This window comes from Enterobacter sp. DC1, from assembly GCF_000568075.1.
In the GTDB taxonomy this organism is placed as follows: Bacteria; Pseudomonadota; Gammaproteobacteria; order Enterobacterales; family Enterobacteriaceae; genus Enterobacter; species Enterobacter asburiae.
The window spans coordinates 1-105,900 of record NZ_AZUA01000011.1; the positions used below are offsets into that span (position 1 = coordinate 1).

Consider the following 105,900-nt stretch of genomic DNA (forward strand, 5'->3'; position numbering starts at 1 on the left):
GAAACATCTTCGGGTTGTGAGGTTAAGCGACTAAGCGTACACGGTGGATGCCCTGGCAGTCAGAGGCGATGAAGGACGTGCTAATCTGCGAAAAGCGCCGGCGAGGTGATATGAACCTTTGACCCGGCGATGTCCGAATGGGGAAACCCAGTGCAATTCGTTGCACTATCGTTAACTGAATACATAGGTTAACGAGGCGAACCGGGGGAACTGAAACATCTAAGTACCCCGAGGAAAAGAAATCAACCGAGATTCCCCCAGTAGCGGCGAGCGAACGGGGAGCAGCCCAGAGTCTGAATCAGCTTGTGTGTTAGTGGAAGCGTCTGGAAAGTCGCACGGTACAGGGTGACAGTCCCGTACACGAAAGCACACAGGTTGTGAACTCGAAGAGTAGGGCGGGACACGTGGTATCCTGTCTGAATATGGGGGGACCATCCTCCAAGGCTAAATACTCCTGACTGACCGATAGTGAACCAGTACCGTGAGGGAAAGGCGAAAAGAACCCCGGCGAGGGGAGTGAAATAGAACCTGAAACCGTGTACGTACAAGCAGTGGGAGCACCTTCGTGGTGTGACTGCGTACCTTTTGTATAATGGGTCAGCGACTTATATTCTGTAGCAAGGTTAACCGTATAGGGGAGCCGAAGGGAAACCGAGTCTTAACTGGGCGTTAAGTTGCAGGGTATAGACCCGAAACCCGGTGATCTAGCCATGGGCAGGTTGAAGGTTGGGTAACACTAACTGGAGGACCGAACCGACTAATGTTGAAAAATTAGCGGATGACTTGTGGCTGGGGGTGAAAGGCCAATCAAACCGGGAGATAGCTGGTTCTCCCCGAAAGCTATTTAGGTAGCGCCTCGTGAACTCATCTTCGGGGGTAGAGCACTGTTTCGGCTAGGGGGCCATCCCGGCTTACCAACCCGATGCAAACTACGAATACCGAAGAATGTTATCACGGGAGACACACGGCGGGTGCTAACGTCCGTCGTGAAGAGGGAAACAACCCAGACCGCCAGCTAAGGTCCCAAAGTCATGGTTAAGTGGGAAACGATGTGGGAAGGCACAGACAGCCAGGATGTTGGCTTAGAAGCAGCCATCATTTAAAGAAAGCGTAATAGCTCACTGGTCGAGTCGGCCTGCGCGGAAGATGTAACGGGGCTAAACCATGCACCGAAGCTGCGGCAGCGACACTCAGGTGTTGTTGGGTAGGGGAGCGTTCTGTAAGCCGTTGAAGGTGTGCTGTGAGGCATGCTGGAGGTATCAGAAGTGCGAATGCTGACATAAGTAACGATAAAGCGGGTGAAAAGCCCGCTCGCCGGAAGACCAAGGGTTCCTGTCCAACGTTAATCGGGGCAGGGTGAGTCGACCCCTAAGGCGAGGCCGAAAGGCGTAGTCGATGGGAAACAGGTTAATATTCCTGTACTTGGTGTTACTGCGAAGGGGGGACGGAGAAGGCTATGTTAGCCGGGCGACGGTTGTCCCGGTTTAAGCATGTAGGCGGAGGTTCCAGGTAAATCCGGTACCTTATTAACGCTGAGGTGTGATGACGAGGCACTACGGTGCTGAAGTAACAAATGCCCTGCTTCCAGGAAAAGCCTCTAAGCATCAGGTAACATCAAATCGTACCCCAAACCGACACAGGTGGTCAGGTAGAGAATACCAAGGCGCTTGAGAGAACTCGGGTGAAGGAACTAGGCAAAATGGTGCCGTAACTTCGGGAGAAGGCACGCTGATATGTAGGTGAAGCCCCTGCGGGTGGAGCTGAAATCAGTCGAAGATACCAGCTGGCTGCAACTGTTTATTAAAAACACAGCACTGTGCAAACACGAAAGTGGACGTATACGGTGTGACGCCTGCCCGGTGCCGGAAGGTTAATTGATGGGGTTAGCGGCAACGCGAAGCTCTTGATCGAAGCCCCGGTAAACGGCGGCCGTAACTATAACGGTCCTAAGGTAGCGAAATTCCTTGTCGGGTAAGTTCCGACCTGCACGAATGGCGTAATGATGGCCAGGCTGTCTCCACCCGAGACTCAGTGAAATTGAACTCGCTGTGAAGATGCAGTGTACCCGCGGCAAGACGGAAAGACCCCGTGAACCTTTACTATAGCTTGACACTGAACACTGGTCCTTGATGTGTAGGATAGGTGGGAGGCTTTGAAGCGTGGACGCCAGTCTGCGTGGAGCCGACCTTGAAATACCACCCTTTAATGGCTGGTGTTCTAACGTAGACCCGTGATCCGGGTTGCGGACAGTGTCTGGTGGGTAGTTTGACTGGGGCGGTCTCCTCCCAAAGAGTAACGGAGGAGCACGAAGGTTAGCTAATCCTGGTCGGACATCAGGAGGTTAGTGCAATGGCATAAGCTAGCTTGACTGCGAGAGTGACGGCTCGAGCAGGTGCGAAAGCAGGTCATAGTGATCCGGTGGTTCTGAATGGAAGGGCCATCGCTCAACGGATAAAAGGTACTCCGGGGATAACAGGCTGATACCGCCCAAGAGTTCATATCGACGGCGGTGTTTGGCACCTCGATGTCGGCTCATCACATCCTGGGGCTGAAGTAGGTCCCAAGGGTATGGCTGTTCGCCATTTAAAGTGGTACGCGAGCTGGGTTTAGAACGTCGTGAGACAGTTCGGTCCCTATCTGCCGTGGGCGCTGGAGAATTGAGGGGGGCTGCTCCTAGTACGAGAGGACCGGAGTGGACGCATCACTGGTGTTCGGGTTGTCATGCCAATGGCACTGCCCGGTAGCTAAATGCGGAAAAGATAAGTGCTGAAAGCATCTAAGCACGAAACTTGCCCCGAGATGAGTTCTCCCTGAGTGGACGCATCACTGGTGTTCGGGTTGTCATGCCAATGGCACTGCCCGGTAGCTAAATGCGGAAAAGATAAGTGCTGAAAGCATCTAAGCACGAAACTTGCCCCGAGATGAGTTCTCCCTGACTCCTTGAGAGTCCTGAAGGAACGTTGAAGACTACGACGTTGATAGGTCGGGTGTGTAAGCGCAGCGATGCGTTGAGCTAACCGATACTAATGAACCGTGAGGCTTAACCTTACAACGCCGAAGCTGTTTCGGCGAAGAGACAGACAATCAAATTTCAGCCTGATACAGATTAACAGAATTTGCCTGGCGGCTTTAGCGCGGTGGTCCCACCTGACCCCATGCCGAACTCAGAAGTGAAACGCCGTAGCGCCGATGGTAGTGTGGGGTCTCCCCATGTGAGAGTAGGGAACTGCCAGGCATCAAATAAGTGAAGAGGCCATCCGAAAGGATGGCCTTTTTGCGTTTAAGCATCCAGAAATTTGTAGGCCGGATAAGGCAAAGCTGCCACCCGACAAGTCAAACTGCACTCCACGCCACAATAAACTCCGCAATCCCATCCACATCATTTAAGTCCAGCACCGGAACCTCAAGCGGCAATACAACATCACTGGCCACCGCAATCACATGCTCATCCAGCGTTAACTCGCTGAAATCATGCCCGGCATCGCTTCTGAACAGCAGGATCTTAGGCACGGCCTCATGCTTAAATCCCTCAACCAGCACCAGATCGAGCTTGGAATGATCCATCCGGCTGACCAGATAAGCGAGATCCAGCGGCGCCTCATCCGGCGTTTCTGTCATCAACGCCCAGCGTTGAGTACTTGCCACCATCGTTTGCGCCGCCCCCGCTTTACGCAACGCATAGCTATCTTTGCCCGGTTTATCGACATCCATATTATGGTGGGTATGCTTAATTAATCCTGGACGGATACCTCTTGCACAAAGCGCAGGAATGAGCTTTTTCAGCAGCGTGGTTTTCCCGGTCCCACTCCAGGCGGAAATGGCGACAACAGGTATCATCTTTTCTCCTGTATCATCTGTAAATCTTCAGGCGTATTCACATTCACAAATGCTGATTTTAAATCGCTAAAATCAACGGGATGACCACCAGACTCGCGCATAAAAGCCATCACCCTGCGCTCTCCCGCAGTCAGATAGGCCTGCAGAGCTGGCGCTAGCGATCGGTGCAGCAATGCGATAGCAGGATGGTCACGCTCGCCGTCATGTACCCAAACCACAGGAGCCGTACCCCGAAGCAGCAACAAACGTTCGACAAGACAGGACGGAATAAACGGGGTATCGCAGGGACAGAAGATGAACCACTCTCCGCGAGACTGTTGCATGACCGAAAGCATACCGGCCAGCGGTCCCGGGTAATCCTCAAGGATATCCTGGTAAACGGCGTACCCGCTGAGCTGGTAAGTATCGATATGCCGGTTAGCACTGATGACCATTGTCGACACCTGGCCTGCGAGCGTATCAGCGACACACTGCCATAAGGGTTTGCCATTCAGGCGTTGAAGCCCCTTATCTTTTCCCCCCATACGCGTTGCTCTGCCACCTGCCAGAACGACCCCAATGATTTCCTGGCTAAGATTCACGAATATCGCCTCTTTTATTGTGGGATTGACCCTGCTAACGTGTCACTCTAAATGAAAGGAGCACCACCATGAAATGTAAACGTCTGAATGAAGTTATTGAACTCCTCCAGCCCGCCTGGCAAAAAGAGCCAGAGCTAAATCTGATGCAATTTTTACAGAAACTGGCGAAAGAGTCAGGTTTTGACGGCGAACTGGCAGACCTTTCTGACGACATCCTGATCTATCACCTTAAAATGCGTGACTCTGCCAAAGATGCTGTTATTCCTGGTATTCAGAAGGATTATGAGGAAGATTTTAAGACCGCATTACTGCGCGCCCGAGGCGTAATTAAAGAGTAAAAGCTTGTAAGCGGCGGCACCGAAATCGCCACAAGATGATATCCTGAATCATTCGTATAATTTCCGGATGATCGGATGAACGACCAGGCTTTTACTTTCCAGACATTACACCCGGACACCATTATGGATGCCCTGTTTGAACAGGGTATTCGGGTGGATTCCGGGCTAACACCGTTAAACAGCTACGAAAACCGCGTCTATCAATTTCAGGACGAGGATCGTCAGCGCTTCGTCGTAAAGTTCTATCGTCCTGAACGTTGGTCCGCAGAACAAATTCAGGAAGAGCATCAGTTTGCTCACGATCTGCTGGATGACGATGTTCCCGTTGCCGCGCCGCTAAAATTCAATAATCAAACGCTCCTCACGCACGAAGGGTTTTACTACGCTGTATTCCCGAGCCTGGGTGGCCGCCAGTTTGAAGCGGATAATATCGATCAGATGGAGTGGGTTGCCCGCTATCTTGGGCGCATACACCAGACGGGACGCAAAAAAGCCTTTATTGCCCGCCCGACTATCGGGATGCAGGAATACCTTCTTGAGCCACGCGAAATATTCGAAACGTCTGCCATGATCCCCACTGCGTTAAAGGATGATTTCCTCAACGCCACCGATAAGCTCATTGCTGCAGTTAAAACCTGCTGGCGCGACGATATTTCCGTCCTGCGTCTGCATGGCGATTGTCATGCCGGAAATATCCTCTGGCGTGATGGCCCGCTGTTTGTCGATCTCGATGATGCTCGTATGGGGCCAGCGGTTCAGGACCTGTGGATGCTGCTCAATGGCGACAAAGCCGAGCAACGCATGCAGCTTGAAACCATTATTGAAGCCTATGAAGAATTTAGCCCGTTTAATTCAGACGAAATTGCCCTGATTGAGCCTTTACGTGCGATGCGTTTTGTTTATTATCTCGCATGGTTAATCAGGCGTTGGGACGATCCCGCATTTCCCCGGAATTTCCCGTGGCTTACCGGAGAGGATTACTGGCGTAGCCAGATATCTACATTTACTGAGCAGGTCAAGGTTCTTCAGGAACCCCCTCTGCAATTAACGCCGATGTATTAATTGGACACACCCAGGAGAGAGTTAATCATGAAAAAAATTTGGCTGGCGCTGGCAGGTATGATTCTGGCATTTAGCGCTTCTGCTGCGCAGTTTACCGACGGCAAACAGTACACCACGCTGGACAAACCGGTCGCTGGCGAGCCACAGGTTCTGGAGTTTTTCTCGTTCTACTGCCCACACTGCTATCAGTTCGAGCAGGTGCTGCATGTTTCGGATAGCGTGAAGAAAAAGCTGCCAGAAGGCACCAAAATGACCAAGTACCACGTCGAGTTCCTGGGCCCATTGGGTAAAGACCTGACCCAGGCGTGGGCGGTTGCGATGGCACTGGGCGTGGAAGATAAGATCACTGCGCCAATGTTTGAAGCTGTACAGAAAACCCAGACCGTTCAGACCACTGCGGATATTCGTAAAGTGTTCGTTGATGCCGGCGTGAAAGGTGAAGAGTATGACGCTGCATGGAACAGCTTTGTGGTGAAATCCCTGGTGGCTCAGCAGGAAAAAGCGGCTGCTGACCTCCAGCTTCAGGGCGTTCCGGCAATGTTTGTTAACGGCAAATACCAGCTGAACATGCAGGGCATGGACACCAGCAGCATGGATATCTTCGTACAGCAGTATGCTGATACCGTGAAATACCTGGTTGAGAAGAAGTAATTTCGCTGATGTAAAAACGCCGGTCACTGACCGGCGTTTTTGTATGAAGATTTAATATTGTCTATCTGTTCGTCTTTTTCTTTCCAGAGCGTATTGAGCCACTGCTGGAAACGACGCTTGAAATTCTTATCGTTAACGTAATCACCGTGCAGCCCGGCATCTATCGGGACCAGATCGACACGCACAACAATGCGCGTCAGTTTGCCGCTGAGCATATCGAAGAACGGCGTCTTATCGTTTTCCGGATAGCAGAGCGTGACGTTCAGGAGTTTATCGAACTGTGTTCCCAGCACGTTAAGCGCCATCGCAATACCCGCAGCCTTTGGCGGCAGCAGGTGCCGGTAAGGAGAGCGAGTTTGTTGATGCTTCTCCTGCGTAAATCGGGAGCCTTCAACAAAGTTCACGATGGTCGTAGGATGCGCGCGAAACTTTTCGCAGGAACGGCGTGTGGTCTCCACATCTTTGCCGCGACGCTCGGGATGACGAATCAAATAGCTGCGCGAATAGCGTTTCATAAACGGCATATCTAGCGCCCAGCAGGCCAGCCCGATAAAAGGTACCCAGGCGAGCTGCTGTTTCAGAAAGTATTTGTTCATCGGGATGTGTTTGCGAAAAAGCACGCATAACACCACGATGTCCGCCCAGCTGTGGTGATTGCAGATCAGCAGGTACCAGTTCTTCTTGTTAAGGCTCTCCAGCCCTTTGATATCCCACTTCAGATGCGGGTTAAGGCACAGCAGGATCGCCAGTCCTTCGCACCAGCAGTACATCATGAAGTTACAAAATGCGGACACGGCTCGCCACACCGCGGGGACAGGCAGCAGCAGTTTAACGATCCCGGCGAGAATGATCGGCACAGAGCAGGCGACAGTCACCAGGATAGTTAAAATGATGCTTAACAGTAATGTTATTGCAGCGAGCAATCTCGACATGATGAGCTTTTTCAAATGGTTAGCTGTAAGTGAGCGGTCGGCTATGCAACGCCGGGCGCTGATTTTACCAGAAAACAGACAAATTAATGGCGCTTTGACGTGATGATTTGATCGCTTTTACCCTGTCGCAGAAGATTTCTCTGTGATTCCGCGCTTAATAACGCTTATATCCACATAGACTAAATTGCCATCAGGTGACCATATAGATAAGATCTAATGCGATAACAGCATGATAATTAAGATCTAAAAATTAACTCATATGTATTTTTTACGTCTGTTATTCATATGAAGTGAAAGTATGCACAAACTTATCCACAGTTTGAATTTTGCGAGCGATCCTCACGATCGCAAAATCTTTTCCTGTATCTGGCGCTAATACCTGATGTTTTCATCCTTCTGTGGCATCCTTTACCCATAAATTGATTAAAGGCACGGACATTATGGTTCAGATCCCAGAAAACCCTCTTATTCTCGTCGATGGCTCTTCTTACCTGTATCGGGCATATCATGCGTTTCCTCCTCTGACCAATAGCGCAGGGGAACCTACCGGCGCAATGTACGGCGTGCTGAACATGCTGCGCAGCCTGATCCTTCAGTATCAGCCCACCCATGCGGCTGTAGTCTTTGATGCGAAAGGTAAAACTTTCCGCGATGAGCTGTTTGAGCATTACAAATCTCACCGTCCGCCAATGCCTGACGATCTGCGCGCGCAGATTGAGCCGCTGCACACTATGGTAAAAGCGATGGGGCTGCCGCTGCTGGCCGTCTCCGGCGTTGAAGCCGATGACGTCATCGGTACGCTGGCGCGTGAAGCAGAAAAGATGGGGCGTCCTGTACTGATCAGCACCGGTGATAAAGATATGGCGCAGCTGGTGACGCCAGGCATCACTCTGATCAACACCATGACCAACACCATTCTGGGGCCAGAAGAAGTGGTCACAAAGTACGGCGTGCCGCCTGAGCTGATTATCGACTTCCTCGCGTTGATGGGCGACTCCTCCGATAATATCCCGGGTGTCCCTGGCGTCGGTGAAAAAACCGCGCAGGCGCTGCTTCAGGGGCTGGGCGGTCTGGACACGCTGTACGCGGAATCAGATAAAATCGCCGGGCTCTCCTTCCGTGGTGCAAAAACCATGGCCGGAAAGCTGGAAGAGAACAAAGAGGTGGCTTATCTCTCCTATAAGCTGGCGACAATCAAAACCGATGTCGAACTGGAGCTGGGCTGTGAGCAGCTTGAAGTGCAACAGCCTTCCGCTGACGATCTGCTGAGCCTGTTTAAGAAATACGAATTCAAGCGCTGGATCACTGACGTGGAAGCCGGTAAATGGCTACAGGCAAAAGGGGCTAAACCTGCTGCAAAGCCGAAGGAGACGATCGTCGTTGACGCAGAAGAGCAGGCGGAAGAAGAAGCCGTGGCGCTTTCCTTCGACAACTACGAAACCATTCTTGAAGAGTCGCAGCTGATCGCCTGGATCGAGAAACTCAAAAAGGCACCCGTCTTTGCTTTTGATACCGAAACAGACAGCCTCGATAACATCTCTGCCAATATGGTTGGCCTGTCATTTGCGACAGAGCCGGGTATTGCCGCCTACGTTCCCGTGGCGCACGATTACCTGGATGCGCCGGAGCAAATTTCCCGTGAACGCGTGCTTGAGCTGCTGAAGCCGATTCTGGAAGACGAAAAGGCGCTCAAGGTTGGGCAAAACCTCAAGTACGACCGCGGCATTCTGCAAAACTACGGCATTGAACTGCGCGGGATTGCCTTCGACACCATGCTTGAATCCTACATTCTGGACAGCGTCGCGGGTCGTCATGATATGGATTCCTTATCTGACCGCTGGCTCAAGCACAAAACCATCACCTTTGAAGAGATTGCCGGTAAAGGGAAAAATCAGCTCACCTTTAACCAGATTGCTCTGGAAGAAGCGGGGCGCTACGCGGCGGAAGACGCAGATGTCACGCTGCAGCTGCACCTGAAGATGTGGCCAAAACTGCAGAAGCATGAAGGTCCGCTGAACGTGTTCCAGCATATCGAGATGCCGCTTGTGCCCGTGCTGTCCCGCATTGAACGCAACGGCGTGAAAATCGACCCAACGGTGCTGCATAACCACTCCGGGGAGCTGGCGCAGCGTCTGACCGAGCTCGAGCAAAAAGCGCATGAGCTTGCAGGCGAGCCGTTTAACCTCTCTTCACCGAAGCAGCTGCAAACCATTCTGTTTGAAAAGCAGGGCATCAAGCCGCTGAAGAAGACCCCTGGCGGCGCGCCGTCAACCTCTGAAGAGGTGCTGGAAGAGCTGGCGCTGGATTACCCGCTGCCAAAAGTGATTCTGCAGTACCGTGGCCTCGCGAAGCTGAAGTCTACCTACACCGACAAGCTCCCGCTGATGATTAACCCGAAAACGGGTCGTGTGCACACGTCGTACCATCAGGCTGTCGCGGCGACCGGTCGTCTCTCATCAACCGATCCCAACCTGCAGAACATACCGGTACGTAACGAAGAAGGCCGCCGTATTCGCCAGGCTTTCATCGCACCAGAGGATTACCTGATTGTCTCTGCTGACTACTCGCAAATTGAGCTGCGCATTATGGCGCATCTGTCCCGCGACAAAGGCCTGCTGACCGCGTTTGCCGAAGGGAAGGATATCCACCGGGCAACCGCGGCGGAAGTCTTCGGCTTGCCGCTGGACAGCGTGACCAACGAGCAACGCCGCAGCGCAAAGGCGATCAACTTCGGTCTGATTTACGGCATGAGCGCATTTGGTCTTTCGCGCCAGCTCAACATTCCGCGCAAAGAGTCGCAGAAGTATATGGATCTCTATTTCGAGCGTTATCCGGGCGTGCTGGAATATATGGAACGCACCCGCGCGCAGGCAAAGGAAAAAGGTTACGTCGAAACCCTGGATGGCCGCCGTCTCTACTTACCGGACATCAAATCCAGCAACGCGGCGCGTCGTGCTGGCGCAGAGCGTGCGGCGATCAACGCCCCGATGCAGGGTACCGCGGCGGACATTATTAAGCGTGCAATGATTGCCGTTGATGCCTGGCTGGAAAAAGAGAAGCCTCGCGTGAAAATGATCATGCAGGTACACGATGAACTGGTATTTGAAGTGCACAAAGACGACCTCGATGCCGTGTCGAAGAAGATCCACGAACTGATGGAAAGCAGCATGACGCTTGACGTGCCGTTGCTGGTGGAAGTGGGAAGTGGCGAAAACTGGGATCAGGCTCACTAACGGTTCTTCGCATAACGCGCTTTTTATGTAAGTTTGCAACATAACAACGCGCGTTTTGTGACAATCATTAGAATTCCCTATGTAAAGAATGAAAAAAAACTACAAAAAGTGCTTTTTCTGCAGCACAAAAAGGGGTAGAGTTGTCGGCGTAGGGTACAGAGGTAAGATGTTCTATCTTTCAGACCTTTTACTTCACGTAATCGGATTTGGCTGAATATTTTAGCCGCCCCAGTCAGTAATGACTGGGGCGTTTTTTATTGCGTCAAAGAAAAGTTCAGGCAAAAAAAACGCGGCTATCGCCGCGCTCGGTATTACTCTTCTTCCGCTTCCGTCGCGGGTTCCAGCTCGCTAAACCAGTTATCGAGCTTCTGACGCAGCTTGTCCACGCCCAGCTTTTTCAGCGAGGAGAACGGCTCAACCTGCACATCACCGTTGAACGCCAGCACCGCTTCGCGAACCATATTCACCTGCGCTTTACGCGCGCCGCTCGCCAGCTTATCGGCTTTCGTCAGCAGCACCAGCACGGCGATATCGCTTGCTACAGCCCAGTCGATCATCTGCTGATCCAAATCTTTCAGGGGATGGCGAATATCCATCAGCACCACCAGACCTTTCAGGCACAGGCGTTTTTCCAGGTATTCACCCAGCGCACGCTGCCACTTGATTTTCATCTCTTCCGGTACCTGCGCGTAACCGTAGCCCGGTAAGTCGACCAGGCGTTTGCCCTCAGCGACTTCAAACAGGTTGATCAGCTGGGTACGGCCAGGTGTTTTTGAGGTGCGCGCCAGGCTCTTCTGATTGGTCAGCGTATTCAGGGCGCTGGATTTCCCCGCATTGGAGCGGCCAGCAAAAGCCACTTCAATACCGGTATCAGAAGGAAGGTGGCGAATATCGGGCGCACTGGTGACAAAATGCGTCTGTTGGTAGTTCCAGGTAGTCACGTGGTCGTCTCCAAAATCGTAATCTGAAGGGGATTATACCCGAATGCAGGCAAAAGGCTTTTCTGATTGCTATGAGCTGTAGGCGAATGCCACAACCGGTGTGAGAGATCGGCCAGTGATGCTATGGGAGATTTCAGAGAATTCGCAGGCGTCAAAAAAGGCAAACTGTTTTAAATCATAAGTTTATTTCCAGGTAATTATCTGAAAAACCCTTTTTGTACCGTTTCGTTGCTTGTTAGTTTAACGGAACAAGGTAAAGTGTGCGTCAGGGCGAGGAAGCCAACAGGAAATCGACTTAAGGATTAGGGTCAGGAGCGCCAGGAGGCGAAGACGCAGGATTGTCAGGATGACCAGCGCCAGGAGGCGTTTTAAAAGGAAATGGAACCGTATCACGGACGGTATTAGCCAAGGGATAAACAGGGTTTGTTGTTGGCAAACACGGAAAGTCTGACCCGCTAAGGGTTGTGAGTCAGGAAAAAAGGCGACAGATTGCTCTGTCGCCTTTTTTCTTTGCTTGCTTTCTGCTAGATTTCGCCGCAATTCTATACTGAAGAAAACGACTTAAAGATAAAACATCATGAAAAAACCAACCTCCGCTGCGGGCGCGAAACGCCCTGCAAAAGCACGCCGCAAAACGCGCGAAGAACTGAACCAGGAAGCGCGCGATCGCAAACGCGACAAAAAACATCGCGGTCATGCTGCGGGTAGCCGTGCCAACGGTGGTGGTGCAGCGGGTGCTTCTGCAAAAGGCAAACAGCAGAAAGACCCTCGTATCGGCAGTAAAACTCCCATTCCACTGGGCGTGACAGACACCCCGGTCACTAAGCAGCACAAACCAAAGAGCGAGAAACCTATGCTTTCACCGCAGGCTGAGCTGGATTTGCTGGAGAACGATGAGCGCCTGGACGCGCTGCTGGAACGTCTTGAAGAGGGTGAAACCCTGACCGCTGAAGAGCAGTCATGGGTGGATGCCAAACTGGATCGTATCGATGAACTGATGCAGAAGCTGGGCCTGTCATACGACGATGACGAAGATGAAGAAGAAGACGAGAAGCAGGAAGATATGATGCGTCTTCTGAAGGGTGGAAACTAACATTTGCACCCGGCAGGCACGATAGTCCTGCTTATAACCCTTCCGGTTATATGTTATCTGGTGTGGTTATTCGTTAAACTACGGCGGTTGTCGCGGCGACAGAAGTGGCTGCGCACCCGAATGATGGCCCGCGATGGGGCCAGAACGGGCCGCCGTATACGAACGCGACACCAACGGAAGGAGTGAGCATGTCAGCACCAACTATCGACTGGGATTTGGCCCTAATCCAGAAATATAACTATTCCGGGCCGCGTTATACGTCATACCCCACCGCGCTGGAGTTCTCCGATGCCTTCGGCGAGGCTGATTTCCAGCAGGCTGTCGCGCGCTATCCTGAGCGTCCGCTGTCGCTCTACGTCCATATTCCGTTCTGCCACAAGCTCTGCTACTTCTGCGGCTGCAATAAAATCGTTACCCGTCAGCAGCACAAAGCCGACCAGTATCTTGACGCGCTCGAACAAGAAATTGTGCATCGCGCGCCGCTGTTTGCCGGTCGTCACGTCAGCCAGCTGCACTGGGGCGGCGGGACGCCAACCTATCTGAATAAAGCGCAAATAAGCCGCCTGATGACCCTGCTGCGCGGCAATTTCAGTTTTAACGTCGACGCTGAAATCTCGATCGAAGTCGATCCGCGTGAAATTGAGCTGGATGTACTGGATCACTTACGCTCCGAAGGCTTCAATCGTCTGAGCATGGGCGTGCAGGATTTCAATAAAGAGGTTCAGCGTCTGGTGAACCGCGAGCAGGACGAAGAATTTATCTTTGCCTTACTCAATCACGCGCGTGAGATTGGTTTCACCTCGACCAATATCGACCTGATTTACGGCCTGCCAAAGCAGACGCCGGAAAGCTTCGCCTTCACCCTGAAGCGCGTGGCCGAACTCAACCCCGACCGCCTGAGCGTCTTTAACTATGCGCACCTGCCGACCCTCTTTGCCGCCCAGCGCAAAATCAAAGATGCCGATCTTCCTTCTGCCCAGCAGAAGCTGGATATCCTGCAGGAAACCATCACCTCGCTGACCGAAACCGGCTATCAGTTTATCGGGATGGATCACTTTGCTCGTCCGGATGACGAGCTGGCGATTGCGCAGCGTGAAGGCGTTCTGCACCGCAACTTCCAGGGCTACACAACCCAGGGCGATACCGATTTGCTGGGGATGGGCGTCTCCGCTATCAGCATGATTGGCGACTGTTACGCGCAGAATCAGAAAGAGCTGAAGCTTTACTACCAGCAGGTTGATGAAACGGGCAACGCGCTGTGGCGCGGTATTGCGTTAACGCGCGACGACTGCATCCGGCGCGATGTGATTAAGGCGCTGATCTGCAACTTCCGTCTCGATTTCAGCGACGTTGAGTCGCAGTGGGATCTGCACTTCAGCGATTATTTTGCGGAAGACCTGAAGCTGATTGCACCGCTGGCGAAAGACGGGCTGGTGGATGTGTCGGAGAGCGCGATTGAGGTCACGCCGAAAGGGCGTCTGTTGATCCGTAATATCTGCATGTGCTTTGACGCGTATCTGCGTCAGAAAGCGCGACTGCAGCAGTTCTCGCGGGTAATTTAAACTGCAATGCCGGGTGGCGGCTTCGCCTTACCCGGCCTACAAAAGTGCGAAATGTAGGCCGGGTAAGCGAAGCGCACCCGGCTTTTCATCGCCAACTCGCTAGCTAAACAGCCCCACCAGCGCCGCACACAACATAGCCGCAACGGCTGTTTGTGGCGTGTGGCTTTCAGCGGCTCCGCTAGAGAGCATATTCACGATTGTTTCCAGCATGATGTTCACCCCCAATTTCCGGGCACGATCATACAAAACTCATCGGAACAGTAAAGCGCAAAATAACGGCAATTTGCGCTCAATTAATAACCTTTACACAGCGGCGTGCGATCACTCCATTCCCAGCTCTTTAAGCTTGCGCGTCAGGGTATTACGTCCCCATCCCAGCAGGCGAGCGGCTTCCTGCTTATGACCCTGCGTATGACGAAGCGCGGTGGTTAACAGAGTACGCTCCATCTCTGGCTGAGCTTCAGACAGCAGGTTTTGATGACCGGAACGCAGCGCGCGGTCGGCCCACTGCGCCAGCAGCGTCGCCCAGCTGTCCGGCAGCGCGTGCGCGGTACTGCTTTCAGGCGCGGTCGCTTCAAACAGCTCGGCCGGTAAATCCTGAATCAGCACTTCCTGCCCGGCGGCCATCACTGTTAACCAGCGACAGGTGTTTTCCAGCTGACGCACGTTGCCCGGCCACGCCAGACGCGTCAGAGCGGCATCGGTTTCCGGGTGAAGCTGCTTGGCTTCCACACCCAGCTCGCGGGCGGCCACCTGCAGGAAATGACGTGCCAGGCGGGGAATATCTTCCCGACGCTCACGCAGCGGCGGCAGATGAACGCGGATGACGTTAAGACGGTGGAATAAATCCTCACGGAATTTTCCTTCCTGAACGCGTTGCTCCAGGTTCTGGTGGGTCGCGGCGATAATGCGCACGTCCACCTTTACCGGCGCATAGCCGCCCACGCGATAAAACTGCCCGTCGGCCAGCACGCGCAGCAGGCGTGTCTGGACATCCAGCGGCATATCGCCGATCTCATCCAGGAACAGCGTACCGCCGTCAGCCTGTTCAAACCGCCCCTGGCGAATGGTATTGGCGCCGGTAAATGCCCCTTTTTCATGGCCGAACAGTTCGGACTCAATCAAATCCTTCGGGATCGCCGCCATATTCAGGGCGATGAACGGCGCTTTTGCCCGCGGGCTGTGGCGGTGCAATGCATGCGCCACAAGCTCTTTACCGGTTCCCGACTCACCGTTAATCAATACGCTGATGGACGAGCGGGATAAACGACCAATAATGCGAAACACGTCCTGCATCGCCGGCGCTTCACCGATGATATCTGTGGTTGGCCCAAAATCGGGCGCGTGGCGCGGCTGTTGCTGCTCCTGATAATGACTAATCGCGCGCTCAACCAGCGCCACCGCTTCGTCGATATCAAACGGTTTGGGCAGGTAATCGAACGCCCCTTGCTGATAGGCGCTCACTGCGGCATCCAGATCGGAGTGCGCGGTCATTATGATGACCGGAAGCATAGGGTGGCGTTGTTTGATCTGCTTTAACAGCGCCAGCCCGTCCATGCCCGGCATACGAATATCCGAAAGCAGAACATCTGGCGTTTTGGTGGTGAGTGCGTCGAGCACTTCGCTGCCGCTCTCAAACGTCGTGCAGCTTAATCCTGCCCCTGTGAGCGCGCGTTCAAGCACCCAACGGATGGAGCTATCGTCATCGACTACCCAGACTATCCCTCGTTGCATAAACGTCACCTTTATTTTTTAATCGGCAGGAAAACCGAAAACTCGGTATGTCCCGGCCAACTGGTAAATTCAATTTTCCCGGAGTGTTGATCGATCAAACTGCGGGCAATGGATAAGCCCAGGCCGGTTCCGCCTTCGCGACCGCTTACCATCGGGTAGAACAGGGTATCCTGCAGATGCGATGGAATGCCGGGCCCGTTATCCTCAACGTCGATTCGGGCCGCCAGCCGGTAGCGCACGCCGTGTAACGTGAGCTGGAAGGCGGTGCGGGTGCGTAAAATAATCTCACCGCCTTCAGGCCCCAGCGCCTGCAGGGCATTACGCACAATATTCAACAGGACCTGCTCAATCTGGTCCGGGTCATGGGCCAGTTCCGGCAGGCTTGGGTCGTAATCACGTACCAGCGTGACGTTCTCCGGCAGCTCCATTGAGACGAGCTTCACCACCCGCTCAGCCACTTTATGGATGCTTTCTGTGACGTGCATTCCCGGCTGCTGCGGACCGAGAAGACGGTCTACCAGATTCCGCAGACGGTCCGCCTGCTCAATGATGACGTTGGTATATTCCGCCAGCGCGGGATCGGGCAGCGCCTTGGTCAGAAGCTGCGCCGCGCCGCGTAATCCACCCAGCGGGTTTTTGATTTCATGCGCCAGACCGCGCACCAGGTCACGGGCGGCAATCTGCTGCGCATGCTGAAGCTGCTCCTGGCTCAGTCGACGCTGATTATCCATCGGCGCCATTTCCAGCAGGATCAGACCTTCGGGAAGACGTTGCGCGGTTAGCGACAGAATGTGCGAGCGCCCGTCGATCACTAGCGTGACTTCGTTATCGGTAAACCCCTGGCCAGCCTGCAAACTTTCCTGCATCAGGCCAATATTCAGTGAAAAATAGCTCAGGAGTTCAGGAAGCGGGGTGCCGAACAGTTTACGTGCGCTTTGGGCGAGCAGCTGCTGTGCGGCCGGGTTGGCGTAATGAACGGCCAGCTCGTCATCGACCAGCAATATGCTGTTAATCAAAGAATTGAGGATCTGCCCAGCATCGGGCAGCGTGCCAGTTGCCATTCAGCAGTCTCCTGGAGTCGTTTGCACTAATTTAGTGCAGTATAGCGTTTTCGGCGTAAAAAGCGCGTGAGATCAGGTTGTTGGTGGAGAAAAAAGCCCATCCGGAGATGGGCTAAAAGTTTCCACGGCAACTACCCCCGGCGCTTATCACGCCGGGTAAAACAACTTTAATTAAACGCTGTAGTACAGCTCGAACTCAACCGGGTGTGGCGTCATACGCACGCGGTCGTTCTCTTCCATACGCAGGGCGATGTAAGCATCGATAGCGTCGTCAGTGAATACGCCACCTGCAGTCAGGAACTCGCGGTCTGCGTCCAGCGCCTGCAGGGCTTCTTCCAGAGAGCCAGCCACCTGTGGGATCTCTTTCGCTTCTTCTGGCGGCAGGTCGTACAGGTTTTTGTCCATCGCTTCGCCCGGGTGGATCTTGTTCTTGATACCGTCCAGACCGGCCATCAGCAGTGCAGCGAAGCACAGGTATGGGTTAGCCGCTGGGTCCGGGAAGCGAACTTCGATACGACGCGCTTTAGGAGAAGCCACCACCGGGATACGGATAGAAGCAGAACGGTTACGTGCAGAGTAGGCCAGCATCACTGGCGCTTCGTAGCCCGGGACCAGACGCTTGTAGGAGTTCGTGGTTGGGTTCGCCAGGGCGTTGATCGCTTTAGCGTGTTTGATAACACCACCGATGTAATACAGCGCCTGCTCGGACAGACCGGCATATTTGTCGCCAGAGAACAGGTTGGTACCGTTCTTGGACAGAGACATGTGGCAGTGCATACCGGAACCGTTATCGCCAAACATTGGTTTTGGCATGAAGGTCGCGGTTTTACCGAAACGGTGCGCAACGTTGTGCACAACGTATTTGTAGATCTGAATTTCGTCCGCTTTTTTGGTCATGGTGTTGAAGCGGGTTGCCACTTCGTTCTGACCAGCAGTCGCCACTTCGTGGTGGTGAGCTTCAACAACCAGGCCCATCTCTTCCATCACCAGACACATGGTGGAACGAATGTCCTGTGCAGAGTCGACCGGAGGAACCGGGAAGTAACCGCCTTTCACGCCAGGACGGTGACCTTTGTTACCACCTTCGTATTTGGTGGAAGAGTTCCATGCGCCTTCGATGTCGTCGATAGCCACGTGGGAGCCAGAAATAGAGGCACCGAAGCGGATGTCATCGAACAGGAAGAATTCTGGCTCTGGCCCGAACAGAACGGTGTCTGCGATGCCGGTAGAACGCAGGTACTCTTCAGCACGTTTCGCGATAGAACGTGGGTCGCGGTCGTAGCCCTGCAGCGTGCCTGGCTCGAGGATGTCGCAACGGATGATCAGGGTTGGTTCTTCGAAGAACGGATCAATGACCGCAGTGGTCGCATCTGGCATCAGAACCATGTCGGATTCGTTAATGCCTTTCCAGCCACCAATGGAGGAGCCGTCAAACATTTTGCCTTCTTCAAAGAATTCGGCGTTCACCTGATGAGCAGGGATTGTGACGTGCTGTTCTTTACCTTTGGTATCGGTGAAGCGCAGATCAACAAACTTCACTTCATGTTCGTTCAGCATCGTCAAAACGTGTTCAGCGGACATACTTAACTCTCCAGATTGGTCATTGTCGTCGTGGTAACGAGGTCTTCAATTTCTGTTTGTACTGGCTGGTGCCATGTATTTTTTATAAAGCGAAATCTGTGCCAACTTTTAAATCACCCCAAAAAGGCGTTATCATGCGCACCATAGTGCAAAAGGGCTGCACCACAATGGATTTGTTGCACCAGTATAGTGCTTCAATGTGAACATTGAGCACCATATTGGTGCAATTTACGTTAAAGTGCCCTTTTACCGCTCCGTGAAAGCGATCACAAAGCATCTCTGCAATACTTGTTTGCGGGGGATGTTTGTGATCCTGTTTTGTAGTGCGATTAATCCGTGTACAATAACGCGCTATTTCTAAATGCCTGAGGCAAAGTTGTGATCGAAAATTTGCGTAACATCGCCATCATCGCGCACGTAGACCATGGTAAAACTACCCTGGTTGACAAGCTGCTGCAGCAATCCGGTACGTTTGATGCGCGTGCCGAAACCCAAGAACGCGTGATGGACTCCAACGATTTGGAGAAAGAGCGTGGGATTACCATCCTCGCGAAAAACACCGCGATTAAATGGAATGACTACCGTATCAACATCGTTGATACCCCAGGGCACGCCGACTTCGGTGGTGAAGTTGAACGTGTAATGTCCATGGTAGACTCCGTTCTGCTGGTCGTTGACGCAATGGATGGCCCAATGCCACAGACGCGCTTCGTGACCAAAAAAGCTTTTGCCCATGGTCTGAAGCCAATCGTTGTTATCAACAAAGTTGACCGCCCTGGCGCGCGTCCTGACTGGGTTGTTGACCAGGTCTTCGACCTGTTCGTTAACCTCGATGCGACCGACGAGCAGCTGGACTTCCCTATCGTTTACGCCTCTGCGCTGAACGGTATCGCAGGTCTGGACCACGAAGACATGGCTGAAGACATGACCCCGCTGTATCAGGCGATTGTTGACCGTGTTCCTGCGCCAAACGTCGATCTCGACGGCACCCTGCAGATGCAGATCTCTCAGCTCGACTACAACAACTACGTTGGCGTAATCGGCATTGGTCGTATCAAGCGCGGTAAAGTGAAGCCTAACCAGCAGGTTACTATCATCGATAGCGAAGGCAAAACCCGTAACGGTAAAGTCGGTAAAGTACTGACTCACCTGGGTCTTGAGCGTATCGAGAGTGACGTTGCGGAAGCGGGCGACATCATCGCTATCACCGGTCTGGGTGAACTGAACATCTCCGACACCATCTGCGATCCGCAGAACGTCGAAGCGCTGCCAGCTCTGTCCGTTGATGAACCAACCGTATCCATGTTCTTCAACGTCAACACCTCTCCGTTCTGTGGTAAAGAAGGTAAATTCGTTACCTCTCGTCAGATCCTTGACCGCCTGAACAAAGAGCTGGTGCACAACGTTGCGCTGCGCGTTGAAGAAACCCAGGATGCCGATGCATTCCGCGTTTCTGGTCGTGGTGAGCTGCACCTGTCTGTTCTGATCGAAAACATGCGTCGTGAAGGTTTCGAAATGGCGGTTTCCCGTCCGAAAGTAATCTTCCGCGAAATCGACGGCCGTAAACAAGAGCCGTTCGAAAACGTAACGCTGGACGTTGAAGAGCAGCATCAGGGTTCTGTGATGCAGGCTCTGGGTGAGCGTAAAGGCGACCTGAAAAACATGAATCCAGATGGCAAAGGCCGCGTACGTCTCGACTACGTGATCCCAAGCCGTGGTCTGATCGGCTTCCGTTCAGAGTTCATGACTATGACCTCCGGTACCGGTCTGCTGTACTCCACCTTCAGCCACTACGACGACGTTCGTCCGGGCGAAGTGGGCCAGCGTAACAACGGCGTGCTGATCTCTAACGGTCAGGGTAAAGCGGTTGCGTTTGCGCTGTTCGGTCTGCAGGATCGCGGTAAGCTGTTCCTGGGTCACGGTGCTGAAGTTTATGAAGGCCAGATCATCGGTATTCACAGTCGTTCTAACGACCTGACCGTAAACTGCCTGACCGGTAAGAAACTGACCAACATGCGTGCGTCCGGTACTGACGAAGCAACGGTTCTGGTTCCACCGATCAAGATGACTCTGGAGCAGGCTCTGGAATTCATTGATGATGACGAACTGGTAGAAGTGACTCCACAGTCAATTCGTATCCGTAAACGTCACCTGACCGAGAACGATCGTAAACGTGCTATGCGCGGTGCGAAAGAAGAGTAATACGGTCAATCTATAGGCCGGGTAAGCGCATGTGCCACCCGGCAGGTAAAAAGCCGCTGATCCCTCAGCGGCTTTTTTATTCGATGATCGCCAGAATTCTTCATTTCCTGGGGCGTTATGTCCCGAAGCTATCTCTTTCCTGCGAAATTGACCGATTAGGGTAACTCTGCTCCATTTATCACGAACACCCGATCTGCCGATGAAATCGTGGTTTCGCGGTGCGCGATAATAATCCTGGTGATGTTCATCGCCTGTATAGACTGATTGACCTGACTTTCACTGGTTTTATCAAGGTGGCTGGTCGCCTCGTCCATGAATAAAATACCCGGTTTGCGGTATAAAGCCCGGGCAATATAAATCCGCTGTTTTTGACCCCCGGACAACCCTTCCCCAAGTTCACCAATCAGTGTCTCGTAACCCATTGGTAGCTTTAAAATGTCATTATGAATATGGCTTGCGATGGCGCATTGCACCATCCATTGCTCGTCAATGTCAGGCCGAAAACCGGCGATATTCTCTTTGATAGAGCCTGAAAACAACTTATCTTCTTGCATGATACAGGCAATGCGTTCAGCATAATGCTCAAAACCAAGTTGCCTAATATCAATGCCATTAATTCGGACGCAGCCGTTCGACGGTTCGAATAAACCGCACAACACTTTCATCAAGGTGCTTTTACCTGCACCCGATACGCCCGTGATAGCAATACTCTCCCCGGCATGAACGGTCAGATTCAGTTTGCTGAATATAGGGTCCGCATGGTTATCATATCGGTAGGTCAGATCCTGAGTTTCGAGCGTTAAGGCTCCGTGTGGTAAACGCAGCGGACTAGTGGCCGTTGAAGAAGATGCTTCCTGCAGCGCAATATCGGCAACGCGTTCATTATGTAAGTTGATGAGCTTCAGCTGAATGATAAAGTTGATCAGGGCATTTATTCGGTCATAGAACTGACTCCTAAAGGTATTAAACGCGATAAACATACCGATGGTTAAATGACTATCCATCATCAGTCTGCCGCTAACCCACAGGATAACAATTTGGTCGCAGGCGGCGATAAAAGAGACGACACCACCAAAGAAGAGATCCATTCGCGTCAAACGAATGCCGGTATTGACCTTATCTGAAAAAAGATTAAACCAGTTATTGATTCTCAGGTCAGTCATCCCCTGAATCTTAATCGTCGCGATACCGTACAGGGTTTCCATAAAATAAGAATTAAGACGTGCTTCCTTGATTAACTCTTCTTCGGATAACTGGCGATAGTATCGATAGGTAGCAAATCGAATGAAGGTGTATATTGCGGTAAAAGATACCACTATCATGCTGAGCTGCAGGTTGTATAAAAACATCATTACCAGCAAACCCATGAGCATTAGCGTATCAATAATGCTACCAGTTAAACCTGTGGTAAAAGTGGCCCGTATAACATCAAGCGAGTGGAAACGAGACTGAATGTCCCCCAGTTTGCGTCTTTCAAAATAGGTGGTCGGTAGCTTAATAAGGTGAGAAAAGAGGCTAAAACTCCACTGGACGTCGATGAGTGTTCCCAGTATCAGCGTGGTCCAGGAGCGAATGATACTGACCGTCAAACGTAACAGAATCAGAATAAACAGCCCAAGACAGATGATATTAAGTAAACCGTAATCTCCGGATGCAATGACATTATCCGTGACTAATTGTGTTCCCACAGGCAACAGCAGGCTGATCAACTCAATCACCAGCGATAAGAAAAATATCTTCGCCAGTGATGTCATCAGTCCATTGATATTCTTTAATAACGTGGTGGCTTTTAACCTGTTTTGCTTCTTTTGAACTGAGAAAGTGGTTCCCGGCCATACCTCAAGCACAACACCAGTAAAATGTTGGGACAATTCAGGCATGCTAATCACCCGTCGTCCAAACGCAGGGTCGTGGATCACCGCGCTGTTCTTATCGACCTTAATCAGTACGACAAAATGGTTAAAATCCCAATGCAATATGCAGGGCTTACGCACGGCATGTAATTCCTGAAGGTCCACGGACAATGCGCGTGACGACATCTCCAGTTCACTGGCAATTGCTTTTATCGCATGGAGGTTGACCCCACGTGATGACAAATTGAATTGTTGCCGGAGTTGCAGTAGATCGACCTGCTTGCCATAAAAACTGCATATCATTGAAAGACAGGCCAGGCCACATTCGGACGCTTCAGTTTGAAAGACAACTGGGATGCGTTTAAATATTCTCAGATCCAACTTGCGCAGCAGCGTCTCAAGTGTATAAAGTTTATTCATTACCCGCGTCCGTTACGCTCATTTTCATTTCGTAAAAGGGCGATAATAACCACTCATAGATATGTCTCTTTTCAAGGAAAAGAGAAATCTGCGCTTTAGCTCCCTGGCTCAGTGAGAGTTGTTTTCCATGAACTTGCACAGACTGTAGGTCAGGTTTGATCATGATTTTGTACCAGGACTTTTTATCGTCATAGAATTCGTGTGCGATGGTCTGTTTTGACAGAAGTTCTGGCTTCGATGCCGGAAGCCTGGATATTGCTGATATTGATGCCCTGAACTGACCAAATTTTTCATAAGGAAAGGCGTCGTAACTGACATTAACGCGCTGGCCAATCGCCAGATAAGGAAGAACTTCATCCGGAACCCAGGTTTCGAGATAGCATGGTGAATGGATATTCTGCTGAACTCGCGCTAGTACATCGCCTGCGCCGATCATCTTACCTTGCGCCGTATTGATGGAGTCGATTAAGCCATCGGCTGTTGCCTCGATGACATAATTACCTTCCGCTTCTGTATTTAACTTTTCTTTTTCCAGCTCGTATTTTTGTTGCTCAAGCTGGTAAATCTGATGGTCATAATCAGCGCCCTGGGACTGGATTTGCTGATTGAGCGTATCGACCTGAACCTGGTCTTGTGATTTTCTGGCGACCAGGTCAGAAACATTGCTCTGCTGTTGATAGAGTAGTGCGTTTTGACTGCTCATCTGGTCTTTGGTGACTAGACCTTTTTCCTGATAACTACGGTAATCGTTAACGTTCTTCTCAATCTGATGCAGTTCCCGCTCAGCCTGCACGAGTAATCCTGATGAGGTATTAAAACTGGACTGATAATGATCTTTTTGAGTCATCAGCGCGTTGAGCGTACGTTTTTTCGAAGAGTTCAAATTTGCCATCATTACGCTGATACTGTTTATCTGTAGCGCGATCTCCTTTTTTTTATTCTCATCAACCAGGCCTGATTGCGTCGATACACCCGAATGAATGAGAAAGAGAGCGTCACCTTTTTTTACGCGATCGCCTTCATTAACAAAACTCTTCACGACTGTACCCTGCATTGATGCAGAGATATTCACTGAGCCAGGGAAAGTGGTTACTTCACCGTGAACGATGACGCGACGGGTATAGGAACCTTTGGTAATAAAAATAGAAATGGAAGCAATAAACACAATGCTGAGCAATATGATAAAAGCAAAAGGGATGCCCGGCAGAAGAACGGCTTTCCCTTCCCACCGGGTACTCTGATATTCAATAGCTTCCTTGCGAAACATATCTGGCCTCTTGCAGGGTGGAAATAGCCGCTAAATATCAGCGGCTATGAGTTATAATGATTCAGGAATTAATGTCTACCGTGATCATTACCCTGGCGGCCACCACCACTTTTCGAACCACCATTACCTTTTGATGAACCACCGCTTTTACCACCAACGTTAACCGAGCAACCACCGCTAAAGGATGTGCTTTCAGAGTGAGAACCATCTTTATTAGTGGTGCTGGTGTGAGAATAGCTGCCATTACAACCAGCACTACCACCACCGAACATCCCACCAATCGCACTACCGATAGAACCCCACATTCCTGCACCGCTGACGCTACTTAATTCACTTTCATTGAGTTCACGCATTATTAATGTTCCTTGCAATAGTGAGCAAAAGGTATACCCATAATATCCATAGACTTTTTCCATACCATTTCACCATCCGTGAATGAAATGTTTTTTACGCCAAAACGCGTAAAATCCTTTTCGCTGTACGTCGACAGACCTGTGTCTGGATCACCTATATTTTCTTTTTGCCCGCAAAGTGGCATCATCCATGACACATTTATATCTTTGTAGAATGCTTTATCCGTTTTTCTTATTTCTGAGAAAATGCGATCTGTTATCGTTGTGTCTGTATTGATTTCTCCGTTAACTGTAGTTGTTAACTTATTGTCATCAGAATTAGGTGACCCATGGAAACCAATAATAGAACCATAGTTGATGATTTTGTTTTTTGCCGCTGGGAAAAGATAGTTAGCACAGGAAGAAAGGCATAATCGCCTGACCTCAATGTTAATTTCTTTATCACGAATAATTCGTGCTATTTTGATTGCAGTTTCGACATCGCCGCCACCACTGTTTATCGATATTGTTCTGACAGGGATAAAGTTTTTTTGGATAAGTCCCACAATGATTTTGTCATCATCTTTGGATATGTTTCCGTCGATATATAACGTATCAAAAACGAGGTGGGTTGAAGATTTTGGTTCAAGCCCTTGCTTCACAATTAATTGGCTAGAGAGTTGATATAAAATATCTCTGCTGGCTTTTTTAAATTGGTAGGCATTGTATGAATAAATAGCGAAAGCGCAGAGTATTGCTATTAAAACGGCACTGAGGACGTATCCCTTTTTAATCTTCACGAAAGTGCAGCTCCATGTGTAAAGTAATGTAAACTTAGCATTATAAAAAAGAAGATAAATAGAGTATTTGTATCTAAATGTAAATTTAAGTAAAGTAAACTTGTTGCGATTTCTCGCAAAGCCGCGAGAAATGGGATTGCCATGGCAAAAACTGGGGAATATGGTGATGAGAAAAAATTTTATGGAAGCGCTTTTCTATAATTTTTGCAAAATGATCTAAAACATATATCTTCGCAAAAACGCACTTAAATAAAACCCATCCCTCCTATCGCCCGGAAGCCAATATCATCTTCCAGGGCTAAATTTTTGTTCTTCATACTGCTCCCTCTCAGCTGAATCTCGTGCATAGCCAAACTTTATCTTTCCCGCTACAGTTATCTCTCCACGGCGAGCAGGAGATAACCATGCTTTATATCTTTGATTTAGGAAACGTAATCGTCGATATCGATTTTAATCGCGTGCTGGGTGCATGGAGCGACTTTAGCCGCGTTCCGCTGGCGACACTGAAGCAAAATTTCGCGATGGGCGAGACCTTCCATCAGCATGAACGCGGCGAGATCGACGATGAAGAATTCGCTGAACGTTTCTGTCAGGAGATGGATCTACCGTTGAGCTACGAACAGTTTTCACACGGCTGGCAGGCAGTATTTGTCGCCATCCGGCCAGAAGCGATCGACATCATGCATAAGCTTCGCGAGCAGGGCCATCGGGTCGTTGTGTTGTCAAATACCAACCGTCTGCACACCACGTTCTGGCCTGAGGAATACCCTGAAGTTAAGGCGGCGGCCGACAAGATCTATCTTTCGCAAGAGATGGGGATGCGTAAGCCTGAAGCGCGAATTTATCAGGCTGTTCTGCAGTCAGAGGGATTCACCGCGGCCGATGCGGTCTTTTTCGACGACAACGCCGATAATATAGAGGGAGCTAACCAGTTAGGTATAACGTCAATTCTGGTGACCGGAAAAGAGACGATACCAAACTACTTTGCGAAGCAGCTATGCTAAAAACCGTTCATCAAAAAGCCACGCATCATACTCGCCCGCTGAGGGCCTGGCTGAAACTGCTCTGGCACCGTATTGATGAGGACAACATGACCACGCTGGCGGGTAACCTCGCCTACGTGTCGTTGCTCTCATTAGTGCCGCTGGTAGCGGTCATCTTTGCCCTGTTTTCCGCCTTTCCGATGTTTGCGGACGTCAGCCTGCAGCTTCGTCATTTTGTCTTCGCGAATTTCATTCCTGCAACCGGGGATGTCATCCAGAACTACATCGAGCAGTTTGTTGCTAATTCCAGCAAGATGACGGCAGTAGGGGCGTGCGGTCTTATCGTCACGGCGCTGCTGCTGATGTACGCCATTGATAACGCGCTGAACACGATCTGGCGGAGTAAAAAAGCACGACCAAAGGTGTATTCATTTGCCGTGTACTGGATGATTCTCACGCTGGGGCCGCTGCTGGCCGGGGCGAGCCTGGCGATCAGTTCGTATCTCCTTTCCTTGCGCTGGGCGAGTGATCTAAACGGCGCTATTGATAATGCGCTTCGCATCTTCCCGCTGATCCTGTCGTGGCTCTCGTTCTGGCTGCTCTATAGCGTCGTGCCGACCACGCGCGTGCCTAACCGCGATGCGGTTGTGGGGGCGCTGGTGGCGGCGCTGCTTTTTGAGCTCGGTAAAAAAGGGTTTGCGCTCTACATCACCATGTTCCCGTCTTATCAGCTGATTTACGGCGTGCTGGCGGTGATCCCCATTTTGTTTGTCTGGGTCTACTGGACCTGGTGTATCGTCTTGCTTGGTGCCGAAATAACTGTCACTCTCGGTGTGTACCGCGAACTTAAAAAAGCAGCAGAAGCTGAAAAACAATTAGAAGCAGACCAACCATGATTGCATTGATACAGCGCGTAACCCGTGCCAGCGTCACCGTGGAGGGAGAGGTGACGGGTGAAATTGGCCCAGGACTTTTGGTGTTGTTAGGTGTCGAAAAGGATGACGACGAACAAAAAGCCAACCGCTTGTGTGAGCGCGTGCTGGGCTACCGTATTTTCAGCGATGCGGAAGGCAAGATGAACCTGAACGTCCAGCAGGCGGGCGGCAGCGTGCTGGTGGTTTCCCAGTTTACGCTGGCAGCGGATACCGAACGCGGCATGCGCCCGAGCTTCTCTAAAGGCGCCGCGCCGGATCGTGCAGAAGCACTATACGAGTACTTTGTTGAGCGTTGTCGCCAGCAGGAAATGAATACGCAAACCGGACGATTCGCTGCAGATATGCAGGTTTCGCTGGTGAACGATGGCCCCGTCACATTCTGGCTCCAGGTATGAGCCAACTGGCGGCGTGGCCGCGGGTAACAAGAGAGAGTACAGCTATGTATCACCTTCGAGTACCGCAAACGGAAGAAGAGTTAGACGCTTATTACCAGTTCCGCTGGGAAATGCTGCGCAAGCCACTGCATCAGCCAAAAGGATCTGAACGCGACGCCTGGGATGCGATGGCCCACCATCAGATGGTGATGGACGAAGAGGGTAACCTCGTCGCCGTCGGGCGCTTGTATATCAACGCCGATAACGAAGCGTCGATTCGCTTTATGGCGGTTCATCCCTCCGTTCAGGACAAAGGTCTGGGAACGCTAATGGCGATGACCCTTGAGTCCGTCGCCCGTCAGGAAGGCGTTAAGCGCGTGACCTGTAGCGCCCGCGAAGATGCCGTAGAATTTTTTGCCAAGCTCGGTTTTGTGAATCAGGGGGAAATCACAACCCCGCAAACCACGCCGATCCGTCATTTTTTGATGATCAAACCCATCGCCACGCTGGATGATATTCTTCATCGCGCCGACTGGTGTGGACAGCTGCAGCAGGCCTGGTATCAGCACATTCCGCTCAGCGAAAAAATGGGCGTCCGCATTCAGCAGTACACCGGACAAAAATTTATTACCACCATGCCGGAAACCGGCAATCAGAACCCGCACCACACCCTGTTTGCCGGAAGTCTGTTTTCCCTCGCGACGCTCACCGGGTGGGGTCTCATCTGGCTGATGCTTCGCGAGCGTCATCTGGGCGGAACCATCATTCTCGCCGATGCCCACATTCGCTATAGCGCACCGATAAGCGGCAAGCCGAGCGCCGTGGCCGATCTGGGATCACTGGGTGGCGATCTCGACCGCCTGGCACGCGGCCGCAAAGCCCGCGTACAAATGCAGGTTGAACTGTTTGGCGATAAAACACCGGGTGCGGTGTTTGAAGGGACCTACATTGTTCTTCCGGCGAAGCCCTTCGGCGCGTATGAAGAGGGTGGGAACGAGGAGGAGTAATCTTCTGTTCACTCTCCTCGGGCGTGCTTAATCCGCCCGGCGATATCCCGCATAACGTCTCGCGCTGACTGGCTGACGCCGCCAAGCTGAAAGAAGCCATGGATGACGCCCAGCCAGCGCTGAGCAGTACATTTCACACCCTGCTCAGTCAGATGCTGATACAACATTTCTCCCTCATCGCACAGCGGATCGTACTCTGCGGTAATGATGTGCACTGGCGGAAGCCCGTAAAAATCATCGCGCCATAGCGGGCTGGCTTCCGGATGCTGGCGGTCAGTCTCTGCGAGATACATTTCATACCCGCTGAGCAGGGTATCGCGCGTGATAATATAATCCGTGCCATTAAGGGCATAACTTTCAAAGCTGGCCGTGGCGTCGAGCATAGGATAGATAAGAATAAGCTGCACAGGTTGCCACAGCTTTTTAACCTTAAGCCTCAGCGCCGTTACCAGCGCCAGATGCCCTCCTGCACTGTCTCCACAGAGGGTGAGCCTGTTCTTATCCACGCCTAATTTGTCCGCATACTGCCAGACCAGATCTGCACTTCTTTCAGCATCGTCATGTGCGGCGGGGAAGGTATGCTCTGGTGCCAACCTGTACTGAACCGCAACGATCCGGCAGTTTCCTTTAAACGCCAACTGGCGAAGCTGATTATCATGGGTATCAAAACCACCGCTAACAAAACAGCCGCCGTGATAGTAGATGGCAGCAGGTAGTGTTTCTGGTGCATTGAGGGGCGAAAATACCCGAAAGGTCATACCTTCAAGAACATGCGTTTCAACCTGGACGCGCGTTTCTGTCTTCCCGGCCAGTTCTGTGCTGGCGACATACCCGGCCCTCCGGTCATCAATATCTTGCTTTCGCGAGGAAGGTCTTCCTGCAGCAATAAAATCTTGAACAAGCTTATCAATACCCTTTTCAAGAGCCATGGCGGCGTCCTTTTGCTGTATGCATACACAGTCTTATAACCTGGTTTAATGCAGAAGAAAACATCAGATTGTGTGAAACCAGTGATCTGGAAAACGGCTCGCAGAAACCAACATCACTTGATGAAACAGATGGATAAGTAACCAAAATCGCAATAACGTAACTTATATTAGGGGTACGTCATTGACGTACATTGGATGTTTGCTACTATAAGCCAATGGCGTATAACTTATGCTATTCATTGAAACGGATATTTTCACAGAAGACGTCAAAACGTTACTGGATGACGACGAATATCATAGGTTCCAGGTATTCCTGGCTACGCAACCGGAGTTCGGCGATCTTATCCAGAATACGGGAGGCCTGCGAAAGATTCGCTGGCTTGCTGGCGGTAAGGGGAAGCGTGGTGGAGTCAGAGTCATCTATTTTCATCGTACGCGTGAGTATGAAATTAGACTGCTGCTCATCTATCGCAAAGGAATCAAAGATGACCTTTCTGCAAGTGAGAAAGCCATTCTGAAAAAGGTGATTGAGAGGTGGTAAATGGATAAGGCGCTGTTTGAGCGATTAACCCAAAGCATGGCGCAAATGAACGAAATCGCCGAGGGCAAACGTGAGCCATCGCGAACCTTTCAAATCGATGCGATAAAAATTAAAGAAATTCGTCAGGCGTCCGGGCTATCGCAGAGTAAATTCGCGAATTTAATTTCTGTTAGTGTCGATACACTGCGTAACTGGGAACAAGGCAGGCGTTCACCTACAGGCCCGGCTAAAGCGCTGCTGCGGGCTATTGCCAACGATCCGCAACATGTTATCCCTGCACTTTCGCAGTAATTAGCCCAGCAGCAAAGAGCTGACCGGGCTAAATGGAAATTACTCCCCTTCACCTGGGAACAGGAACGGGTTGATCGAGCTGCGGGCAAAGCCCTCCTGCTCCATCTTCGCGTCCAGAATCAGCGAGGCGAGATCGTCGGCCACCGCTTCGACTTTCGGGTCTTTTTCCTGATACAGAATCTTCAGGTAGGTCCCGCAGTCGCCGCAGCTTTCCGCTTTCACCGCGGCTTCTTCATTTTCCAGCGACCAGTAGTTGAGATCGCGGGTCTGCTCGCAGTTGCTGCACTTGATGCGCACCACGTGCCACTCGGTTTCACACAGGTTGCAGTGCAGATAGCGCAGCCCCTGAGTGGTGCCGATTTGCACCATGCTCGATACCGGCATGGAGCCGCAGACCGGGCAAAACTGGCGCGCCTCGCCGTATTCGGCGCGGGCTTTGCCCGGGATCAGGCTGGCCATTTGCGCCCAGTAGAGCGACAGCGCAGCCCAGATGAACGGTGCTTTATCGCTGCTGACCAGAGAGAAGTCGGAGGCAAACAGCGCGCTCGCCATCTCTTCCAGCTCCAGGTCAGAGGCTTTTTCCAGATTCTCAATGACCGCCAGCGCGGTGCCGCTCATCTCCGGCTTCAGCTCGGCAATCAGCGAATGCAGCAGCTTTTGCCAGTGCTTGTCGCGCGGCAGGACGTGAATGTCCAGCGGCGGCTTGCCCTGCGCGTTGGCTTCTTTGATGCGCGCGGTCAGATCCATTTGCAGCGGGTGGTCGTACAGCACCACTTCCTGCGCGTGGGCAACCAGCGCGGCAAAGCGCAGAAAATCGCCCAGCGGGTTGTTCTCTGCCAGCTCGCGCAGACGCTCTGCGCGGCGGTTGTAGAGGTTCTTGAGTCTGGGGAATAACAACGGCGGAATATAATCCGCCGTGCGTTTCTCGCTCGACCCCAGCTCATCTTGCGGGATTATGCGAATACTCATTCAGATGACTTTTCCTGTTTCTGGCGGACCTCACGGTACCAGCGCGGGTGATGTTTCTTCGCCCACGTACTGGTTACCCATCCTTCCACCATCGCGGTAATGGTGCCTTTCACCCAGAGGGCGGCGTAGATATGCACCATGATAACCACAATTAACGCCACTGCGGCAAATGAATGCAGCATCAGCGCGAATCGGATCACCGGGATTGAGAAAGCAGGCGCAAAGTACGGACGCCAGATGATCACGCCGCTCACCAGCAACAGGACCAGGAAGATAATCGCCGCCCAGAATACGCATTTCTGGCCGAAGTTATAACGCCCGGTATCACCCACTTCTTCGTTGACGACGATCTTACGAATATTCTTCGCCCAAAAGATATCATCCCGATTGATTAGGTTATGGTGCCAGTAGCGGAAAAACATGATGATAAACGACGCGAACATGATGACGCCCACAAACGGGTGCAGAATACGCGCCAGCTGTGGTGTCCCCATGATCTGCATCAGCCAGTTGAAGGATGGGAAGAAGAACCCCAGCCCGCTTATCGCCGCCAGCATGAAGCAGAAGGCGGTGACCCAGTGGTTGATGCGTTCCGGCGCGGTGTAGCGCACGATGGTGTCACGTTTTCTCATTTGCGCACCTCGTCTTTCTCTTCATGCAGGTTGTCGTCTTCCTCTTCCGCGCGGTTCGGACCAACGCCGACGTAGTGGAAGATGCTCGCTGCGAAGGTGGCAGCAAAACCGACCGCTGCCAGCGGTTTCCAGATGCCTTTCCAGAACTTCACGGTGGCGCTGATTTCCGGATTCTCCGGCAGGCCGTGATACAGGTTCGGCTTGTCGGCGTGGTGCAGCACGTACATGACGTGCGTACCGCCAACCCCGGCCGGATCGTACAGGCCCGCGTTGTCGTAACCACGGGTTTTCAGCTCGCCCACGCGCTCTGCCGCCAGCGTTTTCATATCCTCTTTGGAGCCAAAGTGGATAGCGCCGGTTGGGCAGGTCTTCACGCACGCTGGCTCCTGGCCGACGGTGACGCGGTCAACGCACAGCGTGCATTTGTAGACGCGGTTGTCTTCCGGGTTCAGGCGCGGAACGTCGAACGGGCAGCCCGCGATGCAGTAGCCGCAGCCGATGCACTGTTCGGACTGGAAGTCGACGATGCCGTTAGCATACTGAATGATAGCCCCTTCTGACGGGCATGCCTTCAGGCAGCCCGGATCCGCACAGTGCATACAGCCGTCTTTGCGAATAAGCCATTCCAGTTTGTCGTTCTGCTCCACTTCCGAGAAACGCATCACCGTCCAGGACTTGGCGGTCAGGTCCGCCGGGTTGTCATACACCCCGACGTTGTGACCCACTTCGTCACGCAGGTCGTTCCACTCTGAACACGCCACCTGACAGGCTTTACAGCCGATACAGGTGGTCACGTCGATAAGCTTCGCCACTTCCTGCTGGTGGTCTCGCGCCTGAGGCGCGGGCGTGAAACTGTTAGTCGCGGAACGACGGATAATGTCTTGAGATTGATAAGCCATAAGTCGTCTCCGTTACACCTTTTCCACGTTCACGAGGAAGGCCTTAAACTCCGGCGTCTGCGTGTTCGCATCGCCAACGAACGGCGTCAGGGTGTTTGCAATGAACCCCTTCTTCGCCACGCCCTCATAGCCCCAGTGGATCGGAATACCGATGGTATCAACCTGCTGACCGTGAACGTTCAGCGTGCGGATACGCTTGGTCACCACCGCCTTGGCTTTAATATAGCCGCGGTTAGAGGAGACCTTCACGGTATCGCCATGGGCGATGCCGAGCTTGCCCGCCAGCTTCTCGCCGATCTCCACAAACTGTTCCGGCTGCGCGATGGCGTTAAGCAGCGCGTGCTTGGTCCAGTAGTGGAAGTGCTCGGTCAGACGGTAGGTGGTGCCCACGTACGGGAACTTGTCCTTTTTACCCAGCGCTTCGAAATCGCCCTTAAAGATACGGGCTGCCGGGTTAGAGACCACGTTCGGGTGCAGCGGGTTGGTGCCCAGCGGCGTCTCAAACGGCTCGTAGTGTTCCGGGAACGGACCTTCCGCCATCTTATCGATAGCAAACAGGCGTCCCATCCCTTCAGGCTGCATGATAAACGGCCCAACGTCGCTGCCCGGTGCGGCAGTGCTGTAGTCCGGAATATCCACGCCGCCCCATTTCGCGCCGTCCCACTTCAGAAGCTGACGCTTCGGATCCCACGGGTTGCCCTGCGGGTCAGCGGATGCGCGGTTATAGAGGATGCGGCGGTTGAGCGGCCATGCCCATGCCCAGCCCAGCGTATTGCCGAGGCCCGACGGGTCGGCGTTATCGCGGTTGGCCATCTGGTTGCCCTTCGGCGTCCAGCTACCGGCAAAGATCCAGCAGCCGCTGGAGGTCGTGCCGTCATCGCGCAGGTGCGCGAAGGTGCTGAGCTGATCGCCTTTCTTCGCCAGCACGGTACCGGTGGCCGGGTCGATAACGTCCGCCAGCGCCTTACCGTTGCTCTCCATCGCCACTTCTTCCGGCGCTGGGTTTTCCGGCGTCGAGTAGTTCCAGGTCATGTTCAGCACCGGTTCCGGGTTCGCGCCGCCTTCTGCCGCATACATCTTACGCAGGCGTAAGAAGATGCCGGCCAGGATCTCGCCGTCATTCATGGCGATGCCCGGGGCGTCCGCGCCTTTCCAGTGCCATTGCAGCCAGCGTCCGGAGTTGACGATAGAACCGTTCTCTTCCGCGAAGCAGGTAGACGGCAGACGGAACACTTCGGTCTGAATCTTCGATGGATCGACGTCGTTCGATTCACCGTGGTTCTGCCAGAAGGTTGAGGTTTCGGTATTGAGCGGGTCAATCGTCACCAGGAACTTCAGCTTCGACAGAGACTCAACAACCTTGTTCTTGTTCGGGAACGAGGCAACCGGGTTAAAGCCCTGGCACAGATAGCCGTTCACTTTGCCCTGGTGCATCATCTCGAAATACTGCAGAACGTCGTAGCCTTTGTCCCACTTCGGCAGCCAGTCAAAGCCCCAGCTGTTTTCCGCCGTCGCTTTGTCGCCGAAGAAGGCTTTCATCATTGAGACGAAGAACTTCGGATAGTTGCCCCAGTAGTTCACCTGGCCTTCGAGCAGCGGTTTAGGCGTGCTGGCCGTCAGGTAGGTTTGCAGATCGGTCTGTTTCTCGCTTGGCAGGTTCATGTAACCCGGCAGGCTTTGAGACAGCAGGCCGAGGTCGGTCAGACCCTGAATGTTGGAGTGACCGCGCAGGGCGTTCACGCCGCCGCCTGCCATCCCCATGTTGCCGAGCAGGAGCTGAACCATCGCCATGGTACGGATGTTCTGCGCACCGATGGAGTGCTGCGTCCAGCCGAGGGCGTACAGGAACGACGCGGTTTTGTCCTTCGCGCTGGTTTCGGCGATCAGCTCGCACACCTTCAGGAAGTCTGCCTTCGGCGTCCCGCAGATGTTTTCGACAACCTCCGGCGTGTAGCGGGATACGTGCTCTTTCAGCAGGTTCCACACGCAGCGCGGGTGTTGCAGGGTGGTATCGCGCTTCGCAAAGCCTTTTTCATCCAGCTCGTAGTTCCAGCTGGTTTTGTCGTATTTGCGTTTTTCGGCGTCGTAACCGCTGAACAGGCCATCTTCGAAGTGGTAATCCTCACGCACGATCAGGCTGGCGTTGGTATAGGCTTCGGTGTATTCGCGGTTATATTTTTCGTTGGTCATCAGGTACAGCAATACGCCTGACAGGAAAGTGATGTCAGTACCTGAACGAATAGGGGTGTAGAAATCCGCCACTGACGCAGTACGCGTAAAGCGGGGATCGATCACAATCAGTTTCGCACCGTTGTGGATTTTGGCTTCCATCGCCCAGCGGAACCCGACAGGGTGCGCTTCAGCGGCGTTACCGCCCATCACCACAATGAGGTTGGCGTTCTTGATGTCGACCCAGTGGTTGGTCATCGCACCGCGACCAAATGTTGGAGCAAGACTTGCTACCGTTGGTCCGTGTCAGACACGCGCCTGGTTGTCGACCGCGAGCATACCGAGTGCGCGCGTAAATTTCTGGGTTAAATAACCGGTTTCGTTGCTGGAAGCAGAGGCACACAGCATCCCGGTGGAGAGCCAGCGGTTGACCGTAACGCCGTCGGCGTTCTTCTCAACAAAGTTGGCATCGCGGTCTTCTTTAATGTGTTTTGCGATGCGGTCGAACGCCTCTTCCCAGCTGATTTGCTGCCATTTGTCGGAGCCAGGCGCGCGATATTCCGGGAATTTGAGGCGGCTTTCGGAGTGGATAAAGTCCACCAGACCGGCCCCTTTCGGGCACAATGCGCCGCGGTTGACCGGATGATCCGGGTCGCCTTCGATATGGAAAATAGACGCTTTGGCGTTTTTAGCACCGTCGCCGAGGCTATACATCAACAGCCCGCAACCGACAGAGCAGTACGTACAGGTATTACGGGTTTCACGGGTGCGCAGCAGTTTATACTGCCGCGTTTCCGCTAGCGCTACGCCGGGCGCAAAGCCCAGTGCCGCTGCCGTGGTGCCTGCCATACCGCCAGCGCAGATCTTAAAGAACTGCCTTCTGCTGACCTGCATGGGTCACTCCTTGTTTCGACATTGCTTACATATGTAGTTTTGACTTCGCGGCTGAAGAATGACCGCAAAGGAAAAAAATTTGCGTTAATCCCTCAATTCCACGAGGGATATCATCAGAATACCACAATGTCGGTACAGCTGTTCTAATGGCGTTAATACAAAGTGAACGTATTATCACCATGTTGATTATAAAGTGTGATATCGATCACATTAACAGCTCCGCTTGTTAAAGGGGTGTAGCGGGTGTCGGGTTGCACCCCTTCTAAATGAGTAGGAGAATGATTGTTGAAAAGTTGATCCATACTATGCGTAACGCCTGTGGATTATGCTGCAATAGCAGGCTCACCTCCGTGGTTGTTCAGGAATACCGCTGTGTCTAAACAAAACCGTGCTCCCCACTCGTCACCACTGCCTGCGGGCATTGTGGAACTGTCGGTACACAGACCGCCCCACATCACCCATGCCACGCCGGATTTTCTGGCGGAAGAGGTGCCCGTTGCGCTCGTTTACAACGGTATCTCCCACGTGGTGATGATGGCTTCGCCGAAGGATCTTGAGCTGTTCGCCATCGGTTTTTCCCTCTCGGAAGGCATCATCGACCATCCGCAGGAGATCTACGGCATGGACGTGGTGCAGGCGTGCAACGGCCTTGAAGTGCAAATCGAACTCTCCAGCCGCCGCTTCATGGGGCTGAAAGAGCGCCGCCGCGCGCTGGCCGGGCGCACCGGCTGCGGCGTCTGTGGCGTTGAGCAGCTCAATGATATTGGCAAACCCGTTGCGCCACTGCCGTTTACTCAGACCTTTGATCTGGCTCACCTCGACCATGCGCTCGAGCACCTGAACGATGTACAGCCCGTCGGCCAGCTGAGCGGCTGCACGCACGCGGCGGCGTGGGTGTTGCCGTCGGGCGATATTGCCGGCGGACATGAGGACGTTGGCCGCCACGTTGCGCTGGATAAGCTGCTCGGTCGCCGGGCGCGTGAAAGTGACGTCTGGAAGCAGGGGGCGGCGCTCGTTTCCAGCCGCGCCAGCTATGAGATGGTGCAAAAATCCGCGATGTGCGGTGTGGAAATCCTGTTTGCGGTCTCAGCCGCAACGACGCTGGCGGTGGAGGTGGCGGAGCGCTGCAACCTGACGCTGGTGGGCTTCTGCAAGCCGGGAAGGGCGACCGTTTATACCCATCCACAGCGGTTAATGGTTAATCAATAATTTTGAATGATAATAGCAAATCCTTCCGCTTTTAGTTGTTCAGGATGAGGGCTAGTATTTATCTCATCAAGGCACGGTGCCTTACCTAAACAACTTAATGAAAGGGTTTATATTATGAAAAGCATCAAAACTTTTGTCGCTGTAATCGCTCTGGCTACTTCTTTCGGTTCTTTCGCTGCACAGACCGTGACCGCAACCGCGTCAACCATTGATGGCGCAGAAGCGAAAATCGCGGCTCAGGCTCAGGAAGCCGGCGCGTCATCTTACAAAATTACCCAGGCGTTCTCAGGTAACCGCGTACACATGACTGCTGAACTGACTAAATAAGCCGTCACACCGTCGAAAGAGCGCCCCCGGGGCGCTTTTTTAGCTTATGCCCGCCACGCGCAGCAGCGCGGTTACCACTGCCGCCGCTACGATCACCACAATTAACGGCATCTTCCGCCAGGCCAGAAACACCGCAAACGCCACGCCCAGCACGCGCGCCATACCGGCAAAGTGGTCACCTTCATAAAACGTGGTCGCCAGCGCCACGGAAAACAGCAATACCGTTGCCGCATCTGACAGCAGCGCCTGTGAACGCTCTGACAATGCCAGCCTGCTGCCCAGTTTCGCCCCACCAAGACGCATCAGATACGTGCCCGCAGACAAAATGGCGATGCCGAGAATAAAAAACGTCATATTTCCCATTATTTTTTCCTCGCAGCGAGACCCAGTAAAGAGAGCAGCACCGGTAATCCCACCGGGGCAAACGGCACGGCGGCCAGCGACACAACGGCACCGCTGCAGGCGCGGATGAGCGTGGTACGGTTTTTAAACGCGGGAACCACCAGCGCCAGCAATATGGCCGGGAATACCGCGTCCAGGCCAATGGTTTCCGGGTCCGGCAGCAGTTTGCCGACCATGGCGCCCAGCAGGGCCCCCAGCGGCCAGACAATCGCCACGCCTAAACCACATAACCAGTACGCCGCTTTGCGCTGTTCGGCCGTTTTTTGCGACAGGCCAAAGACCACGCTTTCGTCGTTCATGATGTGGCAGCCTAAAAGGCTCAGGCCACGCTTGCCCACCAGTTCACGCACCGTCACGCCAAACGGCACGTGCCGCGCGTTGACCAGCAACCCCGCGGCCGCAGCCGCCAGCGGGTTACCGCCGCTTGCCACAATGCCGATAAACATAAACTCTGACGCGCCCGCGAGTACGGTGATGGAGAGTACAAACGGTACCCAGACCGGGAAACCGTAGGCCATCGCCAGGGAGCCGTATGACATCCCGACCACGCCAACCGCGAGGCAGACCAGGATGATTGCTTTTATGGTGTCGCCTTTCAGGCAAGAGAGATGATGCTTCATACATTTTTAGCCATATCGAACGTGTATCCATTATAATGAACGCAACAGAAGTGTTTTTCAAGATGAACGATTCGTTCGATTTATAGAACAAAAGGGCCGTTTTATGACGCAGCCAATCAGCGTAATCGCCAAAAGCCTGGTGCGAGAACGTCTGCGAACCGGGCTTTCACTGGCGGAAATTGCCCGCCGCGCCGGGATCGCCAAATCCACGCTTTCTCAGCTTGAGTCCGGCAACGGTAACCCGAGCCTGGAAACGCTGTGGTCGCTTTGCGTGGCGCTGGATATCCCCTTCGCTCGCCTGCTCGAACCACAGCAGCCTACCACTCAGGTGATCCGTCGTGGTGAAGGGACGAAGGTCGTTGCCGGACAGGCCAACTACGAGGCGATACTGCTGGCGGCATGTCCACCGGGCGCGCGACGCGACGTATATCTCCTGCTTACCCAGCCGGGCGCAGACCGCATTTCCCAGCCGCATCCGCCGGGGTCCGTTGAACATATTATTGTGACGCAGGGGCGGGCGCTGGTCGGCCTGCTTGACGCGCCGGAAGAGCTCGGCGCAGGGGATTACATCTGCTACCCCGCCGACCAGCCGCATATCTTTAAGGCGCTGGAGCCGGATACGCACGCGCTGCTGGTGGCGGAACAAAACTAACCCGACAATGCTGCCATCATTGCGGCAGCATCTTCCGTTAACCTCCTGAGTGAATTACCCATTTTGGCTTTTGTCAGAATGCGAATAACCTTATAAAAACTACGGCATTGATAATCATTTTCAATATCATTTAATTAACTATAATGAACCAACTGCTTACGCGGCATTAACAGCTGTGCCGCCCGACAATAATGGAGAGGATTATGAGTTATACACTGCCATCCCTGCCGTATGCCTACGACGCACTGGAACCGCATTTCGACAAGCAGACGATGGAAATCCATCACACTAAACACCACCAGACCTATGTGAACAACGCGAACGCCGCGCTGGAAAGCCTGCCAGAGTTCGCTAACCTGTCTGCTGAAGAGCTGATCACCAAGCTGGACCAGCTGCCAGCGGACAAGAAAACCGTTCTGCGTAACAACGCTGGCGGCCACGCTAACCACAGCCTGTTCTGGAAAGGCCTGAAGACCGGTACCACCCTGCAGGGCGACCTGAAAGCGGCTATCGAACGCGACTTCGGCTCCGTTGACAACTTCAAAGCGGAATTCGAAAAAGCCGCTGCAACCCGTTTCGGCTCTGGCTGGGCGTGGCTGGTTCTGAAAGGCGACAAGCTGGCGGTGGTTTCTACTGCTAACCAGGACTCCCCGCTGATGGGTGAAGCGATTTCTGGCGCATCCGGCTTCCCAATCCTGGGCCTGGACGTGTGGGAACACGCTTACTACCTGAAATTCCAGAACCGTCGTCCGGACTACATCAAAGCCTTCTGGGACGTGGTGAACTGGGACGAAGCAGCAGCGCGTTTCGCCGCTAAAAAATAAGGTTGCATTGACGCCTGTGAGAAGCGAGTCTTATGACTCGCTTTTTTTGTATCTGTATACCCGTCATACTTCAAGTTGCAGGTGCGTTGGCTGCGTTCGCTCACCCCAGTCACTTACTTGAGTAAGCTCCTGGGAATTCACTCTCTTGCCGCCTTCCTGCAACTCGAATCATTTAGGGCATAAAAGGAGCAGCAATGCATTACCCGGTGAACGTGTTTACAGGCAAGGTAAGGGAGTACGACGGCAGCCGCCCGAGTGCCATCGCCAAAATTCAGGTCGACGGTGAGCTGACGCTAACCGACCTCGGGCTTGCGGGTGACGAGCAGGCCGAAAAGAAAATCCACGGCGGGCCCGATCGCGCGCTGTGCCACTACCCGCGCGAACACTATCAGCACTGGAAAACCGAATTCCCCGAGCAGGCGGACCTCTTCGTCGCCCCCGCGTTTGGCGAGAATCTCTCCACCGAAGGGCTCACCGAAAAGAACGTGTTTATCGGTGATATCTACCGCTGGGGCGATGCCCTGATTCAGGTGACGCAGCCACGCTCGCCGTGCTTCAAGCTCAACTACCACTTCGGTATTCAGGATATGTCGGCCCAGCTGCAAAAAGCGGGTAAAACCGGCTGGCTGTATCGCGTGGTGCAGGCGGGGCAGGTTTCAGCGGACGCGCCGCTTGAGCTGGCGTCGCGCCTGAGCGATGTGTCTGTTTATGACGCCTGCGCCATTGCCTGGCATATGCCGTTTGACGACGAACAGTATCACCGTCTGCTTTCGGCGGCGGGGCTATCGATCAGCTGGACAAGAACGATGCAGAAGCGGCGTTTAAGCAGCAAGATCGAAGATAATTCGCGGAGATTGTGGGGGAAATAGTCTTCCGAGGAAAGTAGGCCGGGTAAGGCGAAGCCGCCACCCGGCACTAACAGCTACGAACGCTTATACAACGGTAGCCACAGCGTTAGCCGTAGTCCACCCAGCGGGCTATCGTCGGCTTTCACCCAGCCGCGGTGCTGCTGCATGGCGGTTTCAACAATCGCCAGACCCAGTCCCGTGCCGCCCGATTCCCGGTCACGCGCCTCATCGGTACGATAGAACGGACGGAAAATCTGCTCGCGGTCTTCCGGGCTCACGCCAGGGCCGTCGTCATCGACAATGACGGTGATCCCGTCTTTATCCACCGAGAACGCCACCTCAATTTTCGTATGCGAATAGCGCAGGGCGTTACGCACGATGTTCTCCAGCGCGCTTTCCAGCGTGTTGGGGTTACCGTACAGCGGCCACGGGCCCGGCGGGAAGTTGACGGTGAAGGATTTACCCATCTGTTCCGCTTCGAACGCCGCGTTGTCCAGCACCTCGTGCCAGAGGTGATTCGCTTTCACCGTTTCACTGACCAGCGCGTTTTTCTGCTGATTGCGCGACATGACCAGCAGGTCGTTGATCATGCTGTCCAGACGGTGCGCTTCCGTTTCAATACGCTCCAGCTCTTTGCTCTCACCGCTGCGGCGGCGCAGGAGCGCGGTGCCAAGCTGCAAGCGCGTAAGCGGGGTACGCAGCTCGTGCGAGATATCCGACAGCAGACGTTGCTGTGCAGTCATCATGCGGTCGAGCGCGCTCACCATCTGGTTAAAACTGGTTCCGGCGGCAAGGAACTCCTGCGGTCCGGCTTCCAGTTCAGGGTGCTGTCTCAGGTTACCCTGCGCCACTTCATCGGCGGCATTCTTCAGCTTGCGTGCCGGTTTTGCCAGGCTCCACGCCAGCCATAACAGCAGCGGCGAGCTGACCAGCATGGTGACAATCAGCAGCAGGAGAGGGCGGTCAAACAGCAGGTTGATAAAATCAGACTGGGAGTTGCTCGCCGGACGGATCAGGTAGAGCTGATAATTATCCTCTCCGTCCCTGACGGAGAAAGGCCCCACCATCTCTACGCGGCCATATTTCTTCTTCTGGGGATGATCGGCGTTATCCGCCTGGCCAATGAAGTTGCGGATAATCTGCATTTCATTGCGATCGGCCCCAATCACGCGGCCTTCGCTGGTCACCAGCAGCAGCCGTTGTCCGGGCGGCGCCCACTTGTCGATAGCGCGAAACAGCCTGCGCCACCACATTAAATCGTTCGGCGGATCGTTTGCCAGCTCGGCTTCCACGTGCTGCTCGATCATCACGCCCTGACGTTGCTCGCTGTCGAGAAGCTCCGTCATCTGGCGTGAGTCGAGTTTTGGCAACATCAGTACGAGCATTAAAACCAGTGCCAGCGTCAGCCAGAAGATGGCGAAGATGCGGGCGGTTAAGCTTCCTATCATGAAGCAGAAACCATCAGATAACCGCGACCACGCAGAGTTTTAAACCATGGGTGACCGTCTTTACGCTCCGGCAGCTTACGGCGCAGGTTAGAGATGTGCATGTCGATGGCGCGGTCAAACGGGGTGAGGCGTTTGCCCAGCACTTCCTGGCTTAGATGTTCACGCGAAACCACCTGGCCGAGGTGCTGCGCCAGCAGATACAGCAGGGTGAACTCCGTGCCGGTCAGTTCCAGCGTCTGGCCATCAAAGCTTGCTTCCTGACGGCCCGGGTTCAGGCTCAGGGAGTCGACTTCAAGGGTGGGTGAGCTGTTGTCGGTATTTTGCTGCTGCTCGCTCCAGTGGGAACGACGCAGGATAGCGCGAATACGGGCAACCAGTTCACGGTCATTAAACGGCTTCGGTAAATAGTCATCGGCGCCCAGCTCAAGGCCGAGTACGCGGTCAAGTTCGCTGCCGCGCGCGGTCAGCATGATTACGGGAGTCTGGTGTGTCTGGCGTAGCTCTTTCAACGTATCAATACCGTTTTTCTTCGGCATCATCACGTCGAGCAAAAGTAAATCGATGCTGTCGTCAAGGAGACTCAGCGCCTGCTCGCCATCATGGGCAACCAGGACGTTGAAACCTTCCATGTCGAGCAACTCCTTTAAAAGGGATGTGAGCTCTCGGTCATCATCAACTAACAGGATTTTATTCATTGTTTAAATACCTCCGAGGCAGAAATTACGACATCAAGGCTGTCTAATCCATGACTTTACGTTGTTTTACACCCCCTGACGCATGTTTGCAGCCTGAATCGTAGACTGTCTCTCGTTGAATCGCGACACGAAAGATTTTGGGAGCAAGTGATGCGCAAAGTTACCGCTGCCGTCATGGCCTCAACGCTGGCGTTCAGTGCGTTTAGCCAGGCTGCTGAAGCTATCATCAGCGATAACAGTCCCTTACAAGAGGGCGCAACGCAGAACAGCAGCCAAAGCCATATGTTTGACGGCATAAGTTTAACCGAACATCAGCGTCAACAGATGCGAGATCTGATGCAGAGGGCACGACACGACCAGCCCCCTGTTAATGTTAGCGAAATGGAGACAATGCATCGCCTTGTCACCGCAGAAAATTTTGACGAAAGCGCTGTTCGCGCTCAGGCCGAAAAAATGGCACAGGAACAGGTTGCCCGCCAGGTAGAGATGGCGAAGGTCCGCAACCAGATGTTCCACCTGCTAACGCCCGAGCAGCAAGCGGTTTTGAATGCCAGACATCAGCAGCGAATGGACCAGCTGCGTGAGGTTGCACGGATGCAGCGAAGCTCAGAAACGACGTTTTTCAGTAGCAATAGCAGTACCCGTAGTAACCAGTAAACCCTGTTTTCCTTGCCATAGACACCATCCCTGTCTTCCCCCACATGATGTGGGGGTTTTTTTTGCCCCGCATCCGCCCTGTTAACCGTTTATTCATCCTTAGACTCCCCATGCTTCCGTTATACTAGCGGCATGACATGACAGGAGCGTTTATGAATCAATCCTATGGAAGACTGGTAAGCCGGGCCGCCATTGCGGCGACCGTCATGGCCTCCAGCCTGTTGCTGATTAAAATCTTTGCCTGGTGGTACACCGGCTCGGTCAGTATTCTGGCGGCGCTGGTGGACTCGCTGATGGACATTGCCGCCTCGTTGACCAACCTGCTGGTGGTGCGTTACTCGCTGCAGCCAGCGGATGAAGAGCACACATTTGGGCACGGCAAAGCGGAGTCGCTGGCCGCGCTGGCACAAAGCATGTTCATTTCCGGCTCTGCGCTGTTCCTGTTTTTAACCGGCATCCAGCATCTCGTTTCGCCGACACCGATGAACGATCCCGGCGTGGGCGTAGTTGTGACGATCGTTGCGCTTATATGCACACTTGTTCTGGTAACGTTCCAGCGCTGGGTTGTTCGCAAAACGCAAAGTCAGGCTGTACGGGCGGATATGCTTCATTATCAATCTGATGTTATGATGAATGGGGCTATTCTTATTGCGCTCGGTCTGGCCTGGTATGGCTGGCATCGCGCCGATGCGTTATTTGCGTTAGGGATTGGTATCTATATTTTATATAGCGCCCTGCGGATGGGGTATGAAGCGGTGCAATCACTGCTTGACCGCGCCCTCCCGGACTCAGAACGTAATGAAATTTTTGCCATCGTGACCTCCTGGCCCGGCGTCAGCGGTGCACACGATCTTCGAACGCGGCAGTCAGGGCCGACCCGCTTTATTCAGATTCATATTGAAATGGAAGACAACCTGCCACTGGTTCAGGCTCACGTTATTGCTGAGCAGGTCGAGCAGGCGATTTTGCAGCGTTTTCCTGGTTCAGACGTCATCATTCACCAGGATCCCTGCTCGGTTGTACCCGGTCATGTTGGGCTTTCGTAATTCGTTGTAAAAAAGTGAGCCAGGCCAGCATTTTGTGTATAAATTACCGCCGTTTGGTCTGACCTGAATCAATTCAGCTGGAAGGGATTGATATACTATTTGCAGTATTCGTTGGTCGATAAGTTTCTTCCGGCAACAGATTTCAATTTTGCATTCCTAAGTTCAGAGGTAGTCATGATTAAGAAAATCGGTGTGTTGACAAGCGGCGGTGATGCGCCGGGCATGAACGCGGCAATTCGTGGTGTTGTCCGTGCAGCGCTGACGGAAGGCCTGGAAGTTTTTGGCGTTTATGACGGTTATCTGGGCCTGTATGAAGATCGTATGGTTCAGCTCGACCGTTACAGCGTGTCTGACATGATCAACCGTGGCGGTACTTTCCTCGGTTCCGCGCGCTTCCCGGAATTCCGTGATGAACACGTTCGCGAAGTGGCTATCGAAAACATGAAGAAACGCGGCCTGGACGCCCTGGTGGTTATCGGCGGTGACGGCTCCTACATGGGTGCAAAACGTCTGACCGAAATGGGCTTCCCTTGCATCGGTCTGCCGGGCACCATCGACAACGACATCAAAGGTACTGACTACACTATCGGCTTCTTTACTGCACTGGGTACCGTTGTTGAAGCGATTGACCGTCTGCGTGACACCTCTTCTTCTCACCAGCGCATTTCTATCGTTGAAGTGATGGGTCGTTACTGCGGCGACCTGACGCTGGCGGCAGCCATTGCGGGCGGTTGTGAATTTATCGTCGTGCCAGAAGTCGAATTTAGCCGTGAAGATCTGGTGGCTGAAATCAAAGCGGGCATCGCGAAGGGTAAAAAACACGCGATCGTGGCTATCACCGAGCACATCTGTGACGTTGACGAGCTGGCGAAGTACATCGAAGCCGAAACCAAACGCGAAACCCGCGCGACCGTACTGGGTCACATCCAGCGCGGCGGTTCTCCAGGCCCTTACGACCGTATTCTGGCGTCCCGTATGGGCGCGTACGCTATCGATCTGCTGCTGCAGGGCCACGGCGGCCGCTGCGTCGGTATTCAGAACGAAAAACTGGTTCACCATGACATCATCGACGCGATTGAAAACATGAAGCGTCCGTTCAAAGGTGACTGGCTGGACTGCGCGAAAAAACTGTACTGATCGGCTCTGTTGCCCGGTGGCGCTGCGCTTACCGGGCCTACAAAAGCACGACTCGTAGGCCGGGTAAGGCGTAGCCGCCACCCGGCTTTTTTATGCGCGCACGCTTTTTTATTCCACTACGTTATAGCCAATCTTTTTTTATTCTTTAATCCTCGATTCGCTTTCTGGCACGCTGCATTTATCAAAACACTACACAAGAGAGCTGGGCGATGAATAAATGGGGCGTGGGTTTAACATTATTGCTGGCATCGACCAGCGTTCTGGCTAAGGATATCCAGTTACTGAACGTGTCATACGACCCGACGCGTGAACTGTACGAGCAATACAACAAAGCGTTCGCGGCACACTGGAAGCAGGAAACCGGCGACAACGTGGTGGTTCGCCAGTCGCATGGCGGCTCCGGCAAGCAGGCGACGTCCGTGATAAACGGTATTGAAGCCGACGTGGTAACCCTGGCGCTGGCCTACGATGTTGATGCGATCGCCGAGCGTGGCCGCATCGACAAAAACTGGATCAAACGCCTGCCGGATAACTCCGCACCCTACACCTCTACCATCGTCTTCCTGGTGCGTAAAGGAAACCCGAAACAAATTAAAGACTGGAACGACCTGATCAAACCAGGCGTTTCTGTGATTACCCCGAACCCGAAAAGCTCCGGCGGCGCTCGCTGGAACTACCTCGGCGCGTGGGGTTATGCACTGCATCACAACAATGGCGACCAGGCCAAAGCGCAGGAATTCGTGAAGGCGCTGTATAAAAACGTTGAGGTGCTGGACTCCGGCGCGCGTGGCGCCACCAACACCTTCGTCGAGCGCGGGATTGGCGACGTGCTGATCGCATGGGAAAACGAAGCCCTGCTGGCCACCCACGAGCTGGGTAAAGACAAATTCGAGATCGTGACCCCAAGCGAATCGATTCTGGCTGAGCCGACCGTTTCCGTGGTCGACAAAGTGGTTGAGAAAAAAGATACCAAAGCGGTGGCGGAAGCCTATCTGAAGTATCTCTACTCGCCAGAAGGCCAGGAAATTGCGGCGAAAAACTTCTATCGTCCACGCGATCCGGCCGTTGCGAAGAAATACGACAGCGTATTCCCTAAACTGAAACTCTTCACAATTGATGACGAGTTCGGCGGCTGGACCAAAGCGCAGAAAGAGCACTTCTCTAACGGCGGCACTTTCGACCAAATCAGCCAGCGCTAACCATTAGCTAATGACACGGTAACCCGGCGTGAGAAATCCGCCGGGTTTTTTATTTGGTCATCATTTTGCGTTACTCTTTTGCCTCTATTGAAAACAGGGAACGCGTTGTGAAAAAAATTATCTTATTGATCCTCATTGTCATCGCCCTTGCCGCTGGCGGCGTGTACTGGATGAAGGCGGGTAATCCGAATGCGTTGCGCCATATCGTTCTCGACCAGTGTGTGCCGAATCAGATCCAGAACCGTAACCCGGCACCCTGTGCGCAGGTGAAAACGGATGCAGGCTATGTGGTATTTAAAGATCGCAACGGGCCGCTGCAGTACCTGCTGATGCCGACATATCGCATCAACGGCACCGAGAGCCCGCTATTGACCGAAGCTCATACGCCGAACTTTTTCTGGCTGGCGTGGCAGTCGCGCAGCTTTATGACCCTGAAGCGTGGAGCCGAGGTGCCTGACAGCGCCATTTCGCTGACGATTAACTCGGCGACAGGGCGCACGCAGAACCATTTCCATATTCATATCTCCTGCCTGCGTCCGGACGTGCGCGAGAGGCTCAACGCTGCACAGGGAGAAATCAGCACCCAGTGGCTGCCTCTTCCCGGGGGGCTGGAAGGACATGAGTATCTTGCTCGCCGGGTAACGGAGAATGAACTGGTCCAGCGCAGCCCGTTTATGATGCTGGCAGAAGAGCTGCCGGAAGCGCGCGACCATATGGGGCGTTTCGCGCTGGCAATGGCGCAGCAGTCGGACGGCTCTTTTGTTTTGCTGGCGACCGAGCGTAACCTGCTCACGCTTAACCGCGCGTCTGCGGAGGAACTGCAGGATCATCAATGCGCTATCCTGCAGTAACCCCACCATAAATCGCGTTTACTCGGGCTGCCTGTCACCGTAGACTTGCTGAAAAATTCTACAGGAGACAGGTATGTCGCTCTGGTTAACGTATCCTCTGCTGCTGCCCTCACTGATTGTTGGCGTCACCATCGTGCTGTGGGCGACGTCGCTATTGCCGGAATTTATCACCGCGCTGCTGTTCTTCACGGCGGCGATGGCCGCCAGAATCGCCCCACCGGAGGTCATCTTTGGCGGTTTTGCCTCGTCTGCTTTCTGGCTGGTATTCAGCGGCTTTGTGCTTGGCGTGGCGATCCGTAAAACCGGACTGGCGGACAGGGCCGCCCGGGCGCTGTCATCAAAGCTCACCGACTCCTGGGTGTTGATGGTGGCGAGCGTGGTGCTGCTGAGCTATGCGCTGGCATTTGTGATGCCGTCGAACATGGGACGTATTGCGCTGCTGATGCCGATTGTCGCGGCGATGGCACAACGCGCCGGTATCGCCGACGGCTCCCGCGCCTGGTTCGGACTGGCGCTGGCGGTGGGGTTCGGGACTTTCCAGCTTTCGGCGACGATCCTGCCTGCTAACGTCCCTAATCTGGTAATGAGCGGTGCGGCTGAAGGCTCGTACGGCATCCATCTGAACTATGTCCCGTATCTGCTGCTGCATACGCCGGTGCTGGGCATTCTCAAAGGCCTGATCCTGATCGGCCTGATCTGCTGGCTATTTCCCGGTAGCCCGAAACCGCCGAAGGAACAGGCGCCGTCTGAGCCGATGGGGCGGGACGAAAAGCGTCTTGCCTGGCTCCTGGCGGTGGTGCTGGGGATGTGGATCACGGAGAGCTGGCACGGCGTGGGGCCCGCGTGGACGGGGCTGGCGGCGTCGATCGTCGTCATGCTGCCGCGCGTTGGTTTCATTACCGGGGAAGAGTTTTCAGCGGGCGTGAACATGCGTACCTGCATTTACGTCGCAGGTATTCTCGGTCTGGCAATCGTGGTGACGCAAACCGGTATCGGAACGGCCGTGGGCGAGGCGTTGCTTCGCATTATGCCGCTGGATGCCGACAGACCGTTCACCAGTTTCCTGGCGCTGACCGGTATTACCACCGCACTCAACTTCATTATGACCGCCAACGGCGTGCCGGCGCTGTACACCACGCTGGCGCAGAGTTTTTCGGATGCGACCGGTTTCCCGCTGCTGTCGGTGATCATGATTCAGGTGCTGGGCTATTCCACGCCGCTGCTGCCGTATCAGGCGTCGCCGATTGTGGTGGCCATGGGGCTCGGGAAGGTGCCTGCAAGGGCGGGGATGGTGCTTTGTCTGGCGCTGGCTATTGCAACGTATCTGGTGCTGCTGCCGCTGGATTATCTGTGGTTTAGTTTGCTGGGGAAAGTGTAGTTCGGTGCGAGCGGTTTCCCCTCACCCCAACCCTCTCCCAAAGGGAGAGGGAGGAGAAGAGCGGCGGGGAAGCGCAAGCGCCCCCCCCCGCAAAGGCAATTACGCCTGTTTAGCCGCTTCTGCCGCTTTAACGATCACCGCGAAAGCGTCAGCTTTCAGGGATGCACCGCCAACCAGCGCGCCATCGATGTCTGGCTGGGTGAACAGCTCAGCAGCGTTGGAAGCGTTTACGGAACCGCCGTACTGGATAATCACTTGCTCAGCGACTTTCGCGTCGGCTTTAGCAATGTGGTCACGAATGAATTTATGAACCGCCTGAGCCTGCGCAGGGGTTGCAGATTTGCCGGTACCGATCGCCCAGACTGGCTCGTATGCGATTACCGCGCCTTCGAACGCTGCCGCGCCCTGGGTTTTCAGCACTGCGTCGATCTGACGTGCACATACTTCTTCGGTTTTGCCCGCTTCGTTTTCCGCTTCGGTTTCACCGATGCACAGAACCGGGATCAGACCCTGCTCTTTCAGCACGGCGAATTTCTTCGCGATGAACTCGTCGGATTCTTTGTGATAGGTGCGACGCTCGGAGTGGCCGATGATGATGTATTTCGCGCCGATATCTTTCAGCATTTCAGCGGAGGTTTCACCGGTGAACGCGCCAGACAGGTTAACGTCAACGTTCTGCGCGCCCAGAATGATGTGGCTGCCGTCAGCGGCGTGTTTAGCCAGATCCAGGTACATATCCGGCGGAGCGATAGCAACCGCGCAGCCCGTCACGCCAGCCAGCTCTTTACGCAGGTTCGCAACCAGCTCGTTTACCATGTGGCGGCTGCCGTTCAGTTTCCAGTTACCCATCACTAAAGGATGTCGCATTTCAATTCTCCACGCTAAATAAGCGAATTAAGGAATATGGCCACCCTGTCGGGCAGCATGGTCTGTGAATCAGTATAGAGATTTTCCCTCGAAAGGCTTTGCTTTTTGTCATTAATTCGCCCCGCCGAGGGTGTCAGATAGTGCCAGCTTAATCGGTTCAACAGCGAAGGTCAGTCCTTTTTCGCCGTTGTCCGCCACAACATAGCGGATCGCGCCTTCGGTATCAGCGTAGTAACGCTTGTTTTTCCCGGCGGTAAGGAGTTTTTGCAGCTTTTGCTGACTTTGCTTTTTCGTCAGCGCAGGGGTAAAGGCCTGCAGTACCGCGCTCATGTACTCCAGCGCTTTCGCCTTAGCGGCTTTCTGCTCTGGCCCCTGTATCGGCAGCCAGGTGATTTGCATGCTTTTGATTTTTAACGTACCGCGCTCCAGCGCCGTGGAAGCATACAAATTCTCATTAATCTTGCTTGCCGCACGGGTCAGTGTGGGGGTATCGCGTGAACCATCGATGGCGCGAAACTCATCCAGCGGCAGCGTGGGGTTGGTCTGATTGAAGGTTTCACGAAACTGGCTGATGGACTGATCGAACGACGGCGCGCCCGCCAGCAGATACGGTGCTGTGGTCGGGGCTGTGGTTTCGGCGGCGTGCAGGGGATAACCCGCGCTGAGCAGCGCTAAACACAGGAAAAGAGAACGTGCCGAACTTTTCATCAACATTGCCCCTGGCCGTAAGTGCTCATGATTAAAACGATATCTGCTCGGCTTGTCAAAAGGTCACAACTCCAGGGTAAAATGCGCGCTATACGATAATAAGGAACCTTACATGACCATACAGCAGTGGCTGTTTTCATTCAAAGGGCGTATTGGACGCCGTGATTTCTGGATCTGGATGGTGACGTGGGTTGTCGCCATGCTGCTTCTGTTTTTCGTTGCTTACAACGCCTGGCTGAGTACGCAAACGGCGGCCTTCGCGCTGGTCTGTTTGCTATGGCCAACGGCGGCGGTTGTCGTAAAACGTCTGCACGATCGCGGACGTTCCGGCGCGTGGGCATTTCTGATTATTCTGGCGTGGATGCTGGTGGCGGGAAACTGGGCGATGCTTCCGTCCATCCTGCCGTGGGTCGTGGGCAGGCTGCTGCCGTCGGCCATCTTCGTGATGATGATTGTCGATCTGGGCGCGTTTATTGGCACCCAGAGCGAAAACAAATACGGTAAAGACACCCTTGAGGTGAAATACCGCTGATCACCAGTAGTGTTCGGCGGTCATATGGCCCGGTCGGCGGCGAAGATGTTTCGTCATCTGCCGGGTATCCTTCAGAAGCTGCTGCGTGTCACGCACCATCTGCGGGTTGCCGCACAGCATGACGTGGCTGGTTTCAGCGTTCAGCGGCAAACCCACCGCGTCTTCTAGGGCTCCACTCTCAATTAACGCCGGCACGCGGCCGGTAAGCGCTCCTGCTACGGTTTCGCGGCTGACCACCGTCTGAATCTTTAACTTCCCGCCGTACTGCTGTTCAAGCGCCTGCATCTGCGGCAAATAGCTCAGGTCTGCGGCGTAGCGCGCAGCGTGAACCAGCACGATGTTTTTAAAGCGCTCCAGATCTTTGCCGTACTGCAAAATAGAGAGATAAGGGCCGATGGCCGTACCGGTTGCCAGCATCCAGAGCGTGTCACAGTCAGGGATCTCTTCGAGCACAAAGAAGCCTGCCGCTTCACTCACAATTTGCACCTCGTCGCCGGGCTTGAGGGCGGCAAGGCGCGGGCTGAGCTTACCGTCAGGAACGGTGACCAGATAGAACTCGAGGTCCGGGTTATCAGGTGCGTTGACGTAAGAGTAGGCGCGCTGCACGCGCTCGCCGTCGACATCCAGCCCCAGCTTCGCAAATTGCCCGGCTTTAAACGGGTGAACGGGAGCATGTACGGTGAGACTAAATAGCGCATCGGTCCAGAACTGTACCTTTGTGACTTTACCTGTTACCCAGTCCGCCATGATCTTCTCCTGTGCTGTTTCTCTGTTCTATCTTCCGTTCTTGTGATGACAATTTCCAGCCCGTCAGGGCCGGAAAGCTCTATCGATCAAACGGTTTTACAGAATGTGCGTCTGCACGTCCGGGTCTTTGCGGTCGAGATAGTGGATAGACTGGATGCGGCGAATGGTGCGTGATTTACCGCGAATCAGCAGCGTTTCAGTGGTGGCCATATTACCCTTGCGGGTGATGCCGTCCAGCAGATCGCCTTTGGTGATGCCGGTCGCCGAGAAGACAACGTTATCGCTACGCGCCATTTCGTCCAGAGCCAGCACTTTATTGGCCTCGATGCCCATCGCTTCGCAGCGCGCCAGCTCGTTTTCCCCGATGCGGCGGTTCTCTTCGCTGTCGCCTTTTACCTCATGGCGGGGCAGCAGACGGGCCTGCATATCGCCATCCAGCGCGCGGATCACTGCCGCGGAGACCACACCTTCCGGCGCGCCGCCGATGCCGTACAGCACGTCGACTTCGCTATCCGGCATGCAGGTCAGGATCGAGGCGGCAACGTCACCGTCAGGGATAGCAAACACGCGCACGCCGAGCTTTTGCATCTGCGCGATGGTGGCGTCGTGGCGCGGTTTCGCCAGAATCGTCACGGTAAGTTCGCTAAGGGGTTTGCCCAGGGCTTTGGCGATGTTGTGCAGGTTCTCTTCCAGCGGCAGGCTAAGGTCGATTGCGCCTTTTGCGCCCGGACCGACAATCAGCTTTTCCATGTACATGTCCGGCGCGTTGAGGAAGCAGCCTTTATCGCCCACGGCCAGCACCGCTAACGCATTGGCCTGACCCATTGCCGTCATGCGGGTGCCTTCGATCGGGTCGACCGCGATATCTACGGCATCGCCTTTGCCGGTACCGACTTTTTCACCGATATAGAGCATCGGCGCTTCGTCGATCTCGCCTTCGCCGATCACGATGGTGCCGTCGATGTTGACCTGGTTAAGCACAATGCGCATGGCATGGACGGCTGCGCCGTCTGCGGTATTTTTGTCGCCACGACCCAGCCATTTATAGCCTGCAAGGGCGGCCGCTTCGGTGACGCGGGAAAACTCGATGGCAAGTTCACGTTTCATGAGGTACTCGTGCAATCAAAAGGAATTGCACGAAGTTTATCACAGAGTGGAGAGGGGGGTTTTAAGTCCCCTCTCCCCTTTGGGGAGAGGGTTAGGGTGAGAGGGCTTACTCGTCGTGCTCTTCCCACGCCAGGGCGCGTTTCACCGCTTTTTTCCAGCCGCTGTAGCGGAAGTTACGCTCGGTGGTTTCGATGCCAGGACGGAATTCGCGTTCGATAACCGCTTTTTCCTGCAGCTCGTCCAGGTTCTGCCAGAAGCCTACCGCCAGACCGGCAAGGTACGCCGCGCCCAGCGCCGTGACTTCACGCACTTCAGGGCGCTCGACGCGGGTGCCCAGGATGTCGGACTGGAACTGCATCAGGAAGTTATTCGCTACCGCACCGCCGTCCACGCGCAGGGCGTGCAGACGAATACCGGAGTCAGCCTGCATCGCTTCCAGCACGTCGCGCGTCTGGTAGGCGATGGATTCGAGAGTAGCGCGAATAATGTGGTTAGAGTTCACGCCGCGCGTCAGGCCGAAAATCGCCCCGCGTGCATACGGATCCCAGTACGGTGCGCCCAGACCGGTGAACGCAGGCACCACGTACACGCCGTTGGTGTCTTTCACTTTGGTCGCGAAGTACTCGGAGTCGAACGCATCGCTGATCAGCTTCATCTCGTCGCGCAGCCACTGAATGGATGCACCCGCCATGAACACCGCACCTTCCAGCGCATAGTTCACTTCGCCGCGCGGGCCGCAGGCGATGGTGGTCAACAGGCCGTTTTCTGATTTCACCGCTTTCTCGCCGGTGTTCATCAGCATAAAGCAGCCGGTGCCGTAGGTGTTCTTCGCCATCCCTTCCTTGACGCACAGCTGGCCGAACAGCGCCGCCTGCTGGTCACCGGCAATACCGGCGATAGGAATACGGGTGCCGCCTTTACCGCCGATGTTGGTCTGACCGTACACTTCTGAAGACTTACGCACTTCAGGCAGCATCGCGCGCGGAATGTCCAGCGCGTCCAGCATCTTGTCATCCCACTCCAGGGTGTTGATATTGAACAGCATGGTACGCGAGGCGTTGGTGTAGTCGGTGACGTGAACGCGTCCCTGGGTCATCTTCCAGATAAGCCAGGTATCGACGGTACCGAACAGCAGCTCGCCGCGTTTAGCACGCTCGCGTGAACCTTCCACGTGGTCGAGGATCCATTTCACTTTGGTTCCGGAGAAATACGGGTCAACCACCAGACCGGTGGCGCTGCGCACGTACTCTTCCATACCGTCGCGCTTCAGCTGTTCGCAGATCTCGGATGTACGGCGGCACTGCCAGACGATAGCGTTGTAAATGGGCTTACCGGTTTCGCGTTCCCAGACAATCGTAGTTTCACGCTGGTTGGTGATACCAATCGCGGCAATCTCGTCGGAACTGATATCGGCTTTCGCCAGCACTTCGACCAGCGTGGAGCTTTGTGATGCCCAAATCTCCATCGGGTCGTGTTCTACCCAGCCTGGACGAGGATAAATTTGCTCAAATTCGCGCTGTGACACGCTGACGATGTTCGCGTCATGATCCATTACGACAGCGCGGGAGCTGGTAGTGCCCTGGTCGAGCGCAACGATATATTTTTTTTCGGTCATGGTATGTGTCCCGTAGTCAGATTACAGCGAAGCTTTTTGTTGTGCGGTAGAAGTCGTTTCCTTCTCCTCTTCCACACAGGTGTCGCACGGTAAGTGGCGACCAATTAATTTGCGGTAGCTAAACGCACCCAGCGCAGCCCCGACAACCGGCGCAAACAGCGGTACCAGGAAGTAAGGAATGTCTTTACCGCCGGTGAAGGCCACGTCGCCCCAGCCTGCGATAAAGGCGAACGCTTTTGGTCCGATATCACGTGCCGGGTTCATCGCGAAGCCGGTCAGCGGGCCCATGGATGCGCCAATCACCGCAATCAGCAAACCAATCAGCAGGGGTGCCAGCGGGCCGCGCGGAATGCCGTTTCCGTCGTCGGTCAGCGCCAGGATAACGCCCATCAGAATAGCGGTAATCACCATTTCAACTGCGAACGCCTGCACAAAATTGATATGCGGGTTAGGGTAGGTTGAGAAGATGCCTGCCAGATCCAGACTTTCGACGCTGCCGCGTACCATATGATGCGTCTGTTCGAAGTCGATGAAAAGATTGTAATAAAGCCCGTAAACTAACGCCGCTGCGCAAAACGCGCCGGCAAACTGAGAAAGAATGAAAGGAACAACTTTGCGTCCGTCGAAGCACGCGAACAGCCAAAGTGCGATTGTCACCGCCGGGTTAAGATGTGCACCAGAAACCCCTGCGGTCAGGTAGATGGCCATCGCCACGCCCAGACCCCAGATGATACTGATTTCCCACTGACCAAAACTGGCACCCGCCACTTTCAGTGCAGCGACACAGCCCACTCCGAAGAATATCAACAACCCGGTACCAAGGAACTCGGCAATGCACTGGCCTTTTAAGGTTGATGTCTGACTCATAATCGGAATCCTGAAGAAATTGATGTTTATTGTTAGCATGGCCGCCCGTGACAGCCACGATGCCCTGTAGACATAGTGTTAATTTATCGTTAACGAGCAAAAACGAGAAATATCGAAATCAAAATGTGTGGTCTGCGTCAATAAAATGAGCGTTTTCGCGCCATAAAGCACATTTTTGCAGCAGTACAGGATCAGTGCAGGAATGTGAGCTGAATCATTTCATTAACGAATCAGTTAACAATTTAGGGGTATATGACGCGAACACACCAGGACCAGACCTAAAAGTGTTGCAAACCGCGATCTGCGCGGTGTGTCGCTGGACACAGAGCGCCGCGCTCCATACAATCGACGGTATATGTCGTGCGCGTTTATGTTAAAGCGTCGCCTTGCAATTCAGGAGAGGTAGCATCATGTCTTTAGAAGTGTTTGAGAAACTGGAATCGAAAGTACAGCAGGCGATTGACACCATCACCCTGCTGCAGATGGAAATTGAAGAGCTGAAAGAGAAGAACAACAGCCTGGCGCAGGAAGTTCAGAACGCTCAGCACGGCCGCGAAGAACTGGAGCGCGAAAACAACCAGCTGCGCGAACAGCAGAACGGCTGGCAGGATCGCCTGCAGGCGCTGCTGGGACGTATGGAAGAAGTTTGATTTCTCTCGGGAAATACAGATGAAGTAAGCCGGGTAAGGCGTCGCCGCCACCCGGCTTTTTTTACTCGATATCCAGCGCATCTTCCGACAGGATAATGCCGGTATTATGAGCATAAAGATGGTCGCGGAAGAAGAAGGTGACGCCGCCCGAAATTCACGCGTACGTCGCTTTCGCCAGTATTCGGTTCATGACCGATAAGCCCCTCAGTCCACATGATTCTGCCCGCCATATTTGGCTTTCAGCCGGGCAACAACCCGGTCCATTGCTCCGCGCTCTTTTGCAAACGTGCGGGTATAACGCTCCTTGCCCTGCAAGCCCAGCATTGGTCGCCAGACCTGCGGTGGGTTATGCTCAGCGCCTTTGTTGACAGGGTCATTCTCAGCCGGCTGACAGGTCGCGACCACTTCCGCAGGCCATTCCGGAATTTTGCAGGTCAGCATAACCAGCCAGCGCGGAAAGCTGATGACGAAAAAGAAGGGAAGCTGCAGCGCATTCACCAGCAGGCCGAGCCGCCCGAACCACTGCTTGCTAAGGTAGAGCAGTCCGAACAGCCAGCCCTCTTTCTGCTTTTCAACCGGCGGGCACCAGGCAATGGAGTCCGCGAGGTCCGGGAGATACTCATCTCCCTCTTCCATATAGCAGCGGATAAATTCCCAGTACATGGTCAGGACATCGGGGTCACTCTCCAGATTGATCGGGAGAGGGATAGCCTCCGCTACCGTGTCTCCATCATCTTCCGTAGTACACCCCACAATTGTCCATTCTTTTGCCAGCCGTCCCTTCGTTGAACGCAGAACAAATCTGAGATCCTGCCACGGCACGGAGAGGATTTTTCCGCCGGACTGGTACACATACACCATCCCGTTTTTACGGTTAAAGCGGATCGGATAGTAGGTACTGAAAAATACCTCGGAGGTCATTATCCGGTATAACCCCAAACAGAGCGGCAACGTAATCCCCCAGATAATGATGTCAACAATCCAGAGAGCTGCACTATGAAAACCATCTTGCAAAAACGTGATTAATGGCTGTAAAAACACATAAAAAGACAGACAAAAAAAGAAAACTCCGGCCAGCGTCCATGTTCCGCGCCAGTTGTAAAAACGGTCAACCAGCTCCAGATAGGTCGAGTTCAGGCGCACCACGCTGTCAAACCCAGAGACCCCTGGAACATCCGGATTGCCTGTTTTCTGCGAGTAAATTTTAAAAACACGTTCATCACTGAGGCGGAGAAAACCCTTATAGAAGCGTTTGGATGGGTCTGCCGGAAACCGTTTAAAGGGATTAAACATGCGTCCCTCCCTTTGCGCTCAGGGCCATATAGCCGTCCTTTTCCATTTGTGCATCCGGCCAGATAGCCGGGACATCGCTCTCACCCGGCGGCACCCGCCGCCACTGCGTACTGAGCAGCCAGGTCTGTATGTCGTTACGGGCATGGCTTAACAGCCAGGCCCCGGCCCCCAGAACCAGTATCATCCCGATAAATATCCCCGCCAGACCGATAAGCCCCTCAGTCCGCATGATTCTGCCCGCCATATTTGGCTTTCAGCCGGGCAACAACCCGGTCCATTGCTCCGCGCTCTTTTGCAAACGTGCGGGCGTAACGCTCCTTACCCTGCAAGCCCAGCATCGGTCGCCAGACCTGCGGTGGGTTATGCTCAGCGCCTTTGTTGACAGGGTCATTCTCAGCCGGCTGACAGGCCGCGACCACTTCCGCAGGCCATTCCGGGATTTTGCAGGTCAGCATAACCAGCCAGCGCGGAAAACTGAGAACGAAAAAGAGAGGCAACTGCAGCGCATTCACCAGCAGGCCGAGCCGCCCGAACCACTGCTTGCTGAGGTAGAGCAGTCCGAACAGCCAGCCTTCTTTCTGTTTTTCAACCGGCGGGCACCAGGCAATGGAGTCCGCGAGGTCCGGGAGATACTCATCCCCCTCTTCCATATAGCAGCGGATAAATTCCCAGTACATGGTCAGGTCTCCGGGGTCCCAGGCCAGATTAATAGGAAGGGGGAAAGTTCGCGTGATCGTGTCCCCGTCATCTCCCATAACACACCCTATAATGGCCCATTCTGTAATGGTGAAATTCTTTCCATTGGTCAGAACAAAGCGAAAATCCTGCCACGGTATCGACAAAACATCTCCACCGGACTGGTAGACATACACCATCCCATTTTTACGGTTAAAGCGGATCGGGTAATAGGTTCTGAAAAAAACTTCAGAGACCATTATCCGGCTTGCCCCCCAAGATAGCAGTAACATAACGATCCAGAGAATGATGGCAACAATCCATATGCCAATGCTATGAAAGCCAGTTTGTAACAGTGTAATTAGTGGCTGAAAAAACAAACCCAGGAACAGACAAAAAAAGAAAGCTCCCGCAAATGTCCAACCTCCACGCCATCTGTAATTCCGATCAACCAGCTCCAGGTACGTTGAGTTCAGCCGCACCACGCTGTCAAATCCGTAAATCCCTTTCACATCCGGGTCGCCCGTTTTCTGCGAATAAACCCGGGAGACGCCTTTATCACTGAGGCGGAGAAACATTTTATCGAACTGTTTGGACGGGTCGGCAGGGAATCGTTTTAAGGGATTAAACATGCGCGCCTCCTTGAGCCGTCAAAGCCATATAGCCCTCCTTTTCTATTTGTGCATCCGGGTAGATAGCCGGGATGTCACTCTCGCCCGGCGGCACCCGACGCCACTGTGTGCTGAGCAGCTAGGTCTGTATGTCGTTACGGGTATGGCTTAACAGCCAGGCTCCCGCCCCCAGAACCAGCAGCATCCCGACAAATATTCCCGTCAGACCGATAAGCCCCTCAGTCCACATGATTCTGCCCGCCATATTTGGCTTTCAGTCGGGCAACGACCCGGTCCATTGCTCCGCGCTCTTTTGCAAACGTGCGGGCGTAACGCTCCTTACCCTGCAAGCCCAGCATCGGTCGCCAGACCTGCAGTGGGTTATGCTCAGCGCCTTTGTTGACAGGGTCATTCTCAGCCGGCTGACAGGCCGCGACCACTTCCGCAGGCCATTCCGGGATTTTGCAGGTCAGCATGACCAGCCAGCGCGGAAAGCTGATGACGAAAAAGAAGGGAAGCTGCAGCGCATTCACCAGCAGGCCGAGACGTCCGAACCACTGCTTGCTGAGGTAGAGCAGTCCGAACAGCCAGCCTTCTTTCTGTTTTTCAACCGGCGGGCACCAGGCAATGGAGTCCGCCAGGTCCGGGAGATACTCATCTCCTTCTTCCATATAGCAGCGGATAAATTCCCAGTACATGGTCAGGTCTTCCGGGTCCCAGTTCACATTAATCGGGAGAGGAATCGCCCCCGTGACAGTATCTCCGTCATCACCCGTAAGACATCCCACAATGGTCCACTGCGTTGAGAATCGCATCTTTGCTGAAGTCAGGACAAAACTAAGCTCCTGCCACGGAACGGACAACACCGTTCCGCCGGACTGGTAGACATAAACCATCCTGTTTTTACGGTTAAAGCGGATCGGATAGTAGGTACTGAAAAATACCTCAGAGGTCATGAGGCGGTATGCAGCCCAGGAAATGGGAATCACAATTAAACACCAAAGAATAATCGTAAGGCCCCAGGTCTCTAACGGGGGGGCCTCTCCAAGTAAAATGGCCGAAACCAACAGCCAGAGAAAGCCGCGGATAAACATAATACAGAATATTATTCCGGCCCCCAGAGTTATGGTACCTCTCCAGTTATAAAACCGGTCAACTAGCTCAAGGTAGGTCGAGTTCAGCCGCACCACGCTGTCGAATCCGGAGACACCTTGAACGTCTGCATCGCCAGCTTTCTGCGAGTAAATCTTAAAAACACTTTTATCACTAAGGCGGAGAAATCCTTTATAGAATCGTTTAGACGGGTCCGCTGGTAATCGCTTAAAGGGATTAAACATGTGTCCCTCCCTGTGCTGTCAGAGCCATGTAGCCGCCCTTTTCCATTTGTGCATTAGGCCAGATAGCCGGGATATCGCTTTCACCCGGCGGAATTTGCCGCCATTGCGTGCTGAGCAGCCAGGTCTGTATATCGTTCCGGCTATGGCTTAACAGCCAGGCTCCAGCACCCAGAACCAGCAGCATCCCGACAAATATTCCCGCCGGGCCGAGGAGGAATGCAGCCAGTTCCGAACCATTGAGAATGGTTTGCGATAACCCCAAACGGACCAGGAGTGCAATCGAAATACTACTTCCGCCTCCCACCGTCATCATCCCAATACCGAGGGCATTTATCATATGTGCAATTCCAACGCCTTTATTTCCTTGCCAGTAAAAATCGTAACCGTTCCAGCCTTCAATCACTGTATAAACTACCCCCCCACCGAATCCTAACAATCCCCAAATCTCCGCCCCGACAACCTTCATCATTACGTTTCTTATCATCGACACAGTCGATGGCAGCTCCAGCCTCATCAGCGGCGTCATCGCCAGCTTCAGCGCTTCCGCCGTTGAGGCTACCGCCATGCTGGCATTCGCCCCGAACACCGTCGCAGCTTTACCTTCGGACGGCAGGCCGCTCTCTTTCACACCGTACCCCAGCACCATCCACTGGAAGTACGCCGAGAACACCGTCCCGCCAAATGTCATGCCTTTCGCCGCCATCTCCGTCGCCAGCGTGCCGGGTTTCATCCCGCTCAGTTGCGCCACCGAGGAGCCCGGCGATTTCGGGAACAGCATTCGCGCCAGCTCGTCCTCCGTGAGCATTGCCGTACTGAGCTTCGCCAGCCGCTCTTTAACCGGCAGGGCGGCCAGTACCTTCGCCTCCTGCACGTCAATAATCCGCGGCAGAGATATTTTCTCCAGCGAGCGCTCCGGTAGCTCCTTCACCAGTCGGTCGGTCAGCTTTTGCATCGCGGTATATAATTGCCCGCCGCTGCGTCCACTCATTTCCAGCATCCCGGCCATCCCCCGGGTCATCGCCCCGACAAAGTTTTTCGTCCCCGGCACCACGCTGACGGCAGAGAACGCCTTACCCTGCATCGCCAGTATCCCGATAGCAAAGCGCACCGGCGTTCCTTTCACCATCAGATCCACCGATTTCATCATCGCCTCAGACCAGAGCATGCTGAGCTTTTCCAGCCCCGTCAGGATCGCGCTGGCGTAGCTGCCGCTGTACTCCTTCGCGCCGTCCGCCAGACGGTCCCAGCTTATGCCCAGCCACCAGTCTGGTCCGCTGCTTTTCAGCTGTGCATTCACCTCGGCAATCCAGCCGTCATGATTAAAGAAGGCCGCCCGCTGAAGAAAGTTTTCCGGCGTCAGCGGGGCCTGATTCAGCTGCTGATCGATGTGGGTAATCACTCCGCCTTTGTCGTTCATTCCTGCCAGTACTTTCGCTACTGTCTGGATATAGCGTCCGCCACTGTGCGCGCAGGTCGGGTCAAAGTGCTGCACAAAGTAATTCGCCATCACCGGCCCCTGCAGCCAGGCCAGATACATCCGGGTGACGGGAATGACTGAGCTGTTGTTATACTCTGTCAGCCAGGCTTTCAGCCTCTCACTGAACGCCTTTTCCTGCGCCCGGTCGATGTATTTTTCGTAGCCGGTCTGCCATGCCTCGTCCACCCGGTCCTTCCGGCTGGCCTCATTCAGGACATGCATCCGGTCGGCCATGTCCGGAGCCGGAAATCTCGGTCCTGCCGGCGTGTCCCTGCCGTCGCGCATCTGGCGCTCATAGCTTTCATCCCCGGCTTCTGCCCGCAGGTAAAAATAATTACGCATTGCCAGTTCGACGCTGCCGAGCATGGTCAGCAATGCAGTGCCACGGCTCAACTCCGGATCCGTGGCGATAGCCTGCTGCATCCGGTAGCGTGCCAGGGCTGAAATCTCCGTCGCCACCCCAACCGGGTCAGACAACATCAGAATCGCACCGTTGCCCGCGTTCAGATTATCTGCTGCCTGTTGTAAAGCGGCCGCAGAATGACTACTGACCGCTTTGAGGGGGGAGGGAGTCCAGGCTTTAAGGGTGCTGTTGCGCAGTCCTGGACTGTATTCAGCCACGCAGCTGGCGAGTTGACGGAAGGGCAGGGCCTGCTGGCCGCTGTGGCTGGCAAGCCACGCATCCATATCAAATTTCTGCATATACTGGCGCCGCCAGGCGGCATCTTCATGCTGTTTGCGTACCACCGGTGTCCACGACTCTTCAGACCACGCAAACCAGTACACCCCGTTAAGGATTCCAGCGGGCTTTACCGGCAGTGTCACCAGGGAAGCGGTTGCCAGTTCATCTGGCCGGGTAATACAGGGGGTAATGTCCCCGCTTTCCACGCGCGGCGGCACGATGCCGTCCTCTGGAAGAGGATAAAAATAGCCGTCGCCGGTAGCATAATAGTTAATCCAGCGTTGTGAACGTTCCGCCCAGATGTATAAAAAGCCCTCCCTCAGCAGACGGGCGGTATAGTCTGCACCTCCTTCGGCCGTTACCGGTACGGTGATACTGCCGGATAATGCCGGTAACGCGTCACCTTTTTCCATGATTGCCGGACGAACGGGCAGGACGGGTAAACCGTAGCGCTGGCAGAACTTACATCCCTTTTCATTGCTCATGTTGAATCCATTCTTCTTCTGTCAGGTAAGCCCGTCCGGCAAGCAGGAAAGGTAACCCTGAAGTTGTGGCGGTTATTTACTCATAATACACCGTAAAGACGTTAACCTAAGCTAAATTTTCTTTATGTCGTAAGCAGTTAGTGCGCATTTGCTGTGCAGGGAAAGTACGACGTGATATGCAAAATATGTGGCAAACGACGGCGATTGAATGAACGGTTATTCTGGAGCGCCGAGACCGTCAGGAGACGCTCCGGGGGAGTGTTATTGCATTATAAAAAGTGGAGATATCTAAACCTGTGTTAGCTTCACGGTTTGGGTGACGATAAAAACAAAGGCCATCCGATAAAAGATGGCCTGTTAAATTACTCGATATCCAGCGCGTCTTCCGACAGGATAATGCCGGTATTATCGGCGTAGAGATGGTCCCCGGAGAAGAAGGTCACGCCGCCGAAATTGACGCGCACGTCGCTTTCGCCGATGCCGTCACCCGCCGCCCCTACCGGTATGGCCGCGATGGCCTGAATCCCGATATCCAGGTCTTCCAGATCGTCCACCTGACGTACGGAACCGTACACCACAAGGCCTTCCCACTCATTCTGAACGGCAATGCCGGCCAGTTCAGCATCAATTAATGCACGGCGCACGGAACCGCCGCCGTCGACCACAAGAACGCGGCCGCGGCCATTCTGTTCGAGCAGATCGTACAGCAACCCGTTGTCCTCGAAACATTTCACCGTGACGATTTGACCGCCAAACGACGACCTCCCACCAAAGTTGGAGAACAGCGGTTCAACGACGTTGACATCTTCCTGGTAGATGTCACAAAGCTCGGAGGTATCGTATTTCATAGGTTTAACGCTCAGTTGCTGCGAATGTGTTCAGTATATCGTGCGAAATGCGTTGTTGGCAAAATCATCAATTGTTAATTGATATTTGTCAGCTAACGCAGCGTCTGGCTTAACACAATCCCGATGACGAACAACAGGTTAGTCAGCAACGCGCCTTTTACCGTGCGTTCCAGCATTGGCGGCATGGCGGACGGGCTGAGTTCACGCATCACAAAGCGGGCCTGCTTAATCAGCAGCGGCGCGGCAAGCACAAACAGCCAGCCCCACAGGCTCTGCAAGGAAATCAGGTTAAACAGTGCCAGGCAAACCAGCGCGCCAATGAGCAGGCAGGCGTGATAGCGGCGCGCATTGACCGGCCCCAGACGAACCGCCAGGGTATTTTTGCCGTTCTCGCGATCGCTGTCGATGTCGCGCAGGTTGTTGATGTTGAGCACCGCCGTCGCCAGCAGACCACAGGCGGTCGCGGGCAGGAACAGGGCAGGAATCACCGTATGCGCCTGCAGGTACCAGCTTCCCATCACGCTCAGCCAGCCGAAGAACACCAGTACGGAGATATCCCCGAGCCCAATATAACCGTAAGGACGCGTGCCGACGGTGTAGGTGATGGCCGCGATAATGGCCAGTAAGCCCAGCACCAGGAAGCCAATGAAATCGCTGGTGGTCTTAGACGCCACCGTCACCAGCGCCAGGCCGGATACGCAGATCAGCGCTACGGTGATAATCAGCGCGCGTTTCATCTGCGCCTGGGTAATCACCCCTTTCTGCATTCCGCGCAGTGGCCCTATGCGATCCGGCTTGTCACTGCCTTTCACCGCATCGCCATAGTCGTTGGCAAGATTAGAGAGAATTTGCAGCAGGCCGGCGGTAATCAATGCCAGCGCGGCGACCAGCGGATCAAAATAACCCTGCCACCAGGCAAGGGCGGTGCCGACGATAATTGCGGCAAAGGCCAGAGGAAGCGTTTTAGGGCGCAGACTTTCGAGCCACGCCTGAGTACGGCTGATGTCAGTCATAAGTATTTAGCCAATAAAAATGGGGGCATTAGCCCCCATTAAACGTGATGAGAATCCAGTAACCGCGATTATAGGATAAAACGGCTCAGATCTTCATCTGCCACTAACGCATCCAGATGTTTACTCACATATTCTGCGTCAATGGTAACGGTTTGACCGTTAAGGTCGCTCGCGTCGTAAGAGATATCTTCAACCAGGCGTTCCAGCACGGTATGCAGGCGACGCGCACCGATGTTCTCGGTGGTTTCGTTGACCTGCCATGCGGCCTGGGCAATACGCTTGATACCGTCTTCGGTGAACTCGAGGTTCACGCCTTCGGTCGCCATCAGCGCTTTGTACTGTACGGTAGCAGAGGCGTTCGGCTCGGTCAGGATACGTTCGAAATCTTCGGTGGTCAGCGCCTGCAGCTCAACGCGAATTGGCAGACGCCCCTGCAGTTCGGGGATCAGATCCGACGGGCTGGCAACCTGGAACGCACCGGAAGCGATAAACAGGATGTGGTCCGTTTTCACCATGCCGTGCTTGGTGGAGACGGTGCAGCCTTCAACCAGCGGCAGCAGGTCGCGCTGAACGCCTTCACGGGACACGTCCGGGCCGGAGCTGTTGCCGCCGCGCTTACAAATTTTGTCGATTTCGTCGATAAACACGATACCGTGCTGCTCAACCGCGTCGATAGCGTCCTGCTTCAGCTCTTCCGGGTTCACCAGCTTCGCCGCTTCTTCTTCAATCAGCAGCTTCATCGCGTCTTTAATTTTCAGCTTACGCGCTTTCTGCTTCTGGCCGCCCAGGTTCTGGAACATGGACTGCAGCTGGCTGGTCATCTCTTCCATGCCCGGAGGCGCCATGATTTCCACACCCATTGGTGCGGCAGCGAGATCGATCTCAATCTCTTTGTCGTCCAGCTGGCCTTCACGCAGCTTCTTGCGGAATGCCTGGCGTGCAGCGGACGGTTCAGCCTGCTGCTCTGCCTGGCCCCAGTTGTTTTTTGCCGGAGGGATCAGCACGTCGAGAATGCGCTCTTCGGCCATCTCTTCCGCGCGATAGCGGTTTTTCTCGATCGCCTGGACGCGCACCATCTTGATCGCCGAGTCGGTCAGATCGCGGATGATGGAGTCCACTTCTTTACCCACATAGCCCACTTCGGTGAACTTGGTGGCTTCAACTTTGATGAACGGCGCGTTAGCCAGCTTCGCCAGACGACGGGCAATTTCGGTTTTACCGACGCCGGTCGGGCCGATCATCAGAATGTTTTTTGGCGTCACTTCGTGGCGCAGCTCTTCGTCAAGCTGCATACGACGCCAGCGGTTACGCAGGGCAATAGCCACGGAACGCTTGGCGTTATCCTGGCCGATAATGTGTTTGTTCAGTTCGCTGACAATTTCGCGTGGGGTCATTTCAGACATGGGAGATCCTTACGCTTTGGAGGTCAATTCTTCGATGGTGTGGTTGTGGTTGGTATAAATGCAGATATCGCCTGCAATATCCAACGCCTTCACCGCGATATCACGCGCGTTCATGTCGGTATTTTCCAACAGCGCGCGGGCTGCAGCCTGGGCATAAGGGCCGCCAGAGCCGATGGCAATCAGATCATTTTCCGGCTGAATGACGTCACCGTTACCGGTGATGATCAGCGAGGCGGTTTCATCGGCCACGGCCAGCAGCGCTTCGAGCTTGCGCAGCATGCGGTCGGTACGCCAGTCTTTCGCCAGCTCAACGGCAGCTTTCACCAGATGACCCTGGTGCATTTCCAGTTTGCGTTCAAACAGTTCAAACAGCGTGAAGGCGTCCGCCGTGCCGCCTGCAAAACCGGCGATCACCTTGTCATTGTAGAGACGGCGCACTTTCTTCACGTTGCCTTTCATGACGGTATTACCCAGCGTGGCCTGGCCATCACCGGCGATTACCACATGGCCGTTACGGCGTACACTTACTATTGTTGTCACGAGCAGACCCCCTGGTTACAGAATCGGGAAACAGAAGCCCTGAGCCTGTGCTCAGGGCTGAATTAAATGATAGATGGGGGGGATTTTGGGGGTTTCAACCCCCGGAAGCGAGTCGAATGCAGTTTGTGTGGCCGGCGATTTTCAACCGCGAAATGGTGCCATCGGCATTTTCTTTGCCTTTGACCGGACCAATCACCACGCGATTCCAGCCGTTATTGGTGGTAATACGCGAATCAAACCCTTCAAAGGCCAGCTGAGCACGTACTGTTTCCGCCTGCTCTGCGCCTTTGAACGAACCGCACTGCACCATCCAGCGGCGCTCGTCTTTTTTCTCAGCCGTCTGCTTCGGCGCTTCGGTCTCTTTGGTCACCGGCGCGGCCTGCTGCGTTTTCGGCTGCTGCGCGGCGGTATGCGCTGGCGTCTGGAGCAGATCCTGATACGGCTGAGCCGCCTGTTTCTGCGGCTGCGTTTTCGGCTGCTGCTGAACAGGCTGAGACTGCACCGTACGCGTCTGCTGTTGATATGGCTGTTCCGTTACCCGCGGCTGTGCTTTCGGCTGCTGCACCGGCTGGGTTTGCGCCCACTGCTGCTGCTGTTGTTGCTGTTGCTGGATCTGCTGTTGCGCCTGACGCCGCTGCAGCGTTTGCTGGCGCTGTGCCGGCGTCTGCTCATTCCACGGTACTTCGTTCAGCTGCGTAGGCTGCTGGCGCATATCGGCCTGCATTTGGGCCAGCAGCTGACGCTGTTCATCCGTCAGCTGATTCGCATTCTGCACTTCACCACCCGCAGAAGGTTCGGTCGGCGCACGCACCCCAGGCTGACGGCTTTCCAGCTCTTTGATATAGCGCCAGCGCTCTTCAGGCTTCGGAGGAAGGCCATTTCCGGCAACTTTACTGGCCTGAAGCGCCTCAGACTCTTCTTTTTTATGGTGCGTGATGAAGTACAGGCCACCAATAAAGGCGACGACTACAGCCGCAGCAATAGCGACCATTGCTGGCGATACAGCAGGCAGGTTACGTTGCTTTTTCCTTGAGCTACTCTTTTTGCGTCGCGAAGGTGCCGGCTGGCCGCGACGTACATAATCTCGTTGTGCCACTATCGTTTCGCTGTATTTATTCGTTCGTCAGTCCGCCATGTTACTTAAGCGGCGGGGCTTTGACCAGATAAGGGTATCCGAAAGACGTTTACTTTAAGTCAATGCCTGGGTAGTGCCGCGGACAATCAGTTCACAGTCCAGCAACCGCGAGCCGCTGCTAACTGTTTGACCGTGAAGCTGATCCAGCAGAAGAAGCATCGCTTCGCGGCCGATTTGGTAGCGCGGCTGAGCGACCGTTGAGAGCGGCGGATCGCAAAATTCTGAAAGCGAAATATTGTCGAATCCGATGATCGATAAATCTTTCGGTATCCGCAGGCCGCGGCGTTTAGCGTACGATAATGCGCCCAGCGCCATCACGTCGCTGTGACAAAATACGGCGGTTGGCGGTTCAGGCAGGTCCAGAAGTTTCTCCAGCGCTTGTCCACCCGCGGCGAAGGTAAAATCACCGCGCGCAATGTAGTGCGGATCGACGGTGACGCCGGTACGGCGCAGCGCCTGAACGTAGCCCTGTAAGCGATAGTGACACAGCGGCATCTCTTCCGGCCCGGCAATACAGCCAATGCGCTTATGCCCCAGCTCCTGAAGATAGTTTACGGCGTTGAACGCGGCGGTGAGGTTATCAATGTGGACCGTCGGCAGCTCCAGCTCCGGCGCAAACTCGTTGGCCATCACCATCGGCGGTAAATTACGCTGTTCTTCAATGCTGGCATCAAACGGCAGGCGAGAGCCAAGCAGCAGCATGCCGTCGATCTGCTTGGTGATAATGAGATCGATGAAGGTTTTTTCCTGCTGGTTCTGATGAGCGCAGTCGCCAATCAGCACCAGGTAACCCTGTTCCGCTGCGGTGACTTCAATACCGCGGATAATCTCGCTGAAGAAGGGGTCACAGATGTCCGGCACAATCACCAGAATGGTGCGCGACTCATTGCGTTTGACGTTACGCCCCATTGCCTGTGGGAAATAGCCCACTTCAAGCGCAGCCTGCTCCACCCGGTTACGGGTCGCCTGGGAGACTTTATCCGGGTTCATTAATGCGCGGGATACCGTTGCCGTAGAGACTTGTGCTTTCTGGGCAACGTCTTTCATGGTCGCCGGTGCAACCTCTTTCCTGGACTTCAACGTCTTCTCCTCGCCTGAACACCGAACTTCTGACATCACCATTTTTACAGATAGTTAATGGAATCGGTTACAGAATTTTCATAAAAAGTGTGAGGAGCGTTAAATTTTTCGATCCGTCTTCAGCCTTCGATGGGATCGACGTCCAGTACCCACTTCACTTTTCGCGCTTCCGGCAGCGTGTTGATGAGCGCCAGCGTGCCGCTGACGATATGCTGAAGACGAACGCGCGAGGGGTGCTGGAGCAAAATTTGCCAGCGGAAACGTCCGCCGCGCTTTGGTGCGAGTGCCGGCACCGGGCCCAAAATCCACAGCTGATTATCCACCAGCGGGCTGGCCTGCAGGAGGTTTCTCAGCTGCTGCAGGAAAAGCGGCGCCTGCTGGTTGTTATGGTCTTCCGCGCGGATGATGACGTGGCTGGTCCACGGCGGCAGCTGCATGGTCTGGCGTTCGGCCAGCGCCTGCTCGGCAAAGGCGTCATAGCCTTTATGCAGCAGGGTTTGCAGCAGCGGGTGCTCAGGATGGTGCGTTTGCAGCACCACTTCGCCCTGTTTACCGGCGCGACCGGCACGCCCTGCCACCTGGGTATAAAGCTGGGCGAAGCGCTCGGCTGAGCGGAAATCTGCCGAGAACAGCGCGCCGTCTACGTCCAGCAGGGCGACCAGCGTCACGTCCGGGAAGTGGTGGCCTTTGGCCAGCATCTGCGTACCAATCAGGATGCGCGCGCCGCCGCGATGCACCTCGGCCAGCTGCTGTTCCAGCGCGCCCTTGCGGCTGGTGGTGTCCCGGTCGATACGAGAGATAGGCACGTCCGGGAAGAAGGGGCCAAGCGCCTGTTCCAGCTGTTCCGTCCCCAAACCGACCGGCACGATATGCGTGGAACCGCATGACGGGCACTGGCGCGGCACCGGGCGCTGGCTGTCGCAGTGGTGGCAGCGCAAATGCCGCTGGGCCTGGTGGAAGGTATAGTAGTGGTCGCAGCGCGGGCACTCGGCAATCCAGCCACAGTCGTGGCACAGCAGGGCGGGCGCGAAACCGCGTCGGTTAAGGAACAGGATCACCTGGTTGCCCGCCTGCAGATGCTGGCGCATTCGGGTAATTAAGGCTGGCGCAAGCCCGGCCTGGACCTGCTGACCTTTCAGATCCAGCACGTGCTGAATGGCCGGACGGGCATTCCCCGCCCGACGCGTCAGGCGCAGCATGTGGTATTTGCGCTGGCGCACGTTGTGCAGCGTTTCGAGCGCCGGCGTGGCGGAGCCGAGAATAATGGGAATTTGCTCGCTGTGCGCGCGATAAACCGCCAGATCGCGGGCGTGATAGCGCCAGCCTTCCTGCTGTTTATAGGAGCTGTCGTGTTCTTCGTCGATCACGATAACGCCTAGATTTTTAAACGGCGTAAACAGCGACGAGCGGGTGCCGATCACAATCGCCGCTTCGCCGTTTTTCGCTTTCAGCCAAGCGCTGAGGCGTTCGCTGTCGTTCAGGCCGGAGTGCAGCACCTCAACCGGCGCGTTAAAGCGTTCGCGGAATCGGGCGATGGTTTGCGGCGTCAGGCCAATTTCCGGCACCATCACCAGCGCCTGTTTGCCCTGAGCGAGCACGTTTTCCAGCACGCTCAGGTAGACCTCCGTTTTACCGGAACCCGTTACCCCTGCCAGTAGCCAGGCAGAGAAATGATCGGAGGCGCTATGAATCGCGCCCACGGCGGTGGCCTGCTCGGTATTCAGACGCAGGCGATCCCCTGAAACGGAGAAACTCTCCCGCCAGTCGTAAAGGGCAGGTGCTTCGCTTGCCAGTTCGCTCAGCCCTTTCTTTCTTAATGCCTGTAGCGCCGTTTCGCTGACCTCAAGCTCGTCGACCTGATGCCGCCAGATTTTCCCCTGACGCAGCGCCGCCAGCGCCTGCTGCTGTTTCTGCGAACGCTTCAGGCTGTTGATGTCCACCGCCTGGCCCTGCTCGGTGGCAAACCAGTACCACATCGGCGCATGGCTGGCACTTTTGCCCTGGCGCAGCATGATGGGCAGAGCGTGGAACAGGACGTCACCAATCGGGTGATGATAATAATCCGCCGCCCACAGCAGCAGTCGCCAGGTGCTGGTAGAGTAAACGGGCTCGCTGTCCAGCACCTCAACGATCGACTTCAGTTCATTGAGCGGCAGTTCGCTTTGATCGCTGATGGAGACGACGATCCCCACGCGCTGCTGTTTGCCAAACGGCACGGTCACGCGGCAGCCCGCTTTGGCGCTCATGCTGTCGGGCAGCAGGTAGTCAAAGGTGCGGGGAAGCGGAACGGGCAGGGCAACGTGAGCGACGGGCATCGAATCTTCCTGACTTGAAAAGTGGCGCGTTAGTATACACATTAGTAAAAGCGGCGTGCGGATCAGTTTGCATACGTTGGTCAAATTCTGTATGATTCGCCGCCTTTGGTGTACTTTACGCCAAAGAACTTACAATCAACATCGCGTGGTGTCTGGCGTTAGGGCTGGAAGAGCGACGCGGCCTTAACTGAGGTTCTCCCATGAAAAAAGATATTCACCCGAAATACGAAATGATTACTGCAAACTGTTCTTGCGGTAACTCTATCCAGATCCGCTCTACCGTGGGTCACGATCTGAACCTGGACGTGTGCGGCAAATGCCACCCGTTCTACACTGGTAAGCAGCGTGACGTTGCAACCGGTGGCCGTGTTGACCGCTTCAACAAGCGTTTCAGCATCCCGGGCGCTAAATAAGTTTCCCGAAAAAAAGGCACCGCAAGGTGCCTTTTTTGTATCCGCTTCTCAGTATTCCCACGTATCCGGGTCAATACCCAGTTCACGCATGATCACCTTCGCCTCTTCCGGGATTTCATCACTACGCTCTTTGCGCAGATCTTCATCGTTCGGCAACGGTTGACCGGTAAACGCATGCAGAAACGCTTCGCACAGCAGTTCGCTGTTGGTCGCGTGGCGCAGGTTGTTCACCTGACGACGCGTACGTTCATCGGTGAGGATCTTCAACACCTTCAGAGGAATGGAAACCGTAATTTTCTTTACTTGCTCACTCTTCTTACCGTGCTCAGCGTATGGGCTGATATATTCGCCGCTCCATTCAGCCATGAGATACCTTTAATCCTCTCAGTCATTTATTTAAAGGTGCAAAACCTGTAACCACCCGTTTTGAACCGCAATCTTGTCTAGTTTACCGTAGAGACGATACCGTGGCACGGATATTGCCGCTGCAGCGTGCACTAAAGCATATAATTTTAACGGCTATTTGCGCATTGCTCAATCTATACGCAAAGAAGTTTAGATGTCCAGATGTATTGACGTCCATACTTTCAATGTTTACTCTGGTGCCTGACTTTTCACCTCATTCGCCAGGAAGCCCTCACCATGACGCGTAAACAGGCCACTATTGCAGTGCGTAGCGGATTAAATGATGACGAGCAGTACGGCTGCGTTGTCCCGCCGATTCATCTTTCCAGTACCTATAATTTCACCGGATTTAATGAACCCCGCGCGCATGATTATTCGCGTCGTGGCAACCCTACGCGTGACGTGACCCAGCGCGCGCTGGCCGAACTGGAAGGTGGCGCAGGTGCAGTATTAACCAATACGGGGATGTCTGCCATTCACCTGGTGACCACGGTATTCCTGAAACCGGGTGACCTGCTGGTTGCGCCGCACGATTGCTACGGCGGCAGCTATCGCCTGTTTGATAGCCTGGCGAAACGCGGCTGCTATCGCGTGCTGTTTGTCGATCAAAACGACGAACGGGCGCTGAAACAGGCGCTGGCAGAGCAGCCGAAGCTGGTTCTGGTGGAAAGTCCAAGCAATCCATTGTTGCGCGTTGTCGATATTGCGAAAATTTGTCAGCTCGCAAGGGATGCGGGAGCGATAAGTGTAGTGGATAATACGTTCCTCAGTCCGGCCCTTCAGAACCCACTCGCACTGGGTGCCGATCTGGTATTGCATTCATGCACTAAATATCTGAACGGCCATTCTGATGTGGTGGCGGGCGTGGTGATTGCCAAAGATCCCGACGTTGTCACCGAACTGGCATGGTGGGCGAATAACATTGGCGTCACCGCGGGGGCCTTCGACAGCTATCTGCTGTTGCGCGGCATCCGCACGCTGTCGCCGCGCATGGACGTGGCGCAGCGCAATGCTCAGGCGATTGTCGATTTCCTGAAAACCCAGCCGCTGGTGAAAAAGCTTTATCACCCGTCGCTGCCGGAAAATCAGGGGCACGAGATTGCCGCGCGTCAGCAGAAAGGGTTTGGCGCGATGTTAAGTTTTGAACTGGACGGTGACGAGCAAACGCTGCGTCGCTTCCTGAGCGGGCTGTCATTGTTTACGCTGGCGGAATCCTTAGGTGGGGTTGAAAGCTTGATCTCCCACGCCGCAACCATGACGCACGCAGGTATGGCACCGGAAGCTCGTGCCGCCGCCGGAATTTCTGAGACGCTGCTGCGTATCTCAACCGGCATTGAAGATTCTGAAGATTTAATTGCCGATCTGGAAAATGCCTTCCGGATCGCAGCCAAGGGGTAATCATGAGTGTGATAGCGCAGGCAGGGGCGAAGGGTCGTCAACTGCACAAGTTTGGTGGTAGTAGTCTTGCTGATGTGAAATGTTACCTGCGCGTTGCAGGCATCATGACGGAATATTCACAGCCGGGTGACATGATGGTTGTCTCGGCGGCGGGCAGCACCACCAACCAGTTGATTAGCTGGCTGAAACTGAGCCAGACCGATCGCCTTTCTGCGCATCAGGTGCAACAGTCCTTACGCCGCTACCAGAGCGAGCTGATTGCCGGCCTGCTGCCTGCGGACGTGGCGGACGGGCTGATCAGCGCCTTCACGCATGACCTTGAGCGTCTGGCTGCCCTGCTGGACAGCGGGATTACCGACGCGGTGTATGCCGAAGTGGTGGGCCACGGTGAAGTGTGGTCCGCGCGCCTGATGGCCGCCGTGCTGCAACACCTGGGCGTGGAAGCGGCCTGGCTCGACGCGCGTGATTTCCTGCGCGCCGAACGCGCCGCGCAGCCGCAGGTGGATGAAGGGTTGTCCTACCCGCTGCTGCAACAGCTGCTGGTGCAGCACCCGGGCAAACGTATTGTCGTCACCGGCTTTATCAGCCGCAGCAACGCGGGCGAAACCGTGCTGCTGGGCCGTAACGGCTCCGACTACTCGGCAACGCAGATTGGTGCCCTGGCGGGCGTGTCCCGCGTCACCATCTGGAGCGACGTGGCCGGTGTGTACAGCGCGGATCCGCGTAAAGTGAAAGACGCCTGCCTGCTGCCGCTGCTGCGTCTCGACGAAGCCAGCGAGCTGGCGCGTCTGGCCGCGCCGGTACTGCACGCACGCACGCTGCAGCCGGTTTCCGGCAGCGATATCGACCTCCAGCTGCGCTGCAGCTATACCCCGGATCAAGGCTCCACGCGCATTGAACGCGTACTGGCCTCCGGTACGGGCGCGCGTATTGTCACCAGCCACGACGACATCTGCCTGATTGAGTTCCAGGTGCCTGCGGGCCAGGACTTCAAGCTGGCGCATAAAGATATCGACACGATCCTGAAACGCGCCCAGGTGCGTCCGCTGGCCGTTGGCGTGCATAACGATCGTCAGCTGCTGCAGTTCTGCTATACCGCTGAAGTGGCGGACAGCGCGCTGAAAATTCTGGATGAAGCGGGCCTGCCGGGCGAGCTTCGCCTGCGTCAGGGGCTGGCGCTGGTGGCGATGGTGGGCGCGGGCGTCACCCGTAACCCGCTGCACTGCCACCGCTTCTGGCAGCAGCTGAAAGGCCAGCCGGTGGAATTCACCTGGCAGTCGGAAGAGGGCATCAGCCTGGTCGCCGTCCTGCGCAAAGGCCCAACCGAGAGCCTGATTCAGGGCCTGCACACCTCCCTGTTCCGCGCGGAAAAGCGCATCGGTCTGGTGCTGTTTGGTAAAGGCAACATTGGTTCCCGCTGGCTGGAGCTGTTCGCCCGCGAACAGGTCACGCTCTCGGCGCGTACCGGATTTGAATTCATTCTCGCGGGCGTGGTGGACAGCCGCCGTAGCCTGTTGAATTACGAAGGGCTGGACGCCAGCCGCGCGCTTGCCTTCTTTAATGATGAAGCCGTAGAGCAGGATGAAGAGTCGCTGTTCCTGTGGATGCGCGCGCACCCGTATGACGATCTGGTGGTGCTGGACGTTACCGCCAGCGAACAGCTTGCGGATCAGTATCTGGATTTCGCCAGCCACGGTTTCCACGTTATCAGTGCGAACAAGCTGGCGGGGGCGAGCAGCACCGATAAATACCGCCAGATCCACGACGCGTTTGAAAAAACGGGGCGACACTGGCTCTACAACGCCACCGTTGGCGCGGGCCTGCCGGTTAACCACACCGTGCGTGACCTGATTGAAAGCGGCGACAGCATTCTGGCGCTGAGCGGTATCTTCTCCGGCACGCTCTCCTGGCTGTTCCTGCAGTTCGACGGCACAGTACCCTTCACCGACCTGGTGGATCAGGCGTGGCAGCAGGGCTTAACCGAGCCCGATCCGCGCGTTGACCTTTCCGGCAAAGACGTGATGCGTAAGCTGGTGATCCTGGCGCGTGAAGCCGGTTACGACATCGAACCGGATGCCGTACGCGTCGAATCGCTGGTGCCTGCCGGCTGTGAAGAAGGTTCTGTGGATCATTTCTTTGAAAATGGTGAAGAGCTTAACGAGCAGATGGTACAGCGTCTGGAAGCGGCGAACGAGATGGGGCTGGTGCTGCGCTACGTGGCGCGTTTCGAGGCCAACGGAAAAGCGCGAGTCGGCGTCGAGGCGGTGCGTCCTGAACATCCGCTGGCGGCGCTGCTGCCGTGCGATAACGTCTTCGCCATCGAAAGCCGCTGGTACCGCGATAACCCGCTGGTGATCCGCGGCCCTGGGGCGGGGCGCGATGTCACCGCCGGGGCGATCCAGTCCGACATCAACCGTCTGGCTAAGCTGCTGTAAAGCCTGAATTTCCCTCTCCATGTGGGAGAGGGTTAGGGTGAGGGCATCAGACCGCACTCACCCTCATCCTGAATTTCCCTCATATTCCCTGAGCAAACCTCACCGTTATTGTTGATTATTTATGTTGACGTCCCTCCGCTTTTCCGTCATTTTTACATCTGGACGTCTAAACGTATAGAAGTTCACAACACAACAGACAACGACATGCGATTGATAGAGGTAAGGTATGAGCTTTTTTCACGCCAACCAGCGGGAAGCACTGAATCAGAGCCTGGCCGAAGTAAACGGCCAGATTAACGTCTCTTTTGAATTTTTCCCGCCGCGCACCAGTGAAATGGAGCAAACCCTGTGGAGCTCTATCGATCGTCTTAGCAGCCTGAAGCCGAAGTTCGTCTCCGTGACTTACGGCGCTAACTCCGGCGAGCGTGACCGTACGCACAGCATCATTAAAGGCATCAAAGATCGTACCGGTCTGGAAGCGGCGCCGCATCTCACCTGCATCGACGCCACCCGCGACGAGCTGCGGGCTATCGCCCAGGATTACTGGAATAACGGCATTCGTCATATTGTCGCACTGCGCGGTGACCTGCCGCCGGGCAGCGGTAAGCCGGACATGTATGCCGCCGATCTGGTCGCACTGCTGAAAGACGTGGCTGATTTTGATATCTCCGTTGCCGCTTATCCTGAAGTGCATCCGGAAGCGAAAAGTGCCCAGGCCGATCTGCTGAACCTCAAGCGTAAAGTGGACGCCGGCGCGAACCGCGCCATTACCCAGTTCTTCTTTGATGTGGAAAGCTACCTGCGTTTCCGTGACCGCTGCGTCTCCGCGGGCATCGACGTTGAAATTATTCCTGGCATTCTGCCGGTCTCAAACTTCAAACAGGCGAAGAAGTTCGCTGATATGACCAATGTCCGCATTCCGCTGTGGATGTCCAAAATGTACGAAGGGCTGGACGATGACCCGGAAACCCGCAAGCTGGTGGGGGCCAATATCGCGATGGACATGGTGAAAATTTTAAGCCGTGAAGGGGTGAAAGATTTCCACTTCTATACGCTGAACCGCGCGGAGATGAGCTACGCCATTTGCCATACGCTGGGTGTTCGTCCGGCGTAATAAGCACAAAGCCCTCATATTACGAGGGCTTTTTTTGGCACGCGAATAGTTAAAAGGTATTAGCTATCGAATCTGTGGATTAATTCAACTATAACTTATTGCTAGTGGTGTATATCGTAACGGTAACACTGTAAAAGGGAGCATAGCGATGAGCACGTCAGACGAGACCAATAAAGCGGCATCGGTCGGCAAATGCCCGTTCCACCAGGGCGGCGTCGATCACAGCGCGGGGGCAGGTACAGGCAGCCGCGACTGGTGGCCAAAACAACTCCGCATCGATCTTCTTAACCAACATTCCAATCGTTCGAACCCGCTGGGTGAAGACTTCGACTACCGCAAAGAATTCAGCAAACTTGATTACTCCGCCCTTAAAGGCGACCTCAAAGCCCTTTTAACCGACTCTCAACCGTGGTGGCCTGCCGACTGGGGCAGCTATGCGGGCCTGTTTATCCGTATGGCCTGGCACGGCGCGGGTACCTATCGCTCCGTTGACGGACGCGGTGGCGCTGGTCGTGGTCAACAGCGCTTTGCGCCACTGAACTCCTGGCCGGATAACGTGAGCCTGGATAAGGCGCGCCGTCTGCTGTGGCCAATCAAGCAAAAATATGGACAAAATATTTCCTGGGCCGACCTGTTTATCCTCGCGGGTAACGTGGCGCTGGAGAACTCCGGCTTCCGTACGTTTGGTTTTGGTGCCGGGCGTGAAGACGTCTGGGAACCAGACCTGGACGTGAACTGGGGCGATGAAAAAGCCTGGCTGACCCACCGTGACCCGGAAGCGCTGGCGAAGCGTCCTCTGGCCGCCACCGAAATGGGTCTGATCTACGTTAACCCGGAAGGGCCAAACGCCAGCGGTGAACCTCTGTCTGCTGCGGCGGCCATTCGCGCGACCTTCGGCAACATGGGGATGAACGACGAAGAGACCGTTGCGCTGATCGCGGGCGGCCACACTCTCGGCAAAACCCACGGCGCGGGTGAAGCCACGCACGTCGGCACCGACCCGGAAGCCTCGCCGATTGAAGCGCAGGGCCTGGGCTGGGCCAGCACCCACGGCACGGGAATTGGCGCAGATGCCATTACCTCCGGTCTGGAAGTCATCTGGTCACAAACCCCGACCCAGTGGAGCAACTACTTCTTCGAGAACCTGTTCAAATACGAATGGGTGCAGACCCGCAGCCCGGCGGGAGCCATTCAGTTTGAAGCCGTGGATGCGCCGGAAATCATGCCCGATCCGTTTGACCCGTCGAAAAAACGCAAACCTACTATGCTGGTCACCGACCTGACGCTGCGTTTTGACCCGGAATTCGAGAAAATTTCCCGCCGCTTCCTGAACGATCCGCAGGCCTTCAACGAAGCCTTCGCGCGCGCGTGGTACAAGCTGACGCACCGCGATATGGGGCCAAAATCGCGTTACCTTGGCCCGGAAGTGCCGAAAGAAGATCTGATCTGGCAGGACCCGCTGCCGCAGGCGGTGTTCAATCCGTCGAAAGAAGACATTGAAAGCCTGAAGGCGGAAATCGCTGCATCTGGCCTCTCCGTGAGCGAACTGGTTTCGGTTGCCTGGGCGTCAGCGTCGACCTTCCGCGGCGGCGACAAGCGCGGCGGCGCCAACGGCGCGCGTCTGGCGCTGGCCCCTCAGCGCGACTGGGATGTTAACGCCGCGGCGATTCGCGCGTTGCCGGCTCTGGAAGCTATCCAGCGCACCACTAATAAAGCCTCTCTGGCGGATATCATCGTGCTGGCGGGCGTCGTGGGCGTTGAGCAGGCGGCGAAAGCGGCAGGCGTTTACGTCAACGTTCCGTTCACGCCGGGGCGCGTGGATGCGCGTCAGGATCAGACGGATATCGAGATGTTTAACCTGCTCGAACCGATTGCCGACGGCTTCCGCAACTATCGTGCGCAGGTGGATGTGTCCACCACTGAGTCACTGCTGATCGACAAAGCCCAGCAGCTGACGCTGACCGCGCCTGAGCTGACGGTGCTGATCGGTGGCCTGCGCGTGCTGGGTGCCAACTTTGATGGCAGCAAGAATGGCGTGTTTACCGACCGCGAGGGCGTGCTGAGCAACGATTTCTTCGTGAACCTGCTGGACATGAACACCCAGTGGAAGGCGACCGACGAATCTAACGAACTGTTCGCCGGAAGCGACCGCGCCAGCGGTGAAGTGAAATATACCGCCACCCGCGCCGATCTGGTCTTCGGTTCTAACGCCGTCCTGCGCGCGCTGGCAGAAGTTTATGCCAGTGATGACGCGCATGAGAAGTTTGTCCGTGACTTCGTTGCCGCCTGGGCGAAGGTGATGGATCTGGACCGGTTTGACCTGCAGTAACCCTTGTGCCGGGTGGCGCTAACGCTTACCCTGCCTACGGGCAAAAAAATCCCCGCTGATGCGGGGATTTTTATTCACGCTATTTACTCCCACTCCTGCAGGAACCGCTGCCCATACTGGTCAGCCACCAGCAGCGCCGCATACACCTGATCCGGCGTTACGCCGCCGGGCATGTTGTGAATAGTTTCCCCTTCGGCACACGAGGCTTCCGCGATCAAACGCATTTTGGCCGGAATATCCTCTTTGATGTTCAGCTGCGCCAGCGTAATCGGCAACCCAACGCTGTGACAAAGCGCCGCGACGGTCTCTATTTCTTCTACCGGCGCGTTTTCCAGCACCAGCTGCGTCAGCGTGCCAAACGCTACTTTTTCACCGTGATAGAAGTGGTGCGCGTCCGGTACCGCCGTCATTCCGTTATGAATAGCGTGTGCCGCCGCCAGCCCGCCGCTTTCAAAGCCTACGCCGCTGAGATAGGTATTGGCTTCGATAATACGTTCCAAGGCCGGTGTAACCACATGCTGTTCTGCCGCCAGCATCGCTTTTTCACCCTCTTCAACCAGCGTGTTGTAGCACAGCTCGGCCAGCGCGAGTGCTGCCTGCGTACATTTGCCGCCCGCCATGGTGGTCGCGCCGCTGCGCGAGCAGGCGCGTGCTTCAAACCAGGTTGCCAGCGCATCGCCAATCCCGGCGGCCAGCAGGCGTGCCGGCGCGCCCGCTACCACTTTGGTATCGACGATAACCATGTTCGGGTTGTGCGGCAGCATCAGGTAGCGATCGAACTCACCGCTGTCGGTGTAAATGACGGAAAGGGCGCTGCACGGCGCATCGGTGGAGGCGATGGTTGGCGCAATAACGACCGGCACATCCATAAAATGGGCCAGCGCTTTGGCGGTATCCAGCGTTTTACCGCCGCCAATGCCCAGCACCGCCATACAGTCGGCGCTGTCGGCCAGCTTTTTCAGTCTGTCGATTTCATTTTGTGAACATTCGCCACCAAACGGCGCGATTTCGGCATGCAGTTCGGCTTTTTTAAAACTCTGACGCAGGGTCTCTTCGGCAAAACCCAGCACAAATTTATCGCCAACAACCAGCCAACGATTGGCCAGAGGCTTCAGATAGTCGCCGAGACGGGTAAGCACATCAGCGCCCTGGATATATTTCCCCGGCGATTGAATGATACGGTCCATAACAGTTCTCCCTTAGAGGTTGAGGTTACCAAACGCGTTTTTCCAGTCCTGCTCGAACTTCTCTATGGCTGACTCTACCGCTGGCGTGCCGAGCATTTGTTGCGCTACGTCTAAGGGAAGCGTGATTGCTTCACATCCGGCGAGCAGGCAGTCCAGCGCCTGACGCGGCGTTTTGAAACTGGCGGCCAGCATTTTGCTTTCCGGCGCGTGCAGTTCCAGCAGGGATTGCAGCTCCTGGACCGTGCGAATGCCATCACCGCCCTGAGCGTCAACGCGGTTCACATACGGCGCGACATATTTCGCGCCTGCCAGCGCGGCAAGCAAACCCTGTGCCGCGCTGTAAACGGCGGTCCCCAGCGTGGTTATCCCCTCTTTTTTCAATGCTTTAATCGCGATGAGCCCCTGAGCCGTCACCGGGATTTTCACCACGATGCCGGGGACGGCGTTACTCAGACGTTTTGCCTCCGCCACCATGCCTTCTGCGTCGCGGCTCATGGTTTGAGCAAACAGCGTGCCTTCCGGTCCAATGGCTTTTTGCAGGCGCGGGAGCACGTCCCAGATGGATTCGCGGCTGGCGGCAATGATGCTCGGGTTGGTGGTGACACCCGCAATAGGGAAGATGCGGGCCAGACGTTCAACTTCCGCCACGTTGGCGGTATCCAGATACAGTTCCATTACTCTTCCTCGTTTCAGAGTTCTAATTCGTGTTGCAGCAGGGAGGCGATGGCCTCTTCTGAGCTGGCGTTGACCAGCGCGCTGCGGAAATCGTCATGCATGATGCGGCGGGCCAGGCGGGAGAAAATACGCATATGCTGATCGCCCGCGGCGTGTTTGTTCAGCGTCAGCATGATGATGAATTGTGCTTCTTCATCTCCCCACATGACGGAGGATTTCAGGCGCGCAACGCTGATGGTGGATTGCTCAATATGCTCAGACTTGCTGTGCGGAATGGCGAAGCTGAAGCCAAGACCGGTAGAGAATACGGCTTCTCGCGCCCACAGGTCGGCCTCCAGCTTGCGGGGGTAGCGGCAACGTCCGGCGAGCAGCAGGTTATCGGTCATCCCTTTCATGACCTCTTCTTTACTGTTCCAGTCGTTATCCAGCGAAATACAGCGTGGCGTCACCAGCGGTGTGTCCTGCTGGTTCATGCGGAACTGCGCCAGCAGGTGTTCCACTTCAAGCGAAGTGCGACACGCCATGGCCTGGTTCAGCAGCTGGCGGCAGGCGCGGCTATCAAGCTGTGCCAGGCGCGCTTTGGTTGCCGGAATAGCGGGCGACCCCATGCTCAGCTCGTCCAGGCCCAAACCCACCAGCAACGGCAGCACTGAACCTTTTGCGCCCAGCTCTCCGCACAGGCCAATCCATTTCCCCTGGCGATGGACGGCCAGTACCGCATAATCCAGCGCCCTCAGGAAGGCCGGGTTCAGGCTGTTGTAGTGGCGTGTGACTTTGGCGTTGTCGCGGTCGACGGCAAGCAGATACTGCGTCAGGTCATTGCTGCCGATGCTAAAGAAATCAATCTCTTCACAGCACTGATCGATGATGAACATCACCGAAGGCACTTCCAGCATGATGCCGAGCGGGATTTTTTCATCGAACGGAATATGTTCAGCGCGAAGCTGCTGTTTCGCTTCGGCGAGCTTCTCTTTCACCCACAGGATCTCTTCCATAGAAGAGATCATCGGGATCATGATCTTCAGGCTGCCGTGAGCAGAGGCGCGCAGGATCGCCCGAAGCTGGGTGGTGAAAAGGGCTGCATACTCTTCGTAAATACGTACGGCGCGGTAGCCGAGGAACGGGTTATTTTCCGCCGGGATATTCAGGTATTCCACCGGCTTATCGCCGCCAATATCCATGGTGCGCACGATAATGCTGCGCCCGTTTGCACTTTCCAGCGCCTGACAGAAAATGTTGTACAGCTCGTTTTCACCGGGCGCGCTGGTACGGTCCATATACAGCATTTCGGTGCGAAACAGGCCAACGCCCTCGGCACCGTTCCCGAATGCTGCCTGCGCTTCCACCGCGTGGGCGATGTTTGCGGCAATCTCAATGCGCAGGTCATCGGCGGTTCTGGCTTCCCGATCGAGCCAGATGCGCTGCTGCTCGCGTAGTGCCTGTTGTACTCGTGCTTCCTGGCGGTAGTAGCGCGCCACCGCATCGCTGGCGTTGACCACGACCGCTCCGGCATTGCCATCAATAAATACGGGTTTATTACGCCACTGCAGCAGGCTTTCACTGTCGACGCCCACCAGCGTCGGAATATTAAAGGAACGTGCAAGAATGACGGTGTGCGAGGTTGTTCCGCCGCTTTTTAACAGCAGCCCCTTAAGCAAGGTTTTATCGAGTTCCAGGAACTGGCCGGGCGTAAGATCATCTGCAAGACAAACGGTCGGCTGCGTCAGCTGGCCCGGCGCGGGGAAGCGCTGTTCACCGTAGATTTGCTGCAGCAGCTGATAGCAAACATCGCGCACATCCAGCACGCGTTCCTGCAGATAGCTGCTGCTGGAACGAGAGAACGTATCGCAGAAATGGTTGGCTGTGGCGATTGTCGCCTGCGCGCAGCTTAGCCCCTGGCTCACGCCCGCAAGCAGATGCTGGCGCAAAGAGGTATCCGTCGCCAGCGATCGATGTGCCTCAAGAATGGCGCTGGCGGTGCTGTCGCTGTCCAGCGCGCGCAGCTCAATGTTTTTCACCAGCAGGGTGAGGCCGCTGTCCAGCGCGGACTGTTCCTCTTCTGGGCTTTTTGCATCGGGCAAATCCGTCAGTGCATTGAGATCCAGCGAGGTCAGCAAGGTTAACACGCCCCGGGCGCTACCGCTGCAAACGGGCAGGGCGCGGAAGAGCGTTGGGTTAAGGCGCGCGAGGGATTCTGGCAGCGGATCAAGCTCGGTATTGGGGGCTTCCGCAAGCGGCGCGTCGCAGTGGGGAAACTCTTCCCGGAGCCATTGTTCCAGCTGTTGATATGCGCTTTGCTCATCTTCACCGTGGATCACCAGACGACAGGCGTCGCCTGCCAGCGTGTCGGTGCCAATAAGTGCCAATGCGCTCTTGGCATTCCCTTTGCGGCCTGTGCGCAAGTTATGCCACTCGATTTGCGAGATAAACGTATTGCACAGCGTCTCCACATGACTTGCCGGACGCGCGTGAACCCCGTTGGGCAATTCACAGGTAAATTCCACTACCAGAGCCATACACACTCCTGAAACCAATCATCATTCATTGGGGAACAGCATACGAGCGTGTTGATGGCGCGCGCCATGTGACAATTCTGCCAAAAGCTGGACAAATGTAATATCACGCGAAAAGTGAGATTTGACTCACAGGTTGTGGTGGTTTGTCTTATGTGTACCGTCTATCCGAAATGTCGAGGCGGATCGCATTTTTATTTCGACATTACAAAAATCCAGTAAATGGCCTTTTTGTCTCCTGTCCGCCGTCTTCCTGATTGCCTATTGTTTGCCACAACATCTTTATGGTTTTAGGCCAGGAGCGACATATGAAAGAGTTGGTGCATATTCTCAAGAACACGCGGCAGCATCTGATGACCGGGGTGTCGCACATGATCCCGTTCGTGGTCGCGGGCGGTATTTTGCTGGCGGTTTCGGTCATGCTGTACGGCAAGGGCGCGGTACCGGATGCCGCAACCGATCCCAACCTCAAAAAGCTATTCGATATCGGTGTGGCGGGGTTAACGCTGATGGTGCCTTTCCTGGCCGCCTATATTGGCTACTCCATTGCCGAACGTGCAGCGCTTGCTCCCTGCGCTATTGCCGCGTGGGTCGGTAACAGCTTCGGTGCGGGGTTCTTCGGCGCCATTATTGCCGGGATCCTCGGCGGGATTGTGGTCTGGTATCTGAAAAAACTGCCGGTCCCGAAAGTCCTGCGCTCCGTCATGCCTATCTTCATCATCCCTATCATCGGCACCTTTGTTACCGCGGGCATCATGATGTGGGGTCTGGGCGAACCTGTTGGTGCGTTGACGACGGGCTTAACCCAGTGGCTGCAAGGGATGCAGCAGGGCAGCATCGTCGTGTTGGCCGTCATCATGGGGTTGATGCTGGCCTTCGACATGGGCGGCCCGATTAATAAAGTCGCCTATGCCTTCATGCTGATCTGCGTTGCTCAGGGCGTCTACACCGTGGTGGCGATTGCGGCGGTTGGCATCTGCGTTCCACCGCTGGGACTAGGCCTGGCGACGCTGATTAATCGCAAGAATTTTACCGGTGAAGAGCGTGAAGCGGGTAAGGCTGCATTAGTGATGGGCTGCGTAGGGGTCACCGAAGGAGCCATTCCGTTCGCCGCTGCCGACCCTCTGCGCGTCATTCCCTCCATCATGCTGGGCTCGGCGTGTGGCGCAGTAACGGCTGCCGTGATGGGTGCGCAATGTTATGCCGGATGGGGCGGGCTTATCGTTCTCCCTGTGGTGGAAGGCAAACTGGGCTACATCGCGGCGGTCGCCGTAGGGGCTGTGGTGACGGCCATTAGCGTCAACGTGCTGAAGAGTATTGCCCGTAAGAATGCAAAACAGGTCGAGGAAAAAGAGGACGACCTGGATCTGGATTTCGAAATTAACTGAGTGAGGAAGAGAGCATGGCCCGAATTATCGCAGTAACAGCATGCCCGTCAGGCGTTGCCCATACCTACATGGCGGCCGAAGCGCTGGAAAGCGCCGCTAAAGCCAAAGGCTGGGAAGTGAAGGTTGAAACGCAGGGGTCGATTGGTCTTGAGAACGAGCTGAATGCTGAGGATATCGCCGCAGCGGATATGGTGATCCTGACCAAAGATATCGGCATCAAGTTTGAAGAACGTTTTACCGGGAAAACCATCGTGCGCGTCAACATCAGCGACGCGGTAAAACGCGCCGACGCCATCATGAACAAAATTGATGCCCACCTGGCGCAAACCGCCTGACGCTCTCCCGCCCTTCGGGGCGGGCTCGTTTTCCGTTACAGGAGTTCCCTCATGACGAACCGTACCCAGCGTTTGAAAGACGCACTTTTTGCCAGCCCACGTGAAATCTCGCTTGAGCGTGCTTTGCTCTATACCGCCAGCCATCAGCAGACGGAAGGCGAGCCGGTAATTCTCAGGCGTGCAAAAGCCACGGCGTACATTCTTGACCATGTGAACATCGCGATTCGTGATGAGGAACTGATTGCCGGAAACCGGACCGTTAAACCGCGTGCAGGCATCATGTCTCCTGAGATGGATCCGTACTGGCTGCTTAAGGAGCTGGACCAGTTTGCTACGCGTCCGCAGGACCGCTTTGAAATCAGCGATGAGGATAAGCAGATCTACCGTGACGTGCTGTATCCCTACTGGGAAAAACGGTCGATGAAGGATTTCATCAACAGCCAGATGACGGATGAGGTGAAAGCCGCTGTGGGGACGCAAATTTTCAGCGTCAACCAGACGGACAAAGGGCAGGGGCATATTATTATTGATTATCCGCGCCTGCTCAATAACGGCCTGGGTGCGCTGGTGGAGGAATTGCGCGAACACTGCGCCCGCGATGCGCAGAACACGTTCTATGCCGCCGCGCTGATTCTGCTGGAAGCCTCCCAGCGCCATATACTGCGCTATACATCACTGGCTGAAGAGTTGGCTGAAAGCAGTGACGCAGCGCGGCGTGAAGAATTACGGAAGATTGCAGAAATCTCGCGCCATAACGCGCAGCATAAGCCACAAACGTTCTGGCAGGCGTGTCAGCTCTTCTGGTACATGAACGTCATTTTGCAGTATGAATCCAACGCCAGCTCGCTCTCCATCGGGCGCTTTGACCAGTACATGCTGCCCTTTTATCAGGCCTCGCTCTCGCAGGGCGAAGCGCCCGCTTTCCTGAAAGAGATTCTGGAATCACTGTGGGTGAAGTGCAATGACGTGGTGCTTTTACGCTCGACCAGCAGCGCCCGCTATTTTGCCGGATTCCCGACCGGGTATACCGCACTATTGGGCGGCCTGACGGAGAGCGGGCGTAGCGCGGTGAACGTGCTTTCCTTCCTGTGTCTGGATGCTTACCAGAGCGTTCAGCTTCCTCAACCGAATCTCGGCGTGCGGGTTAACGAACTTATCGACCGGCCTTTCCTGCTGAAAACGGCGGAGACGATTCGCCTGGGCACCGGTATCCCGCAGATTTTCAATGATGAAGTGGTGGTGCCTGCCTTCCTCAATCGGGGTGTGTCGCTGGAAGATGCGCGCGACTACGCGGTGGTTGGCTGTGTAGAACTGTCGATTCCGGGTAAAACCTACGGTCTGCACGATATCGCGATGTTTAACCTATTGAAGGTGATGGAAATCGCGATGCAGGAGAATGAAGGCAACGCAGGGCTGAGTTATGAAGGCTTGCTGGAGCATATTCGCGCCAAAATTAATCACTACATTGCGCTGATGGTCGAGGGGAGCAATATCTGCGATATCGGCCATCGTGACTGGGCTCCGGTGCCGTTGCTCTCTTCTTTTATCAGCGATTGTCTGGATGCGGGAAAAGACATTACCGACGGTGGCGCACGCTATAACTTTTCCGGCGTGCAGGGGATCGGGATAGCGAATTTGAGCGACTCGCTTCATGCCCTGAAAGGGCTGGTGTTTGAACAGCAGCGCTTAAGTTTTGACGAGCTGTTAGCCGTGTTAAACGCTAACTTTGCCACGCCTGAGGGCAAAAAAATCCGCGCCCGGTTGATCAATCGCTTCGAAAAATACGGCAATGATATCGATGATGTCGACAACATCAGCGCTGAACTGCTGCGCCACTACTGTAAAGAGGTCGAAAAATACCGGAACCCGCGCGGCGGGCAGTTCACGCCCGGTTCTTATACCGTATCGGCACACGTACCGCTGGGGGCGGTGGTGGGGGCAACGCCCGATGGGCGCTTTGCGGGTGAGCAACTGGCAGACGGTGGGCTCTCCCCGATGCTGGGGCAAGATATGCAGGGTCCGACGGCGGTACTGAAATCGGTGAGCAAGCTGGATAACTATCTGTTATCTAACGGCACGCTGCTAAACGTTAAATTCACCCCTGCGACGCTGGAAGGCGATGCCGGGCTGCAAAAGCTGGCGGATTTCCTTCGTGCCTTCACGCAGCTTAAATTACAGCATATTCAGTTCAACGTGGTGAATGCGGACACGTTACGTGAAGCGCAACAGCGTCCGCAGGATTTTGCCGGGCTGGTGGTACGCGTTGCCGGGTACAGCGCCTTCTTTGTTGAGTTATCGAAGGAGATCCAGGATGACATTATCCGCCGCACAGCGCATCAGCTGTGACGTGGTTGAAACGCGCGTCGACGTGGCGCGTATTTTCAACATCCAGCGCTACTCATTAAATGACGGACGCGGCATCCGCACGGTAGTTTTTTTTAAAGGCTGCCCTCACCGCTGTCCGTGGTGCGCGAATCCGGAGTCGATTTCGCCGAAAATCGAGACGGTGCGTCGGGAGAGTAAATGTCTGCACTGTGCTCCCTGCCTGCGGGACGCTGAGGAGTGTCCCTCCGGCGCGTTCGAGCACATCGGGCGCGATGTGACCCTGGATGAGCTGGAAAACGAGGTAATGAAAGACGATGTCTTCTTTCGGTCCTCGGGAGGCGGGGTGACGCTTTCTGGCGGGGAAGTGTTGCTGCAGGCGCCTTTTGCGACACAGCTTCTACAGAGGCTGCGTCGTTTCGGCGTGCATACGGCCATCGAAACGGCAGGCGATGCGCCGTTGTCCCGATTAATGCCGCTGGCCCGCCAGTGTGATGAAGTGCTGTTTGATTTGAAGATCATGGACACGGCGCTGGCCCAATCAATTGTGGCAATGAATCTTCCCAGAGTGCTGGATAATTTCCGTCAGCTGGTGGCTGACGGGATAGACGTGATTCCCCGCGTCCCGCTTATTCCTGGCTATACGCTTAACGAAACGAACATGGCGCGCGTGCTGGCTTTCCTGTTACCTTCAGGAATACGGCAGCTGCATTTATTGCCCTTCCATCAGTATGGGGAGCCAAAATACCGTCTGCTGGGACAGGTGTGGGGAATGCGGCAAGCGATCCCGCCGACAGAAGATGAGGTGTCAGCGATGCGTCAACTGGCAGAGCGCGAAGGTTTCAATGTTACCCTGGGAGGCTGAACATGACAGTGATAGCGGGACGTCATCTGGTGGCGGTGACCGCGTGCGTCAGTGGCGTCGCACATACCTATATGGCTGCCGAACGGCTGGAAAAGCTCTGCCAGCAGGAGAAGTGGAGCGTTAACATCGAGACGCAGGGAGCGCTGGGCGTTGAGAGTGAGCTTACGGAAGAGGACATTCAGCGTGCCGATGTCGTATTGCTCATTACTGATATCGAACTGGCGGGCAGTGAACGTTTCGAGCATACGCGCTACGTGAAGTGCGGTATTAACGCCTTTTTACGTGACCCACAAAAGGTGATGGGCGCGGTGCGTAAAATGCTATCCGCTCCGCAGCATACTCAGGTCATTCTGGACTAGCGGCCTTCCCGGTGAGCTGGCTGTGATATTGGCGACGATATTCTGACGGCGAACGCTCCGTGTTCTTGCGAAATAACCGACAGAAATAGTTGCTGTCGACAAATCCGCAGGCATGCGCCACCTCTTTCACTTTTAAATCATACCCTTTCAACAGCTGGCGCGCGTGTTCCAGCCGGGTATGCGTCAGGTATTCATTAAAACCCACTGCGCCCGTTTTCTGGAACAGATGCGACAGGTAGTTTGGGGAGATATAAAACGCCTGCGCGACGGATTCCCGGGTAAGCGGAGTGGCGTAGTGTTCGTCAATATAGACCCGAATCGCTTCAAACAGAGCCTGACTGCGGGAGGCGGTTTGGATCTGGCTCCCCAGCAGGTCCACGCAGTGGCTAAGCAGGCTGGCGATAATCAGCCGCGCGGTTTGCTGCTCGTGCGGTTGCATCTGGATTTCATGGAGCGTCTGTAAGAGTAGCGATCCAATGCGCGGACCGCGGCGGGCGACGTGCTGCTTCGCCAGGTTACGGACGTCTACACCATCCCAGCGTAAAAGGCTAAACCCAAGCTGCTGTTTACCAAACAGGATGCTCAGCGTTGTTGCGGGGGCTTGCCATTGTGGATTATTCCAGCCGCCAGCCGGGACGTATAAAACATCACCCTGCTGTAAAACGCAGCCAGCCTGGTCTTTCATCGAACCTTCGATCACAATCTCCAGACGCGGAAAATCGACCTGCAAGGCAAGTTCGGGGGCGGAGAGCGCTGGGTTTGCAAAATGCACCTGACGCAGCGGCGTTGTGCCGTTGATCAGGTCAGTCAGGATATGGGTGATGTCGTGGTGCATGGTGTGGCTACCAGGGTATTACCGGGTGGCGCTAACGCTTACCCGGCCTACTTATCGTAGGCCCGTGCAAGCGCAGCGCCGCCGGGCGTAAAGCATTAGCCGGTGTTACGCATACCCGCAGCAACGCCTGCAATCGTCACCATCAGCGCCTGTTCAACGCGCGGATCCGGCTCTTTACCTTCTTCTTCCGCCAGACGCGAACGGTGCAGCAGCTCTGCCTGCAGGACGTTCAGCGGGTCGGTGTAGATGTTACGCAGCTGAATAGACTCGGCAATCCACGGCAGGTCCGCCATCAGATGTGAGTCGTTGGCGATGTCCAGCACCACTTTGATGTCGCCTTCCAGCAGTTCGCGCAGCTCTTTACCCAGCGCCCACAGCTCTGGTTTCACCAGACGCTGGTCGTAGTATTCCGCCAGCCACAGGTCGGCTTTCGAGAAGACCATCTCCAGCATGCCCAGACGGGTAGAGAAGAACGGCCAGTCGCGGCACATGGTTTCCAGTTCGTTCTGTTTACCGTCTTCCACCACTTTTTGCAGCGCGGCACCGGCGCCCAGCCAGGCGGGCAGCATCAAACGGTTCTGCGTCCAGGCGAAAATCCACGGGATCGCGCGCAGAGACTCTACGCCACCGGTCGGGCGACGCTTCGCAGGACGTGAGCCCAGCGGCAGTTTACCCAGCTCCTGCTCAGGCGTGGCCGAGCGGAAGTAAGGAACGAAATCTTTGTTTTCACGCACGTAGCCGCGGTACAGATCGCAGGAGATATCGGACAGCTCGTCCATGATATGGCACCAGGATGCTTTCGGCTCCGGCGGCGGCAGCAGGTTTGCTTCCAGGATAGCGCTGGTGTAGAGCGACAGGCTGCTGATGGTCACTTCCGGCAGGCCGTACTTGAAGCGGATCATCTCGCCCTGCTCGGTGACGCGCAGGCCGCCTTTAAGGCTTCCCGGCGGCTGCGACAGCAGCGCTGCGTGTGCCGGTGCGCCGCCACGGCCAATTGAACCACCGCGTCCGTGGAACAGGGTCAGTTCAATACCGGCTTTCTCGCAGGTTTTGATCAGTGCGTCCTGCGCCTGATACTGCGCCCAGGATGCTGCCATCACGCCCGCATCTTTAGCGGAGTCGGAATAGCCAATCATCACCATCTGTTTGCCCTGAATAAAGCCGCGGTACCAGTCGATATTCAGCAGCTGGGTCATGACGTCGTTGGCATTGTTCAGGTCGTCGAGGGTCTCAAACAGCGGGGCAACCGGCAGAGCGTAGTCGATACCCGCCTCTTTCAGCAGAAGGTGAACGCCCAGCACGTCGGACGGGGTCTTCGCCATGGAGATCACATAGGCGGCCACCGATCCTTTCGGCGCATCAACGATCGCTTTACAGGTGTTGAGCACTTCGCGGGTTTCGTTGCTTGGCTCCCAGTTGCGCGGCAGCAGAGGGCGCTTCGAGTTCAGCTCGCGGATCAGGAAGGCCTGTTTGTCGGCTTCGGACCAGCTTTCATAGTCACCGATGCCGAGATAGCGGGTCAGCTCGCCCAGGGCTTCGGTGTGACGGGTACTTTCCTGACGTACGTCGATACGCACCAGCGGCACGCCGAAACACTTCACGCGGCGCAGGGTGTCGAGCAGTTCGCCGTTAGCGATGATGCCCATCCCGCAGGCCTGCAGTGATTTATAGCAGGCGTAGAGCGGCTCCCAGAGCTGTTCGTTCTGGCTGAGCAGACCTTCCGGTTTTGGCAGGCGCTGACCTTTCAGACGCGCTTCCAGCCAGGCCTGAGTGGCCATCAGCTGACCACGCAGTTTCTTCATCAGGAAACGGTACGGCTCGCTGGCGCCTTCTTCTCCGGCCAGCGCGCGCAGTTCCGGCGTCGCTTCAACCATCGACAGCTCGGAGATCAGTACCTGAATGTCTTTCAGGAACAGGTCGGTCGCTTTCCAGCGGCTCAGCAGCAGGACGTGACGGGTGATTTCCGCGGTCACGTTCGGGTTGCCGTCGCGGTCGCCACCCATCCAGGAGGTGAAGCGGACCGGAACGAAGTCGACCGGCAGGCGGTAGCCGAGGTTCTCTTCCAGCTGTTCGTTCAGCTCGCGCAGGTAGTTAGGCACACCTTCCCAGAGGCTGTTTTCCACCACCGCAAAGCCCCATTTGGCTTCGTCGACCGGGCTTGGACGATGCTTACGAATTTCATCGGTGTGCCAGGACTGGGCAATCAGCTGGCGCAGACGGCGCATCAGCTGGTTGCGTTCGTAGTCGGCAATGTCTTTATTATCCAACTGCTTCAGACAGTTGTTCACTTCCACCATTTTGTGGATCAGGGTGCGACGGGTAATTTCGGTTGGGTGTGCGGTCAGCACCAGTTCCAGCGAAAGCGATTCCACCGCTTTTTTAATGGTGGCTTCGTTGAGGTCTGGCTGGTCTTTCAGTTTACGCAGGGTGCGGGCAATGACTTCCGGGTTGCTTGCCGCTTCGCCGTTTGGCGAAATGCTGTGGTATTGCTCAGCGGTGTTAGCCAGGTTCAGGAACTGGCTGAATGCGCGTGCAACGGGCAGCAGCTCATCGTTAGAGAGGTTCTGCAAGGTGGTGAGCAGCTCCTGACGACTGGCCTCGTTACCGGCACGGGAAGATTTAGACAGCTTGCGGATGGTTTCAACGCGGTCGAGGATGTTCTCCCCCAACGCGTCTTTGATGGTATCTCCAAGCACTTTGCCGAGCATACTGACATTACTACGCAACGCGGAATATTGTTCGTTCATAAAAACCCAGTCACCCCATCATTTTTGTTTATGCCCAGGCGAAAATTTTCTGGACATTATTTTGTCATCTCCCTTTATAAAGCCACGTAAAACCCCCGTCGTCAATTGCTGCGAAAACGGTTCAGCAAACGAATAAATGTGGGCAATTTACGAAATTTAATTCGCATTGCGTCAGATAAGAGATGCTTATGGGAATGTGACGGAGATCATGCTGTTTGTTGCCCTCACCCTAACCCTCTCCCACAGGGAGAGGGGACTCTTCGGTGCGGTTTTAATGCCAGCAGAAGTGATGCACAACCTGGGTAATCAGTTCGCGGGTTGGCTTGATGAAGCGGGTTTCCAGATATTCATCCGGCTGGTGCGCCTGGTTGATGGAGCCGGGGCCCAGGACCAGCGTAGGGCAAAGCGTCTGAATAAACGGCGCTTCGGTGCAGTAGTTCACCACGTCAGTTTTCTCACCGAGCAGCTTTTCCACCACTTCAACCAGCTGATGATCCGGCGGGCATTCGTAACCCGGGATCGGCGGATGCAGTTCGGAGACCGTCAGGCGGCCCGGCCAGCGCTCGCTCACCGGAGCCAGCGCTTCATTCAGCAGGCCGTCGAGATCGCTGAGGGTCATGCCCGGCAGCGGGCGGATGTCCATATGCAGTTCGCAGCATGCGCAGATGCGGTTCGATGCATCGCCGCCGTGCAGGCTGCCGAGGTTCAGCGTCGGATACGGCACGGTGAACGCCTCATAGTGATAGCGTTCTTTCAGATCGTCGCGCAGGGTCATGATGCGGCCGATGGCGTCATGCATCAGCTCGATGGCGTTCACGCCGCGCGCCGGGTCGCTGGAGTGGCCGGACTGACCCAGCACGCGCACGGCCGTAGAGATATGGCCTTTGTGCGCGCGGATCGGCTGCAGAGACGTCGGCTCGCCGATGATCGCGCAGTCCGGGCGAATCGACGTGTTTTCAGAGAAGTAGCGCGCGCCCGCCATGCTGGTTTCTTCGTCGGCGGTCGCCAGAATGTAGAGCGGTTTTTTCAGCTTCGTCACGTCCACGTCACGCAGCGCGTCGAGGATAAAGGCGAAGAAGCCTTTCATGTCGGCGGTGCCCAGGCCATAGAGCTTGTTGTCGTGCTCGGTCAGGGTGAACGGATCGCGCGTCCAGCGACCATCGTCAAACGGCACGGTGTCGGTATGACCGGCCAGCAGCAGGCCGCCCGCACCTGTTCCGGTGCTGGCGAGCAGGTTAAATTTGTGGCGTGTTCCGGGAACGGGCTGAACCTCAACGTTAAACCCAAGATCGCTAAACCAACCCGCCAGCAGATTGATTAAAGACTCATTGCTCTGATCCAGCGCTTCTTCCGTTGCGCTGATGGACGGAGTGGCAATCAGGGCGCGGTAGATCTCGATAAATGGCGGTAAGTTCATTTTCATTGTTGACACACCTTAGGTCGTGATAGTATCAATATTCATGCAATAAATGTGAATAAAAATACATTAACGTTGAGCATAAAGGAACCCGATGTTGAATACGCTGATTGTAGGCGCTAGCGGTTATGCGGGCGCAGAGCTTGTAAGCTACGTGAATCGCCATCCACATATGACCATAACCGCTTTGACCGTGTCAGCGCAAAGCAATGATGCAGGAAAGTTAATTTCCGATTTGCATCCGCAGCTTAAGGGTCTTGTTGATCTGCCGCTGCAGCCCATGTCTGACATCAGCGAGTTTACCGACGGCGTCGACGTGGTGTTTTTAGCCACCGCGCACGAGGTCAGCCACGACCTGGCGCCGCAGTTCCTGGCGGCCGGCTGCGTGGTCTTCGACCTTTCCGGCGCGTTCCGCGTGAACGACGGTGCGTTTTACGAAAAATATTACGGTTTCACCCATCAGCATCCGGATCTGCTGGAAAAAGCGGTGTACGGACTGGCGGAGTGGAGCGCAGATAAACTGAAAGAAGCGGACCTGATTGCCGTGCCGGGCTGCTACCCGACGGCGGCACAGCTTTCCCTGAAGCCGCTGATCGACGCGGGCCTGCTGGATCTGAGCCAGTGGCCGGTGATCAACGCCACCAGCGGCGTGAGCGGTGCAGGACGCAAGGCCGCTATTTCCAACAGCTTCTGCGAAGTGAGCCTTCAGCCGTATGGCGTGTTTAATCACCGTCATCACCCTGAAATCACGACGCATCTGGGCGCGGACGTCATTTTCACCCCGCACCTTGGCAGCTTCCCGCGCGGGATCCTCGAAACCATTACCTGCCGCCTGAAGCCCGGCGTGACCAAAGAGCAGGTGAACGAGGCCTTCACCCAGGCGTATGCGGATAAACCGCTGGTGCGCCTGTACGATAAAGGCGTGCCGGCGCTGAAAAACGTGGTCGGCCTGCCGTTCTGCGACATCGGCTTTGCCGTGCAGGGCGAGCATCTCATCGTTGTCGCCGCAGAAGATAACTTACTCAAAGGCGCTGCCGCACAGGCAATGCAGTGTGCAAATATTCGTTTCGGTTTCCCGGAAACGCAGGCTCTTATTTAAGGTGTGATGATGAACCCATTAATTATCAAACTCGGTGGTGTACTGCTGGACAGCGAAGAAGCGCTGGAGCGTCTGTTTACCGCGCTGGTGAACTATCGCGAATCACACCAGCGTCCGCTGGTGATTGTGCACGGCGGCGGCTGCGTGGTGGACGAGCTGATGAAAGGGCTCAACCTGCCGGTGAAAAAGAAGAACGGCCTGCGCGTCACGCCTGCTGACCAGATTGACATCATTACCGGCGCGCTGGCGGGTACGGCGAACAAAACGCTGCTGGCGTGGGCGAAGAAACACCACATCGCATCCGTCGGCCTCTATTTGGGCGATGGCGACAGCGTAAAAGTGACCCAGCTCGACGAAGAGCTCGGCCACGTTGGACTGGCGCAGCCAGGTTCGCCTAAGCTGATTAACACGCTGCTGGAAGGGGGGTTCCTGCCGGTGGTGAGCTCTATCGGCGTGACCGAAGAGGGTGAGCTGATGAACGTCAACGCTGACCAGGCGGCGACGGCACTGGCGGCAACGCTGGGCGCCGATCTGATCCTGCTCTCCGACGTGAGCGGCATTCTGGACGGTAAAGGCCAGCGCATTGCGGAAATGACGGCTGAGAAAGCCGAGCAGCTGATTGCCCAGGGCATTATTACCGACGGCATGATCGTCAAAGTGAACGCCGCGCTGGATGCCGCACGCACGCTGGGCCGCCCGGTGGATATCGCCTCCTGGCGTCACGCGGAACAACTGCCGGCGCTGTTTAACGGCACGCCGATTGGCACGCGTATTTTAGCGTAAGTTTTTATTGAATGACCGTAGGCCGGGTAAGCGAAGCGCCACCCGGCAGAACTAACGAATAAAGGAATCATGTTATGGCACTTTGGGGTGGGCGTTTTACACAGGCAGCGGATCAGCGGTTCAAACAGTTCAACGACTCTTTGCGCTTCGACTACCGCCTGGCCGAACAGGATATTGTCGGCTCTGTGGCCTGGTCCAAAGCGCTGGTGACGGTGGGCGTACTGACCGCCGACGAACAATTACGGCTGGAAGAAGCGCTGAACAATCTGCTGGAAGAGGTGCGTCTTAACCCGCAGCAGATCCTCGAAAGCGATGCTGAAGATATTCACAGCTGGGTGGAAGGCAAGCTTATCGACAAAGTCGGTCAGCTGGGTAAAAAGCTGCATACCGGCCGCAGCCGTAACGACCAGGTCGCCACCGACCTGAAGCTGTGGTGTAAAGATACCGTTGGCGAACTGCTGGCGGCTAACCGTCAGCTGCAGAGCGCGCTGGTGGAAACCGCGCAGAACAACCAGGACGCGGTGATGCCGGGTTATACCCACCTGCAGCGCGCGCAGCCGGTGACCTTCGCGCACTGGTGTCTGGCCTACGTCGAGATGCTGGCGCGTGACGAAAGCCGTCTGCAGGATACCCTGAAACGTCTGGACGTCAGCCCGCTGGGCAGCGGCGCGCTGGCCGGTACGGCGTATGAAATCGACCGCGAACAGCTGGCAGGCTGGCTGGGCTTTGCCTCCGCCACCCGTAACAGCCTGGACAGCGTCTCTGACCGCGACCACGTGCTGGAGCTGCTCTCCAATGCGTCTATCGGAATGGTGCATCTATCGCGCTTTGCCGAAGACCTGATTTTCTTTAACTCTGGCGAAGCGGGCTTCGTCGAACTGTCTGACCGCGTGACCTCAGGCTCATCCCTGATGCCGCAGAAGAAAAACCCGGACGCGCTGGAGCTGATCCGCGGTAAATGTGGCCGCGTGCAGGGCGCGCTGACCGGTATGATGATGACCCTGAAAGGGCTGCCGCTGGCGTATAACAAAGACATGCAGGAAGACAAAGAAGGGCTGTTCGACGCGCTCGACACCTGGCTGGACTGTCTGCATATGGGCGCCCTGGTGCTGGACGGCATTCAGGTGAAACGTCCGCGCTGCCAGGAAGCGGCGCAGCAGGGCTATGCGAACTCTACCGAGCTGGCGGATTACCTGGTGGCGAAAGGCGTACCGTTCCGTGAAGCGCACCATATTGTGGGTGAAGCGGTGGTGGAAGCCATTCGTCAGGGTAAACCGCTGGAAGATCTGGCGCTGGCCGACCTGCAGAAGTTCAGCGCGGTTATCGGGGATGATGTGTATCCGATCCTTGCGCTGCAGTCCTGTCTGGATAAACGTGCCGCGAAAGGCGGCGTGTCGCCGAAGCAGGTGGCGCAGGCGATAGCGGATGCGAAAAACCGGCTGGTTTGAACCGTGCGGGCTGGTGCCCTCACCCCGGCCCTCTCCTACACGGAGAGGGAGCAAACACGAAAATGGCAACTTCGGTTGCCATTTTGCTTTTATCCCCGGGCTTTTTTACGCAAAAAAAAAGCGGACCACGGGGTCCGCAAAAGTTCACGTTGGCTTTAGTTGTTCGAGTTTTGAGAGAAACTCGCTGACGGTGCGGGGACGTCAAGGGTCAAACACGTGCCGCCTCGTCTATGTGGTGTATTATTCAACAGAATGCTTGATAGGGATAATCGTTCGTTGCTATGCTATCTATCGCCATGAACTATCGTGGCGACGGAGGATGAATAATGAATATTCGTGATCTTGAATACCTGGTAGCGTTAGCCGAGCATCGTCACTTTCGCCGCGCGGCAGACTCCTGCCACGTCAGCCAGCCCACGCTGAGCGGTCAGATCCGCAAGCTGGAAGACGAGCTGGGCGTGATGCTGCTGGAGCGCACCAGTCGTAAGGTTCTGTTCACACAGGCAGGTCTGCTGCTGGTGGATCAGGCGCGCACCGTGCTGCGCGAGGTCAAAGTGCTCAAGGAAATGGCAAGCCAGCAGGGGGAGGCAATGTCCGGCCCGCTGCATATTGGCCTGATCCCAACCGTTGGCCCGTACCTGTTGCCGCACATCATTCCGATGCTGCACCAGACGTTCCCGAAACTCGAAATGTACCTGCATGAAGCGCAAACCCATCAGCTGCTGGCGCAGTTAGACAGCGGCAAGCTCGACTGCGCGATTCTGGCGCTGGTGAAAGAGAGTGAAGCCTTTATTGAAGTGCCGCTGTTCGATGAGCCGATGATGCTGGCGATCTATGAAGATCACCCGTGGGCGAACCGCGATCGCGTACCGATGGCCGATCTGGCCGGTGAAAAGCTGCTGATGCTGGAAGATGGCCACTGCCTGCGCGATCAGGCGATGGGCTTCTGCTTTGAAGCGGGTGCGGATGAAGATACCCATTTCCGCGCAACCAGCCTGGAAACGCTGCGTAATATGGTCGCGGCGGGAAGCGGTATTACGCTGCTGCCTGCACTGGCCGTGCCGCGCGAGCGTAAGCGTGATGGCGTGGTTTATCTGCCGTGCATTAAGCCGGAGCCGCGTCGCACTATCGGCCTGGTGTATCGTCCGGGCTCACCGCTGCGCAGCCGCTATGAGCAGCTGGCAGAGGCCATCCGTGGTTCGATGGATGGCCATTTCGACAGCGCGTTAAAACAGGCGGTTTAAGCCGTTCAGCGCAGCTACCCGATAGGCTTCCGCCATGGTCGGGTAGTTAAAGGTGGTGTTAACGAAGTACTCGATGGTGTTACCACCGCCTTTCTGCTCCATTATCGCCTGGCCGATATGAATGATTTCCGCCGCGCGTTCACCAAAGCAGTGAATGCCGAGGATCTCTTTGGTCTCGCGATGGAACAGGATCTTCAGCGTTCCCACGCTCATCCCCACGATTTGCGCCCGCGCCAGATGTTTAAACTGCGCGCGACCCACCTCGTAAGGCACCTTCATTGACGTCAGCTGCTGCTCGGTTTTGCCGACTGAACTGATTTCCGGGATGGTATAGATGCCCGTCGGAATATCTTCGATCAGGTGCGCCGTCGCTTCGCCTTTTACCAGCGCCTGTGCGGCGATGCGTCCCTGGTCGTAAGCGGCTGAGGCAAGGCTTGGGTAGCCAATCACGTCGCCGACCGCGTAAACGTGCGGCAGGGCGGTCTGATACATGCTGTTGACCTTCAGCTGACCGCGGCTGTCGGTTTCAAGACCTATGTTCTGCAATTGCAGTGAATCGGTGTTGCCGGTACGACCGTTGGCGTACAGCAGGCAGTCTGCTTTCAGCTTCTTACCGGACTTCAGGTGCATGATCACCCCGTCGTCACAGCCCTCAATCTTCTCGTACTCTTCGTTGTGGCGAATCACCACGCCGCTGTTCCAGAAGTGATAGGAGAGGGAGTCCGACATCTCCTGATCGAGGAACGCCAGCAGGCGGTCACGGGTGTTGATCAGGTCAACTTTGACGTCCATTCCGCGGAAGATCGATGCATATTCGCAACCAATCACCCCTGCGCCATAGATAATGACGTGGCGGGGTTCATGGTGCAGGCTCAGAATCGAGTCGCTGTCGTAGACGCGCGGGTGCGAGAAGTCCACGTCGGCCGGATGGTAAGGGCGTGAGCCGCAGGCGATAACAAATTTTTCAGCCGTGATGGTTTCAACCGAACCGTCGTGGCATTCGAGTGCCAGGGTGTGTTCGTCCACAAAATGCGCGTTGCCCTGCAAAATTTCACAGTGGTTACGCTCATAAAATCCCTGACGCATGCGTGTCTGCTGGTTAATAACGGTATCCGCGTGATTCAGGATGTCAGCAAAGGATGAACGAAGAAGTCGGGAGTGGTCGCTGTAAAGAGGGTTCTGGTTAAATTCGATAATGCGGCTAACGGCGTGGCGGAGGGCTTTCGAAGGGATGGTGCCCCAGTGGGTGCAACCGCCGCCGACATTATGGTAGCGCTCGATGACCGCTACTCTGGCTCCCTGTTTCACCAGACCCATAGCAGCACCTTCGCCGCCGGGGCCGGAACCAATAACTATTGCGTCGTAATCGTAGGAATGTGGCATGGTAAGGCTTACCTGTTCTTATACATAAAAGCAACAGAATCATAACATCATTGGCAGAGTAACCCAATTATCGTTGTGCTTTTTTCGGGCAGTGGGGCACAAACCGCACGTAAACAATCATTCACAAAGCCAGGCAAACAGATTAATTTTATTCTCTGGTATAGTGCTATCAGGCCTTTGGAAGGATTCAACTATCGTGATGGGCGTAAGAGCACAACAAAAAGAGAAAACCCGGCGTTCGCTGGTGGAAGCCGCATTCAGTCAACTGAGTGCTGAGCGGAGTTTTGCCAGTTTGAGCCTGCGCGAAGTCGCACGCGAGGCCGGGATTGCGCCAACGTCCTTCTATCGTCATTTCCGTGATGTGGATGAACTGGGCCTGACCATGGTCGACGAGAGCGGTCTGATGCTGCGCCAGCTGATGCGCCAGGCGCGTCAGCGTATCGCCAAAGGGGGCAGCGTGATCCGCACCTCCGTATCGACCTTTATGGAATTTATCGGCAATAACCCCAACGCGTTTCGTCTGCTTCTGCGCGAGCGTTCGGGCACATCGGCGGCGTTTCGTGCCGCCGTCGCGCGTGAAATTCAACACTTCATCGCGGAACTTGCCGACTATCTTGAACTCGAAAACCATATGCCGCGTGCGTTTACTGAAGCACAGGCTGAGGCGATGGTGACGATTGTTTTCAGCGCGGGTGCCGAAGCGCTGGATGTCAGCATTGAACAACGCAAGCAGCTCGAAGAGCGACTGGTATTGCAGCTCAGGATGATCTCCAAAGGCGCGTACTACTGGTATCGCCGCGAACAAGAGAAACTGGCACATCAAACCGAAGAGTGAAGGTGAGTAATGAAACAGTCAGGTCAGGATAAAGGGACGCTGTTGCTGGCATTGATCGCTGGCTTATCCATTAATGGTACGTTTGCCGCTATTTTTAGCTCAATCGTGCCGTTTTCGATTTTCCCGCTTATTGCGCTGGTGCTGACGGTTTACTGCCTGCATCAACGTTACCTGAACCGCACCATGCCGGTGGGGTTACCGGGGCTGGCCGCTGCCTGCTTTATTCTGGGCGTATTGCTGTATAGCACCGTGGTTCGCGCGGAATATCCGGATATCGGCTCTAACTTCTTCCCTGCCGTACTGTCTGTGGCGCTGGTGTTCTGGATTGGCTCGCGCATGCGTAGCCGTAAAAGCCAGTTACCAGAGTAAAGGGTTTCGTCATTGTAGGCCGGATAAGCGAAGCGCCATCCGGCTTTTTTGGCAGGTGGCGCTTCGCTTACCTGCCCTACAACCCCCACATTACTTCGCCGTGAGCAGTACGCCGCACTCCATATGGTGCGTATACGGGAACTGATCGAACAGCGCCAGACGTTCAACCTTGTGCGTCTGGCCTAATGTTTCGAGGTTCTTGCACAGCGTCTCCGGGTTACAGGAGATGTACAAAATACGCGGGTACGCCTGCACCATCTTCTCGGTTTCGCTGTCCAGGCCACTGCGCGGCGGGTCGACAAAAATCGTCTCACACTGGTAGCTCTTCAGATCGATCCCTTCCAGGCGGTTAAACTGGCGTACGCCGTTCATGGCCTGCGTGAACTCTTCTGCGGCCATACGAACGATCTGCACGTTGTCGATATGGTTAGCGGCGATATTGTACTGCGCGGCAGCCACCGACGGCTTGGCGATTTCCGTTGCCAGAACGCGATCGAAGTTACGCGCGAGCGCCAGGGAGAAGTTGCCGTTACCGCAGTAGAGCTCAAGCAGATCGCCCGTTGACCCTTCCGTCGCCTTCAGCGCCCACTCCAGCATCTGCACGTTCATCGCGGCATTCGGCTGGGTGAAGCTGTTCTCGACCTGACGATACACCATCTCTTTACCTGCCACCGGCAGGCGCTCGTCGATGTAGTCCTGATCCAGCATGATTTTGGTTTTTGTCGCGCGGCCAATCAGGTGAACGTTGATGTTCTGCGCGCGCAGCGCGTCGCGCAGCGATTCTGCCTGCTCGCGCCACTCGTCGTTAAGCGCTTTGTGATACAGCAGAGAGACAATCGCCTGATTGCTTTGCGTGGTCAGGTAGTCAATCTGGAACAGCTTGTTACGCAGTACCGGATTGTTGCGCACGCCGTCCATTATCAGCGTCATCAACTGGTTAATGAGCTCGCTCGCCGCCGGAAAGCTGTCCACGCGAATACGGGATTTCGTCTGCTGATCGAAAATGATGTGGTACAGGTCGTCGCCGTCGTGCCAGATGCGGAACTCGGCGCGCATGCGGTAGTGGCTGACGGGAGAGCGGAACACCTCGGGAACGGGCGCGTTGAAAGGCGTCATCATACTTTGCAGGCGGACGACTTTCTCTGCCAGCTGCGCGTCGTACTGTTCTGTCGGGAGGTGTTCTGGGGTCATGATGCGTCCTGAATGATAAAGAATTACGCGGGGATTGTAGGCATTGTTCAGGGGATGTCCAGATTTAATGGGCAATAGCTGTCTGGACATCCATACGTGTCTAATTGTAGCATTCTGTTTCCGGTCTCCTGAGAGTGAAAAGGGAATCCAGTGTAAATCTGGAGCTGACGCGCAGCGGTAAAGTCTGGCGGGATGAGCGTTGTAGACACTGTGAAAATGGGAAGTCTTCATCCTTATATAGCCACCTAGCCCGAAGACCTGCCGGGATCACGTCGCATTTGGTTTCATCATCGCGTGCTATCGATGAGGCCTGCGGCATCCTTCTTATATTGTGGATGCTTTAACAATGATTAAAAAAGTATCGCTGTTGACGGCGTTGTCCGTCACGGCATTTTCGGGCTGGGCGCAGGATAGCGCCGACTCGTTGGTGGTGACGGCAAATCGTTTTGAACAACCTGAAAAAACTATTCTGGCTGCAACCTCCGTTGTTACGCGTGCCGATATTGACCGTTGGCAATCAACCTCAGTCCTGGATGTTATGCGTCGCCTGCCCGGCGTGGATACGGCGCAAAGTGGTGGGATGGGGCAACTCTCTTCTCTCTTTATACGTGGCACCAACTCCAGCCACGTCCTGATCCTTGTTGATGGGATCCGCCTTAACCAGGCGGGTGTTACTGGGTCGTCCGATCTCAGCCAGTTCCCGATCTCCCTGGTGCAGCGTATCGAATATGTTCGTGGACCGCGTTCGGCGGTATACGGCTCGGACGCGATCGGCGGAGTCGTAAACATTATTACCACTCGCGCGAAGGACGGTACCACGCTGAATGCAGGTGTAGGGTCGCATGGTTACCAGAATTATGGCGGCAGTACTCAGCAAACATTGGGCGACAGCACGCGCGTCACGCTTGCGGGTGATTACACCTATACCAAAGGGTTTGATGTGGTTGCGGACGGCAACAATGGTGGCCTTGCCCAGACCGATCGCGACGGCTTTATGAATAAAACGCTCTATGGGGCACTGGATCACGCATTCTCTGAGCAGTGGAGCGGATTTGTTCGCGGCTTTGGCTACAGCAACCGTACTGCCTACGACGGTTACTACAGCTCATTTACCCCTGACGTACTGGTCGATACCCGCCAGCTCTATAGTCAGACCTGGGATGCAGGATTGCGCTTCAACGATGACATCTTCCATTCACAGTTGCTCACCAGCTATAGCCACAGCAAAGACTATAACTACGACCCAAATTTAGGCCGCTACGATTCAACAGCCACGCTGGATGAAATCAAACAGTACAACGTCCAGTGGCTGAACTCCGTTGATGTTGGTCATGGGAACATTGGCGCGGGCGTTGACTGGCAGAAGCAGAGCACCGAGCCGGGTACAAACTACGTGACCAACGGCTACGACCTGCGTAACACCGGCGTTTACCTGACCGGGTTGCAGCAGTTTGGTGACTTCACTCTGGAAGGAGCGGTTCGCAGCGATGACAACTCTCAGTTCGGTCGCCATGGCACCTGGCAAAGTAGTGCGGCCTGGGAGTTCGTGGAGGGTTACCGCTTCGTTGCTTCTTATGGTACGGCCTATAAAGCACCGAATCTGGGTCAACTCTATGGTTTCTATGGCAATGACCATCTTGATCCAGAAGAGAGCAAGCAGTGGGAAGGTGCGTTTGAAGGCCTGACGGCAGGCGTGAGCTGGCGCGTCTCTGGCTACCGTAATGACGTTGATAATCTCATCGACTTCAATAATAACCTTCAGCAATATTACAACGTCGGTAAAGCGCGCATTAAAGGTGTGGAAGCGACAGCATCGTTTGATACGGGCCCGCTGACGCATACTGTAGGCTACGACTATGTGGATGCCCGCAATGCCGCAACCAACGAACTTCTGGACCGTCGTGCTAAACAGCAGGTGAAATATCAGCTCGACACGCAGATCTATGATTTCGACTGGAGCCTGACTTATCACTATCTCGGTACGCGTTACGACACTGATTTTGGTACTTATCCGTCTGAGAAAGTAAAAATGGGCGGTGTAAGCCTGTGGGATCTCGCAGTTTCGTATCCTGTCACCTCACATCTCACAGTTCGTGGTAAAATAGCCAACCTGTTCGATAAAGATTACGAGACAGTTTATGGCTACCAAACTGCAGGACGGGAATACACCTTGTCTGGCAGCTACACCTTCTAATCCGCGTCCCACCGTGCTGGTGTTTGATTCCGGCGTCGGTGGGCTTTCGGTCTATGATGAGATTCGGCATCTCCTGCCGGATCTCCATTACATCTACGCCTTCGATAACGTCGCTTTCCCGTATGGAGAAAAGAGCGAAGATTTTATTGTTGAGCGTGTGGTTGAAATCGTCACTGCGGTACAAAAGCGCTATCCCCTTGCGCTGGCCGTCATCGCCTGTAATACGGCGAGCACCGTTTCTCTTCCCGCCCTGCGTCAAAAATTCCCGTTCCCGGTTGTGGGCGTCGTTCCTGCGATAAAGCCTGCCGCGCGCCTGACGGCGAACGGCATTGTGGGGTTGCTGGCAACGCGAGGTACGGTAAAGCGTCCTTATACCCGCGAGCTGATCGACCGTTTTGCCAACGAATGCCAGATTGCGATGCTGGGTTCGGCTGAGCTGGTGGAGATGGCTGAAGCGAAGCTGCATGGAAAGGCGGTATCACTCGACGAGCTGCGTCGTATTCTTCGTCCGTGGCTGCGGATGCCCGAACCCCCGGATACCGTTGTGCTGGGCTGCACCCACTTCCCGCTATTACAGGAAGAGCTATTAGAGGTGTTGCCGGAGGGGACGCGCCTGGTGGATTCCGGCGCGGCTATTGCCCGTCGTACGGCCTGGCTGCTGGAGCATGAAGCGCCGGATGCGAAATCTACCGATGCGAATATCGCGTTTTGTATGGCCATCACGAAAGAGACTGAGCAACTTTTACCCGTTTTACGCCGTTATGGCTTTGAAACGCTCGAAAAACTGGCGCTGTAGCACGGTTTTGAGCAAAAAAGAGACGGTTGAAAGTTTTTTTTAAAAGAGGGGTTGTCAACGTCTGAGAACTCCCTATAATGCGCCTCCACTGACACGGAACAACGGCTTACAGGCCGCCGGGTTAGCGGGGTTCAGAGATGAACGCCGACAGAGAAAAGCAAAAATAATCGCTTGACTCTGAATGAGGAAAACGTAATATACGGGACCTCGCAACGGTGAGCGAAAGCCGCGTTGCACTGCTCTTTAACAATTTATCAGACAATCTGTGTGGGCACTCAAAGTGACATGGATTCTTAACGTCCTCGGACGAAAAATGAATACCAAGTCTCTGAGTGAACATACGTAATTCATTACGAAGTTTAATTCACGAGCATCAAACTTAAATTGAAGAGTTTGATCATGGCTCAGATTGAACGCTGGCGGCAGGCCTAACACATG

At 55.1% G+C, this 105,900-nt stretch carries 93 protein-coding genes, 2 rRNA genes, 1 pseudogene and 1 riboswitch; of the genes and pseudogenes, 47 read left to right on the forward strand and 49 right to left on the reverse strand.

Annotation, left to right across the window (positions count from 1 at the left end; translation table 11 throughout):
- Window positions 1-20: 20 nt before the first annotated feature.
- Window positions 21-3,048, forward strand: a 23S ribosomal RNA gene (locus P346_RS01310).
- A 71-nt stretch (window positions 3,049-3,119) separates the two neighbouring features.
- Window positions 3,120-3,235, forward strand: a 5S ribosomal RNA gene (rrf, locus tag P346_RS01305).
- 98 nt (window positions 3,236-3,333) lie between these two features.
- Here rrf and mobB read toward each other — a convergent pair.
- Entirely contained in the window at window positions 3,334-3,837 is a 504-nt protein-coding gene (gene mobB, locus P346_RS01300; RefSeq protein ID WP_032662672.1) for a molybdopterin-guanine dinucleotide biosynthesis protein MobB, read from the reverse strand.
- Window positions 3,834-4,418 carry a molybdenum cofactor guanylyltransferase MobA gene (mobA, locus tag P346_RS01295; protein WP_032662674.1) on the reverse strand — a complete coding sequence of 195 codons (585 nt, stop codon included), beginning with the start codon at window positions 4,416-4,418 and terminating at the stop codon, window positions 3,834-3,836. The genes mobB and mobA overlap by 4 nt, the downstream gene beginning before the upstream one ends.
- A gap of 68 nt (window positions 4,419-4,486) precedes the next feature.
- Here mobA and P346_RS01290 point away from each other — a divergent pair, with 68 nt between their 5' ends.
- From P346_RS01290 to dsbA, 3 genes are all read left to right on the forward strand, one after another.
- Window positions 4,487-4,756, forward strand: coding sequence for a YihD family protein (locus tag P346_RS01290; RefSeq protein ID WP_003861904.1), 270 nt, complete (start codon window positions 4,487-4,489; stop codon window positions 4,754-4,756).
- Between the two features lie 75 nt (window positions 4,757-4,831).
- Entirely contained in the window at window positions 4,832-5,818 is a 987-nt protein-coding gene (locus tag P346_RS01285) for a serine/threonine protein kinase (protein WP_032662676.1), read from the forward strand.
- A gap of 27 nt (window positions 5,819-5,845) precedes the next feature.
- The gene (gene dsbA, locus P346_RS01280; RefSeq protein ID WP_032662678.1) at window positions 5,846-6,469 is read left to right on the forward strand and encodes a thiol:disulfide interchange protein DsbA; all 624 of its coding nucleotides are present in this window, start codon (window positions 5,846-5,848) and stop codon (window positions 6,467-6,469) included.
- A gap of 23 nt (window positions 6,470-6,492) precedes the next feature.
- Here dsbA and P346_RS01275 read toward each other — a convergent pair whose 3' ends face one another.
- The gene (locus P346_RS01275; RefSeq protein WP_032662777.1) at window positions 6,493-7,401 is read right to left on the reverse strand and encodes an acyltransferase; all 909 of its coding nucleotides are present in this window, start codon (window positions 7,399-7,401) and stop codon (window positions 6,493-6,495) included.
- 440 nt (window positions 7,402-7,841) lie between these two features.
- On the opposite strand from P346_RS01275, the gene polA reads away from it, so the two are divergent.
- Window positions 7,842-10,634 (forward strand): DNA polymerase I, encoded by a 2,793-nt coding sequence (gene polA / locus P346_RS01270; protein ID WP_032662680.1) that lies wholly within the window; start codon window positions 7,842-7,844, stop codon window positions 10,632-10,634.
- A gap of 166 nt (window positions 10,635-10,800) precedes the next feature.
- A complete protein-coding gene (locus tag P346_RS23765) occupies window positions 10,801-10,848 on the forward strand; it encodes a spot 42 RNA, inhibition of DNA synthesis (protein ID WP_071892919.1) in 48 nt (15 codons plus the stop codon).
- A gap of 97 nt (window positions 10,849-10,945) precedes the next feature.
- Here P346_RS23765 and yihA read toward each other — a convergent pair whose 3' ends face one another.
- Window positions 10,946-11,575 carry a ribosome biogenesis GTP-binding protein YihA/YsxC gene (yihA, locus tag P346_RS01265; RefSeq protein WP_032662683.1) on the reverse strand — a complete coding sequence of 210 codons (630 nt, stop codon included), beginning with the start codon at window positions 11,573-11,575 and terminating at the stop codon, window positions 10,946-10,948.
- Between the two features lie 577 nt (window positions 11,576-12,152).
- Here yihA and yihI point away from each other — a divergent pair.
- On the forward strand, window positions 12,153-12,668 hold the full coding sequence (yihI, locus tag P346_RS01260) for a Der GTPase-activating protein YihI (RefSeq protein ID WP_032644299.1): 516 nt from the start codon (window positions 12,153-12,155) through the stop codon (window positions 12,666-12,668).
- Window positions 12,669-12,856: 188 nt separating this feature from the next.
- Complete coding sequence (gene hemN / locus P346_RS01255) at window positions 12,857-14,230, forward strand: oxygen-independent coproporphyrinogen III oxidase (RefSeq protein ID WP_032662685.1); 1,374 nt, start codon at window positions 12,857-12,859, stop codon at window positions 14,228-14,230.
- A 99-nt stretch (window positions 14,231-14,329) separates the two neighbouring features.
- On the opposite strand, the gene P346_RS23380 is transcribed toward hemN, so the two are convergent.
- The 4 genes from P346_RS23380 to glnA form a co-directional block, all read right to left on the reverse strand.
- On the reverse strand, window positions 14,330-14,440 hold the full coding sequence (locus tag P346_RS23380) for a YshB family small membrane protein (RefSeq protein ID WP_023333898.1): 111 nt from the start codon (window positions 14,438-14,440) through the stop codon (window positions 14,330-14,332).
- Window positions 14,441-14,551: 111 nt separating this feature from the next.
- Entirely contained in the window at window positions 14,552-15,964 is a 1,413-nt protein-coding gene (glnG, locus tag P346_RS01250; protein WP_032662687.1) for a nitrogen regulation protein NR(I), read from the reverse strand.
- Window positions 15,965-15,975: 11 nt separating this feature from the next.
- Window positions 15,976-17,025 (reverse strand): nitrogen regulation protein NR(II), encoded by a 1,050-nt coding sequence (glnL, locus tag P346_RS01245; RefSeq protein ID WP_008501857.1) that lies wholly within the window; start codon window positions 17,023-17,025, stop codon window positions 15,976-15,978.
- 171 nt (window positions 17,026-17,196) lie between these two features.
- Window positions 17,197-18,606: a glutamate--ammonia ligase gene (glnA, locus tag P346_RS01240; RefSeq protein ID WP_023309763.1), complete on the reverse strand. Its 1,410-nt coding sequence runs from the start codon at window positions 18,604-18,606 to the stop codon at window positions 17,197-17,199.
- 378 nt (window positions 18,607-18,984) lie between these two features.
- Between glnA and typA the strand changes: the two genes are divergently transcribed.
- On the forward strand, window positions 18,985-20,808 hold the full coding sequence (typA, locus tag P346_RS01235) for a ribosome-dependent GTPase TypA (RefSeq protein ID WP_023333895.1): 1,824 nt from the start codon (window positions 18,985-18,987) through the stop codon (window positions 20,806-20,808).
- Between the two features lie 155 nt (window positions 20,809-20,963).
- Here the strand turns inward: typA and P346_RS01230 are convergent, their stop codons facing one another.
- The 4 genes from P346_RS01230 to P346_RS01220 all read right to left on the reverse strand — a co-directional run bounded on the left by P346_RS01230 (window position 20,964) and on the right by P346_RS01220 (window position 25,480).
- On the reverse strand, window positions 20,964-23,081 hold the full coding sequence (locus tag P346_RS01230; RefSeq protein WP_032662689.1) for a peptidase domain-containing ABC transporter: 2,118 nt from the start codon (window positions 23,079-23,081) through the stop codon (window positions 20,964-20,966).
- Window positions 23,074-24,348 carry an HlyD family secretion protein gene (locus tag P346_RS01225; protein WP_032662691.1) on the reverse strand — a complete coding sequence of 425 codons (1,275 nt, stop codon included), beginning with the start codon at window positions 24,346-24,348 and terminating at the stop codon, window positions 23,074-23,076. Before P346_RS01225 ends, P346_RS01230 begins: the two co-directional genes overlap by 8 nt.
- A 68-nt stretch (window positions 24,349-24,416) precedes the next feature.
- The gene (locus tag P346_RS23385) at window positions 24,417-24,701 is read right to left on the reverse strand and encodes a hypothetical protein (RefSeq protein WP_152537880.1); all 285 of its coding nucleotides are present in this window, start codon (window positions 24,699-24,701) and stop codon (window positions 24,417-24,419) included.
- Window positions 24,702-24,703: 2 nt separating this feature from the next.
- Window positions 24,704-25,480: a hypothetical protein gene (locus tag P346_RS01220; protein WP_032662693.1), complete on the reverse strand. Its 777-nt coding sequence runs from the start codon at window positions 25,478-25,480 to the stop codon at window positions 24,704-24,706.
- A 404-nt stretch (window positions 25,481-25,884) separates the two neighbouring features.
- Between P346_RS01220 and yihX the strand changes: the two genes are divergently transcribed.
- Genes yihX through fabY form a run of 4 tightly spaced genes read left to right on the forward strand, consistent with a single transcriptional unit; the run spans window position 25,885 to window position 28,779 of the window.
- Window positions 25,885-26,484, forward strand: coding sequence for a glucose-1-phosphatase (gene yihX, locus P346_RS01215; RefSeq protein WP_032662695.1), 600 nt, complete (start codon window positions 25,885-25,887; stop codon window positions 26,482-26,484).
- Complete coding sequence (locus P346_RS01210; protein WP_032662697.1) at window positions 26,478-27,359, forward strand: virulence factor BrkB family protein; 882 nt, start codon at window positions 26,478-26,480, stop codon at window positions 27,357-27,359. Before yihX ends, P346_RS01210 begins: the two co-directional genes overlap by 7 nt.
- Window positions 27,356-27,793 (forward strand): D-aminoacyl-tRNA deacylase, encoded by a 438-nt coding sequence (gene dtd / locus P346_RS01205; RefSeq protein ID WP_008501836.1) that lies wholly within the window; start codon window positions 27,356-27,358, stop codon window positions 27,791-27,793. The genes P346_RS01210 and dtd overlap by 4 nt, the downstream gene beginning before the upstream one ends.
- A 44-nt stretch (window positions 27,794-27,837) precedes the next feature.
- Entirely contained in the window at window positions 27,838-28,779 is a 942-nt protein-coding gene (fabY, locus tag P346_RS01200; RefSeq protein ID WP_023309755.1) for a fatty acid biosynthesis protein FabY, read from the forward strand.
- Window positions 28,780-28,787: 8 nt separating this feature from the next.
- Here fabY and P346_RS01195 read toward each other — a convergent pair whose 3' ends face one another.
- Window positions 28,788-29,708, reverse strand: coding sequence for an alpha/beta hydrolase (locus P346_RS01195; protein WP_032662699.1), 921 nt, complete (start codon window positions 29,706-29,708; stop codon window positions 28,788-28,790).
- A gap of 229 nt (window positions 29,709-29,937) precedes the next feature.
- Between P346_RS01195 and P346_RS01190 the strand changes: the two genes are divergently transcribed.
- The gene (locus tag P346_RS01190; protein ID WP_032662701.1) at window positions 29,938-30,249 is read left to right on the forward strand and encodes a hypothetical protein; all 312 of its coding nucleotides are present in this window, start codon (window positions 29,938-29,940) and stop codon (window positions 30,247-30,249) included.
- Window positions 30,250-30,540 carry a NadS family protein gene (nadS, locus tag P346_RS01185; RefSeq protein ID WP_032662702.1) on the forward strand — a complete coding sequence of 97 codons (291 nt, stop codon included), beginning with the start codon at window positions 30,250-30,252 and terminating at the stop codon, window positions 30,538-30,540.
- Between the two features lie 39 nt (window positions 30,541-30,579).
- Here the strand turns inward: nadS and fdhE are convergent, their stop codons facing one another.
- The 4 genes from fdhE to fdnG are packed head-to-tail and all read right to left on the reverse strand — an operon-like array spanning window position 30,580 to window position 36,103.
- Window positions 30,580-31,509, reverse strand: coding sequence for a formate dehydrogenase accessory protein FdhE (fdhE, locus tag P346_RS01180; RefSeq protein WP_010436850.1), 930 nt, complete (start codon window positions 31,507-31,509; stop codon window positions 30,580-30,582).
- Window positions 31,506-32,141 (reverse strand): formate dehydrogenase cytochrome b556 subunit, encoded by a 636-nt coding sequence (fdoI, locus tag P346_RS01175; protein WP_008501832.1) that lies wholly within the window; start codon window positions 32,139-32,141, stop codon window positions 31,506-31,508. Before fdoI ends, fdhE begins: the two co-directional genes overlap by 4 nt.
- Window positions 32,138-33,040 carry a formate dehydrogenase subunit beta gene (gene fdxH / locus P346_RS01170; protein ID WP_010436855.1) on the reverse strand — a complete coding sequence of 301 codons (903 nt, stop codon included), beginning with the start codon at window positions 33,038-33,040 and terminating at the stop codon, window positions 32,138-32,140. The genes fdoI and fdxH overlap by 4 nt, the downstream gene beginning before the upstream one ends.
- 12 nt (window positions 33,041-33,052) lie before the next feature.
- Window positions 33,053-36,103, reverse strand: a complete 3,051-nt coding sequence (gene fdnG / locus P346_RS01165) for a formate dehydrogenase-N subunit alpha (RefSeq protein ID WP_121423257.1) — start codon at window positions 36,101-36,103, stop codon at window positions 33,053-33,055.
- A gap of 372 nt (window positions 36,104-36,475) precedes the next feature.
- On the opposite strand from fdnG, the gene fdhD reads away from it, so the two are divergent.
- Together fdhD and P346_RS01150 are read left to right on the forward strand one after the other, a co-directional pair.
- Window positions 36,476-37,312 carry a formate dehydrogenase accessory sulfurtransferase FdhD gene (fdhD, locus tag P346_RS01155; RefSeq protein WP_032662705.1) on the forward strand — a complete coding sequence of 279 codons (837 nt, stop codon included), beginning with the start codon at window positions 36,476-36,478 and terminating at the stop codon, window positions 37,310-37,312.
- A 114-nt stretch (window positions 37,313-37,426) separates the two neighbouring features.
- Window positions 37,427-37,639 carry a DUF1471 domain-containing protein gene (locus P346_RS01150; RefSeq protein WP_023309747.1) on the forward strand — a complete coding sequence of 71 codons (213 nt, stop codon included), beginning with the start codon at window positions 37,427-37,429 and terminating at the stop codon, window positions 37,637-37,639.
- Window positions 37,640-37,678: 39 nt separating this feature from the next.
- Here P346_RS01150 and P346_RS01145 read toward each other — a convergent pair whose 3' ends face one another.
- Both P346_RS01145 and P346_RS01140 read right to left on the reverse strand, forming a co-directional pair.
- On the reverse strand, window positions 37,679-38,002 hold the full coding sequence (locus P346_RS01145) for an AzlD domain-containing protein (RefSeq protein WP_032662707.1): 324 nt from the start codon (window positions 38,000-38,002) through the stop codon (window positions 37,679-37,681).
- Entirely contained in the window at window positions 38,002-38,661 is a 660-nt protein-coding gene (locus tag P346_RS01140; RefSeq protein WP_032662709.1) for an AzlC family ABC transporter permease, read from the reverse strand. The genes P346_RS01145 and P346_RS01140 overlap by 1 nt, the downstream gene beginning before the upstream one ends.
- A gap of 103 nt (window positions 38,662-38,764) precedes the next feature.
- Between P346_RS01140 and P346_RS01135 the strand changes: the two genes are divergently transcribed.
- From P346_RS01135 to yiiM, 3 genes are all read left to right on the forward strand, one after another.
- Complete coding sequence (locus tag P346_RS01135) at window positions 38,765-39,313, forward strand: helix-turn-helix domain-containing protein (RefSeq protein ID WP_032662710.1); 549 nt, start codon at window positions 38,765-38,767, stop codon at window positions 39,311-39,313.
- 203 nt (window positions 39,314-39,516) lie between these two features.
- Window positions 39,517-40,137: a superoxide dismutase [Mn] gene (gene sodA, locus P346_RS01130; protein WP_004203668.1), complete on the forward strand. Its 621-nt coding sequence runs from the start codon at window positions 39,517-39,519 to the stop codon at window positions 40,135-40,137.
- A 194-nt stretch (window positions 40,138-40,331) separates the two neighbouring features.
- Complete coding sequence (yiiM, locus tag P346_RS01125) at window positions 40,332-41,006, forward strand: 6-hydroxyaminopurine reductase (RefSeq protein WP_032662712.1); 675 nt, start codon at window positions 40,332-40,334, stop codon at window positions 41,004-41,006.
- 53 nt (window positions 41,007-41,059) lie between these two features.
- Here the strand turns inward: yiiM and cpxA are convergent, their stop codons facing one another.
- Both cpxA and cpxR read right to left on the reverse strand, forming a co-directional pair.
- Window positions 41,060-42,433, reverse strand: coding sequence for an envelope stress sensor histidine kinase CpxA (cpxA, locus tag P346_RS01120; RefSeq protein WP_023309731.1), 1,374 nt, complete (start codon window positions 42,431-42,433; stop codon window positions 41,060-41,062).
- Window positions 42,430-43,128: an envelope stress response regulator transcription factor CpxR gene (gene cpxR / locus P346_RS01115; RefSeq protein WP_006179159.1), complete on the reverse strand. Its 699-nt coding sequence runs from the start codon at window positions 43,126-43,128 to the stop codon at window positions 42,430-42,432. Before cpxR ends, cpxA begins: the two co-directional genes overlap by 4 nt.
- A 150-nt stretch (window positions 43,129-43,278) precedes the next feature.
- Between cpxR and cpxP the strand changes: the two genes are divergently transcribed.
- From cpxP to P346_RS01085, 6 genes are all read left to right on the forward strand, one after another.
- Window positions 43,279-43,785: a cell-envelope stress modulator CpxP gene (cpxP, locus tag P346_RS01110; RefSeq protein WP_032662714.1), complete on the forward strand. Its 507-nt coding sequence runs from the start codon at window positions 43,279-43,281 to the stop codon at window positions 43,783-43,785.
- Window positions 43,786-43,937: 152 nt separating this feature from the next.
- Entirely contained in the window at window positions 43,938-44,831 is an 894-nt protein-coding gene (gene fieF, locus P346_RS01105; RefSeq protein ID WP_032662716.1) for a CDF family cation-efflux transporter FieF, read from the forward strand.
- A 174-nt stretch (window positions 44,832-45,005) separates the two neighbouring features.
- On the forward strand, window positions 45,006-45,968 hold the full coding sequence (pfkA, locus tag P346_RS01100) for a 6-phosphofructokinase (RefSeq protein ID WP_023309696.1): 963 nt from the start codon (window positions 45,006-45,008) through the stop codon (window positions 45,966-45,968).
- Between the two features lie 209 nt (window positions 45,969-46,177).
- Window positions 46,178-47,167 carry a sulfate ABC transporter substrate-binding protein gene (locus P346_RS01095; protein ID WP_032662717.1) on the forward strand — a complete coding sequence of 330 codons (990 nt, stop codon included), beginning with the start codon at window positions 46,178-46,180 and terminating at the stop codon, window positions 47,165-47,167.
- Between the two features lie 107 nt (window positions 47,168-47,274).
- The gene (locus P346_RS01090; protein ID WP_032662719.1) at window positions 47,275-48,018 is read left to right on the forward strand and encodes a CDP-diacylglycerol diphosphatase; all 744 of its coding nucleotides are present in this window, start codon (window positions 47,275-47,277) and stop codon (window positions 48,016-48,018) included.
- Window positions 48,019-48,091: 73 nt separating this feature from the next.
- Entirely contained in the window at window positions 48,092-49,396 is a 1,305-nt protein-coding gene (locus P346_RS01085) for an SLC13 family permease (protein ID WP_032662721.1), read from the forward strand.
- A gap of 99 nt (window positions 49,397-49,495) precedes the next feature.
- Here the strand turns inward: P346_RS01085 and tpiA are convergent, their stop codons facing one another.
- On the reverse strand, window positions 49,496-50,263 hold the full coding sequence (gene tpiA, locus P346_RS01080) for a triose-phosphate isomerase (protein ID WP_014172206.1): 768 nt from the start codon (window positions 50,261-50,263) through the stop codon (window positions 49,496-49,498).
- 111 nt (window positions 50,264-50,374) lie between these two features.
- Window positions 50,375-50,971 carry a DUF1454 family protein gene (locus P346_RS01075; protein ID WP_023309692.1) on the reverse strand — a complete coding sequence of 199 codons (597 nt, stop codon included), beginning with the start codon at window positions 50,969-50,971 and terminating at the stop codon, window positions 50,375-50,377.
- Between the two features lie 112 nt (window positions 50,972-51,083).
- Here P346_RS01075 and P346_RS01070 point away from each other — a divergent pair, with 112 nt between their 5' ends.
- The gene (locus tag P346_RS01070; protein ID WP_032662723.1) at window positions 51,084-51,503 is read left to right on the forward strand and encodes a DUF805 domain-containing protein; all 420 of its coding nucleotides are present in this window, start codon (window positions 51,084-51,086) and stop codon (window positions 51,501-51,503) included.
- Here P346_RS01070 and fpr read toward each other — a convergent pair whose 3' ends face one another.
- From fpr to P346_RS01050, 4 genes are all read right to left on the reverse strand, one after another.
- Window positions 51,504-52,250 carry a ferredoxin--NADP(+) reductase gene (gene fpr / locus P346_RS01065; RefSeq protein ID WP_029739198.1) on the reverse strand — a complete coding sequence of 249 codons (747 nt, stop codon included), beginning with the start codon at window positions 52,248-52,250 and terminating at the stop codon, window positions 51,504-51,506.
- A 96-nt stretch (window positions 52,251-52,346) separates the two neighbouring features.
- A complete protein-coding gene (gene glpX, locus P346_RS01060) occupies window positions 52,347-53,357 on the reverse strand; it encodes a class II fructose-bisphosphatase (protein ID WP_032662725.1) in 1,011 nt (336 codons plus the stop codon).
- A 106-nt stretch (window positions 53,358-53,463) separates the two neighbouring features.
- Window positions 53,464-54,972 carry a glycerol kinase GlpK gene (gene glpK / locus P346_RS01055; RefSeq protein ID WP_014885706.1) on the reverse strand — a complete coding sequence of 503 codons (1,509 nt, stop codon included), beginning with the start codon at window positions 54,970-54,972 and terminating at the stop codon, window positions 53,464-53,466.
- A 21-nt stretch (window positions 54,973-54,993) separates the two neighbouring features.
- Entirely contained in the window at window positions 54,994-55,839 is an 846-nt protein-coding gene (locus P346_RS01050; protein ID WP_014885705.1) for an MIP/aquaporin family protein, read from the reverse strand.
- Between the two features lie 410 nt (window positions 55,840-56,249).
- On the opposite strand from P346_RS01050, the gene zapB reads away from it, so the two are divergent.
- Window positions 56,250-56,489 carry a septal ring assembly protein ZapB gene (zapB, locus tag P346_RS01045; protein ID WP_010436935.1) on the forward strand — a complete coding sequence of 80 codons (240 nt, stop codon included), beginning with the start codon at window positions 56,250-56,252 and terminating at the stop codon, window positions 56,487-56,489.
- 61 nt (window positions 56,490-56,550) lie between these two features.
- Here zapB and P346_RS23625 read toward each other — a convergent pair.
- The 13 genes and pseudogenes from P346_RS23625 to priA all read right to left on the reverse strand — a co-directional run.
- Window positions 56,551-56,665, reverse strand: a pseudogene (locus tag P346_RS23625) (ribonuclease E activity regulator RraA); the annotation flags it as partial.
- A gap of 28 nt (window positions 56,666-56,693) precedes the next feature.
- Entirely contained in the window at window positions 56,694-57,782 is a 1,089-nt protein-coding gene (locus tag P346_RS01040; RefSeq protein WP_032662727.1) for a DUF6708 domain-containing protein, read from the reverse strand.
- On the reverse strand, window positions 57,775-58,011 hold the full coding sequence (locus P346_RS01035) for a hypothetical protein (protein WP_166770800.1): 237 nt from the start codon (window positions 58,009-58,011) through the stop codon (window positions 57,775-57,777). Before P346_RS01035 ends, P346_RS01040 begins: the two co-directional genes overlap by 8 nt.
- Complete coding sequence (locus P346_RS01030) at window positions 58,001-59,089, reverse strand: DUF6708 domain-containing protein (RefSeq protein ID WP_032662730.1); 1,089 nt, start codon at window positions 59,087-59,089, stop codon at window positions 58,001-58,003. Before P346_RS01030 ends, P346_RS01035 begins: the two co-directional genes overlap by 11 nt.
- Before the next feature lie 218 nt (window positions 59,090-59,307).
- A complete protein-coding gene (locus tag P346_RS0122045; RefSeq protein WP_152537881.1) occupies window positions 59,308-60,024 on the reverse strand; it encodes a DUF6708 domain-containing protein in 717 nt (238 codons plus the stop codon).
- A 373-nt stretch (window positions 60,025-60,397) separates the two neighbouring features.
- Window positions 60,398-63,049 (reverse strand): T6SS effector BTH_I2691 family protein, encoded by a 2,652-nt coding sequence (locus tag P346_RS01025; protein WP_032662734.1) that lies wholly within the window; start codon window positions 63,047-63,049, stop codon window positions 60,398-60,400.
- A gap of 362 nt (window positions 63,050-63,411) precedes the next feature.
- The gene (rraA, locus tag P346_RS01020; RefSeq protein WP_032662736.1) at window positions 63,412-63,897 is read right to left on the reverse strand and encodes a ribonuclease E activity regulator RraA; all 486 of its coding nucleotides are present in this window, start codon (window positions 63,895-63,897) and stop codon (window positions 63,412-63,414) included.
- A 92-nt stretch (window positions 63,898-63,989) separates the two neighbouring features.
- Window positions 63,990-64,910, reverse strand: coding sequence for a 1,4-dihydroxy-2-naphthoate polyprenyltransferase (gene menA, locus P346_RS01015; protein WP_023309686.1), 921 nt, complete (start codon window positions 64,908-64,910; stop codon window positions 63,990-63,992).
- A 68-nt stretch (window positions 64,911-64,978) separates the two neighbouring features.
- A complete protein-coding gene (hslU, locus tag P346_RS01010; RefSeq protein WP_023309685.1) occupies window positions 64,979-66,313 on the reverse strand; it encodes an HslU--HslV peptidase ATPase subunit in 1,335 nt (444 codons plus the stop codon).
- Between the two features lie 9 nt (window positions 66,314-66,322).
- The gene (gene hslV / locus P346_RS01005) at window positions 66,323-66,853 is read right to left on the reverse strand and encodes an ATP-dependent protease subunit HslV (protein WP_008501802.1); all 531 of its coding nucleotides are present in this window, start codon (window positions 66,851-66,853) and stop codon (window positions 66,323-66,325) included.
- A gap of 94 nt (window positions 66,854-66,947) precedes the next feature.
- Window positions 66,948-67,949, reverse strand: a complete 1,002-nt coding sequence (ftsN, locus tag P346_RS01000) for a cell division protein FtsN (protein WP_032662738.1) — start codon at window positions 67,947-67,949, stop codon at window positions 66,948-66,950.
- Window positions 67,950-68,042: 93 nt separating this feature from the next.
- On the reverse strand, window positions 68,043-69,068 hold the full coding sequence (gene cytR / locus P346_RS00995) for a DNA-binding transcriptional regulator CytR (RefSeq protein ID WP_023309683.1): 1,026 nt from the start codon (window positions 69,066-69,068) through the stop codon (window positions 68,043-68,045).
- A gap of 119 nt (window positions 69,069-69,187) precedes the next feature.
- Window positions 69,188-71,383 (reverse strand): primosomal protein N', encoded by a 2,196-nt coding sequence (gene priA / locus P346_RS00990; protein WP_032662740.1) that lies wholly within the window; start codon window positions 71,381-71,383, stop codon window positions 69,188-69,190.
- Window positions 71,384-71,583: 200 nt separating this feature from the next.
- Here priA and rpmE point away from each other — a divergent pair, with 200 nt between their 5' ends.
- Window positions 71,584-71,796 (forward strand): 50S ribosomal protein L31, encoded by a 213-nt coding sequence (gene rpmE / locus P346_RS00985; RefSeq protein ID WP_003862040.1) that lies wholly within the window; start codon window positions 71,584-71,586, stop codon window positions 71,794-71,796.
- A 48-nt stretch (window positions 71,797-71,844) separates the two neighbouring features.
- Here the strand turns inward: rpmE and metJ are convergent, their stop codons facing one another.
- Complete coding sequence (gene metJ, locus P346_RS00980; RefSeq protein WP_007369220.1) at window positions 71,845-72,162, reverse strand: met regulon transcriptional regulator MetJ; 318 nt, start codon at window positions 72,160-72,162, stop codon at window positions 71,845-71,847.
- A 276-nt stretch (window positions 72,163-72,438) separates the two neighbouring features.
- Here metJ and metB point away from each other — a divergent pair, with 276 nt between their 5' ends.
- The 4 genes from metB (at window position 72,439) to katG (ending at window position 79,477) form a co-directional block, all read left to right on the forward strand.
- On the forward strand, window positions 72,439-73,599 hold the full coding sequence (metB, locus tag P346_RS00975) for a cystathionine gamma-synthase (protein WP_032662742.1): 1,161 nt from the start codon (window positions 72,439-72,441) through the stop codon (window positions 73,597-73,599).
- 2 nt (window positions 73,600-73,601) lie between these two features.
- Entirely contained in the window at window positions 73,602-76,034 is a 2,433-nt protein-coding gene (locus tag P346_RS00970) for a bifunctional aspartate kinase/homoserine dehydrogenase II (protein ID WP_032662744.1), read from the forward strand.
- Between the two features lie 226 nt (window positions 76,035-76,260).
- Window positions 76,261-77,148: a methylenetetrahydrofolate reductase gene (metF, locus tag P346_RS00965; protein WP_023309676.1), complete on the forward strand. Its 888-nt coding sequence runs from the start codon at window positions 76,261-76,263 to the stop codon at window positions 77,146-77,148.
- A gap of 148 nt (window positions 77,149-77,296) precedes the next feature.
- Window positions 77,297-79,477 carry a catalase/peroxidase HPI gene (gene katG, locus P346_RS00960; protein ID WP_032662745.1) on the forward strand — a complete coding sequence of 727 codons (2,181 nt, stop codon included), beginning with the start codon at window positions 77,297-77,299 and terminating at the stop codon, window positions 79,475-79,477.
- Between the two features lie 83 nt (window positions 79,478-79,560).
- On the opposite strand, the gene gldA is transcribed toward katG, so the two are convergent.
- Genes gldA through ptsP form a run of 3 tightly spaced genes read right to left on the reverse strand, consistent with a single transcriptional unit; the run spans window position 79,561 to window position 83,855 of the window.
- A complete protein-coding gene (gene gldA / locus P346_RS00955) occupies window positions 79,561-80,664 on the reverse strand; it encodes a bifunctional L-1,2-propanediol dehydrogenase/glycerol dehydrogenase (protein ID WP_032662748.1) in 1,104 nt (367 codons plus the stop codon).
- 12 nt (window positions 80,665-80,676) lie between these two features.
- Window positions 80,677-81,339, reverse strand: coding sequence for a fructose-6-phosphate aldolase (gene fsa / locus P346_RS00950; RefSeq protein WP_032662749.1), 663 nt, complete (start codon window positions 81,337-81,339; stop codon window positions 80,677-80,679).
- Window positions 81,340-81,353: 14 nt separating this feature from the next.
- Window positions 81,354-83,855: a phosphoenolpyruvate--protein phosphotransferase gene (gene ptsP, locus P346_RS00945; RefSeq protein ID WP_032662751.1), complete on the reverse strand. Its 2,502-nt coding sequence runs from the start codon at window positions 83,853-83,855 to the stop codon at window positions 81,354-81,356.
- A 305-nt stretch (window positions 83,856-84,160) separates the two neighbouring features.
- On the opposite strand from ptsP, the gene P346_RS00940 reads away from it, so the two are divergent.
- Genes P346_RS00940 through P346_RS00920 form a run of 5 tightly spaced genes read left to right on the forward strand, consistent with a single transcriptional unit; the run spans window position 84,161 to window position 89,121 of the window.
- Window positions 84,161-85,240: a PTS fructose transporter subunit EIIC gene (locus P346_RS00940; RefSeq protein WP_032662753.1), complete on the forward strand. Its 1,080-nt coding sequence runs from the start codon at window positions 84,161-84,163 to the stop codon at window positions 85,238-85,240.
- Window positions 85,241-85,254: 14 nt separating this feature from the next.
- Window positions 85,255-85,575, forward strand: coding sequence for a PTS fructose-like transporter subunit IIB (locus P346_RS00935; protein ID WP_024909180.1), 321 nt, complete (start codon window positions 85,255-85,257; stop codon window positions 85,573-85,575).
- A gap of 51 nt (window positions 85,576-85,626) precedes the next feature.
- Window positions 85,627-87,921 (forward strand): formate C-acetyltransferase, encoded by a 2,295-nt coding sequence (locus P346_RS00930; protein WP_032662755.1) that lies wholly within the window; start codon window positions 85,627-85,629, stop codon window positions 87,919-87,921.
- Entirely contained in the window at window positions 87,887-88,762 is an 876-nt protein-coding gene (locus P346_RS00925; RefSeq protein ID WP_032662757.1) for a [formate-C-acetyltransferase]-activating enzyme, read from the forward strand. The genes P346_RS00930 and P346_RS00925 overlap by 35 nt, the downstream gene beginning before the upstream one ends.
- Before the next feature lie 2 nt (window positions 88,763-88,764).
- Window positions 88,765-89,121 carry a PTS fructose-like transporter subunit IIB gene (locus tag P346_RS00920; protein WP_032662759.1) on the forward strand — a complete coding sequence of 119 codons (357 nt, stop codon included), beginning with the start codon at window positions 88,765-88,767 and terminating at the stop codon, window positions 89,119-89,121.
- On the opposite strand, the gene P346_RS00915 is transcribed toward P346_RS00920, so the two are convergent.
- From P346_RS00915 to argE, 3 genes are all read right to left on the reverse strand, one after another.
- Window positions 89,108-89,956: a helix-turn-helix transcriptional regulator gene (locus P346_RS00915; protein WP_032662761.1), complete on the reverse strand. Its 849-nt coding sequence runs from the start codon at window positions 89,954-89,956 to the stop codon at window positions 89,108-89,110. The genes P346_RS00920 and P346_RS00915 overlap by 14 nt on opposite strands.
- Window positions 89,957-90,051: 95 nt before the next feature.
- Window positions 90,052-92,703, reverse strand: a complete 2,652-nt coding sequence (ppc, locus tag P346_RS00910; protein WP_023309665.1) for a phosphoenolpyruvate carboxylase — start codon at window positions 92,701-92,703, stop codon at window positions 90,052-90,054.
- A 271-nt stretch (window positions 92,704-92,974) separates the two neighbouring features.
- Window positions 92,975-94,126: an acetylornithine deacetylase gene (gene argE, locus P346_RS00905; protein ID WP_008501790.1), complete on the reverse strand. Its 1,152-nt coding sequence runs from the start codon at window positions 94,124-94,126 to the stop codon at window positions 92,975-92,977.
- Between the two features lie 88 nt (window positions 94,127-94,214).
- Between argE and argC the strand changes: the two genes are divergently transcribed.
- The 4 genes from argC to oxyR all read left to right on the forward strand — a co-directional run bounded on the left by argC (window position 94,215) and on the right by oxyR (window position 98,694).
- Complete coding sequence (gene argC / locus P346_RS00900; RefSeq protein ID WP_032662767.1) at window positions 94,215-95,219, forward strand: N-acetyl-gamma-glutamyl-phosphate reductase; 1,005 nt, start codon at window positions 94,215-94,217, stop codon at window positions 95,217-95,219.
- Between the two features lie 6 nt (window positions 95,220-95,225).
- Window positions 95,226-96,002 (forward strand): acetylglutamate kinase, encoded by a 777-nt coding sequence (argB, locus tag P346_RS00895; RefSeq protein ID WP_090420882.1) that lies wholly within the window; start codon window positions 95,226-95,228, stop codon window positions 96,000-96,002.
- A gap of 74 nt (window positions 96,003-96,076) precedes the next feature.
- Window positions 96,077-97,450, forward strand: a complete 1,374-nt coding sequence (gene argH / locus P346_RS00890; protein WP_023309680.1) for an argininosuccinate lyase — start codon at window positions 96,077-96,079, stop codon at window positions 97,448-97,450.
- A gap of 326 nt (window positions 97,451-97,776) precedes the next feature.
- A complete protein-coding gene (oxyR, locus tag P346_RS00885) occupies window positions 97,777-98,694 on the forward strand; it encodes a DNA-binding transcriptional regulator OxyR (RefSeq protein WP_023309664.1) in 918 nt (305 codons plus the stop codon).
- Here oxyR and sthA read toward each other — a convergent pair.
- A complete protein-coding gene (gene sthA / locus P346_RS00880) occupies window positions 98,677-100,077 on the reverse strand; it encodes a Si-specific NAD(P)(+) transhydrogenase (RefSeq protein WP_023333838.1) in 1,401 nt (466 codons plus the stop codon). The genes oxyR and sthA overlap by 18 nt on opposite strands.
- A gap of 196 nt (window positions 100,078-100,273) precedes the next feature.
- Between sthA and fabR the strand changes: the two genes are divergently transcribed.
- Window positions 100,274-100,912, forward strand: coding sequence for an HTH-type transcriptional repressor FabR (gene fabR, locus P346_RS00875; protein WP_008501784.1), 639 nt, complete (start codon window positions 100,274-100,276; stop codon window positions 100,910-100,912).
- A 9-nt stretch (window positions 100,913-100,921) separates the two neighbouring features.
- Entirely contained in the window at window positions 100,922-101,281 is a 360-nt protein-coding gene (locus P346_RS00870) for a YijD family membrane protein (RefSeq protein ID WP_008501783.1), read from the forward strand.
- 90 nt (window positions 101,282-101,371) lie between these two features.
- Here P346_RS00870 and trmA read toward each other — a convergent pair whose 3' ends face one another.
- Window positions 101,372-102,472 (reverse strand): tRNA (uridine(54)-C5)-methyltransferase TrmA, encoded by a 1,101-nt coding sequence (gene trmA, locus P346_RS00865; protein WP_032662770.1) that lies wholly within the window; start codon window positions 102,470-102,472, stop codon window positions 101,372-101,374.
- 104 nt (window positions 102,473-102,576) lie between these two features.
- Window positions 102,577-102,752, forward strand: a riboswitch (cobalamin riboswitch).
- A gap of 66 nt (window positions 102,753-102,818) precedes the next feature.
- On the opposite strand from trmA, the gene btuB reads away from it, so the two are divergent.
- Window positions 102,819-104,666 (forward strand): TonB-dependent vitamin B12 receptor BtuB, encoded by a 1,848-nt coding sequence (gene btuB, locus P346_RS00860; RefSeq protein WP_032662772.1) that lies wholly within the window; start codon window positions 102,819-102,821, stop codon window positions 104,664-104,666.
- Window positions 104,611-105,462 (forward strand): glutamate racemase, encoded by an 852-nt coding sequence (gene murI, locus P346_RS00855; RefSeq protein ID WP_032662775.1) that lies wholly within the window; start codon window positions 104,611-104,613, stop codon window positions 105,460-105,462. The genes btuB and murI overlap by 56 nt, the downstream gene beginning before the upstream one ends.
- Window positions 105,463-105,900 lie beyond the last annotated feature (438 nt).

What these genes read in the sequence shown, in the direction of transcription:
- menA (WP_023309686.1), bottom strand. Translation starts at nt 64,910, where the DNA reads ATGACTGACATCAGCCGTACTCAGGCGTGGCTCGAAAGTCTGCGCCCT.
- argH (WP_023309680.1), top strand. Translation starts at nt 96,077, where the DNA reads ATGGCACTTTGGGGTGGGCGTTTTACACAGGCAGCGGATCAGCGGTTC.
- P346_RS01035 (WP_166770800.1), bottom strand. Translation starts at nt 58,011, where the DNA reads ATGCGGACTGAGGGGCTTATCGGTCTGGCGGGGATATTTATCGGGATG.
- ppc (WP_023309665.1), bottom strand. Translation starts at nt 92,703, where the DNA reads ATGAACGAACAATATTCCGCGTTGCGTAGTAATGTCAGTATGCTCGGC.
- P346_RS01135 (WP_032662710.1), top strand. Translation starts at nt 38,765, where the DNA reads ATGACGCAGCCAATCAGCGTAATCGCCAAAAGCCTGGTGCGAGAACGT.
- fabY (WP_023309755.1), top strand. Translation starts at nt 27,838, where the DNA reads ATGTATCACCTTCGAGTACCGCAAACGGAAGAAGAGTTAGACGCTTAT.
- P346_RS00925 (WP_032662757.1), top strand. Translation starts at nt 87,887, where the DNA reads ATGACATTATCCGCCGCACAGCGCATCAGCTGTGACGTGGTTGAAACG.
- P346_RS01085 (WP_032662721.1), top strand. Translation starts at nt 48,092, where the DNA reads ATGTCGCTCTGGTTAACGTATCCTCTGCTGCTGCCCTCACTGATTGTT.
- glnG (WP_032662687.1), bottom strand. Translation starts at nt 15,964, where the DNA reads ATGCAACGAGGGATAGTCTGGGTAGTCGATGACGATAGCTCCATCCGT.
- P346_RS0122045 (WP_152537881.1), bottom strand. Translation starts at nt 60,024, where the DNA reads ATGACCTCTGAGGTATTTTTCAGTACCTACTATCCGATCCGCTTTAAC.
- hemN (WP_032662685.1), top strand. Translation starts at nt 12,857, where the DNA reads ATGTCAGCACCAACTATCGACTGGGATTTGGCCCTAATCCAGAAATAT.
- glnL (WP_008501857.1), bottom strand. Translation starts at nt 17,025, where the DNA reads ATGGCAACTGGCACGCTGCCCGATGCTGGGCAGATCCTCAATTCTTTG.
- P346_RS01050 (WP_014885705.1), bottom strand. Translation starts at nt 55,839, where the DNA reads ATGAGTCAGACATCAACCTTAAAAGGCCAGTGCATTGCCGAGTTCCTT.
- fsa (WP_032662749.1), bottom strand. Translation starts at nt 81,339, where the DNA reads ATGGAACTGTATCTGGATACCGCCAACGTGGCGGAAGTTGAACGTCTG.
- P346_RS00930 (WP_032662755.1), top strand. Translation starts at nt 85,627, where the DNA reads ATGACGAACCGTACCCAGCGTTTGAAAGACGCACTTTTTGCCAGCCCA.
- P346_RS00970 (WP_032662744.1), top strand. Translation starts at nt 73,602, where the DNA reads ATGAGTGTGATAGCGCAGGCAGGGGCGAAGGGTCGTCAACTGCACAAG.
- gldA (WP_032662748.1), bottom strand. Translation starts at nt 80,664, where the DNA reads ATGGACCGTATCATTCAATCGCCGGGGAAATATATCCAGGGCGCTGAT.
- hslU (WP_023309685.1), bottom strand. Translation starts at nt 66,313, where the DNA reads ATGTCTGAAATGACCCCACGCGAAATTGTCAGCGAACTGAACAAACAC.
- oxyR (WP_023309664.1), top strand. Translation starts at nt 97,777, where the DNA reads ATGAATATTCGTGATCTTGAATACCTGGTAGCGTTAGCCGAGCATCGT.
- metB (WP_032662742.1), top strand. Translation starts at nt 72,439, where the DNA reads ATGACGCGTAAACAGGCCACTATTGCAGTGCGTAGCGGATTAAATGAT.
- btuB (WP_032662772.1), top strand. Translation starts at nt 102,819, where the DNA reads ATGATTAAAAAAGTATCGCTGTTGACGGCGTTGTCCGTCACGGCATTT.
- trmA (WP_032662770.1), bottom strand. Translation starts at nt 102,472, where the DNA reads ATGACCCCAGAACACCTCCCGACAGAACAGTACGACGCGCAGCTGGCA.
- P346_RS00915 (WP_032662761.1), bottom strand. Translation starts at nt 89,956, where the DNA reads ATGCACCACGACATCACCCATATCCTGACTGACCTGATCAACGGCACA.
- yihX (WP_032662695.1), top strand. Translation starts at nt 25,885, where the DNA reads ATGCTTTATATCTTTGATTTAGGAAACGTAATCGTCGATATCGATTTT.
- dsbA (WP_032662678.1), top strand. Translation starts at nt 5,846, where the DNA reads ATGAAAAAAATTTGGCTGGCGCTGGCAGGTATGATTCTGGCATTTAGC.
- P346_RS01285 (WP_032662676.1), top strand. Translation starts at nt 4,832, where the DNA reads ATGAACGACCAGGCTTTTACTTTCCAGACATTACACCCGGACACCATT.
- priA (WP_032662740.1), bottom strand. Translation starts at nt 71,383, where the DNA reads ATGCCCGTCGCTCACGTTGCCCTGCCCGTTCCGCTTCCCCGCACCTTT.
- rraA (WP_032662736.1), bottom strand. Translation starts at nt 63,897, where the DNA reads ATGAAATACGATACCTCCGAGCTTTGTGACATCTACCAGGAAGATGTC.
- fieF (WP_032662716.1), top strand. Translation starts at nt 43,938, where the DNA reads ATGAATCAATCCTATGGAAGACTGGTAAGCCGGGCCGCCATTGCGGCG.
- glpX (WP_032662725.1), bottom strand. Translation starts at nt 53,357, where the DNA reads ATGAAACGTGAACTTGCCATCGAGTTTTCCCGCGTCACCGAAGCGGCC.
- metJ (WP_007369220.1), bottom strand. Translation starts at nt 72,162, where the DNA reads ATGGCTGAATGGAGCGGCGAATATATCAGCCCATACGCTGAGCACGGT.
- cpxR (WP_006179159.1), bottom strand. Translation starts at nt 43,128, where the DNA reads ATGAATAAAATCCTGTTAGTTGATGATGACCGAGAGCTCACATCCCTT.
- P346_RS00870 (WP_008501783.1), top strand. Translation starts at nt 100,922, where the DNA reads ATGAAACAGTCAGGTCAGGATAAAGGGACGCTGTTGCTGGCATTGATC.
- P346_RS01140 (WP_032662709.1), bottom strand. Translation starts at nt 38,661, where the DNA reads ATGAAGCATCATCTCTCTTGCCTGAAAGGCGACACCATAAAAGCAATC.
- yiiM (WP_032662712.1), top strand. Translation starts at nt 40,332, where the DNA reads ATGCATTACCCGGTGAACGTGTTTACAGGCAAGGTAAGGGAGTACGAC.
- P346_RS01030 (WP_032662730.1), bottom strand. Translation starts at nt 59,089, where the DNA reads ATGTTTAATCCCTTAAAACGATTCCCTGCCGACCCGTCCAAACAGTTC.
- P346_RS01095 (WP_032662717.1), top strand. Translation starts at nt 46,178, where the DNA reads ATGAATAAATGGGGCGTGGGTTTAACATTATTGCTGGCATCGACCAGC.
- fdoI (WP_008501832.1), bottom strand. Translation starts at nt 32,141, where the DNA reads ATGAGAAAACGTGACACCATCGTGCGCTACACCGCGCCGGAACGCATC.
- rpmE (WP_003862040.1), top strand. Translation starts at nt 71,584, where the DNA reads ATGAAAAAAGATATTCACCCGAAATACGAAATGATTACTGCAAACTGT.
- nadS (WP_032662702.1), top strand. Translation starts at nt 30,250, where the DNA reads ATGGATAAGGCGCTGTTTGAGCGATTAACCCAAAGCATGGCGCAAATG.
- yihI (WP_032644299.1), top strand. Translation starts at nt 12,153, where the DNA reads ATGAAAAAACCAACCTCCGCTGCGGGCGCGAAACGCCCTGCAAAAGCA.
- pfkA (WP_023309696.1), top strand. Translation starts at nt 45,006, where the DNA reads ATGATTAAGAAAATCGGTGTGTTGACAAGCGGCGGTGATGCGCCGGGC.
- P346_RS00935 (WP_024909180.1), top strand. Translation starts at nt 85,255, where the DNA reads ATGGCCCGAATTATCGCAGTAACAGCATGCCCGTCAGGCGTTGCCCAT.
- sthA (WP_023333838.1), bottom strand. Translation starts at nt 100,077, where the DNA reads ATGCCACATTCCTACGATTACGACGCAATAGTTATTGGTTCCGGCCCC.
- cpxA (WP_023309731.1), bottom strand. Translation starts at nt 42,433, where the DNA reads ATGATAGGAAGCTTAACCGCCCGCATCTTCGCCATCTTCTGGCTGACG.
- P346_RS00920 (WP_032662759.1), top strand. Translation starts at nt 88,765, where the DNA reads ATGACAGTGATAGCGGGACGTCATCTGGTGGCGGTGACCGCGTGCGTC.
- argE (WP_008501790.1), bottom strand. Translation starts at nt 94,126, where the DNA reads ATGAAAATGAACTTACCGCCATTTATCGAGATCTACCGCGCCCTGATT.
- P346_RS00940 (WP_032662753.1), top strand. Translation starts at nt 84,161, where the DNA reads ATGAAAGAGTTGGTGCATATTCTCAAGAACACGCGGCAGCATCTGATG.
- ptsP (WP_032662751.1), bottom strand. Translation starts at nt 83,855, where the DNA reads ATGGCTCTGGTAGTGGAATTTACCTGTGAATTGCCCAACGGGGTTCAC.
- P346_RS01275 (WP_032662777.1), bottom strand. Translation starts at nt 7,401, where the DNA reads ATGTCGAGATTGCTCGCTGCAATAACATTACTGTTAAGCATCATTTTA.
- P346_RS01150 (WP_023309747.1), top strand. Translation starts at nt 37,427, where the DNA reads ATGAAAAGCATCAAAACTTTTGTCGCTGTAATCGCTCTGGCTACTTCT.
- sodA (WP_004203668.1), top strand. Translation starts at nt 39,517, where the DNA reads ATGAGTTATACACTGCCATCCCTGCCGTATGCCTACGACGCACTGGAA.
- tpiA (WP_014172206.1), bottom strand. Translation starts at nt 50,263, where the DNA reads ATGCGACATCCTTTAGTGATGGGTAACTGGAAACTGAACGGCAGCCGC.
- zapB (WP_010436935.1), top strand. Translation starts at nt 56,250, where the DNA reads ATGTCTTTAGAAGTGTTTGAGAAACTGGAATCGAAAGTACAGCAGGCG.
- P346_RS01145 (WP_032662707.1), bottom strand. Translation starts at nt 38,002, where the DNA reads ATGGGAAATATGACGTTTTTTATTCTCGGCATCGCCATTTTGTCTGCG.
- argC (WP_032662767.1), top strand. Translation starts at nt 94,215, where the DNA reads ATGTTGAATACGCTGATTGTAGGCGCTAGCGGTTATGCGGGCGCAGAG.
- fpr (WP_029739198.1), bottom strand. Translation starts at nt 52,250, where the DNA reads ATGGCGGACTGGGTAACAGGTAAAGTCACAAAGGTACAGTTCTGGACC.
- P346_RS23380 (WP_023333898.1), bottom strand. Translation starts at nt 14,440, where the DNA reads ATGCTGGAAACAATCGTGAATATGCTCTCTAGCGGAGCCGCTGAAAGC.
- katG (WP_032662745.1), top strand. Translation starts at nt 77,297, where the DNA reads ATGAGCACGTCAGACGAGACCAATAAAGCGGCATCGGTCGGCAAATGC.
- fdxH (WP_010436855.1), bottom strand. Translation starts at nt 33,040, where the DNA reads ATGGCTTATCAATCTCAAGACATTATCCGTCGTTCCGCGACTAACAGT.
- P346_RS01190 (WP_032662701.1), top strand. Translation starts at nt 29,938, where the DNA reads ATGCTATTCATTGAAACGGATATTTTCACAGAAGACGTCAAAACGTTA.
- P346_RS01070 (WP_032662723.1), top strand. Translation starts at nt 51,084, where the DNA reads ATGACCATACAGCAGTGGCTGTTTTCATTCAAAGGGCGTATTGGACGC.
- mobB (WP_032662672.1), bottom strand. Translation starts at nt 3,837, where the DNA reads ATGATACCTGTTGTCGCCATTTCCGCCTGGAGTGGGACCGGGAAAACC.
- P346_RS01230 (WP_032662689.1), bottom strand. Translation starts at nt 23,081, where the DNA reads ATGAATAAACTTTATACACTTGAGACGCTGCTGCGCAAGTTGGATCTG.
- P346_RS23385 (WP_152537880.1), bottom strand. Translation starts at nt 24,701, where the DNA reads ATGCGTGAACTCAATGAAAGTGAATTAAGTAGCGTCAGCGGTGCAGGA.
- P346_RS01290 (WP_003861904.1), top strand. Translation starts at nt 4,487, where the DNA reads ATGAAATGTAAACGTCTGAATGAAGTTATTGAACTCCTCCAGCCCGCC.
- P346_RS01075 (WP_023309692.1), bottom strand. Translation starts at nt 50,971, where the DNA reads ATGAAAAGTTCGGCACGTTCTCTTTTCCTGTGTTTAGCGCTGCTCAGC.
- P346_RS01225 (WP_032662691.1), bottom strand. Translation starts at nt 24,348, where the DNA reads ATGTTTCGCAAGGAAGCTATTGAATATCAGAGTACCCGGTGGGAAGGG.
- argB (WP_090420882.1), top strand. Translation starts at nt 95,226, where the DNA reads ATGATGAACCCATTAATTATCAAACTCGGTGGTGTACTGCTGGACAGC.
- glnA (WP_023309763.1), bottom strand. Translation starts at nt 18,606, where the DNA reads ATGTCCGCTGAACACGTTTTGACGATGCTGAACGAACATGAAGTGAAG.
- cpxP (WP_032662714.1), top strand. Translation starts at nt 43,279, where the DNA reads ATGCGCAAAGTTACCGCTGCCGTCATGGCCTCAACGCTGGCGTTCAGT.
- P346_RS01210 (WP_032662697.1), top strand. Translation starts at nt 26,478, where the DNA reads ATGCTAAAAACCGTTCATCAAAAAGCCACGCATCATACTCGCCCGCTG.
- metF (WP_023309676.1), top strand. Translation starts at nt 76,261, where the DNA reads ATGAGCTTTTTTCACGCCAACCAGCGGGAAGCACTGAATCAGAGCCTG.
- P346_RS01040 (WP_032662727.1), bottom strand. Translation starts at nt 57,782, where the DNA reads ATGTTTAATCCCTTTAAACGGTTTCCGGCAGACCCATCCAAACGCTTC.
- murI (WP_032662775.1), top strand. Translation starts at nt 104,611, where the DNA reads ATGGCTACCAAACTGCAGGACGGGAATACACCTTGTCTGGCAGCTACA.
- P346_RS01195 (WP_032662699.1), bottom strand. Translation starts at nt 29,708, where the DNA reads ATGGCTCTTGAAAAGGGTATTGATAAGCTTGTTCAAGATTTTATTGCT.
- P346_RS01025 (WP_032662734.1), bottom strand. Translation starts at nt 63,049, where the DNA reads ATGAGCAATGAAAAGGGATGTAAGTTCTGCCAGCGCTACGGTTTACCC.
- dtd (WP_008501836.1), top strand. Translation starts at nt 27,356, where the DNA reads ATGATTGCATTGATACAGCGCGTAACCCGTGCCAGCGTCACCGTGGAG.
- polA (WP_032662680.1), top strand. Translation starts at nt 7,842, where the DNA reads ATGGTTCAGATCCCAGAAAACCCTCTTATTCTCGTCGATGGCTCTTCT.
- glpK (WP_014885706.1), bottom strand. Translation starts at nt 54,972, where the DNA reads ATGACCGAAAAAAAATATATCGTTGCGCTCGACCAGGGCACTACCAGC.
- fdhE (WP_010436850.1), bottom strand. Translation starts at nt 31,509, where the DNA reads ATGAGTATTCGCATAATCCCGCAAGATGAGCTGGGGTCGAGCGAGAAA.